Origin of the sequence: Arthrobacter sp. K5 (assembly GCF_040448525.1) — a bacterium.
Lineage (GTDB): Bacteria > Actinomycetota > Actinomycetes > Actinomycetales > Micrococcaceae > Arthrobacter > Arthrobacter globiformis.
This window is the reverse complement of the sequence record NZ_CP159279.1, coordinates 4,503,946-4,619,288: the sequence shown is the minus strand read 5'-3', so window position 1 is coordinate 4,619,288 and position 115,343 is coordinate 4,503,946. Positions and strand designations below refer to the sequence as shown.

Annotated in this window: 100 protein-coding genes and 2 tRNA genes (2 of these 102 only partly in view); 39 read left to right on the top strand and 63 right to left on the bottom strand. The window is 67.3% G+C overall.

Going from position 1 to position 115,343, the window contains the following annotated elements:
- From sufU to ABRP34_RS21000, 9 genes are all read right to left on the bottom strand, one after another.
- On the bottom strand, nt 1-129 hold the 5' portion of the coding sequence (gene sufU, locus ABRP34_RS21040; RefSeq protein ID WP_003801910.1) for a Fe-S cluster assembly sulfur transfer protein SufU. Its footprint begins 321 nt before the window's first position; 129 of the gene's 450 nt are visible here — the first part of the coding sequence; its start codon is at nt 127-129; its stop codon lies beyond the left edge, outside the window.
- Between the two features lie 31 nt (nt 130-160).
- Nucleotides 161-1,486, bottom strand: coding sequence for a SufS family cysteine desulfurase (locus tag ABRP34_RS21035; protein ID WP_353711657.1), 1,326 nt, complete (start codon nt 1,484-1,486; stop codon nt 161-163).
- A 515-nt stretch (nt 1,487-2,001) separates the two neighbouring features.
- The gene (locus ABRP34_RS21030; RefSeq protein ID WP_353711656.1) at nt 2,002-4,767 is read right to left on the bottom strand and encodes a LuxR C-terminal-related transcriptional regulator; all 2,766 of its coding nucleotides are present in this window, start codon (nt 4,765-4,767) and stop codon (nt 2,002-2,004) included.
- Nucleotides 4,745-7,483, bottom strand: a complete 2,739-nt coding sequence (locus ABRP34_RS21025) for a LuxR C-terminal-related transcriptional regulator (protein WP_353711655.1) — start codon at nt 7,481-7,483, stop codon at nt 4,745-4,747. The genes ABRP34_RS21030 and ABRP34_RS21025 overlap by 23 nt, the downstream gene beginning before the upstream one ends.
- 173 nt (nt 7,484-7,656) lie before the next feature.
- Entirely contained in the window at nt 7,657-8,241 is a 585-nt protein-coding gene (pth, locus tag ABRP34_RS21020; RefSeq protein WP_353711654.1) for an aminoacyl-tRNA hydrolase, read from the bottom strand.
- 120 nt (nt 8,242-8,361) lie between these two features.
- Nucleotides 8,362-8,970, bottom strand: a complete 609-nt coding sequence (locus ABRP34_RS21015) for a 50S ribosomal protein L25/general stress protein Ctc (protein ID WP_003801049.1) — start codon at nt 8,968-8,970, stop codon at nt 8,362-8,364.
- Nucleotides 8,971-9,318: 348 nt separating this feature from the next.
- Complete coding sequence (locus ABRP34_RS21010) at nt 9,319-10,299, bottom strand: ribose-phosphate diphosphokinase (RefSeq protein ID WP_003801047.1); 981 nt, start codon at nt 10,297-10,299, stop codon at nt 9,319-9,321.
- Between the two features lie 5 nt (nt 10,300-10,304).
- Entirely contained in the window at nt 10,305-11,795 is a 1,491-nt protein-coding gene (gene glmU, locus ABRP34_RS21005) for a bifunctional UDP-N-acetylglucosamine diphosphorylase/glucosamine-1-phosphate N-acetyltransferase GlmU (RefSeq protein ID WP_043418445.1), read from the bottom strand.
- 121 nt (nt 11,796-11,916) lie between these two features.
- Nucleotides 11,917-11,988: transfer RNA gene (locus tag ABRP34_RS21000), tRNA-Gln, on the bottom strand.
- 246 nt (nt 11,989-12,234) lie between these two features.
- Between ABRP34_RS21000 and ABRP34_RS20995 the strand changes: the two genes are divergently transcribed.
- On the top strand, nt 12,235-12,834 hold the full coding sequence (locus ABRP34_RS20995; RefSeq protein WP_043418442.1) for a TetR/AcrR family transcriptional regulator: 600 nt from the start codon (nt 12,235-12,237) through the stop codon (nt 12,832-12,834).
- A gap of 64 nt (nt 12,835-12,898) precedes the next feature.
- On the opposite strand, the gene ABRP34_RS20990 is transcribed toward ABRP34_RS20995, so the two are convergent.
- From ABRP34_RS20990 to ABRP34_RS20970, 5 genes are all read right to left on the bottom strand, one after another.
- Nucleotides 12,899-14,737, bottom strand: a complete 1,839-nt coding sequence (locus tag ABRP34_RS20990) for an ABC-F family ATP-binding cassette domain-containing protein (RefSeq protein WP_003801042.1) — start codon at nt 14,735-14,737, stop codon at nt 12,899-12,901.
- Nucleotides 14,738-14,772: 35 nt separating this feature from the next.
- On the bottom strand, nt 14,773-15,741 hold the full coding sequence (locus ABRP34_RS20985) for a 4-(cytidine 5'-diphospho)-2-C-methyl-D-erythritol kinase (RefSeq protein WP_353711653.1): 969 nt from the start codon (nt 15,739-15,741) through the stop codon (nt 14,773-14,775).
- Nucleotides 15,741-16,628, bottom strand: coding sequence for a 16S rRNA (adenine(1518)-N(6)/adenine(1519)-N(6))-dimethyltransferase RsmA (rsmA, locus tag ABRP34_RS20980; RefSeq protein WP_003801037.1), 888 nt, complete (start codon nt 16,626-16,628; stop codon nt 15,741-15,743). The genes ABRP34_RS20985 and rsmA overlap by 1 nt, the downstream gene beginning before the upstream one ends.
- Before the next feature lie 58 nt (nt 16,629-16,686).
- Nucleotides 16,687-17,847: a ubiquitin-like domain-containing protein gene (locus tag ABRP34_RS20975; RefSeq protein WP_353711652.1), complete on the bottom strand. Its 1,161-nt coding sequence runs from the start codon at nt 17,845-17,847 to the stop codon at nt 16,687-16,689.
- Nucleotides 17,848-18,139: 292 nt separating this feature from the next.
- Entirely contained in the window at nt 18,140-19,027 is an 888-nt protein-coding gene (locus tag ABRP34_RS20970) for a TatD family hydrolase (RefSeq protein ID WP_353711651.1), read from the bottom strand.
- A gap of 188 nt (nt 19,028-19,215) precedes the next feature.
- Between ABRP34_RS20970 and ABRP34_RS20965 the strand changes: the two genes are divergently transcribed.
- The 4 genes from ABRP34_RS20965 (at nt 19,216) to ABRP34_RS20950 (ending at nt 25,980) form a co-directional block, all read left to right on the top strand.
- The gene (locus tag ABRP34_RS20965; protein ID WP_003801033.1) at nt 19,216-20,325 is read left to right on the top strand and encodes an AAA family ATPase; all 1,110 of its coding nucleotides are present in this window, start codon (nt 19,216-19,218) and stop codon (nt 20,323-20,325) included.
- 14 nt (nt 20,326-20,339) lie between these two features.
- Complete coding sequence (locus ABRP34_RS20960) at nt 20,340-21,764, top strand: DUF58 domain-containing protein (RefSeq protein WP_353711650.1); 1,425 nt, start codon at nt 20,340-20,342, stop codon at nt 21,762-21,764.
- Nucleotides 21,761-24,334, top strand: coding sequence for a transglutaminaseTgpA domain-containing protein (locus ABRP34_RS20955; protein ID WP_353711649.1), 2,574 nt, complete (start codon nt 21,761-21,763; stop codon nt 24,332-24,334). Before ABRP34_RS20960 ends, ABRP34_RS20955 begins: the two co-directional genes overlap by 4 nt.
- 236 nt (nt 24,335-24,570) lie before the next feature.
- Nucleotides 24,571-25,980: an MFS transporter gene (locus ABRP34_RS20950; RefSeq protein ID WP_003801027.1), complete on the top strand. Its 1,410-nt coding sequence runs from the start codon at nt 24,571-24,573 to the stop codon at nt 25,978-25,980.
- 94 nt (nt 25,981-26,074) lie between these two features.
- Here ABRP34_RS20950 and ABRP34_RS20945 read toward each other — a convergent pair whose 3' ends face one another.
- Together ABRP34_RS20945 and rsmI are read right to left on the bottom strand one after the other, a co-directional pair.
- The gene (locus ABRP34_RS20945; protein WP_353711648.1) at nt 26,075-27,574 is read right to left on the bottom strand and encodes an NAD-dependent succinate-semialdehyde dehydrogenase; all 1,500 of its coding nucleotides are present in this window, start codon (nt 27,572-27,574) and stop codon (nt 26,075-26,077) included.
- A 244-nt stretch (nt 27,575-27,818) separates the two neighbouring features.
- Complete coding sequence (gene rsmI, locus ABRP34_RS20940; RefSeq protein WP_353713431.1) at nt 27,819-28,640, bottom strand: 16S rRNA (cytidine(1402)-2'-O)-methyltransferase; 822 nt, start codon at nt 28,638-28,640, stop codon at nt 27,819-27,821.
- Nucleotides 28,641-28,831: 191 nt separating this feature from the next.
- On the opposite strand from rsmI, the gene ABRP34_RS20935 reads away from it, so the two are divergent.
- Nucleotides 28,832-30,538 carry a phospholipid carrier-dependent glycosyltransferase gene (locus ABRP34_RS20935; RefSeq protein WP_353711647.1) on the top strand — a complete coding sequence of 569 codons (1,707 nt, stop codon included), beginning with the start codon at nt 28,832-28,834 and terminating at the stop codon, nt 30,536-30,538.
- Between the two features lie 55 nt (nt 30,539-30,593).
- Nucleotides 30,594-32,423, top strand: coding sequence for an AMP-dependent synthetase/ligase (locus ABRP34_RS20930; protein WP_353711646.1), 1,830 nt, complete (start codon nt 30,594-30,596; stop codon nt 32,421-32,423).
- Between the two features lie 24 nt (nt 32,424-32,447).
- On the opposite strand, the gene ABRP34_RS20925 is transcribed toward ABRP34_RS20930, so the two are convergent.
- Complete coding sequence (locus tag ABRP34_RS20925; RefSeq protein WP_353711645.1) at nt 32,448-33,656, bottom strand: TIGR01906 family membrane protein; 1,209 nt, start codon at nt 33,654-33,656, stop codon at nt 32,448-32,450.
- A 156-nt stretch (nt 33,657-33,812) separates the two neighbouring features.
- Nucleotides 33,813-34,805, bottom strand: coding sequence for a stage II sporulation protein M (locus tag ABRP34_RS20920; RefSeq protein WP_353711644.1), 993 nt, complete (start codon nt 34,803-34,805; stop codon nt 33,813-33,815).
- A gap of 70 nt (nt 34,806-34,875) precedes the next feature.
- On the opposite strand from ABRP34_RS20920, the gene ABRP34_RS20915 reads away from it, so the two are divergent.
- The gene (locus ABRP34_RS20915; protein ID WP_353711643.1) at nt 34,876-35,688 is read left to right on the top strand and encodes an RDD family protein; all 813 of its coding nucleotides are present in this window, start codon (nt 34,876-34,878) and stop codon (nt 35,686-35,688) included.
- A gap of 30 nt (nt 35,689-35,718) precedes the next feature.
- Here the strand turns inward: ABRP34_RS20915 and ABRP34_RS20910 are convergent, their stop codons facing one another.
- The 4 genes from ABRP34_RS20910 to ABRP34_RS20895 all read right to left on the bottom strand — a co-directional run bounded on the left by ABRP34_RS20910 (nt 35,719) and on the right by ABRP34_RS20895 (nt 39,354).
- Nucleotides 35,719-36,951 carry an Ig-like domain-containing protein gene (locus tag ABRP34_RS20910; protein WP_353711642.1) on the bottom strand — a complete coding sequence of 411 codons (1,233 nt, stop codon included), beginning with the start codon at nt 36,949-36,951 and terminating at the stop codon, nt 35,719-35,721.
- Between the two features lie 152 nt (nt 36,952-37,103).
- Nucleotides 37,104-38,585 (bottom strand): adenosylhomocysteinase, encoded by a 1,482-nt coding sequence (gene ahcY, locus ABRP34_RS20905; RefSeq protein WP_003797960.1) that lies wholly within the window; start codon nt 38,583-38,585, stop codon nt 37,104-37,106.
- 52 nt (nt 38,586-38,637) lie between these two features.
- Nucleotides 38,638-38,877 (bottom strand): hypothetical protein, encoded by a 240-nt coding sequence (locus ABRP34_RS20900; protein ID WP_307100739.1) that lies wholly within the window; start codon nt 38,875-38,877, stop codon nt 38,638-38,640.
- A gap of 93 nt (nt 38,878-38,970) precedes the next feature.
- On the bottom strand, nt 38,971-39,354 hold the full coding sequence (locus ABRP34_RS20895; RefSeq protein WP_043417629.1) for a DUF3499 domain-containing protein: 384 nt from the start codon (nt 39,352-39,354) through the stop codon (nt 38,971-38,973).
- 122 nt (nt 39,355-39,476) lie between these two features.
- Here ABRP34_RS20895 and ABRP34_RS20890 point away from each other — a divergent pair, with 122 nt between their 5' ends.
- Nucleotides 39,477-39,989, top strand: coding sequence for a metallopeptidase family protein (locus ABRP34_RS20890; protein ID WP_353711641.1), 513 nt, complete (start codon nt 39,477-39,479; stop codon nt 39,987-39,989).
- A gap of 29 nt (nt 39,990-40,018) precedes the next feature.
- Here ABRP34_RS20890 and ABRP34_RS20885 read toward each other — a convergent pair whose 3' ends face one another.
- The 3 genes from ABRP34_RS20885 to ABRP34_RS20875 are packed head-to-tail and all read right to left on the bottom strand — an operon-like array spanning nt 40,019 to nt 45,646.
- A complete protein-coding gene (locus ABRP34_RS20885) occupies nt 40,019-41,689 on the bottom strand; it encodes a DUF5719 family protein (RefSeq protein WP_353711640.1) in 1,671 nt (556 codons plus the stop codon).
- On the bottom strand, nt 41,682-45,056 hold the full coding sequence (locus tag ABRP34_RS20880; protein ID WP_353711639.1) for a glycosyltransferase family 2 protein: 3,375 nt from the start codon (nt 45,054-45,056) through the stop codon (nt 41,682-41,684). Before ABRP34_RS20880 ends, ABRP34_RS20885 begins: the two co-directional genes overlap by 8 nt.
- A gap of 29 nt (nt 45,057-45,085) precedes the next feature.
- Nucleotides 45,086-45,646, bottom strand: a complete 561-nt coding sequence (locus ABRP34_RS20875; protein ID WP_353711638.1) for a WhiB family transcriptional regulator — start codon at nt 45,644-45,646, stop codon at nt 45,086-45,088.
- 349 nt (nt 45,647-45,995) lie between these two features.
- Here ABRP34_RS20875 and ABRP34_RS20870 point away from each other — a divergent pair, with 349 nt between their 5' ends.
- Nucleotides 45,996-46,694: a TIGR03089 family protein gene (locus ABRP34_RS20870; RefSeq protein ID WP_353711637.1), complete on the top strand. Its 699-nt coding sequence runs from the start codon at nt 45,996-45,998 to the stop codon at nt 46,692-46,694.
- Nucleotides 46,695-46,736: 42 nt separating this feature from the next.
- Here ABRP34_RS20870 and ABRP34_RS20865 read toward each other — a convergent pair whose 3' ends face one another.
- The gene (locus ABRP34_RS20865; RefSeq protein ID WP_353711636.1) at nt 46,737-47,312 is read right to left on the bottom strand and encodes a GtrA family protein; all 576 of its coding nucleotides are present in this window, start codon (nt 47,310-47,312) and stop codon (nt 46,737-46,739) included.
- 245 nt (nt 47,313-47,557) lie between these two features.
- Between ABRP34_RS20865 and ABRP34_RS20860 the strand changes: the two genes are divergently transcribed.
- From ABRP34_RS20860 to ABRP34_RS20835, 6 genes are all read left to right on the top strand, one after another.
- The gene (locus tag ABRP34_RS20860; protein WP_353713430.1) at nt 47,558-48,703 is read left to right on the top strand and encodes a 5-(carboxyamino)imidazole ribonucleotide synthase; all 1,146 of its coding nucleotides are present in this window, start codon (nt 47,558-47,560) and stop codon (nt 48,701-48,703) included.
- A complete protein-coding gene (gene purE / locus ABRP34_RS20855; RefSeq protein ID WP_353711635.1) occupies nt 48,700-49,287 on the top strand; it encodes a 5-(carboxyamino)imidazole ribonucleotide mutase in 588 nt (195 codons plus the stop codon). Before ABRP34_RS20860 ends, purE begins: the two co-directional genes overlap by 4 nt.
- 9 nt (nt 49,288-49,296) lie before the next feature.
- Nucleotides 49,297-50,955 carry an LCP family protein gene (locus ABRP34_RS20850; protein ID WP_353711634.1) on the top strand — a complete coding sequence of 553 codons (1,659 nt, stop codon included), beginning with the start codon at nt 49,297-49,299 and terminating at the stop codon, nt 50,953-50,955.
- Between the two features lie 58 nt (nt 50,956-51,013).
- Complete coding sequence (manA, locus tag ABRP34_RS20845) at nt 51,014-52,264, top strand: mannose-6-phosphate isomerase, class I (RefSeq protein WP_003797985.1); 1,251 nt, start codon at nt 51,014-51,016, stop codon at nt 52,262-52,264.
- A 5-nt stretch (nt 52,265-52,269) separates the two neighbouring features.
- A complete protein-coding gene (locus tag ABRP34_RS20840; RefSeq protein WP_353711633.1) occupies nt 52,270-53,229 on the top strand; it encodes a peptidoglycan bridge formation glycyltransferase FemA/FemB family protein in 960 nt (319 codons plus the stop codon).
- A 524-nt stretch (nt 53,230-53,753) separates the two neighbouring features.
- On the top strand, nt 53,754-54,362 hold the full coding sequence (locus tag ABRP34_RS20835) for a DUF559 domain-containing protein (protein ID WP_353711632.1): 609 nt from the start codon (nt 53,754-53,756) through the stop codon (nt 54,360-54,362).
- Between the two features lie 112 nt (nt 54,363-54,474).
- Here ABRP34_RS20835 and glpX read toward each other — a convergent pair whose 3' ends face one another.
- A complete protein-coding gene (glpX, locus tag ABRP34_RS20830) occupies nt 54,475-55,512 on the bottom strand; it encodes a class II fructose-bisphosphatase (RefSeq protein ID WP_003797994.1) in 1,038 nt (345 codons plus the stop codon).
- A gap of 179 nt (nt 55,513-55,691) precedes the next feature.
- Between glpX and ABRP34_RS20825 the strand changes: the two genes are divergently transcribed.
- The 3 genes from ABRP34_RS20825 (at nt 55,692) to ABRP34_RS20815 (ending at nt 58,526) form a co-directional block, all read left to right on the top strand.
- Nucleotides 55,692-56,387: a DUF4245 domain-containing protein gene (locus ABRP34_RS20825; RefSeq protein WP_353711631.1), complete on the top strand. Its 696-nt coding sequence runs from the start codon at nt 55,692-55,694 to the stop codon at nt 56,385-56,387.
- A gap of 9 nt (nt 56,388-56,396) precedes the next feature.
- On the top strand, nt 56,397-57,011 hold the full coding sequence (locus ABRP34_RS20820) for a carbonic anhydrase (RefSeq protein ID WP_353711630.1): 615 nt from the start codon (nt 56,397-56,399) through the stop codon (nt 57,009-57,011).
- Nucleotides 57,012-57,098: 87 nt separating this feature from the next.
- Entirely contained in the window at nt 57,099-58,526 is a 1,428-nt protein-coding gene (locus tag ABRP34_RS20815) for a class II fumarate hydratase (protein WP_043417632.1), read from the top strand.
- Between the two features lie 82 nt (nt 58,527-58,608).
- Here the strand turns inward: ABRP34_RS20815 and ABRP34_RS20810 are convergent, their stop codons facing one another.
- The 5 genes from ABRP34_RS20810 to ABRP34_RS20790 are packed head-to-tail and all read right to left on the bottom strand — an operon-like array spanning nt 58,609 to nt 62,990.
- Entirely contained in the window at nt 58,609-58,989 is a 381-nt protein-coding gene (locus tag ABRP34_RS20810; RefSeq protein WP_353711629.1) for a Rid family hydrolase, read from the bottom strand.
- A gap of 52 nt (nt 58,990-59,041) precedes the next feature.
- Nucleotides 59,042-59,806: an amino acid ABC transporter ATP-binding protein gene (locus ABRP34_RS20805; RefSeq protein ID WP_353713429.1), complete on the bottom strand. Its 765-nt coding sequence runs from the start codon at nt 59,804-59,806 to the stop codon at nt 59,042-59,044.
- Nucleotides 59,806-60,738: an amino acid ABC transporter permease gene (locus ABRP34_RS20800; RefSeq protein WP_353711628.1), complete on the bottom strand. Its 933-nt coding sequence runs from the start codon at nt 60,736-60,738 to the stop codon at nt 59,806-59,808. Before ABRP34_RS20800 ends, ABRP34_RS20805 begins: the two co-directional genes overlap by 1 nt.
- A gap of 12 nt (nt 60,739-60,750) precedes the next feature.
- Nucleotides 60,751-61,692 (bottom strand): ABC transporter substrate-binding protein, encoded by a 942-nt coding sequence (locus ABRP34_RS20795; protein WP_353711627.1) that lies wholly within the window; start codon nt 61,690-61,692, stop codon nt 60,751-60,753.
- Complete coding sequence (locus ABRP34_RS20790; RefSeq protein ID WP_353711626.1) at nt 61,692-62,990, bottom strand: alpha-hydroxy acid oxidase; 1,299 nt, start codon at nt 62,988-62,990, stop codon at nt 61,692-61,694. Before ABRP34_RS20790 ends, ABRP34_RS20795 begins: the two co-directional genes overlap by 1 nt.
- 128 nt (nt 62,991-63,118) lie before the next feature.
- Here ABRP34_RS20790 and ABRP34_RS20785 point away from each other — a divergent pair, with 128 nt between their 5' ends.
- Genes ABRP34_RS20785 through ABRP34_RS20775 form a run of 3 tightly spaced genes read left to right on the top strand, consistent with a single transcriptional unit; the run spans nt 63,119 to nt 67,207 of the window.
- Nucleotides 63,119-64,798 carry a helix-turn-helix domain-containing protein gene (locus ABRP34_RS20785; protein WP_353711625.1) on the top strand — a complete coding sequence of 560 codons (1,680 nt, stop codon included), beginning with the start codon at nt 63,119-63,121 and terminating at the stop codon, nt 64,796-64,798.
- Between the two features lie 40 nt (nt 64,799-64,838).
- Nucleotides 64,839-65,510 carry a TetR family transcriptional regulator gene (locus ABRP34_RS20780; protein WP_353711624.1) on the top strand — a complete coding sequence of 224 codons (672 nt, stop codon included), beginning with the start codon at nt 64,839-64,841 and terminating at the stop codon, nt 65,508-65,510.
- The gene (locus ABRP34_RS20775; RefSeq protein WP_353711623.1) at nt 65,507-67,207 is read left to right on the top strand and encodes an MDR family MFS transporter; all 1,701 of its coding nucleotides are present in this window, start codon (nt 65,507-65,509) and stop codon (nt 67,205-67,207) included. The genes ABRP34_RS20780 and ABRP34_RS20775 overlap by 4 nt, the downstream gene beginning before the upstream one ends.
- A gap of 100 nt (nt 67,208-67,307) precedes the next feature.
- Here ABRP34_RS20775 and ABRP34_RS20770 read toward each other — a convergent pair whose 3' ends face one another.
- Complete coding sequence (locus ABRP34_RS20770) at nt 67,308-67,859, bottom strand: A24 family peptidase (RefSeq protein WP_003798005.1); 552 nt, start codon at nt 67,857-67,859, stop codon at nt 67,308-67,310.
- Nucleotides 67,860-67,918: 59 nt separating this feature from the next.
- Here ABRP34_RS20770 and ABRP34_RS20765 point away from each other — a divergent pair, with 59 nt between their 5' ends.
- Both ABRP34_RS20765 and ABRP34_RS20760 read left to right on the top strand, forming a co-directional pair.
- Entirely contained in the window at nt 67,919-68,731 is an 813-nt protein-coding gene (locus ABRP34_RS20765) for a hypothetical protein (protein ID WP_353711622.1), read from the top strand.
- 65 nt (nt 68,732-68,796) lie between these two features.
- Nucleotides 68,797-69,351, top strand: a complete 555-nt coding sequence (locus ABRP34_RS20760; RefSeq protein WP_353711621.1) for a hypothetical protein — start codon at nt 68,797-68,799, stop codon at nt 69,349-69,351.
- Nucleotides 69,352-69,532: 181 nt separating this feature from the next.
- On the opposite strand, the gene ABRP34_RS20755 is transcribed toward ABRP34_RS20760, so the two are convergent.
- Both ABRP34_RS20755 and ABRP34_RS20750 read right to left on the bottom strand, forming a co-directional pair.
- The gene (locus ABRP34_RS20755; protein WP_353711620.1) at nt 69,533-70,969 is read right to left on the bottom strand and encodes a PhoH family protein; all 1,437 of its coding nucleotides are present in this window, start codon (nt 70,967-70,969) and stop codon (nt 69,533-69,535) included.
- Between the two features lie 269 nt (nt 70,970-71,238).
- Nucleotides 71,239-72,000 carry an isoprenyl transferase gene (locus ABRP34_RS20750; RefSeq protein WP_043417634.1) on the bottom strand — a complete coding sequence of 254 codons (762 nt, stop codon included), beginning with the start codon at nt 71,998-72,000 and terminating at the stop codon, nt 71,239-71,241.
- 234 nt (nt 72,001-72,234) lie between these two features.
- On the opposite strand from ABRP34_RS20750, the gene ABRP34_RS20745 reads away from it, so the two are divergent.
- Entirely contained in the window at nt 72,235-72,897 is a 663-nt protein-coding gene (locus ABRP34_RS20745; RefSeq protein WP_175304937.1) for a hemolysin III family protein, read from the top strand.
- Here the strand turns inward: ABRP34_RS20745 and ABRP34_RS20740 are convergent.
- From ABRP34_RS20740 to mca, 3 genes are all read right to left on the bottom strand, one after another.
- Nucleotides 72,878-75,061, bottom strand: coding sequence for a thioredoxin domain-containing protein (locus tag ABRP34_RS20740; RefSeq protein ID WP_353711619.1), 2,184 nt, complete (start codon nt 75,059-75,061; stop codon nt 72,878-72,880). The two genes, ABRP34_RS20745 and ABRP34_RS20740, sit on opposite strands and share 20 nt — an antisense overlap.
- Nucleotides 75,039-75,317 (bottom strand): hypothetical protein, encoded by a 279-nt coding sequence (locus ABRP34_RS20735; protein WP_003798018.1) that lies wholly within the window; start codon nt 75,315-75,317, stop codon nt 75,039-75,041. Before ABRP34_RS20735 ends, ABRP34_RS20740 begins: the two co-directional genes overlap by 23 nt.
- Nucleotides 75,318-75,477: 160 nt before the next feature.
- On the bottom strand, nt 75,478-76,383 hold the full coding sequence (gene mca / locus ABRP34_RS20730; protein ID WP_353711618.1) for a mycothiol conjugate amidase Mca: 906 nt from the start codon (nt 76,381-76,383) through the stop codon (nt 75,478-75,480).
- A gap of 84 nt (nt 76,384-76,467) precedes the next feature.
- On the opposite strand from mca, the gene ABRP34_RS20725 reads away from it, so the two are divergent.
- Nucleotides 76,468-76,938, top strand: a complete 471-nt coding sequence (locus tag ABRP34_RS20725) for a DUF4307 domain-containing protein (RefSeq protein WP_353711617.1) — start codon at nt 76,468-76,470, stop codon at nt 76,936-76,938.
- Nucleotides 76,939-77,119: 181 nt separating this feature from the next.
- On the top strand, nt 77,120-77,614 hold the full coding sequence (greA, locus tag ABRP34_RS20720) for a transcription elongation factor GreA (protein WP_003798024.1): 495 nt from the start codon (nt 77,120-77,122) through the stop codon (nt 77,612-77,614).
- 119 nt (nt 77,615-77,733) lie between these two features.
- Here greA and ABRP34_RS20715 read toward each other — a convergent pair whose 3' ends face one another.
- The 4 genes from ABRP34_RS20715 to ABRP34_RS20700 all read right to left on the bottom strand — a co-directional run bounded on the left by ABRP34_RS20715 (nt 77,734) and on the right by ABRP34_RS20700 (nt 82,083).
- Nucleotides 77,734-78,339, bottom strand: a complete 606-nt coding sequence (locus ABRP34_RS20715) for a rhomboid family intramembrane serine protease (RefSeq protein ID WP_353711616.1) — start codon at nt 78,337-78,339, stop codon at nt 77,734-77,736.
- An 8-nt stretch (nt 78,340-78,347) separates the two neighbouring features.
- On the bottom strand, nt 78,348-79,586 hold the full coding sequence (gene ilvA / locus ABRP34_RS20710; RefSeq protein ID WP_003798029.1) for a threonine ammonia-lyase: 1,239 nt from the start codon (nt 79,584-79,586) through the stop codon (nt 78,348-78,350).
- Between the two features lie 3 nt (nt 79,587-79,589).
- Nucleotides 79,590-81,005 (bottom strand): AI-2E family transporter, encoded by a 1,416-nt coding sequence (locus ABRP34_RS20705; RefSeq protein WP_353711615.1) that lies wholly within the window; start codon nt 81,003-81,005, stop codon nt 79,590-79,592.
- An 82-nt stretch (nt 81,006-81,087) separates the two neighbouring features.
- On the bottom strand, nt 81,088-82,083 hold the full coding sequence (locus ABRP34_RS20700) for an aldose 1-epimerase family protein (RefSeq protein ID WP_353711614.1): 996 nt from the start codon (nt 82,081-82,083) through the stop codon (nt 81,088-81,090).
- Nucleotides 82,084-82,264: 181 nt separating this feature from the next.
- Between ABRP34_RS20700 and ABRP34_RS20695 the strand changes: the two genes are divergently transcribed.
- The 4 genes from ABRP34_RS20695 to ABRP34_RS20680 are packed head-to-tail and all read left to right on the top strand — an operon-like array spanning nt 82,265 to nt 86,829.
- Complete coding sequence (locus ABRP34_RS20695) at nt 82,265-83,209, top strand: DeoR/GlpR family DNA-binding transcription regulator (protein WP_353711613.1); 945 nt, start codon at nt 82,265-82,267, stop codon at nt 83,207-83,209.
- Nucleotides 83,206-84,399, top strand: a complete 1,194-nt coding sequence (gene galT, locus ABRP34_RS20690) for a galactose-1-phosphate uridylyltransferase (protein WP_353711612.1) — start codon at nt 83,206-83,208, stop codon at nt 84,397-84,399. The genes ABRP34_RS20695 and galT overlap by 4 nt, the downstream gene beginning before the upstream one ends.
- Nucleotides 84,396-85,553, top strand: a complete 1,158-nt coding sequence (gene galK / locus ABRP34_RS20685; protein ID WP_353711611.1) for a galactokinase — start codon at nt 84,396-84,398, stop codon at nt 85,551-85,553. Before galT ends, galK begins: the two co-directional genes overlap by 4 nt.
- Before the next feature lie 37 nt (nt 85,554-85,590).
- On the top strand, nt 85,591-86,829 hold the full coding sequence (locus ABRP34_RS20680; RefSeq protein WP_353711610.1) for an acetyl-CoA C-acetyltransferase: 1,239 nt from the start codon (nt 85,591-85,593) through the stop codon (nt 86,827-86,829).
- 122 nt (nt 86,830-86,951) lie between these two features.
- On the opposite strand, the gene ABRP34_RS20675 is transcribed toward ABRP34_RS20680, so the two are convergent.
- The gene (locus tag ABRP34_RS20675; RefSeq protein ID WP_353711609.1) at nt 86,952-87,884 is read right to left on the bottom strand and encodes a Bax inhibitor-1/YccA family protein; all 933 of its coding nucleotides are present in this window, start codon (nt 87,882-87,884) and stop codon (nt 86,952-86,954) included.
- 348 nt (nt 87,885-88,232) lie between these two features.
- Here ABRP34_RS20675 and ABRP34_RS20670 point away from each other — a divergent pair, with 348 nt between their 5' ends.
- From ABRP34_RS20670 to ABRP34_RS20655, 4 genes are read left to right on the top strand one after another with little or no spacing between them, the layout of a single operon-like run.
- Nucleotides 88,233-89,528, top strand: coding sequence for a branched-chain amino acid ABC transporter permease (locus ABRP34_RS20670; RefSeq protein WP_043417658.1), 1,296 nt, complete (start codon nt 88,233-88,235; stop codon nt 89,526-89,528).
- 9 nt (nt 89,529-89,537) lie between these two features.
- Nucleotides 89,538-90,506 carry a branched-chain amino acid ABC transporter permease gene (locus ABRP34_RS20665; protein WP_353711608.1) on the top strand — a complete coding sequence of 323 codons (969 nt, stop codon included), beginning with the start codon at nt 89,538-89,540 and terminating at the stop codon, nt 90,504-90,506.
- Complete coding sequence (locus tag ABRP34_RS20660) at nt 90,503-91,597, top strand: ABC transporter ATP-binding protein (protein ID WP_353711607.1); 1,095 nt, start codon at nt 90,503-90,505, stop codon at nt 91,595-91,597. Before ABRP34_RS20665 ends, ABRP34_RS20660 begins: the two co-directional genes overlap by 4 nt.
- Complete coding sequence (locus tag ABRP34_RS20655; RefSeq protein ID WP_353711606.1) at nt 91,594-92,364, top strand: ABC transporter ATP-binding protein; 771 nt, start codon at nt 91,594-91,596, stop codon at nt 92,362-92,364. The genes ABRP34_RS20660 and ABRP34_RS20655 overlap by 4 nt, the downstream gene beginning before the upstream one ends.
- Nucleotides 92,365-92,437: 73 nt before the next feature.
- Here the strand turns inward: ABRP34_RS20655 and ABRP34_RS20650 are convergent, their stop codons facing one another.
- The 20 genes from ABRP34_RS20650 to ABRP34_RS20555 all read right to left on the bottom strand — a co-directional run bounded on the left by ABRP34_RS20650 (nt 92,438) and on the right by ABRP34_RS20555 (nt 111,945).
- Nucleotides 92,438-93,784, bottom strand: a complete 1,347-nt coding sequence (locus tag ABRP34_RS20650; RefSeq protein WP_353711605.1) for an ABC transporter substrate-binding protein — start codon at nt 93,782-93,784, stop codon at nt 92,438-92,440.
- A 173-nt stretch (nt 93,785-93,957) separates the two neighbouring features.
- Nucleotides 93,958-94,031, bottom strand: a tRNA-Leu gene (locus tag ABRP34_RS20645).
- A 20-nt stretch (nt 94,032-94,051) separates the two neighbouring features.
- Nucleotides 94,052-95,002, bottom strand: a complete 951-nt coding sequence (locus ABRP34_RS20640) for an N-acetyltransferase (protein WP_353711604.1) — start codon at nt 95,000-95,002, stop codon at nt 94,052-94,054.
- Between the two features lie 188 nt (nt 95,003-95,190).
- Nucleotides 95,191-96,666 carry an FAD-dependent oxidoreductase gene (locus tag ABRP34_RS20635; protein ID WP_353711603.1) on the bottom strand — a complete coding sequence of 492 codons (1,476 nt, stop codon included), beginning with the start codon at nt 96,664-96,666 and terminating at the stop codon, nt 95,191-95,193.
- Between the two features lie 34 nt (nt 96,667-96,700).
- Entirely contained in the window at nt 96,701-98,098 is a 1,398-nt protein-coding gene (locus tag ABRP34_RS20630; protein ID WP_353711602.1) for a S8 family serine peptidase, read from the bottom strand.
- Between the two features lie 18 nt (nt 98,099-98,116).
- Complete coding sequence (locus ABRP34_RS20625) at nt 98,117-99,073, bottom strand: Ppx/GppA phosphatase family protein (RefSeq protein ID WP_353711601.1); 957 nt, start codon at nt 99,071-99,073, stop codon at nt 98,117-98,119.
- Entirely contained in the window at nt 99,070-99,789 is a 720-nt protein-coding gene (locus ABRP34_RS20620; protein ID WP_353711600.1) for a DUF501 domain-containing protein, read from the bottom strand. The genes ABRP34_RS20625 and ABRP34_RS20620 overlap by 4 nt, the downstream gene beginning before the upstream one ends.
- Nucleotides 99,790-99,864: 75 nt before the next feature.
- Entirely contained in the window at nt 99,865-100,635 is a 771-nt protein-coding gene (locus ABRP34_RS20615) for a septum formation initiator family protein (protein WP_353711599.1), read from the bottom strand.
- A 91-nt stretch (nt 100,636-100,726) separates the two neighbouring features.
- Nucleotides 100,727-102,007, bottom strand: coding sequence for a phosphopyruvate hydratase (gene eno, locus ABRP34_RS20610; RefSeq protein WP_003798068.1), 1,281 nt, complete (start codon nt 102,005-102,007; stop codon nt 100,727-100,729).
- Nucleotides 102,008-102,127: 120 nt separating this feature from the next.
- A complete protein-coding gene (locus ABRP34_RS20605) occupies nt 102,128-102,748 on the bottom strand; it encodes a MazG nucleotide pyrophosphohydrolase domain-containing protein (protein WP_353713428.1) in 621 nt (206 codons plus the stop codon).
- 64 nt (nt 102,749-102,812) lie between these two features.
- Nucleotides 102,813-103,958 carry an adenosine deaminase gene (locus ABRP34_RS20600; RefSeq protein ID WP_353711598.1) on the bottom strand — a complete coding sequence of 382 codons (1,146 nt, stop codon included), beginning with the start codon at nt 103,956-103,958 and terminating at the stop codon, nt 102,813-102,815.
- An 88-nt stretch (nt 103,959-104,046) separates the two neighbouring features.
- A complete protein-coding gene (locus ABRP34_RS20595; protein WP_353711597.1) occupies nt 104,047-104,745 on the bottom strand; it encodes a DedA family protein in 699 nt (232 codons plus the stop codon).
- Between the two features lie 102 nt (nt 104,746-104,847).
- Nucleotides 104,848-105,465: a DedA family protein gene (locus tag ABRP34_RS20590; RefSeq protein ID WP_353711596.1), complete on the bottom strand. Its 618-nt coding sequence runs from the start codon at nt 105,463-105,465 to the stop codon at nt 104,848-104,850.
- A 2-nt stretch (nt 105,466-105,467) separates the two neighbouring features.
- Nucleotides 105,468-106,778, bottom strand: a complete 1,311-nt coding sequence (locus tag ABRP34_RS20585; protein WP_353713427.1) for a thymidine phosphorylase — start codon at nt 106,776-106,778, stop codon at nt 105,468-105,470.
- A gap of 8 nt (nt 106,779-106,786) precedes the next feature.
- Nucleotides 106,787-107,188 (bottom strand): cytidine deaminase, encoded by a 402-nt coding sequence (locus tag ABRP34_RS20580; protein WP_353713426.1) that lies wholly within the window; start codon nt 107,186-107,188, stop codon nt 106,787-106,789.
- A 209-nt stretch (nt 107,189-107,397) separates the two neighbouring features.
- Nucleotides 107,398-108,426, bottom strand: a complete 1,029-nt coding sequence (locus ABRP34_RS20575) for an NADP-dependent oxidoreductase (RefSeq protein WP_353711595.1) — start codon at nt 108,424-108,426, stop codon at nt 107,398-107,400.
- Entirely contained in the window at nt 108,423-108,854 is a 432-nt protein-coding gene (locus ABRP34_RS20570) for an organic hydroperoxide resistance protein (RefSeq protein WP_353711594.1), read from the bottom strand. The genes ABRP34_RS20575 and ABRP34_RS20570 overlap by 4 nt, the downstream gene beginning before the upstream one ends.
- A 42-nt stretch (nt 108,855-108,896) precedes the next feature.
- Nucleotides 108,897-109,331 (bottom strand): MarR family transcriptional regulator, encoded by a 435-nt coding sequence (locus tag ABRP34_RS20565; protein WP_003798086.1) that lies wholly within the window; start codon nt 109,329-109,331, stop codon nt 108,897-108,899.
- Nucleotides 109,332-109,465: 134 nt separating this feature from the next.
- On the bottom strand, nt 109,466-110,665 hold the full coding sequence (locus ABRP34_RS20560) for an amidohydrolase (RefSeq protein WP_003798088.1): 1,200 nt from the start codon (nt 110,663-110,665) through the stop codon (nt 109,466-109,468).
- Between the two features lie 146 nt (nt 110,666-110,811).
- Nucleotides 110,812-111,945, bottom strand: coding sequence for a sugar phosphate nucleotidyltransferase (locus ABRP34_RS20555; RefSeq protein ID WP_003798089.1), 1,134 nt, complete (start codon nt 111,943-111,945; stop codon nt 110,812-110,814).
- Nucleotides 111,946-112,247: 302 nt separating this feature from the next.
- Between ABRP34_RS20555 and sdhC the strand changes: the two genes are divergently transcribed.
- From sdhC to ABRP34_RS20535, 4 genes are all read left to right on the top strand, one after another.
- Nucleotides 112,248-112,583: a succinate dehydrogenase, cytochrome b556 subunit gene (gene sdhC / locus ABRP34_RS20550; RefSeq protein WP_043417639.1), complete on the top strand. Its 336-nt coding sequence runs from the start codon at nt 112,248-112,250 to the stop codon at nt 112,581-112,583.
- 3 nt (nt 112,584-112,586) lie between these two features.
- Nucleotides 112,587-113,078 (top strand): succinate dehydrogenase hydrophobic membrane anchor subunit, encoded by a 492-nt coding sequence (locus ABRP34_RS20545; protein WP_003798094.1) that lies wholly within the window; start codon nt 112,587-112,589, stop codon nt 113,076-113,078.
- A gap of 105 nt (nt 113,079-113,183) precedes the next feature.
- Entirely contained in the window at nt 113,184-114,986 is a 1,803-nt protein-coding gene (sdhA, locus tag ABRP34_RS20540) for a succinate dehydrogenase flavoprotein subunit (protein WP_353711593.1), read from the top strand.
- A 1-nt stretch (nt 114,987) separates the two neighbouring features.
- Nucleotides 114,988-115,343 carry the start of a succinate dehydrogenase iron-sulfur subunit gene (locus ABRP34_RS20535; RefSeq protein WP_353711592.1) on the top strand. The gene runs 427 nt beyond the window's last position, so 356 of the gene's 783 nt are visible here — the first part of the coding sequence; its start codon is at nt 114,988-114,990; its stop codon lies beyond the right edge, outside the window.

Genomic DNA, 115,343 nt, shown 5'->3' with positions numbered 1-115,343 from the left:
CACGGGGTTGAGCTGGTGTGACTGCCCCGTGGACGCGCCGTCCGGGGCAGCCGTTTCTGCCAATCCGCTGCCATGCCGGGCCTTGGAGTGGTCCAGGATGATCTGCTGGTAAAGCTGGTCGAGGCTCATGGTGGGGTACCTGTCGTCGGGGGTCCGGGCCCTAGGCCCGGAAGTAGGCGCGGACGCCGGACACGGCGTCCAGGAATTCGTCCACGTCGTCGGTGGTGTTGTACAAGTAGGCGCTGGCCCGGGTGGTGGCCGTCAGGCCCAGGCGCCGGTGCAGCGGCTGCGCGCAGTGGTGGCCCACGCGGACCGCGATGCCCCGCGCGTCAAGGAACTGGCCGACGTCGTGCGCGTGGACACCGGCAACGTCAAAGGCCGCCAGGCCGATGCGGTCCTGGCCTGCGGCCGGTCCCAGCACGCGGATTCCGTCGATGGCTTCCAGGCCTGCCACCATTCGCTGGCCGAGCCCGGACTCCCAGCGGTGCACCCTGTCGATGCCGGTTTCCGTCAGATAGTTGACCGCCGCGGCAAGGGCCACTGCCTGGGAAATTTTCTGGGTCCCGGCCTCGAACCGCTGCGGCGCGGGGAGGTACTCTGCGCGTTCCATGGTCACGGTGGTGATCATGGAACCGCCGGTCTGGACCGGCGGGAGCACGTCCAGGAGCTCCTGCTTGCCGTACAGCACTCCGACGCCGGTGGGTCCTAGCATCTTGTGGCCGGAAAACACGGCGAAGTCGACATCCAGCTGCTTGACGTCCAGGGCAAGGTGCGGTGCCGACTGGCACGCATCCAGCACTACGAGGGCGCCTGCCCGCCGGGCGAGGGCCACAAGGTCGCTGACCGGGTTGATGGTGCCCAGCACGTTCGAGGCGTGGGTGAACGCCAGCAGCCTGGTGCGCTCCCCCACGATTTCCGCTGCCTCATCCATCCGCAGCACCCCGGCGTCGTCCAGCGGGATGTGCCGCAGCGTGGCACCGGTCCGGTAGGCCAGTTCCTGCCAGGGAATCAGGTTGGCGTGGTGCTCCATTTCGGTGACCACGATTTCATCGCCCGGCCCGAGGGCCAGGTCCCGCAGCCTGGCGTCGCCGCGTCCCTGGGCTGCCCACAGGGCAGCGTTCGACAGCGCGTAGCTGATGACGTTGAGGCCCTCGGTGGCGTTGGAGGTCCAGACGATCTCCTCATAGGCGGCCCCGACAAAGTCGGCGACGGTCTGCCGGGCGTCCTCGAACACCTCGGTGGCCTCGACGGCAAGGTGGTGGGCGCCGCGGTGCACGGCAGCGTTCCGCTGCTCGTAGAATTCCTGTTCCGCCTCGATCACGCTCAGCGGATTCTGCGACGTGGCACCCGAATCCAGATAGATGAGCGGGCGGCCGTTGACCGTCTGGTTCAGCACGGGAAAGTCGTTGCGGATCCGCAGGACCTCGGCATGGTCCATCGCAGAAAGGGCACGCGTCAGCGTGGTTGGCGTTGATACTACGGCCAATGGGACTCCTTGGGTGCCTTGAGGTACCTCTCAATTGTCCCACAGCACCTTTGCCGGCAGCACGGGCCGGCGATGCACTCCCGGAGCCCATACACACTAAGGGCGGCCCTCGTCTGTGCGGGCCGCTCCCTGCGATGCCGATGCTCCGGCGTACTACTCGACTGGTAGTTGTAAGGACCGGCGACGGCTGGGGGGAGAGCCTCGGTCTCAGAAGGCTCTGACGTCGCCGGCCCCGCCTTACCCGGCCCCGAGGGACCGGAAATCTGGTGCGAGACCTGGAAAATCTGGTGGCAGCTTCGGGGGGAGATCAGCCCTGCTTCCGCTGCCACTATTAGTTAATCGCGTACCGGCGCCCGCGGCACCAGTATCATGTACTCGTTTTTCTGAGTACTTAACTACTGGTTCCCGCAGGTAGCGATGTCCGCCGCGGAACCGCGCGGAATTTGCCCGGCGGGCCAAAAAAACATCTTTGGGGAAAGCGCTACTTCTTCGGAGGCGCCACTTCTTGGGAAGGGCTACTTCTTCGGGAGGGCGAGCGCGAGCTCGTCGCGCCGGCGGACGCCGAGCTTGACGTAGCTGCGGTACAAGTGCCCCTCGACGGTCCGCACGGACACCATCAGCTGCTGGGCGATCTCGCGGTCGGAGAGGCCCTGCACGGCCAGCTCCACGATGTCCCGCTCTCGGCGGGTCAGGTGGACACTGGGGACGGAGGCAACGAACGGGCTCTCCCGGAACCGCTCGCCCAGCTCCTGATCGCATTTCTCCCGGTGCGCGATCGCCTGGCGGGCGCGTCGCCGCTCCCCTGCTTCGTCCAGCAGGGCACCGGCCCTGGCGTACGCCTCGCGCGCCAGGTTCAGCAGGCCCGCCTCCTCCAGGGCTGCGGCCGTGTCCATCAGGACATCGGCGTTTTCCGAGGCCCAGGCCTGGGCCAGCTGCCGCCAGCCGGCAGCCCACCGCCCCTCAACGGTAGCGGCGAGTGCGGCGAGTTCCTGCGCCAGCGACCGCTCACCAAGATCGGAGCAAAGGATGAGGCACTCCATCCTGGTTCCTGGATGGCCCGTAACGGACTCGGACCCCGCAAGCTCACGGAGCCTGTCCAGCCCGCTGCCCTTTCGGTCAAGGTATTCGGCCGCGGCGGCCGCATAAGCTTCCGCAACTGCGTCGCAGCCAGGTCCGCTGGCGTGCCTGGCCGAAATAAAGTCCTGTTCGAGCCGCTTCGCCTGCGCGGTGTCGCCTAGGCGTGCTGCCGCGTAGAAGGCAAGCGACGAGCCGAACCTGAATTCCTGCAGCGGGTCATTGACCCGGAGCGCCTCGACCGCGGGCAGGAGGACCTGGTAGGCGCGTTCCAGCTGCCCCTGCCGCAACAGCCCAAGGCCCCGCAGCGCCTGGATACCGCCGCCGAAGGTCGAAGCGCCCTCGGTGCGCTCAGCCGGGTATCCGGACAGTTCATGTTCGGCCGACTCCCAGTTGCCGGCAGCGAGGGTGCTGAGCGCCAGCCGGGTCAGGACGAACTCGTTGAAGAAGTAGAGGCCGCCACTGAGCGCGGGCAGGAAGGGGCCGGCGGCGGCCGCGGCGGCGTGGGCCTGGTGCGACCGGCCGGCGGCAACCAGCGCCTGGGCAAGCAGGGCCTGCGCCACGGCGTGCTGTGTTGCTTCGACGCTCGACGCAGTGTCGGGCTCCGTGGTTCCCAGCTCCGCGATGACCCCCATGATGCTTTCATGGTCGCCGGCGGCGGCCATCTCCAGCAGGCCAAGGATCCTGTCCTGCCAGGCGTCGGCCGGCGCGATCCCGGCTTCCTCGAGCAGACGGCGCGATTCAGCCCTGAGCACGGGCACGGATTTTCCCAGCGCCAGGTGGGATGACGCCCTGAGCATGAGCACCTGCGGAGCCTCCGGGCGGTCCGCCAAGTCAAGCCAGCAGCTGTCAAGGAGTTCGGCGGCCTCGCGGTACTTGCCCTCGTTGAAATGGGCCCTTGCGGTGATTGTGAGCGCAAGGGGCTGCAGCTCCGGGGCCTGCACGTGTCCGGCCATGAGGCGCGCGCCGGCGTTGTTGAAAGTGGTCGCAGCCAATAATCCTGCATCCAGCAGGTCCTGGTCTGACACCTCCAGGCCGCATTCCAGCGACCATTCGACCAGACGCAGCCTGCCCTCGGCGCTTGCGGCCGCGGCGTCCAGGTGGGCGTCAAGCTTCTGCCGCAGCTGCAGGCTCCGCGAGACCGAAACATGTTGCCGCATCGATTCGCCCAGGATGGCATGCGTGAGCCGCAGCTCGGAGTGCGGCGCTGCCGACTCGCTCACCACCTGGTTGTCCAGCAGGGAACGCACGACGCCGGCACCGCAGACGTCCTCGATCAGGCCGCGGGATACAGGCTCCGCCAGGGCGATCACCTTAAGGGCGTCCTGTTCCTCCGGCGTCCGCCGGAGGAGATCCTTGACCACGAGGTCCGACAGCCTGGGCCCGTCTGCTGGCAGGGGGCCGAGCAGCACCCAGATCCCGTTCCGCTGGACCAGCGTTCCGGAAGCTGTTGCGTCGCCCAGCAGGCAGTCGAGGAGCAGGGGGTTGCCGCCCGAGGCGGACCACAGCGACTGGACGGTGCTGACGGGAACGGTCCCCTGGAGGGTGTGTTCCACCACCTCCCTGACCTGCTCGCCGTTGAGCGGCCGGAGATCGATGCGTTCTGCCAGGCCGTCATACCAGAGCTGGTTCAGGGCCTGGGGCAGGCCGGGCCGCGGCCGCCCGGCTGCCAGCACTGTCGCCCAACCGGCCGAGGTCATGTCCACCACCATGCTGGCCGTGGCCTCATCGAGGTGGTGCGCATCGTCGACCACCAGGAGCACGGGGGTTTCGCTGCCGCCCTTCAGGTCGTTGCTTCCCCTTAGCTCCTGGAAGTGGGCCCAGACGGCCCGCAGCACCGCCACCGGCGAGTCCGCTTCCTCGGGGGCGAGGCCCGAGGTGTAGGGCGCCAACACGCCGTAGGGGACCTTGGCCAGCGAGGCGCTGCCGTGGACGCGGAGCACCGTCATCTCTGCCGACAGCTTCTCCCGCACGGCGTCCGTAACAGATGTCTTGCCGACCCCGGGGCCCGCCATCAGGTAGACCGCCTGGCTGGCTCGGCTCCGGATGACCGTGCAGACATGCTCTATGGCTTCGCGGCGGCCGGTGAGCTGCCGGCGCTCGGAGTCAGCCTTGGCACCGCGGCCATTGGACGCGACGCCGTGGGACGAGGTGTTGCCCGAAACGCTGTTTGCTGGGGAGCTGTTAGACGAGGCCAGGCAGATCACCCCTGGAAGTCACGCCGAGCTTGGTGAAGACCTGGTACAGGTGGCCCTCCACGGTTCGGACCGATACGCCCATCTCCAGGGCGATGTCCCGGTTGGATACGCCCCTTCCGGCCAGCCGGGAGATCTGGCGTTCACGCGCGGTCAGGAGCGGGCTTCCGCTGCTGGGAACGATCGGCAGGCTAGGCACCGTAGCGGTGAGGCTGTCCAGCCGGGCCTGGGCAACACGGGCGGAGGCGGAATCGCCGGAATGGCGGGCAAAGTCGACGGCGAGCGCAACGCACCGCGCTTCCACGGCGTCGAGCTCCAGTTCGGCACACAGGTGCGCGCCTTCCAAGAGAACCTTGGCGTCCTTGGTGCGCGTGCCCACGGCGATGAGGCGCGAGATCTCCGCGAGGGTCCCCTGCCGGTGGCCCGCCACCTCCTCCATCAGGCGGAAGTCCTCATCGGTTCCGTTCACGGTGGCGCCGAGCAGGCTGATCCCGGCCAGGGTGAAGCGGCCGGCATCGATGTCGCGGTGTGCTGCCTTGAGCAAACGCTTCACGGCATCGGTGTCCCCCAACCAGCGCCCGGCCATGTCCGCACAGAACTCGGTGACGAACAGGGTGCCGAAGTTGCAGTGCCCGCGCACTCCGCGGAGCTTATCGAGGTACTTGTGCGCCTGCCCGGCATTGCCGATCTGGGCGTAGGCGAAGGCCGTGGCAGCGTAAGCGGCCTGCAGCATGTTCAGGACAGGGCGGAGCTCCAACTGGGCGACCGCGGACAGCAGCGAATCCAGGGCTACCGCGCCACGGCCGGAGAATACGTACGCGATTCCGGTGGCAAGTTCCGTGGCAGACGTGCGGTAGGCCAGCCTGCGTTCTTCCTGCCCCTGGGGCGGGCCGACGAGTTCCAGGCACCGTTTCCACTGCCCGGCCTGCAGCAGCACGTTGAACGCCGTCATCGCGAACCGTTCGCGCAGGCCGGTCAGCGGCCCAGCATCCGAGAGCTGGCCGCCGACGCGCCGCATCAGCTGGAGGGCGTCCATTTCCCGGCCGACCGCCGACAGGGCGTGCATCAGGATCAGGGCCGCCTGGATCCTCAGGCCGGGATCCTTGTTGACCGCGGGGTCGGAGGCTTCCTCCAACTCGGTGATCATGGAGGCGTAGTCGCCGATGAAGGACTTGTATTCAAATTCGGCCAGGGTGATGACGTTGGCCGCGACACCCACGGGTTCGGGCCAGTTGGCTGCCACTCCGCCGGCGACGCCGAGCCTCTCCCGGGCGGCCGCCAGCTCGTCCGGCACGTTGTCACAGAGCTCCGGCAGCCAGACCATTACCCGCGTTTTGGCTGCCACCACGCGGGCGAAGGCCTGCTCGCCGAGCCCGTTCAGCTGTGCCTGGGAGATGTCCTCCAGCGCGGCCATTGCCTGCAGCGGCAGGTCGAGCAGCAGGTACGCCGTTGCCTTGTACAGCTGCGCTTCAACCCAGACGTCGTCGGTCCTCTTGATGCCTTCAACGCAGGAGATCGCGAACCGCGGGTCAAAGAGCTGCACGGCCGCCTCCGCCGCGGCCACCGCCATGGCAGGGCTGAGTTCGGCCTGGCACTCCTTGGTCCAGGCGGCGAACTCGATCCGTTCCTCCAGGGTCAGTGCGGACAGCTCGGGTTCGTGGCCGCGCAGCAGCTGGGTCCGCAGTTCACGACGGCGGGAGATGCTGAGCCAGGAGCGCACCACGTCCCCAAGGTACTGTTCCCGCAGCGAGACCCAGCGGTCCCCGGTGTCGGCCACGGTCAGCAGCCCGGCGTCCTCCATGTCGGCCACGGTGGCTGTGCCGTAGATTTCGGTCAGCCTGGCCAGCGGGACACGCCGTGCACACGCCAGCATCTCGATGATCTCGCGGGTTTCCGGCTCTTCCCGGGTCCAGCGGGACCGGACGATGTCATCCAGCCCGGTGGCGCCGTCGAGCACCACCCTGTCCCGCAAAGTCCAGACGGAATCGGACAGGACGAGGTTTCCCGACTGCTGCTGCTCCGTGACGAGTGCCTTGAGCAGGAGCGGATTGCCGCCCACGATGGCGTGGTAGGTGCTCACCAGCGAAGCCGAGACCCGGTGGCCCAGCAGCGTCAGCAGCACCTGCCGGGTCTGCAGTTCGTTGAGGTTGTCCAGCCGGACTTCCGTCAGCCGCCTGTCGGTGAGCAGCCAGTGGAAGTCCGCCGGCAGATCGCTGGTGCTGGGCGCGATGGCGATGACGCGGGCGGTGTGCGTCAGCATGATGTTCAGGATGACACCGGCGCTCATGTCGTCGATCTGGCCGGTGGTGTCCAGGGTGATGACGCACTCGCGGCCGGCGGCGTCGGACCGGATCAGGGAGGTGATGCCCTGGAGGATGGCAGTCGGGGAGGCCAGCGCGGACTGCGGAAGCCTGGCCAGGAGGAAGGCGAGGCAGCCGTAGGAGGTTTGGGAACCTGACAGGGGGCTGCGCAGTTGCAGTGGCCAGACGTCGGGACCGAGTTCGGCCACGGCGGTGCGGGCGAGCGAGGATTTCCCCACACCGCGGGCACCAGTGATGACTACGCCCAGGGACTCGGGATCTGTCAGCGCAGTGCGGATGGCTTCAAGGTCTGCGCTGCGCGCCGGAACCGACCATCGTTGGAGGTCCGTTCCGCCCGCGACGCCCACCGGTCCCGCCAGCACGCCCGCCGTAGACCCACGTCCCCAGCTCAGTGGCTCAATTGACATGAACTTTTCCTTACATCCCGCCCGGCAGGATAAAGGCTCCATCGCCTCCCCCGCTTAGAAAGTAGACTACCCCGTTACTTTGCAGGGATATAGGGCACTGCGTTCACATTTCGCAGACCTTGATGCGACCTTGAGGTTCGCGCGGCGGGGAGGGGAAGGCGTGACCGGCTGTGCTACACCTTGGCGGTATGGAACTGCTGCTGCGCGGCCGTCAGGCCCTCCCTGACCAGGAGCTCGACGGCGTCGGCGGCGTCATCGAGCAGGAAGGGCAGTTCCTTCCTTTCGGCGGTGCCGAAGTCCCGCAGCACGTAGTCGGCGGTGTCCATCCGGCCCGGTGGCCGGCCGACTCCCACCCGGACGCGGAGGTAATCCTTGGTGGCGAGGGCCTTGGAGATGTCCCGGAGGCCGTTGTGCCCTCCCTCACCGCCGCCGATCTTCAGCTTCACAGTATTAAAGGGAATGTCGATCTCGTCATGGACGGCCACCACGCGGGAGGGCTCGACGTCGTAAAACCTGGCGAGCGCCGACACCGGACCGCCGGAGACGTTCATGTAGGTACCGGGCTTGGCCAGCACCACGCGGGGGCCGCCGATCCCCAGACGGCCTTCAAGGACGGCGGCCCTGGCCTTGTGTGCCTTGAACTTGCCGCCAATGCGCCCGGCCAGCCCGTCGAGCACCATTTGGCCGACGTTGTGCCGGTTGCCGCTGTACTCGGGTCCGGGGTTGCCAAGGCCTACGATCAGCCAGGTGTCAGTCATGAATCAATCCTAAGGCGGGGGTGGGCCCGCAAATGGGGCGGGGACGGCAGTGGCCGGGCCCGAAAAGGACCCGGCCACTGATCCGCGCTGCGTGCAACGCGGAAAGGGTTTGTGCCCGAATTACTCGGCAGCAGCCTCTTCGGCCGGAGCAGCTTCTGCTGCGGCTTCCTCTGCTTCGCCTTCTTCGGCCTGTGCCGTGGCCTCGGAGATGTTGACGACCAGGGCCTCGGCGTCGGCCAGCAGGACGGAGCCCTTGGGGAGCACGAGGTCGGAGGCGTGGATGTGCTCGCCGGCGGCGCGGCCCTCGATGTTCACCTCGACGGACTCGGGCAGGTGGGTTGCCTCTGCCTCGAGGGAGACGACGGTGAGTTCGAGGTTGTGCACGGTGCCGGGAGCGGTTTCGCCCACGACGTGCACGGGAACGTCCACGGTGACCTTCTCGCCCGAGCGCACGGTCAGGAGGTCGATGTGCTCGATGATCTGCTTGATCGGGTCGCGCTGGACGTCCTTGACGAGGGCCAGGTGGCCTTCACCGTTGAGGTCGAGGGACAGCAGGGCGTTGGCGGTGCGCACCGCGAGGGTGGTGGCCTTGGCCGGCAGGGTGATGTGGATGGGCTCAGCGCCGTGGCCGTAGATCACGGCGGGGATCTGGCCGGCGGCGCGGGCGCGGCGGGCGAAGCCCTTGCCGAATTCGGTGCGTGCTTCTGCTGCGAGCTTCTGCTCAGACATGTGAATCTCCTGGTGGATATGTTGGTTCAGCAAGGGCGGAGGTCTGGAGTGACCTTCAACGCCGGGCGGCCCGAAGGCGGCCCCACCAGAAGGGTGATTCAGACCCAGTCGATAACGGAGACCAGCAGTCCGGTGTTCCGTGCATACGGTGTTCCGGAGGTGCTCTCCCTCGCCAAGGTATCGGGAAGTAGCTTACCAGTGCCCGGCCCGTTTACTGAAAACGTCCCCACCGGCCCCCTAAGCTCGCAAGCTCGCCCAGGGAACCCTGCCGGCGTGGGCCCATCCACCAGCCCCCTAAGCTCGCAAGCTCGCCCAGGGAACCCGGCCGGCGTGGGCCCGGCAACGCCGTTAGGCGTTGCCGTCGAAAAGGCTGGTGACGGATCCGTCGTCGAACACTTCGCGGATGGCCCGGGCGATCAGCGGCGCGATGGACAGCACGGTGAGCTCGGGGAAACGCTTGTCGGCGGTGATGGGCAGCGTGTTGGTGACCACCACTTCACGGGCGCCGGACTCGGAAAGGCGCCGGGCGGCGGGATCGGAGAAGACAGCGTGCGTGGCGGCGATGATGACGTCCTTGGCGCCGGCGTTCTTGAGCACCTGAACGGCGCCCGAGATGGTTCCGCCGGTGTCGATCATGTCGTCGATGAGCACACAGGTGCGGCCCTCGATCTGGCCCACCACGGTCTTGGACACGGCCTGGTTGGGCACGGTCAGGTCGCGGCTCTTGTGGACGAACGCCAGGGGCGCGCCGCCGAGGCGTTCGGCCCACTGTTCGGCCACGCGCACGCGGCCGGTGTCCGGCGAGACCACGGTGATGTTGTCGGCGCTGACGCGGGTGCGGATGTAGTCCGCCAGCAGCGGAATGGCCATGAGGTGGTCCACCGGCCCGTCGAAGAAGCCCTGGATCTGGGAGGTGTGCAGGTCCACGCTCATGATGCGGTCGGCGCCGGCCGTCTTGTACATGTCGGCCACGAGACGGGCGGAGATCGGCTCGCGGCCGCGGCCCTTCTTGTCCTGGCGCGAGTAAGGGTAGAACGGCGACACCACGGTGATCCGCTTGGCGGAGGCACGCTTCAGCGAATCAATCATGATCAGCTGTTCCATGAGCCAGTTGTTCAGCGGTGCGGGGTGCGCCTGGATGACGAAGGCGTCGGTTCCGCGGACGCTCTCCCCGGCGCGGACGTAGATCTCGCCGTTGGCGAAGTCGTAGGCGTCCACAGGCAGCAGTTCCGTGCCCAGCTCCTTGGCGATCTCCCGGGCAAGCTCCGGGTGTGCACGCCCTGCGGCGAGCACCAGTTTCTTCTCGCCGTGAGCCGTAATTTCGGTCATGGTTGCTAGCCCTCTTCTGTAGATGCGGGGGAATTTGAGGAATCAGTGCGGCCTTCGCGGGCGGCGGCGGCTGCTGCCAGTTCCGCGGACAGCGTGCCGGGACGGTTGGCGGCGACCCAGCCTTCGGCGTTGCGCTGCGCTGCCATGGACAGCGCCAGGGCACCGGCGGGCACGTCTTTGCGGATCACGGCTCCGGCGCCGCTGTAGGCACCGTCCCCCACCGTGACCGGAGCGACGAATACTGTGTTGGAGCCGGTGCGCACGCCCGAGCCGATCACCGTGCGGTGTTTCTTCTCGCCGTCGTAGTTCGCGGTGATGTTGCCGCAGCCGATGTTGGTGTCCTCGCCGATTTCGGCGTCCCCGGCGTAGCCCAGGTGGGACAGCTTGGAACCGCGGCCGATCCTGACGTTCTTGGTTTCGTAGAACGCGCCGATCTTGCCCGTCTCGCCCAGGACCGTTCCCGGGCGCAGGTAGGTGAACGGTCCAACGCTGGCTCCCGCGCCGATCTCCGCGCCGGAACCGTGGGTGCGGGTCACCTTGGCGCCCTCCCCGATGCTGACATCCGTCAGCGTGGAGTCGGGGCCGACGACGGCGTCACGCGCCACCGTGGTGGCGCCGTGCAGCTGGGTGTTGGGCAGGATCCGGACGTCCTCCGCCAGGGTCACCGTGGAGTCGATCCAGGTGGTGGCGGGGTCGACGACGGTAACACCGGCCCGCATCCAGGCTTCCACGATCCGGCGGTTGTGCTCCGCGCCGAGGGCGGCGAGCTGGACGCGGTCGTTGGCGCCTTCCACCTGCCAGCGGTCGGCGGTGACGACGGCGGCCACACGGCCGCCCGCCTCGCGGGCGAGCCCGAGGACGTCGGTCAGGTACTTTTCGCCCTGCGAGTTGTCGGTGGTGACGTGGCGGAGGGCGTCCCGGAGGACGGCAGCGTCAAAGGCGTAGATGCCGGAGTTGATCTCGCGGATCGCCCGCTCGGCGTCGGTGGCGTCCTTGTGCTCGCGGATACCGGTCACGGTGCCGTCGTCGCCGCGGAGAATGCGGCCGTAACCGGTGGCGTCGTCCAGGATCGCGGTGAGCACCGTGATCGCGTTGCCCTCGCGCTCGTGGGTGGACACCAGTTCGGAGAGCATTTCACCGGTGAGCAGCGGGACATCGCCGTAGGTGACCACGACGGTCCCGGCGACCGGCTCCTTGGCGTCAAGGGCTTCGAGGGCAACTTCGACGGCGCGTCCGGTGCCTGGCACCTCGTCCTGGTCCACGATCAGGGCGTCCGGATCGAGTTCGGTGAGGTGGGCTGCGACGCGGTCGCGCTCGTGCCGGACCACCAGGGCCAGGCGCTGGGGGCTGATGCTGCGGGCGGCCAGGAGGGCGTGGCCCACCATGGAACGGCCGCCGATTTCGTGGAGGATCTTGGGGGTACGGGATTTCATCCGGGTACCGGCACCTGCAGCTAGGACGATAACGGCGGCTGGGCCGGATTTCTCGGGGCTCACGTACGGGCTCTCCTTGCTCGGTTGCGTGTACTGCATCCGCGGCTGCCTGCGCGGCGGTGTCCGAACCTGTGCCCGGAACCGGCAACAGGGTTCATCCTACTGGACACCTCTGATGCAGCTGTTCCGCCCATAGGATTCGAACCTATACTCCACGGCTCCAAAGGCCGGGGTGCTGCCATTACACCAGAGCGGACCATGCCCGGCACTAAGCCTGGGCACGAGAACCAATTCTGCCACGAACGTTGATGCTCGTGCGACCTCGGCGCGTCCGGTGCGCCGGCACCGGACGGGGCAGCACGCCGGGGCGGGCTGGCGCCCCTGCCCGCCGCTTGACATAAGGCATGATTGGACGGTGAGCAAGAGCACAGGGACAACTGACGGTCCGGGGAACCTGCCGGTACGGCCCGAAGCAGCGGCGGGGCGCATCCCCCGGTCGCGGATGACCGGACCCCAGCGCCGGTCCCAGCTCATTGAAGTAGGGCGGGCCCTGTTCGCGATGCGGGGGCTGGACGGCACCACCATCGAGGAGATCGCTGCCTCCGCCGGCGTTTCGAAGCCTGTGATCTACGAGCACTTCGGCTCGAAGGAGGGCCTGTACACCCAGGTGGTCGAGTACGAGTTCCGAATCCTGCTCGCCGACATCAACAACGCCTTGGCCGACGAAGCCAAGCCGCGCGTCCTCGTGGAGCGCGCCGCCCTGGCCCTGCTCACCTATATCGAGGAACGCACCGACGGCTTCCGCATCCTCATGCGGGACGCTCCCCCGTCCCAGCCTGAAGGCGCCTTTTCCACCCTGCTCTCCCACGTGACAGCCCGTGTTGAACACATCCTGTCCGACGAATTTGCCCGCCGCGGGTTCAGTGCGGCCGACGGCGCCATGTACGCCCAGATGCTCGTCGGCATGGTGGCGATGACGGGCCAATGGTGGCAGGACGCCCGCCAGCCCGACAAACGGGCTGTGGCCGCCCATCTGGTGAACCTCGCCTGGAACGGCCTGACCGGCCTTAAAAAGGAGCCGGAACTCCGCAGCGAGCCGTGACTTCCGGCTCCCGGTGCTCCCGGGAACGGGCGGAAGCGGGCACCGGCACCCAGCCCGGAACCACTTACTCGCCGAGGACTTCCGACGCCTCCAGCCATTCGAGTTCGAGGGCGTCCTTTTCGTCGGTCAGGTCCTTCAGCTGCTTGTTGAGGTCGCCGAGGCGGTCGAAGTCGCCGTCGTTGGTGCTGGCGGCCATTTGGACGTGGATCTTCTCTTCCTGCTGGGCGAGCTTGTTGAGCTGGCGCTCCACGCGGTTGAGGGACTTGCGGGCCTCGCGCTTCTCGGCTTCTGAGGGACCGGCGGGGGCTGCTGCGCCGCCGGCTGACGGGCCGGTGACGGGGTTTCCGCCGCCGGTGACGGTGGAGCCGGCGAGGGCGTTCTCGCGGAGTTCGAGGTACTGGTCCACGCCGCCGGGCAGGCCGCGGATCTTGCCGTCGCCCAGCAGTGCCATCTGGTGGTCCGTGACGCGTTCGAGCAGGTAGCGGTCGTGGCTGACCACCACGAGCGTGCCCGGCCAGCCGTCCAGGACGTCCTCGACGGCTGCGAGCGTGTCAGTGTCGAGGTCGTTGGTGGGTTCGTCCAGCATCAGCACGTTGGGCTCGCCCACCAGCAGCCGCAGGAGCTGCAGGCGCCGCCGCTCACCGCCGGACAGGTCCCGGACCGGTGTCCACTGCTTCTGGTTGGTGAAACCGAGCTGCTCCACCAGCTGGCCGGCCGTGAACTCCCTGCCGCCCACATTGAAGGACCGCTTTTCGCGTTCGATGACCTCGATGACACGCAGGTCGGCGACATCGTCGAGCTCCTTGACCTCCTGGGTGAGCACAGCGGTGACTACCGTCTTGCCCTTCTTGACCTTTCCGGCCGACGGCTGGATTTCGCCGTTGAGCAGTTTAAGGAGGGTGGTCTTGCCGGCGCCGTTGACGCCGACGAGGCCCAGCCGCTCCCCCGGCGCGAGCCGCAGCGTGATGTTGTTGAAGAGCTTCCGGCCGGCGTCCTGCTCAGGGTCGCCGCTTTCGAAGTCGAGCGACACGTTCTCCAGGTCCAGCACATCCTTGCCCAGGCGCGCGGTGGCCATCTTGCTCAGGGCCGTGGAGTCCCGCGGCTCCGGAACGTCGGCGATCAGGGCGTTGGCCGCTTCGATCCGGAACTTGGGCTTGGACGTCCGTGCGGGGGCTCCGCGCCGCAGCCAGGCAAGTTCCTTCTTCACCAGCTGCTGGCGCTTGCTTTCGACGACGGCGGCCGTGCGGTCACGCTCGGCGCGGGCCAGCACGTAGGCGGCGTAACCGCCGTCGAACGGGTCAACGATCCCGTCGTGGACTTCCCAGGTCTTGTTGCAGACTTCGTCCAGGAACCAGCGGTCGTGGGTGACCACCAGGAAGGCCCCCTGGTTGGGCCGCCACCGGGTCTTCAGGTGCCGCGACAGCCAGGCCACACCCTCGACGTCGAGGTGGTTGGTGGGCTCGTCGAGCATGATGACGTCATGGTCCTCGATGAGGAGCTTGGCCAGCGCGACGCGCCGCTTCTGTCCGCCGGACAGGGCGTGCACGTTGGCGTGCCAGTCGACGTCGGACACCAGCCCGCCCATGATTTCGCGGATCCGGGGGTTCGCCGCCCACTCATGGTCGGCCTTGTCGCCGACGATCGCGGCACCCACCGTCAGGTCGGCGTCAAGGACGTCGCTCTGGTCCAGGTAGCCAACGTTGACGTCTCCGCGCTTGGTGACCCGACCCGAGTCCGGCGTGGACCGCAGCGCCAGCAGCCGCATCAGCGTGGACTTGCCATCGCCGTTCCTGCCCACCATCCCGATCCGGTCGCCCTCTTCGAGCCCAAGGGTGATGCCGTCCAGAACGGTTCGGGTTGCGTACGAGACCTTGAGGTTCTCGCCGCCGAGCAGGTGTGCCACGGGGAACTGCTTTCTGCTGTGAAGGTTGGAAAGTATTAAAGGAGCGTATCGGAGATGATGCGGGCGCCGGGCACCGGGCCGTGGACCGCGAGGGCATTGAGGCCTTTGCGTTCCAGCTCGCCGGCGAGGCTCTCTGCCGCTTCGGGATTGTGGGCCAACAGGGCCACGGTGGGCCCGGAGCCGGAAACGATCCCGGCGATGGCTCCGCAGGATTCGCCCAGGCCAAGGGTGTCCCGGAGCCCGGGGGCGAGTTCGATGGAGGCCCGCTGGAGGTCATTGACCAGCACCCTGCTCAGGGCGTCGGCGTCACCGCCGCGCAGGGCCTGCAGGATCTTCGGGTCCACCGCCGTGGGCTCCTCGACGTCCAGGCCTTCGGCGTGGCGGAGCCGGTCCAGGGTGCGGAAAACTTCCGGGGTGGACAGTCCGAACTCGGCCGTGACCAGCACCCAGTCCATTTGGGCCTTTGCCAGCGCAGGCGACAGGTCATCCCCCACGCCCAGCCCCACGGCCGTGCCGCCCAGCAGTGCGAAGGGAACGTCCGCCCCGAGCTCGGCGGCGAGCTGGGCGAGTTCATCCCGGGACAGGCCGCTGTTCCATAACGCGTCGCACGCCAGGAGCGTGGCGGCGGCATCCGCGGAGCCGCCGCCCATGCCGCCCGCCACGGGGACCCGCTTGGTGATTTCAAGGTGCACGCCGGTGGCGTGTTCGGACACATCGGCCATGATGGCGGCTGCCTTGTAGGCCAGGTTCCGCTCGTCCAGCGGGATGTCCACTCCGTCGAGGTCCAGCGTGCTGTCCGGACTGATGCTGACGGTGATGCCGCCGGAAGCTGTGCTGGTGGCCGCGACTTCCTCGTACAGCGACACGGCCAGGTACACGCTGGCCACGGAGTGGTAGCCATCCGGGCGCAGGGGTCCGACATCCAGCGAGACGTTGACTTTGCCCGGGGCCTTTACCCGGACGGTCCTTGCCGCAAAGCGCCCCCGCAGGCCATGGACCGCCATCAGGCGTCCGCGGCCGCGCGGGCTTCGGCGATCCTCGCGAACGCGGCGATATCGATCACTTCGCCCCGCGCGGTGGGGTCGACCCCCGCCGCGACCAGGCAGCGTTCCGCTTCGGCGGCGCTGCCGGCCCATCCGGCCAGGGCTGCACGGAGTGTCTTGCGGCGCTGCGCGAACGCAGCATCAATGACGGCGAAGACTTCCTCGCGGCTGGCGGTGGTGGCCGGGGGCTCCCGCCGGGTGAAGGCCACGAGCCCGGACTGGATCTTGGGCGCAGGCCAGAACACGTTCATGCCGATGACGCCGGCCTTGCGCATGCTGCTGTACCACGCGGCCTTGACCGAGGGCACGCCATAAATCTTGGAGCCCGGTTCAGCGGCCAGCCGGTCGGCCACTTCATCCTGGACCATGACCAGGCCGTGCCTGATCGACGGGAAGTGCTGCAGCAGGTGGAGCACCACAGGCACCGCGACGTTGTAGGGCAGGTTGGCGACGAGCGCCGCGGGCTCGGCCGGCAGCTCCGTCACCTTCATGGCGTCGGCGAGGACCAGGTGGAAGTCGCCGGCGGCGTCGGGCCGCCATTGCCCGATGGTCTCCGGCAGCTTCGCCGCCAGAACGGGGTCAATTTCGACGGCGACCACCGCCTTGGCGGCGTCGAGGAGCCCCAGCGTCAGCGACCCCAGCCCGGGCCCGATTTCGAGGACCGTTTCGTCCGGGCCGATGCCGGCGGCGGCCACGATCCTGCGGATGGTGTTGCCGTCGATGACGAAGTTCTGGCCCAGTGTTTTGGTGGGGCGGACGCCGATCTCTCCGGCCAGCCTGCGGATATCGGAGGCACCGAACAGTGGAGCTGGCGCAGTGCCGGAGGCGGAGGGGGTCGGGTCAGTCACCTAGGTATCCTATCCCGGCGTTCAGTAGTGGAAGGTGCCGTCGGGTGGTTGCCGGTGGCTAGCTGCTGGCCGCCCAGCCGCAGCCCCACGGCTGAAGGCCGCGCTCCGCGTAGACACGGTTGGCAATGTCGATCTGCTGCGCCTTGGTCGCCTGGCTGGCGTTCGGGGCGTAGGCGCCGCCGCCGGCGCCGATCCAGGTCTGGACGTCGAACTGCAGGCCGCCGTAGTAGCCGTTGCCGCTGTTGATGGACCAGTTGCCGCCGGATTCGCACTGGGCGATCTTGTCCCACATGGCCACGTTCATCATGGCCGGGGCTGCGGCACCGGTGTTTCCGCTATCAGCCTCGGCGGCTGCCGGCTTGGGCTCTTCCTTGGTGCCGACCGTGATCTTCTCGGTCACAGGCTCGCGGGTGGTGGTCTTGGAGACGAGCGTCCGGGAGGCCTCGCGGCCGTCGACCAGCACCAGCTTGTAGGTAAGGGTCGTCTGGCCGGGAACGCCTTCCTGGGTAACCTTCTCCTCCCCCTTGGGAAGGGTGGCGCTGTCCGTGCTCAGCGACTGGAACTGGATCGCTTCGGTGACGGTGGCGGTCTTGCCGGTAACGCGGGACACCTTGATCACCATGTTGTTGACCACCGGGGCGAGTGCCGGCTGGGATGTCCGGTCGGCGGCGGCGAGCCGGATTCCGGCGTCCTTGAGGACCTCGCCGACGTTGGCGGCTGTGGTGGTGGTCTTTTTGGCCTTGCCGTCGGCGATGATACTGACGGTCTTCGGCGTCGAGATGGCCACGAACGAACCGTCCACGGCCAGTTGCGCGTCCTTCGGCACGGAGAGCTCCGAAGAGCTGGCCACGCCGAGCTGGGTCACGAGCCCGGCCACGTCCTGCGCCGTGGTACTCACGGTCTTCTCTGCACCGTCCAGGCTGACTTTCACGGCCTTGGCCATGTTCACGTTGATGACGGAGCCGTTCTCAACACTGGCGTCCAGTGCGGGAGAGACGCGGTCGGCCGGGTGGAGCTCGATATTCGCGCTCTTCACCACCTGCTCGACGGTGCCGCCAAAGGTCTGGACGGAGCTTGCTTTTCCGTCGACGTTCAGGGTGACCGTCTTGTTGTTGCCCACAAAGGCAACAAGCCCCAGCACGAGGGCCGAGAGCACCACCAGCTGGGTGCCGACCTTGATGAAACTGAACTTGCCGTCTGACGTGAAGAAGTTGACCACGATCGCCCGTAACTTTTGAGCCATCCGGGCACGGGGAAAAACGCACAGGGGTACCCCCAGCGGTCACCGACATGGTGGCTCCGGACAGGCCGGAGCAGGCCGCAGGCATGTGCGTCGCCACACTCACATGGCAGGGCATCCGGAGGCGCCCTGCCTGTACGAAAGTGAGTTACATCATCCGGAGGCCTTCCCCGACCCCGGCTAATAGTTTTTCACTGTAACCGAAGCGTTATAAACCGGCCAAAATATTTGCCTACCAGGTATGTATTTTTGGTTTATTGCACGCGGCGGTTCAGTCCCAGGATCCGTACGCCCGCACGGTATTTGCGCTGACCTGGGCACAAAGCCCGGACAGGTCCGTTTCTGTCAATTCCGCCATCGCCCGCACGGTGTACGGCACCATGTAGCTGGCGTTGGGGCGGCCGCGGTGCGGATGCGGAGTAAGGAACGGCGAGTCGGTTTCCACCAGCACCAGCTCCGGATCGGCGACGGCGAGCGCCTCCCTGAGATTGGTGGCGTTCTTGAACGTCAGTGTCCCGGCGAAGGACATGAACCATCCCTCACCGTTGCAGATCCGCGCGAGCTCCGCGTCCCCTGAAAAGCAGTGGAAAACTACCCGTTCCGGGGTGCCTTCCTCGCGCAGGACCTGGACCACGTCATCGTGGGCGTCGCGGTCGTGGATCTGCAGGGTCCGGTCCAGCCGCTTCGCGATGTCGATGTGCCGGCGGAACGAGTAACGCTGGTGGGCCAGCCCCTCCCCTTCCGTGCGGAAGAAGTCCAGGCCGGTTTCGCCGATGGCGCGCACGCGGGGGTGGGCAGCGAGCTCCTCGATCTCAGCCAGGGCGTCCTCAAGCTCACCGCGGGCAGCGTAGTCCGGCGCATCATTCGGATGGAGGGCCACGGCCCCCAAAAGGCGCGGATCCAGATCGACGGCGCGCACGGTAAACCTCGAGGATTCCAGGTCGCAGCCCACCTGCACGGCGCCGCAGACACCCACGGCTTCGGCTGCATCGAGGGCAGCGGCGATGTCCACCCGGACATCGTCAGTCGGGAAGTCCAGGTGCGTGTGGTTGTCCATCACGGGGACGGGCAACGGTTCGGGCGCCGGCGGGAAACCGCGCCTGCCGGAGCCGTCGGTGCCGGGAGCCCGGTAAGGCCGGGGAGTCAGGGAATGCCGCATTCCTCCAGCCTAGCGGCCGCCCCGGCTCCGCCTGACGCTCGGCATTACCCGGAGATTTACGGGGAACTCTCTGTTAGCCACGGCAGTTGTGTTAGTACGCTGGTTACGGACGGATGTGAGCGCCCAACGAGGGCAACGGCAGACCTCCGCCGCTTCGTTTTGCTTCACTCTGGGCTGAAAGGTTGCCGATGGAACCGCACCGACGCATCACGATCGACGAAGCACTTCCCGGCGGACAGGGCTTCACTGGAAGTGCTGCGCGCAACGTCAACCCGCTCAACGGACACAAAACCGTCCCCTTGGAAGCCCCGGCTTTCCGGGCCGCCAGCGAACGCATCCTCAGCGCCATCAACACCGTCATCGACGGCAAGGCCGAGGCCGCGAAGCTGGCGCTGACGGTCCTGCTGGCCCAGGGCCACCTGCTCCTGGAGGATGTCCCCGGGGTGGGCAAGACGCTGCTGGCGAAAACCCTGGCACGCACCATCGACTGTTCCGTCAGCCGGATCCAGTTCACACCCGACCTCCTCCCCTCGGATGTCACCGGCGTCTCCATCTACAACCAGTCCTCGCGCCAGTTCGAATTCCGTCCGGGCGCCGTGTTCGCGAACATCGTGATCGGCGACGAGATCAACCGGGCCTCCGCCAAGACGCAGTCCGCCCTGCTCGAATGCATGGAGGAGCACCAGGTCACGGTGGACGGTCACTCCTACAAGCTCGGCGAACCGTTCATGGTGGTGGCCACCCAGAACCCCATCGAGATGGAAGGGACCTATCCGCTCCCGGAAGCCCAGCGGGACCGCTTCATGGCCCGGATCTCCATGGGGTACCCGGATAAGGACTCCGAGATCGAAATGCTCGAGACCCACCAGGCCACGTCCCCCCTGGCCCGGATCAAGGCGGTCGTCACTGCAGCGGATGTCGCCGCCATGATCGCCACCGTCCAGCAGGTGTTCGTCTCCGAAGCCGTGAAGGAGTACACCGTGGCCGTCGGCCGGGCCACCCGTGACAGCGCCATGCTGCGCCTTGGGGCAAGCCCGCGGTCGCTGCTGCAGCTGCTCCGGGCCGCGAAGGCGACGGCGGCGCTGGACGGCCGTGATTTCGTACTGCCGGACGACGTCGTTGCCGTTGCCGAGGCGGTGCTGGCGCACCGGATCATCCTGGACCGCAAGGCCGCCAGCACCGGCGAGACCCCGCAGGGCGTCATCCGGAGCGTCCTTGCCCGGATCCCGGTCAGCCAGGAAATGACGGACACGGCCAACGCCGGGCGGACCTCACCCGAACTCCGTCATACCCACTAGTCAGGACCATCGCCGTGGCACTGCTGGACAGCCTCCCCCGACATCTCTTCAGCTCCCGGGGCTGGGGACTCCTGGCAGCCGGCGCCGTCTCGCTGCTTTGCGCCCAGGTCATGGGCCGCCGCGACCTTCTTGCCCTCGGCGTCCTGCTGGTTGTCCTCCCCCTCGTTTCACTGGCCGGCATCAGGGTGGTCAAGCCGCGGTTCCGGGTGTACCGGGAGTTCAGCCCCTCCACCGTCGAGACAGACTCCGTCACCACGGTCCGGCTCGCCGTCGCCCGGACCGGGCTGGGCACTGGCAGGGTCATCATGGAGGAGCGGCTGCCGCCACGGTTCGGTGAATCCCCGGCGTTCCGCTTTCCCGCCCGGTCGGCCTCGGGCGGCACCAGCCGATATGAGTACCACCTGCGGTCGGGAAAGCGCGGACAGTTCACCATCGGCCCCGTCAGCGCCGAGTTCACGGATCCGTTCGGGCTGTCGCTGCACCGGCATTCGATCGACGACGGCGACACCCTCACCGTGACGCCGGCCGCCGTCGAACTCCCGCCCACCGGCCTTGCCGGCGCGCGCGGCAACGACGGCATCACGGCCACCCGGACCAGGGCTAACCCCAGCGACGACGACGTCATGACCCGCGAGTACCGCCACGGTGACCCGATGCGGCGGGTGCACTGGCCGGCCACTGCCCGGCACGGCGCCCTCATGGTCCGGCAGGAGGAATCTGTCACGACACCCGAGGCCACGGTCATCCTGGACCACCGGTTCGTGGCCCATTCCTCGGGCTACGGCTCGGTGTTCGGCAGCCCGGGTGAGGACGGCAGCGACCTCGTCACCAGCGACACCTTTGAGTGGGCGGTGACGGCGGCCATGTCCGTGGGCGCCCACCTCGCCGAGCTCAACTACTCGCTGCGGTTCCTGGACGCGGCGGGGGAGCCCGCCTTCCACCGTTCGACCTCGGCCCCTGAGCCTGACAGCGAGGAGTACAGCGGCGCGGCCGGCCTCCAGTCGATCGCCGAAAGCCTCGCCGCGATCCAGCTGACGGGGCCGCATCACGCGCGCAGGGACCATGACACCGGCCGCCGCGAACACGCAGGAAATGCCGACGCTGCCCAGTCCGTCTTTGACGACCGGCTGATGGACAAACTCGCGGCCCACCGGATGCGGGGCCCGGTCCTGGCGCTCCTCGGGAAGATTTCACTCGCGGAGGCGCGGGCCCTCGCCCCCGCAGCCGGCTACGCCGCCAACGCCTTTGCCGTGGTGATCACGGACAAACCCGCGGACTGCCACGACGTGCTCGAGGCCCTGCGGGTGGGCGGCTGGCGCGCTGTCGCCGTCGAGGCCTCCACCTCGCTGCCGGCAGCCTGGATGTACTTCGACGAGGGCGAGGCCGCGATGTGGACGGCTGCGGCGGACGTGCGCCGCGGGGCGGAGGTAGGGCGATGACACTGACATCACAACGGCAGCCGGGCGCTGATGCCCAGCCGCAGCCCGCTCCGGCGTCCCCCGGCAGCGGAAGGTTTGGGGCCGGCGCCTTTCCCTGGGTCATGTCCGGCGCAGTGGCACTGTCCGTCTGCGGCGCGTCACTGTCCCTCAACGGGGTCCTTCGCGGCTGGGCGTGGTTCCTGCCGGTCCTGACCACGGTGGTGGTGGTCTCACTGGCCATGGCCCTGCTCCGCACCTTCCGTGCCGCGCCCGTGCTGGTGGCCGCGGGGGGCCTGGTGTCCCTGGCGTTCATCCTGACGTTCACCTTCTTCCGGCGTGACAGCTTTGCGGGTTTCCTCCCCTCGCAGGCCACCCTCGACGCACTGGGCCGGCACCTTCGCCGGGCCAGTGAAACAGTGCTGGCCGAGAGCTCACCGGTAGCCCCCAACGCCGGCATCGTCCTGGTGACGTGCGCCGCACTGGGACTCGTGGTCATCCTCGTGGATGCGCTGGCCCTCCCCTTGGGCATGCCCGCAACGAGCGGACTCGGCCTGTTGGCGGTGCTGGTTGTTCCGGCCATGATCAAGCCCCAAAGCGTGGGCTGGCTGGGGTTCGTGGTGACGGCGGCCGGCTATCTGGTGATCCTCGCCTGCAGCCAGTGGTTTGCGCCCGACGCACGGACGGAGGCGGACACTGCCCGCAACCCGGGCCAGATCAGGCGGGCTGCCCTGACCGGAGCCGTGACCCTGGTGGTCACGCTCCTGCTGCAGCTTGTGGTTCCAGGCTTCGACCAGGGCACATTCCCCCAGGGCTCCCGGCTGAACCCCTGGGGTACAGCCACAGGACTGAATCCCATGATCAGCCTCGGCAACAGCCTGCGCACCCCGACGGGCGAGGGCAGGATCACCTACGCCACTAACGCCACCACGCCCCTCTACCTGCGCTCGGTCACCGTGGACCGGTTCGACGGCGAGTCCTGGTCCCCGGACGACCGCAATGCCAGCCGCCGGGCAGGCACCGGACGGATGGACGCAGGCCACGAGATCCTGGCACCCGAACAGACCCGGCAGGTGACGGTGGTGAACACCGGTGACTTCACCAGCCCCTACCTCCCTGTTCCGTACGCCCCCGAATCCGTCAACGGGCTGACCGGGCGGTGGAGTTGGGATCCTGCGACGTTGAGCATCAAGGGCACCGATACCAACTCCCGGGACCAGCAGTATCTGGTTCAGTCCTCGGTGCCGAAACTGACGACCGAACTGCTGGACGCGTCCTCCGCCCCCGTCCAGGGTGTCCCGGAGGAGTTCATCCGGCCGCCGTCGAACGTTCCGGACATCGTCCGGACAACCGCTGAATCCGTCACAGCAAACAGCCGTACAGCCTATGCCAAAGCGATGGCGATCCAGAGGTTCCTGCGCGGCCCGGACTTCACCTATTCCCTGGAATCCCCCGTCCAGGGCGGGTATGACGGAAACGGGCTGTCCGTCCTGGCGGATTTCCTGACCCAGAAGAGCGGCTACTGCATCCACTTCGCCTCCGCCATGGCGGTCATGGCGCGGCTCGAAGGCATCCCGAGCAGGATCGCCGTCGGCTACGCACCGGGCAGGCAGACCGGCGCCACGGTGTCCGTTGCCGGCCAGGGGGCGCTTCCGGAGTTCGAAGTTGACGCCCGTGATGCCCATGCCTGGCCCGAGCTGTATTTCCAGGGCCTCGGCTGGGTTCCGTTTGAACCTACCCCCTCGCGCGGCGTGGTCCCGCCGTACGCGCAGGACTCCTCAACGTCAGGCGGCGCCAGCACCAACGACCAGAACAATGACGGTCTGGTGCCGAGCAACGGCGCCACGGCACCGTCGTCGACGGCGCCGGCACCGCTGCCCCTGCCGGGGGGCGGAACCGCCGACGCCGGGAACCAACTGGCGCCCGCACTCTACACTGCCGCCGGGGTTCTGCTGCTGGTCCTCCTGGCCGCCTCACCCCGCCTGGTGCGCGGAGGCATCCGGGCAAGGCGCCTCAGGGGAACGGGCACCGGCAGGAACCGGCTGGCCGAGCCGCCGCTCGTCTGGTCGGAGCTCCAGGACCTGGCCACGGACTACGGCGTCCGTCCTGAGCCGAGCGAGACCCCGCGGACATTCTCGGCCCGGCTGCGCGGTTCCCCGGCCATGCGGCTGCGGGCCGAATCAACCCCCGCCGGACCAGACTCCGCAAACCCGCCAGACACCGCAATCGGACCCGACACCGGAAGCGGACACCGGCCCGATGCCGAGACCGACCGGGCCGTGACCGTCCTGACGGATGCCTACGAGCGGCATCAGTACGGCCGGCCCGCGGCCCCGGACGGCACACGCCGCGGCCTGCCGGAGGAAACCGCCGTCGAGCACATCGGTCAGGTGCGGCGGGCGCTCCGCCGAAATGCCGGCATAATCGGCCGGCTCCGGGCCGACTGGCTGCCGAGGTCGGTCCTCGTCCGCTGGGGATCCGTCGCCGGATGGCCTTTCCGCGTTTTGCGACGGGCCGCGCTCCGGACGGGACACGGCGCCTCGGTACTGTGGCGCAGGACCCGCAGCGGCCTTCGGCGCCTGCGGGAAGGCTAGCCGCCCGCACACCCCGCCAGCGGCATTCCCGACGTTTGACATGTGACCGCCGCCACCTTATCTTTGAGAAACGGGAAAGCGCATTCCACAGACGTCCAAAGCTTGCGAAAAGCAGAGAAGCTGTCCGCGGACCGCAGCAGCCTTGGCGGCGCGGGGCGCGCATCCTTCCCACCTGATCTGAGACCCAGCAACGGGGCGAATCCGGCGGGGCAGACGATTGTCCAAAGGAGGACGACATGAAGAGCGACACACACAACCTGCGGACTTCGGCTGAACCGCAACAGTCCGGCACGCACCGGACGAGCAGCACCCGGAAGGCTGCCGCCAGCGGCTGGGTGGGCAGCGCCCTCGAGTACTACGACTGGTTCATCTACGCCCAGGCCGCGGCCCTGGTCTTTCCCACCGTTTTCTTCCCGGCAGGAAACCCGACCGTAGCGCTGATCGCCTCGCTCGGCACGTACGCAGTGGGATACGTCGCCCGCCCGATCGGGGCATTCGTCCTTGGCCAGTGGGGTGACAAGCACGGCCGCAAGAACGTCCTGGTCCTGGCCATGCTGCTGATGGGCGTCTCAACCTTCGCGGTGGCCCTGCTGCCCACCTACGACCAGGTTGGCATCCTGGCCCCGGCCCTGCTGCTGGTCCTTCGCCTCGTCCAGGGATTCGCCGTGGCCGGGGAGCTGAGCGGGGCCAGCGCCATGATTGTGGAGCACGCCCCGTTCGGGCGGCGCGGCTTCTATGCCAGCTTCGCCCTCCAGGGCACCCAGGCCGGGCAGATCATCGCCGCCGCCGTCTTCCTTCCGCTCTCGGCCGTGCTGTCCGCGGAGGACTTCCACGCCTGGGGCTGGCGCATCCCGTTCCTCCTCAGCGCCCTGGTGGTGTTCGCCGGCTACATGATCCGCCGCCGGGTTGAGGAGACGCCCGTCTTTGTGGAGGAGAAAGCGCTCAAGGACGTTCCCAAGATGCCGGTGGTCCAGGTGCTGCGCGAAAGCGGGCTGAACGTGGTGCGGGCGGTCTGCATGACGCTGGTCAACGTTGTGGGCGTCACCGTTGCGGTTTTCGGCGCGGCCTACGCCACGCAGCCCGGGTACGGCATCGGCATGAGCACCACCGTCTATCTCTGGATCCCGGTGCTGGCCAACGTCATTGCGCTGGCCCTCATCCCCTGGTTCGGCGACCTCTCGGACCGGTTCGGCCGGCGGCCGCTGATGATCGTCGGTTCACTGGGCTCCGGCGTGCTGGCCTACGGGTACCTGTACGCGGTCAGCCAGAACAACGTGCCGCTGACCATCGTCCTCGCGATCCTCATGTGGGGCACGCTGTACCAGGTCTGGAACGCCACCTTCGCCAGCTTCTTCCAGGAGCTCTTCCCCTCCCGCACGCGGGTCACCGGGTTCGCCATCTCCCAGAACATCGGGCTCCTGATCACGTCCTTCCTGCCGAGCCTCTTCGCGGTGGTCGCTCCCCCGGGGTCGGCAAACGTTCCGCTCACCGTCGGCTCCATCTGCTTCGGCATCACGGTGGTCGGGGCGATAGCGGCCTGGTCCGCCAAGGAGACGCACCGGATTCCGCTCCACCAGCTGGGATCGCCGGACGCCACGCCGGTTTCCCGCGAGGAGTATGCGCGCGTCCGTGCTGCGGCCCGCTAAACGCCGGGACAGCAACCGCCACGCAAAAAACGCACTGGCCCGCAGGATTCCTGCGGGCCAGTGCGTTTTGCCATACTGTCCGGCGCCTGGTTTATTAGCCGGCGTAGGGGTCGGCGATGCCGATGTACTGCGTGTAGAGGTATTCCTCGATGCCCTCGAGGCCGCCTTCACGGCCCAGGCCGGACTGCTTGACGCCGCCGAAGGGTGCTGCAGCGTTGGACACAACACCGGCGTTCAGGCCGAGCATGCCGGTCTCGAGCCGCTCGCCCATCCGGATGCCGCGGTTGAGGTCCTTCGTGAAGACGTAGGCCACCAGCCCGTATTCGGTGTTGTTGGCCAGGCGTACAGCGTCGTCCTCGGAGGAGAAGGTGGTGATCGGGGCGACAGGGCCGAAGATCTCCTCGGACAGGATCCGGGTGCCTTCGCTGACGCCCTTGAGGATCGTCGGCTGGTAGAAGTACCCGGGGCCTTCCACCGGGGCGCCACCCACCACGGCGGTGGCACCGGCGGAGACGGCGTCGGTGACCAGTTCGTGCACCTTGTCCCGGCTCTTGGCGTCGATCAGCGGGCCGACCTTGGATTCGGGCTCCGTGCCGCGGGCGGTGGTCATCTCCTTCATCTTCGCGGCGAACTTCTCCGCAAATTCGTCGGCCACGGACTCGTGCACAATGAAGCGGTTCGCGGCGGTGCAGGCCTCGCCCATGTTCCGCAGCTTGGCCAGCATGGCCCCGGCGACGGCGGCATCGACGTCGGCATCCTCAAACACCACGAACGGGGCGTTGCCGCCCAGTTCCATCGAGGTCCGCAGGACGGTTTCGGAGGCGTCGGACAGCAGGCGGCGGCCCACCTCGGTGGACCCGGTGAAGGAGAGCTTCCGGAGACGGGAGTCCTTGATCAGCGGGCCAGTGGTGGCGCCGGCCGTGGACGTGGGGATGACGTTCAGGACGCCGGCGGGCAGTCCGGCTTCCTGCATGACGGCAGCGAACAGCTGCGAGGTCAGCGGGGTCAGGTTGGCGGACTTCAGCACCATCGTGCAGCCGGCCGCGACGGCGGGGGCGATCTTGCGGGTGGCCATGGCCAGCGGGAAGTTCCACGGCGTGATCAGCAGGCACGGGCCCACGGGCTTCTTGGTCACCAAGAGGCGGGACTTGCCATCCGGGGAGACAGAGTAGCGGCCGAAAGCACGGACGGCTTCCTCGGAGAACCACCGCAGGAACTCGGCGCCATAGGTGACCTCGCCGCGTGCCTCGGCCAGCGGCTTGCCCATTTCCAGGGTCATCAGCAGCGCGAAGTCCTCGGCGCGCTCGGTGACCAGTTCAAAGGCGCGGCGCAGGATCTCGCCGCGCTCCCGCGGCGGCACCTTGGCCCAGGACTCCTGGGCGGCGGCGGCCGCGTCCAGGGCAGCAGCGCCGTCCTCAGCGCCGGCGTCGGCGATGCTCAGCAGTGTCTTCCCGGTAGCGGGATCCTCGACGTCGAACGTCTTGCCCGACGCCGCGGGACGCCACTCGCCGTTGATGAGCAGGCCGGTGGGAACAGACGCGAGCAATTCGCTTTCGCGTTCTGCGGTAGCAGTGGACTGTGTAGTAACAGACACGGTGACTCCCTCGTCAGCAATCGGATTGCCGGTTATGTGCAGCTCCCGCATACGGCGTGCCGCCGCCTGCCGCCCGCTGCTAGCTTGGCTGGATTAAAGCCACGGTACTGCCGGGATCTCCGCAGTGTCTACGCATCGGCGCACTGCCGGTGGCGCCATTCGTTGTGCAGCTGCACAGCCGCCTCGGCAGTGCCGCCGGCGGCTGGAAGCGCACCGTTGCGGCGGGGTCACCGGATCGGGGAGGTCACCGCGCCGCGAGCACGGCGGAGTACAGCTCCCGCTTGCTGACGCGGGTTTCCTCGGCGACGGCCGCCACGGCTTCCTTGAGCCGGACGCCCTTGGCCACGAGTTCGTTGACGGCGGCGACGCCATCCTCCGGCGAGCCAGGGGCACGCTCCGGGGCGCCGGCCACCACGACGGCGATCTCGCCGCGCACCTCGCTGGTCTCCGCCCATTGCAGCATCTCGCGGAGCGAGCCGCGGAGGACTTCCTCGTAGGTCTTGGTGAGTTCGCGGCAGACCGCCGCGCGCCGGTCCGGGCCGAAGCGCTCGTGCAGTGCCCGCAGCATGGCCTCAAGCCGGTGCGGGGCCTCAAAGAAGACCATGGTGCGGCGTTCGGCGTCGAGATCCGCCAGACGGGCGGCGCGTTCGCCGGCCTTCCGCGGGAGGAAGCCTTCGAAACAGAACCTGTCGGTGGGCAGGCCGGACAGGGCCAGGGCGGTGAGGACAGCCGACGGGCCGGGGACGGCCGTGACCGTAAGGCCGGCGGCGACCGCGCCTTCGACGAGCCGGAAGCCGGGGTCGGAGACAGCGGGCATGCCGGCGTCGGTGACCATGACAAGGGTTTTCCCGGCGCGGACCTGCTGCAGGAGCTCCGCGGTCTTGGTGGCCTCGTTGTGCTCGTGGTAGCTGATGATCCGCCCGCTCACGGCGACGTCCAGGCTCTGTACCAGGCGGTGCAGGCGGCGGGTGTCCTCGGCAGCCACAATATCCGCCGTGGCCAGCAGCTCCACCAGCCTTGCTGAAGCGTCGCCCACATTGCCGATGGGTGTTGCCGCCAGGACGATCCGTCCCGGACCGCCGCTGCGGAGGTCCTGCTCCCTTCCGCCGGCGGTGTCTGCCGGTTCTGCACTGCTGGAAGGGTCGGAACTGCTGTCAGGGGCGGTGCTCGCATCATGGTCCACGGATCCAGCCTACTGCCGCCTGGCCTGCTCGCCTCTCCCAGGTTCCAAGCGGCCGCAAACGGTAGCATGGGCTCGTGACACAGACCTCCGTGCGGCCTGACGGGGCCGAACCAGCAAGTACCCCGGCTTCCGCACCCGCCACGGAAGGCCGCGGCCCGCACGTGCAGCGCTGGATCAGCCGCCCCTCGGAGGCCTTCACGGCAGCCGCCCTCACGCGGCGCCTGATCGGCGGCATCCGCACCTGGCGGGACTACCCGCCGTCGCTGCGGCTCTGGTTCTGGCTGGTTCCCGCGCTGACCGCCGTTGTGGGCGGGATCCTGAGGTTCGTCCGGCTGGATGTCCCCCGCAACCTCGTGTTCGACGAGACGTACTACGTCAAGGACGGCTACTCGCTGCTGGTGAGTGGCTACGAGCGGAGCTGGCCTGACAAGGCCAACGACGCATTCGTGGCCGGCAACCCCAACGTGCTGCTGAACACCCCCGAATACGTGGTGCACCCGCCCGTGGGCAAGTGGATGATCGCGGCCGGTATGTGGCTGTTCGGCGCTGACAATCCCTTCGGCTGGCGGTTCGCCGCGGCACTGACCGGGACCCTGTCGGTCGCCCTCGTTGCGCTGATAGCCCAGAAACTCTTCGGCTCCCTGATCCTGGGGGCAGCAGCCGGGCTGCTGCTCGCCGTCGACGGCCACCACCTCGTCATGTCCCGAACATCGCTGCTGGACATCTTCCTCATGTTCTGGGTCCTGGCGGCATTCGGCGCGCTGCTGCTGGACCGCGACGACGGCCGGCGGCGGCTGGCCGCCAGGCTCGGCAGGGCGGCGGCTGCCTCCCCCACCGGCAGGCCATCAGCGCTCCTGCTCCTGTCCGGCCCGTGGCTGGGGGTCCGCTGGTGGCGGGTTGCGGCGGGCGTCTGCCTGGGCCTGGCCGTCGGCACCAAGTGGTCGGCGCTGTTTTTCCTGGCCGGCTTCGGGCTCCTGACGGTGTTCTGGGACCTCAGCGCCCGCCGGATCGCCGGCATCCGCGGCTGGGTCAGCGCCGGAATCATCAAGGACGGGCTCCTGGCCTTCCTCAGCACCGTGCCCGTGGCCGCCGTGACGTACGCCGTCAGCTGGACGGGATGGTTCCGGTCGACCGATGCCTACTACCGGCGGTGGGCGGAGACGAACCCCAGCGCGGAATGGGGCTGGCTGCCGGACTCTGTCCGGTCCCTGGCGCACTACCACCTTGAGGCCTACAAGTTCCACCAGGGCCTCAGCTCGGAACACCCGTACGAGGCGAGCGCCTGGAGCTGGCTGGTGATGGGCAGGCCCACCTCGTTCTTCTACGAGTCCCCCAAACAGGGCACCCCCGGCTGCGATTTCGCCAACTGCACCACGGCCATCCTGTCCGTCGGAAACCCGCTGATCTGGTGGAGCGCCGCCATCTCGCTGGTGATCCTTTTGTTCTGGTGGGCGGGCAGGCGCGACTGGCGCGCCGGGGCCATACTGGCCGCCGTCGGCTCCGGCTACCTGCCGTGGTTCATGTACCCGGAACGCACCATGTTCTTCTTCTACGCGGTGTCCTTCGAGCCCTTCCTGGTCCTGGCGCTCGTCTACTGCCTGGGCCTGGTCCTGGGGAAAACCAGCGACCCGCCGTGGCGGCGGCGTTCCGGGCTGTACGGGGTGGCCCTGTTCGTGGTGGCCGCGGTCCTGATCTCGTCCTTCTTCTACCCGGTCTGGACCGCCGAAATGATCACCTACCAGGACTGGCGGCTCAGGATGTGGATGCCCTCCTGGATCTGAGGCACGATTGCAGGTGGAGACCCGACGTGATCAGCAACGAAATGGAGACCCGCCTGTGAGGGAAGCAAGCACGGAACTGATGGTTGCCCTGGAGGACAGCAGCAACGTCACCGACCTGCTCCTGGACTGCTACCGGCACAATCCTTCGCACGCCGTCTACGCCCGCCGGGACGCCAGCGGCTGGCAGAACGTCACCGCCGGGCACTTCCTGGACCAGGTCACGGCACTGGCCAAAGGCCTCATTGCCGGTGGTCTGGCCCCCGGGGACACCGTTGCGGTCCTTTCTGCCACCCGCTACGAGTGGACACTGGTGGATTTCGCCGTCTGGTTTGCCGGCGGCGTGACCGTGCCCATCTACGAAACCTCCTCGGCGAGCCAGGTGGAGTGGATCCTGTCTGACTCGGGCGCCGGGCGGGTCTTCGTTGAGGACCGGCAGAAGGCGGCGCTGCTGGAGCAGGTCCTGTCCGCCTCCAGCGTCCTGGCCGGCCGCCTGGTGCCGGTGGTCCGGATGGATTACGACGGCGACGCCCCCAACCTTGCCAGCCTCGCCGGCGCGGGGGCGGGGGTGTCAGACGCCGAACTGGAGCGGCACCGCTCGGCAGCGGCGTTGTCGGATGTTGCGTCCCTCGTCTATACCTCCGGAACCACCGGCAGGCCAAAAGGCTGCGAGATCACGCATGGAAACTTCGCCCTCGTGGCCCGGAACATCGTGGCCTTCCTGCCCGAACTGCTGCAGCAGGAGAACGCCAGGACCCTGATGATCCTGCCGTTGGCCCATGTGCTGGCCAGGGCCGTCCAGGTGGTGTGCCTCACCGCCGGTGTCACTCTCGGCCACACTTCGGGAAACGCACAGCTGCTTGATGACCTGGGAACCTTCAAGCCGACCTTCCTGCTCGCTGTGCCCCGCATCTTCGAGAAGATCCGCGCCGGAGCGGAACAGAAGGCGAAGGATGCCGGGAAGTCGCGGCTGTTCAGTGCCGCCGCGGGGGTGGCCGTCCGCTATTCGCAGGCGCTTGATGCCGCCGCGCGTGGCGAGGGCAGCGGCCCGGGCGCCATGCTGCGGGCCCAGCACGCTGTGTTTGACCGCCTTGTGTATCCCCGGCTGCGCCAGGTGTTCGGCGGCAACATGAAGTACGCCGTTTCCGGCGCGAGCCCGCTCAATGCGCGCGATGCGCACTTCTTCAGGGGCGCCGGGATCGCCGTGCTCGAAGGCTACGGCCTGACGGAGACGACCGCGCCCTGCACGGCGAACACCGCCGGCCTCACCCGGGTGGGCACGGTGGGTATCCCGGCGCCGGGCACCACCATCCGCATCGCCGAGGATGGGGAGGTCCTGGTCAGCGGCATCGGTGTGTTCAAGGGCTACCACGCGAACGAGGCGGCTAACGCCGAGGCGTTCACCGACGGCTTTTTCCGCACCGGGGACCTGGGCTCCCTGGACGCCGACGGGTTCCTCACCATCACCGGCCGTAAGAAGGACCTGCTGGTCACGGCTGCCGGCAAAAACGTGGCACCCGGGCCGCTTGAGGAAAAGATCCGCGAACACCGGCTGGTGGGCCACGCCGTGCTGGTGGGTGACGGGAAGCCGTTCATTTCTGCCCTGGTCAACCTCGACGCCGAAGGCCTCAGGCACTGGTGCACCGGGCGTGGCATTCCGCCGCTCAGCCCCGCGGAAGCCTGCACGGACCCCGCGGTACGCAGTGCCATCCAGGAAGCGGTGGACCAGGCCAACAGCCTCGTGTCCAAGGCCGAATCCATCCGCAAGTTCCAGGTCCTGGACGCAGCCTTCACCGTGGAGTCCGGGCACCTGACGCCCTCCCTCAAACTCAAGAGGGCCGCCGTCGTCAAGGACTTTGCAGCGGAAATCGAGCGGCTGTACGGCTGAGCAGACTGATCTGCCCGGAAGCCGCTACAGGTTCACGGGCCGTACGGTGCCTGCCTCCGGAGCGTCGTCGTTCACGTCGTTGCCATCCGGGCCGTCACCCTTGCGGCCCTTCCGTGCCGGTGCCAGGCCGCGGCGCCTGCGGGTGGGCCAGGTCAGAATCAACGTCACCACAGCGGTAATCAGGACAAGCGCGGCGATGACCAGTCCGGCGTCGATCCAGAACTGCCCGGGGAAGAGCCGGATGAGCGTATCCTCCAGCGCAAACGTCCAGGAGCCGGCGGCGAAGAAGATGCGGTGGAACTCGGTAAAGAACTGCTGCCAGCCGAGGGCAGCGAGCGTGCCCAGGCCGATGATGAGCACCAGCGTCACGATGGAGCCGGCGAACAGCCCCCGGCGCACTCCGCCGGGCGTGCGCCGCCGTAGGTAGATGATCGCGATGATGCTGATCAGAATCATCAGTGCCCCGGCCCCGAACGCGGACAGGAAGACGAGCTTCACATCGGCCATGTGGCTGACCTCGCCGTCCTTAAACAGCTTTTCGCCGCTGCGGTTAACCAGTTCGCCCAGGTAGCGCGGACCGGACCAGTTGCTCAGGTAGTCCACGGCGTAGGAGCCGTAGGTCATGCGGTCGTCCGCGTTGAAGCCGTAGCCGTCCCCGGGGAAACCGGGCCGGTGGTACTCGGCCCACAGGAAGAGCGGGCTGGTCACGGCGCGCACGGCAAGGACCAAAAGGATCACCGGATAGAAAATGGCCAGCAGGACCTGGAGGAACCGGGGCAGCACCGGCTTGGCGCGGGCTGCCTGCTCGCGCTCGGCGTTGCGGCGCTCCACTTCCTCCTGCGGCGGGCGCACCTGCAGGGCGGATGTGGGGAGCGGCTCACTGTAGTGGGTGCCCATGGAGGAGGAGGAACGGACCGAGGACGGAGCATCGGACCGGGGCGGCTGGCCTGCCGCCGCGCTCCGGTCAGTTTCGGCACTCTCGGCCGCGGCCGCCTCGGCAGCCTTGCGGTCGGCACGGCTTTCCGGCTGTCCGACAGCGGGATCTGCGGAGCCGGACGCGGAACGTGCAGGACCGGTGGCGCCCTCCCCCTCGGCGGCGCGGGCTGCAGGCGCGGGCTTCATCCATTCAAACGCCGGCTCGTCGGTGTCCTCCGCGGGAGCCGGAGCGGGGTTCGCCGCCGGATCCAGCCGCGGATCAAGGCGTCCGGACGGTGTCGGAGTATTGTCTTTCACTGCAGCTTCACTTCCGTAGGCGTCCACGCTCCATGGCCACCGGCAAGGCCGGGCCAGGCAGCGCTTTGTATCTCCCCAAGAGCCTACCGTCAGCCGCTCCGGCACCGCGATGTGCCACCCCGCCGCCTGCGTCGAATATTCGGCTGGCGGTAAGAATCAGGCCGCGAGTTCGGTGTAGCCGGCGTCCTGGCTGCCCAGGTCGCCGCGGGCGCCGGCGCGGTAGGCCCGTCCCCCGCAGACCAGCACATATAACCAGTATGCCGCCAGCACAGCCGCGCCGATACTGATCTTTGCCCACACCGGCAAGGTACTGGGCGTAACAAAGCCCTCCACGAGGCCCGACACAAACAGCACCAAAACGAGGCCCAGCGCCACCGTGATCATGGACCGGCCCTCTGCTGCAACGGCGCGCGAGCGGGTCCGGGTGCCTGGCGACACCATCGCCCAAAAGATTCTCAGCCCGGCCGCGCAGGCCACGAACACCGCCGTCAGCTCCATCAGGCCGTGCGGCAGGATGTAGCTGAAAAACACGTCAGTCTTCCCAACCGCGGCAAACATCCCCGCGGCCACCCCCACACCCTGTGCGTTGGCGAACAGGATCATGGGCACCCAGAAACCGGTGATGCCCAGGGCGACGGCCTGGGCGCTGATCCAGGCGTTGTTGGTCCAGACGGCGCCGGCAAACGACGCCGCAGGGTTCTCCGAGTAGTAGTCAATGAAGTCCTCCTCGACATACCGCTGGACTTCCGCTTCCGAGGCGACAGCACGCAGGGCCTCGGGTGAGGTGCCAATCCACAGTGCGAAAGCGCAGCCGACAAGGCAGAACGCGGCGCCGCAGGCCACCGTCAGCCAGCGGATCCGGTACAGAGCGGCCGGAAGGGACAGCACGAAGAACTGCGCCAGGTCTTCCATGAAGTTCGACCGCACGCCGGTGAAGCGGGTGCGCGCCTGCGCCAGCGTGGCGGACAGCGACGCTGACAGGCCGCTTTCCGGCCCGGTGGAACGCAGCAGGGAGAGGTGGGCGGAGGTCACCTGGTACAGGCGCAGCAGTTCATCGGCGTCGGCGCCGCTCAGGCGCCGCTTGTTCGCAAGGTGATGCAGCCGCGACCATGTGTCCGAGTTGACGGCGGCGAAGGCGTCCATGTCCACGCTCCTACCCTAGCCTGCGGAGAACTAGACTTTAGGCGACCGGTGGCCGGAACGACGTACGGGGCAGGAATTGAGTCCACTCATCACAGGCGAGGCAGTCGTCCTTGAACTCCGACCGGCGTCCTTCGCTGCCCGCTCCCTCGGTCTTATTCTCGACGTCGTGGTGCATTCCGCGCTGCTGATCGCCATCCTGATGGCAATGGGCGCCGCCCGGGATGAACTGGACGAGGCGGCCGCCGGGGCGCTCACCCTGGTCAGCGTGGTGTTGTGCTTCGTCATTGTCCCGGCAACGGTGGAGACCCTGACCCGCGGCCTCTCGCTGGGCAAACTGGCGGCCGGGCTGCGGATAGTGCGTGACGACGGCGGGGCCATCCGTTTCCGCCATGCGGTCATCAGGGCGCTGATCGGCTTCCTGGAGATCTACCTGACCTTCGGCGGCGTTGCCATCACCGTCGCGCTCTTCGACAGCAGGTCCCGCCGGCTCGGGGACATCGTGGCCGGTACCTATTCGCTGCGGCGCCGGGTCCCGGTGGAACCCGCAATCGTCCCCGTGGCTCCGAGGCACCTCGCCGCCTGGGCGGAAGCCGCGGACATCGGCCGGATTCCGGACGCCCTGGGACGGCGTGCCGCGCAATTCATGCGCCAGGCGCCACGGATGTCGCCCCTGTCGCGCAGCGGCATGGCCGCAGCCCTCGCCACCGAGATGTCCGGATATGTGGCACCGTCACCGCCACCGGGAACCACTCCACACGACTACCTGGCTGCCGTGCTGGCCGAACGCCGCACACGCGAACTCCGCAGGCTGGGCGCGGCACGCAGGGAAAGCAACCGGATCGCGGAACGGCTGCACCGGCTCCCGTTCACGGCGGCCCGGGACAGCTAGTACTGTCTCTACCGCTTCGCGTGCTGGGGTTTACCGCTTCGCGTATTGGGCCCAGGGAATGTTCCAGTCGCCGTAGCCCTCGAGCGGCTCGACGGGGGCGGCGCCCGTATTCAGGACCTGGACGACGTCGCCGGACTTCATGTTGTTGAAGAACCAGGCTGCGTCCACGGGCAGCAGCCCGACACAGCCGTGGGAGACGTTGGATACGCCCACGTAGCCCCATGCCGATTCGAGTGCCTGGTGGACATAGACGCCGGAGGACGTGAGCCTGTTGGCGTACTCCACGGTCAGCGGCGGGTAGTAGCCCTTGTCGCCGGGCTTCAGGCCGATGCTGCCAGCGTTGAACTTGGAATGCCGTTCCTGCTCCATGATCACGGCGTAGCCGGACGGGGAAAGCCAGTCCGAGCCGCCCAGGGTGACGGGCGCGGTCCTCACCAGCTTGCCGTCGAAGTAAACCTTCATGGTTTTGGTGTTGTCATCCACCACTGCCAGGCGCTGCTGGCCCACCGTGAACTGCACTTTGGCGTTGAAGTTGCCGATCATGCCCTGACCGAAGTCCACCCCGAACAGCTTCATGTCCACGGTGACCTGGGTGTTGGACGCCCAGAACTTCTCGGGGCGGATGCGCACCTTCTGATCCGAGTACCAGTGCCAGGCGACGGGCTGCTTGGAGGAGACAGTGATCTTGACGGCCTTTTCAACCGCCGCCTTGTTGATGACGGGTTCGCTGAAGACGATGTCGATGGGCTGTCCTGCGCCAACCGTGGAGCCGTTCTCCGGGTACACGGCGGCGTCCGCCTCATTGGCGGGCTCCACGGTGGTGAAGGTCTGGACCTTTTTGGTTTCCCGGCCCGCCTCGTCCACGATGGTGTAGCTGTAGGTGTACGGCGTGTTGAAGAGCAGCGGGTCCACGGCCGTCCACGTGCTGCCGTCGGCGCTCACAGTGCCCTTGACGGACTCTCCCCCGGCGGCCGGGACCAGCACGACGTCCTGGACGCGGCCGTTGACCGCCTTGACGGAGGGCGCCACCGCGGGGTTGACGCCCTTGGCGCCGTCGAGCGGTGTCACGCCCAGTTCGACGGCCTTGACCACGGGGGTGGCCAGGCCTGGTTCGTTGCGGACGGGGCTGGAAGCCTCGGATTGCGGTGCGGGATTGGCCCAGCCAGGCGCCGTGGCGACGCCGATGCCGCCGGCGGCAACGGCAGCGCAAATGGCAACGACGGCGATGATTTTGCCGGTTTTCCGGTTGTTCTTTTCCGTCATGACTGGTTTCTCCGTGTCCCACCGGGTTGCCGATCGGCATCCGTCGTGTGCCCAGCGGTAGCGCTGACCAGCCAATTTTATCGCACGGCGGAGCTAACCCCGGCCGCCCTGGAGTTCCACGGCGTGCCGGGGTGCGGGGTTAGGGTCTGCGGCTAGTAGCGGTAGTGCTGCGGCTTGTACGGGCCGGCCACGTCCACGTCCAGGTAGTCGGCCTGGTCCTTGGACAGTTCGGTCAGCTCAACACCCAAGGCATCGAGGTGCAGGCGTGCCACCTTCTCGTCCAGGATCTTGGGCAGTACGTAGACCTGGTTTTCGTATTCCCGCTCGCCTTCGGGCTGGTCCTTCTTGGTGAACAGCTCGATCTGCGCGATGGTCTGGTTGGCGAAGGAGTTGCTCATGACGAACGACGGGTGGCCGGTGGCGTTGCCCAGGTTCAGCAGCCGCCCTTCGGACAGGACGATGATGGACCGGGTGCTGTCCGCGGAGTCGCCGCCGAAGACCCATTCGTGGACCTGGGGCTTGATCTCGACCTTCCGGATGCCGGGGATCCGGCCGAGGCCTGCCATGTCGATTTCGTTGTCGAAGTGCCCGATGTTGCCCACGATGGCCTTGTTCTTCATGCCGGCCATGTGCTCGGCCATGATGACGTCCTTGTTGCCCGTGGTGGTGATGAAGATGTCGCCCTGGTCCAGCACGCTTTCCAGCTTGGCCACCTGGTAGCCGTCCATGGCTGCCTGAAGCGCACAGATGGGATCGATCTCGGTGACGATAACGCGGGCGCCCTGGCCGCGGAGCGCCTCGGCGGCACCCTTGCCGACGTCGCCGTAGCCGCAGACGACGGCGACCTTGCCGCCGATGAGGACATCGGTGGCCCGGTTGAGGCCGTCCGGCAGTGAATGCCGGATGCCGTACTTGTTGTCGAACTTGCTCTTCGTCACGGAGTCGTTGACGTTGATCGCCGGGAAGAGCAGCTTGCCCTGTTCGGCGAGCTGGTAGAGGCGGTGCACGCCCGTGGTGGTTTCCTCGCTGACGCCGTGGATGCCGGCGGCGAGCCGGGTCCACTTCTTCGGGTCCTCGGCCAGCGTCCGGCGCAGCACGTCAAGGACGATCCCGTATTCCTCGGGGTCGTTGGCCGCGGCTGCCGGAACGGCCCCTGCTGCCTCGAACTCCACGCCGCGGTGCAGCAGCAGCGTGGCGTCGCCGCCGTCGTCGAGAATCATGTTCGGGCCCAGCTCAGGGTTCGCGTCGGCGCCGGGCCAGGTGAGGATCTGCTCAGCGGTCCACCAGTATTCCTCCAGCGTTTCGCCCTTCCAGGCGAACACGGGAACGCCCTGCGGGTTCTCCACGGTGCCGGTGCCCACCACCACTGCGGCGGCGGCCTCGTCCTGGGTGGAGAAGATGTTGCAGGAGGCCCAGCGGACCTCGGCGCCGAGTGCGGTGAGGGTCTCGATGAGCACGGCGGTCTGTACCGTCATGTGCAGCGACCCGGCGATCCGGGCGCCCTTGAGGGGCTGGCTGGGTCCGAATTCCCGGCGCAGCGACATCAGCCCCGGCATCTCGTGCTCGGCGAGGCGGATCTGGTGGCGCCCGGCCTCGGCCAGGGAGATGTCGGCAACCTTGTAATCGAACGTCATGGGAATCCTTTGCTGTGTCCGGCGTCTAGCCTTCTGCGGTGCTGGCTGGGTGTTAGGCGGTAGGGGCGGCCGCTGCGGGGCCGGCGTCGTGCTGGTCCGACCGGGCGGCCGAGGCTGCGGCGCGGAGTTCCGGGGGAAGCAGCAGCGGAATGCCGTCTTCGATGGCGTACCGTAGCCGTTCGCCGCCCTCCGCCGCCGAGGTTGAAACGAGTTCCTCGCCCTCCTGGGTCAGAGCCGATCCGGTGACCGGGCACCGCAGAACGGACAACAGTTCAGGACTGATCTTTGGCATGGTGGATGCTCCCTGCTGGGCACAAGCGCTGTGGCTGACGGATTTCAGCTTCCAGCCTACCGCCAGTTCGGTATGAGGAAGTTTTGTGCAGAATTAGGACGGTTCGCGCAGGATGCGCAGGTGGCCGCGGCGTGTGCCTTCGGTTGCGGCCGGTGCCTCCAGCGCCGAGTGGGCGGCGCGCTGGCCCGGGGCCGGGGACGCCGGGCGGGACGCTGCCTCACGGACGGCGTCGGCCAGGGCGAGAAGGTCGTCAGGACCGGGCTGGGGCGGCTGCGAGGGCATGGCGAGGCGGAGCACTTCCCAGCCGCGCGGGACGGTCAGCGAACCGGCATGCTGCTCGCAAAGGTCGTAGCAGTGCGGCTCCGCGTAGGTTGCCAGCGGGCCGAGGACGGCCGTCGAGTCCGCGTAGACGTACGTCAGAGTTGCCACCGCAGACTGGCGGCAGGCTGACCTGGAACACTGACGTATTGCACCCACGAAAACACAGAATACTCTGCCCTGGGCAGATTTCCCGACATTGACGGACGGCCCGCGCCACGGCAGCGCGGCTCCGGTCCGGTTATGTCGCGCAAATCATTCGGCGGGTCTAAAGTCTGTATATGCAGTCATCGCACCATGCTTCGGGTTTCACGGTCCGGTTGGCTGACCCGGAAACGTCCGGGGACGCCACCGGGGTCCCCGCTGGCCGGAGCTTCACCCAGCGCCGGCGCAACCGGCACGGCCGCGGCCTCCGGGGCGAACTGCTGCTGCCCACGCTCCCCGGCTACCGAAGCCGCTCGGACCGGTTTGATGAACTCGTCATGGACTCCGCCCAGCGGCTCCATGACATCTGGGGCAAGCCGCTCGACGGCGTCCGGTTCGCCGTCGACGAGATCCCGCCGAACCTGGAACAGCTGGTGGCCGACGGCTCGCCCGCTCCCTTGGGCTGCTACACCCCCGCCACCGAGGACGAGGGCCCCATCATCACGCTGTACCGCCGCGTGGTTGAGCAGGCCTGCCCCGTCAAGGAGGAACTCCAGGACCTGGTGCACGACGTGGTGGTGGAACATACCGCCGAAATGCTGGGCGTCGCCCCGGAAACACTGGACCCGGTGTACCGCCGGCGCTACTAGGCCGGGTTTAAGTTGCCGCACGTCCGCGGCTAGTAGCCCAGTGTCACCGGTACTTTTTCCTGGCCCTCGGCGCCCGGAGCGATGGCCACGGTGGAAACATCGTTCCTGCCCTCCCGTTCCAGCAGCACGGTGCCGTAGGCCGCTCCACCGGAGGCGGACACCACATATCCGACGACGGCCGAGTTGCCGATCTTGTCCGCTGCCTTGAGGGTTGTGGTCGTGCCGGCCGCAATGTCCGCGGTCGCCGCGGTGCGGAGTTTCCCGTCGGCAGTGATCGGGGTGTAGGAAATGGTGGCCCTGTCGTCCAGGGCGCCGAAGACCAGCTGCCGCTCCCCGCCCTGGGGAAGCGGGACTATGTGCTGGCTGCCAAGCTGGGCGGTGGCCGGCGACCACGCGAAGTCCAGGCTCTGGGTGGACTTCAGGCCCCGGCTTACGCGCGCGGCGGCCACGATGCTGACGTCGGACGCGGCAGAAACGGTGTACTTGCCGGCAGGAACGCCTGCAAGGGGCACTTCGGTGACGGTGCCGGCCTTGGCCGTGACAACGCCCCCGCCCGGCAGGGCCTGCTGCCCGGCGCGGCCAAACAGCTTGACCTCCACCACGGCATCCGACGGGCCGGGAACGGTGATCTGCAGCGACGGTCCGGCGTCGTCAAAACCCGATTCGCCGGTCAGTGACTTCACGTCCCCGGCATCTTGGATGTCGATGCCTGTCATCACTTGGGACGGAGCCGCGGAGATCCCGGGTGCGATGAAATCCACGCCGCCGGAGGTCAGCCCACGCAACACGCTCTGCTGGATGAAGGCACTGACGGGCCCGCCGGAGCTTCGGATGTGCACGCTCAGCCGTTCCTCACCGGGCGCGAGACCGGCCAGGACGATTGAGCGCGTCGACTTCGGCCCCACCAGCAGGCCGCGGCTGCCCGAGGCCTTGACCTGGCCGGCCTTTCCGTAAAGCTCAAGGTTCACCGTTGCAGGGGTGGTGGAGGCGTTCGTGAGATTGATGACGCTGCTGCGGCCCACTGCGGTGTTGGCGCCGCTGAGCCAGAGGTCGTTCGAGGGCGCCTGGCAGGCGGCGGCCGCCGAACCCTGCAGGTCCCCGTCCGTGGCCGTGTAGGCCATAAGGGCTGCAGCCGCCGGCTGCCGGTTGGCCAGGGCGTCCGCGGACAGCACGCTGACGTCGTCCACGGGTTCCTCCTCGACCACCCCGGCGATCACTCCGGAGGAGCCGGCGGGAGCCGTCGGCGAGGCGGGCGCCTTGGCGATCCGCTGCAGCTCGGACCCCTTCAGCGCGGAGAGCGCACTGCCGGGGAGACTGCCGCCCGCCGAACTGACCACCGCCGCGGACACGGTGCTCTTGGCTGTGGCGGATTCGGGGCTGAACTGGGGGTCGGTCCCCACCGGCGTTCCTTCGAGGAGCCGCGCCGGGGCAGGACAGACGTCCTGGACGCTTCCGGCCGGCACAGCCGCTTCCGCCGGATCGAGCGGCCTGGCCGACGACGGCTGAGGCGCCAGGGTGGTTGCCGCTACAACGCCTCCCCCGGCGGCGAGGATCACCACACCTGAAAGCACCCCAGCCACGATGCCGCGGCGGCCGGCACCGCTGGAGCGGGTTCCGGAAGCGTTGCCTCCAGTAGCCCGGGCTGCCGTTTCGCTGCCCTGCCTCGCCGGAGTCCCGCCGTCGTTCTCTTCCTCATGCATTCTGGTATTCCTTACGCAGGGAGCCTTCGTCCCTGGACAGGCCGGTGTTGGGGCGCCGGGCCGGCATCGGGAGCGCCAGCAGCACGGTCAGGCCAATGACGGCGGCCTGCAGGACGCCCGACCAGAGTGCCCACGGGCTTTCGTAGCGGAGTGTCACCTGGCCGGCCTGCGGGGGCAGTGTGAACGCCTGGGACCAGCCGGAAGTGGTGGAGGTCAGTTTGCGGCCGTCGAGCCAGGCGGTCCAGCCGGGATCTGCGCGCTCGGCGAGTACCAGCAGCCTGCCCTCGGGCCCCTTGGGCACCGAGGCTTCGGCGCCGGTCAGACCCGACGGAACCAGGCCGATCGTGGCGCCCTTGGTGTCGACGATGCGCACGCGATGGGCGACGTCGGCCGGCTGCAGCACCGCGCCATTAAGGGGGGTCACGCGCCAGAGCCAGCCCGAATCAGTGGGCCCCACGGCCGTCAGCCCGGGGACCGCGTCCATCCGGCTGGCCGTCAGCTGCGCTGCCGTGTCTGCGGCGCGCAGGACGACGAATCCGACGCCGAGCCGCTCCAGTTCTGGCCGCGGGTCTACCCCGCGGGCAGCCACCAGGGTGGCCACGCTGGTGCGCAGCGCCGCGGTGACTTCGTCGTCGTCGCGGACAGATTCCTGCCCGGGGTTGCCCCTGATGTTTCGGGCGGCCGCAATGGTTGAGAAGCTGTCCAGCGTGGTGCCGCCACCGCGCATGAGGGTGGCGCTGTACGTTCCGTCGTCGCCGGTGCTGATCAGCAGCGTCCGGGTCTGCTCCGGCCCCTCGCCGCGGTCCACCGCGGTGGCGGGCAGCATCCGCGGGTCCGTGGGGCCCACGAGCCGGGGTGTCCCGAGGTCTGCTGTGTCAGCGTGGACCGCGGAGTCCGCTGGCTGCGTGACATTCTGCACTGTCCAGGCCGCCAGCCCGGCCAGCGGCCCGGCGAGCAGGAGCACCAGCGCCAGCGCCGCGGCACTGCGGGCCACTGCGCCGTGCCGCGCTCCCGCGCCACGGGACACAGTGCCCGGGTTTACAGTGCCCGGGCCAGTGTCCGGGCCGGAAGCGGCAAGCGCCAGCAGGCCGTCACCGCCGACGACGGCGGCCCCCAGCAATCCGAACACAGCCGCGGACACGGCCGGACCGGTGAAAGGCACAACGAGCGCCTGGGTGCCGGCCCCGGTGGCGACGTGTGCTGCCAGCCATCCGCCAGCCAGCGCGAGCAGCGCCGCTGCCCAGAGGGCCCTGGCGACGCGCCCGCGGCGGTCCGGGTGGACGCGGAGCGGAACAAAGAGCGCGGCAACGGCCAAGGCCAGCAGCGGGGCTCCGATCAGGAGGGCCAGCAGCAGCGCCCAGGGCACGGAGCCGCCGGAAAAGAGTGCCAGCCCGGCGAGACCGCCGGCGGTGTCGAAACTGAGCGGCTGGCCCAGGATCTGCTGCCACACCGGAGCAGCTTCGAAAGGCAGCGGCAGTCCGGGGTCGGCCAACAATGCCCTGGGCCGGTCGAGGGTGGACAGCGCAAACGGCACAAACATTGCAGCGCTCGGCAGGAGCGCCCACCAGATTGTGCGTCCGCGTGTCCCCAGCACCAGGCTCAGGATGATGATGCCGACGGCGGCCGGCAGCAGGAGCGACGGGGCGGCGGCCGTGATAACCGCCAGGGCCAGCCCGGCGGCCGCGGCTGCCGTCCACGACGGTGTGCCGTTAACGCCGGGCTTTGCTGGCGGCTGGTCCGCGAGGCTGCCGGCCGGAACGGGGGCGAACCGGCCGCTCCCGATCGCGGAGCCGGTGGCCCGCAGAAGTGCGAGGACCAGCAGAGGCATCATGAGGTGCGCCAGCAGGGCTCCGACGCGCCCTTGGTTGACAGCCACCTGCAGGGCGGGCGCCGCCGCCCAGACCAGGGCAGCCGCCAACCGGAAGCGGCGGTAGGAACTCAGGGCACCGGAGGCGAACCAGGCAGTCAGGCCGGAGAGCGGCATGGCCAGCAGAAGGAGCCAGATGACGGCACCGTTGGCGTTGCCTCCGCCCAGCAGGCCGAGGATCCAGAGGACGTAGCCGAAGGGGTCGCCGTGCCCGGGAAGTCCGGCGCCCAGTCCGATCCACCAGCTGGAGGCGTGGTGCCAGATGTCCTCCAGCCGGGCTGAGACCGGCAGGAGCGCTCCGCCGGCAGCGGCGCCGGCCTGGAAAAGCCCGGCAAGGCCGGCGAAGGACGATACGGCGGCAAGGATCGCGGCGGCGACGGCACCGTTGCCCACCCAGCCCCGTTCATTCGTGGACAGGGCCGCGAAGTCGTCCGTCGAGTCGCCGCTGGGCTGTTCCTCCAGCGGATCGTTGCTGTCCTCGGCTGCCCGGGCGTCGTCCGCGCCCAGCGCCTCCATCAGGGAGCGCCGGTGGCCCCACACTTCGCGCCGTTCGGTCTGCAGGGCTTTGACCACGGACCGGCGCACGCGGCGGGTGCGGGCAGCGTTGCGCCGCCCGCGGGCGAGGGCAGCCGGCCTGGCGAGAGCCGCAGCCGTGGCCAGGAGCTGCGAAAAGCCGTAGCCGGGATCCTTCACGGCGATGCTGAAGACCAGCCGGAGGAGGCTCCCGAAGAGGGCGCCGGCAGCGTGCAGCGGCAGTGCCCACAGCGGGGCGTGCTTTAGCCGCAGGTGGACCTGTGCGCGGCGTGCGGCCGAGGCCGTGCCAAGCGCGTGCGGCCGGTGCGAGACGTGGAACATCCTTGCGCTGGGAACCACCACCACCCGATGCCCGGCCAGCCGGTTCCGCCAGCAGAAGTCGACGTCGTCGCCCGTGCCGGGAAGCGCGGGGTCAAACCCTTTGAGGTGTTCCCAGATGTCCCGCCGAACCAGCATTCCGGCGGAGTTGACGGCGAAGGTGTCGGAACGTCCGTCGTACTGCCCCTGGTCGAGTTCGTCCGCCTCGATCAGCGTGAGCCGCTCTGCCCAGCGGCTGGTGGAAAGCCCGACGTCGATGAGACGCCGTCTGGCGTTCCAGTCCAGTTGCTTGCAGCCCGCGACCGTAACGGAGGGGGCACGCTCCACGGCGTGCAGGAGTTCGGCCAGCGCCTCGGGGGCGGGTGCCGCGTCGTCGTGCAACAGCCAGATCCATTCGGACTGGTCCTGCGTGCCCCGCCGGTTCCACGGGGCCAGGGCGGCCAGACCGGCCCGCACGGCGGCGCCCATTCCCGTCTTGCCGCCGTTGACGGTTATGACATTGGCGTCGCCGATGGCCTGCTGCAGGAGGTCAGCCGAATTGTCCTGTGAGCCGGTATCCACCCCGATTACGGTGTCCGCCGGCCGGGTTTGTGCGGCCAGCGCTGAAAGTGTCCTGGGCAGATAATCACTGCCGTTGTGGGCGACCACAACGGCAGTGACGTGTACTTCCTGAAGAATTAGACCGCTCGCTTCCTCAGCCGTCGGCGCTCACGCTCGGAGAGGCCACCCCAAATCCCGAACCGTTCGTCATTGGCCAGTGCGTACTCCAAGCACTGCGAGCGGACGCTGCACGCTCCGCAGACTTTCTTGGCGTCCCGCGTGGAACCGCCCTTTTCCGGGAAAAAGGCCTCCGGATCCGTCTGGGCGCACAGCGCGTCGGTCTGCCAGCCAAGCTCGCCTTCGTCGTCGAAATCCTGTCCCAGCGGCAACCCGATCCACACCGGCTGGGCCAGGGTGGAGGGTGCCGGGTTCCGGATCTCCATGGGGGGATCAAGATCGTCCTCATCCTGCTCCGGCCGGCCGGCCAGCAGGGACTCATTCTGGAGGGCGTCATGCTGGGCCAGGAAGGCCGTGGCCTGATCCTGAAGCGAGGCAGACGTGTCCTTGTTGTACCGCTCTGCGGCGTCCGGATCAGCCGGATCTACGTACCAGTCGCTGGGTACCCCCCGAGACCTGTACTTTGCTGTGGCCTGGCCGGCCATAACAGCACCATCATGCATACGCTCCGCTTGCCCCATGGCGTCCCCTCCTGAGTAGTGCGGCCCCCGGCCCCGACGTTCAGGACACTACGTGGTGATCCTGAGAGTTCGCCGCGGCTTTTCGATATCTAATTACACGCGTGTAAGTAGGGGGAGTCAAGCCGCGACGGAATAATAATCAATGCCGGGCCAGATCAGCAGGCGCGCCACGCCCGGGAATTTTTTCCCGTACCGCGCGGCGCACGTCCGGAATTTGACAGCAACCTTAGTATCCCTTCCGGCGCGCGGGCAATTCCGGCAATTCTGCCGCCGGTCGGCCGGTTAAGGCAAACGACGTTACAAACTGTTGTGCCGGAGATCACGCCGGAAGGCGTGGCAAGATGAAGCCATGAACATCCCGGCCACTGATCTGATGACGGCCCTGCGCTCGGGCCACTCCACTTCGCCGCGCCTGACCTGGTACGGCCCCGATGCGGAGCGGGTGGAACTCTCGGGGCGCGTGCTCGACAACTGGGTCGCAAAGACCAGCAACCTGCTCCAGGACGAACTCGACGCCGAGCCGGGGATGCGGCTGCGGCTGGACCTGCCCGCACACTGGAAATCCATTGTCTGGGCCCTCGCCGCCTGGCAGCTGGGTCTGGAAGTGGTGCTCGGACCCGGCGACGCCGACCTGCTTGCCACGTCCGAGCCGGACGCCGCGGAGGACGGGTTCGACGCCGTCGTTGCAGTTCCGCTGCCGGCCCTGGCCATGCGGTGGCCGGGCGACCTGCCCGCCGGAGTTCTCGACTACGCCGCGGAGGTCCGCTCCCACGGTGACGTGTTCATGGCCCACAATGACCCCGACCCTGGTGCCCCTGCGGTGCGCAGCTCAGACGGGGCAGCCGTTCGGCACGAGGCCCTCCTGGCGGAGTTTGCCGCGGTTCACGAGCCGAGCGCGAGGCTCCTGGTGCGTGCGGCCGACGGCCTCGAGGCGGCGCTGGCCAACGCCCTCGGCGTGTGGAAGACCGACGGTTCGGTGGTTCTGGTCCATGGCGATGTGGAGCTGACGGAGAAGCTGCTGACGGCCGAGCGCATCCACGGCAAGTGAGCTGCCCGGCGGGCCGGACGGAGCTAGCCCCGGAGGCCGGGCCTAGCTCGGCCGGACGGGCCGCTCGGGGTCGTCAACGTCGGGTTCCAGGACGCGCTCGGCCGGCTGGGCGGAGTGGTGGTGGTGGTGGTGCACTTCGAGGATCTCGTGGTCGTGCGAGAACTCCGGCTCCTGGTCCAGTTCCTGGTTGAAGACGAGGAACCGGTAGGCAAAGAAGCGGACAACCGTGGCCACCAGAATGCCGACGACGCCCGCGGCGAAGAGCATGTTCTTGTCCGTGACGCCCAGGGAATACTTGGCCAGGGCCGTAAAGCCGGTGGAGATGCCGATGCCGATGCCGTTGATGAGGATGAACATCAGGAATTCACGGAGCACGTTGGCCTGGCGGCGGTGCCGGAACGTCCACAGACGGTTGGCGATCCAGGAAAAGACGGTGGCGACGGTGGCGCCCACAAAGCGGGCCTTGGCCTCGCTGTCCGTCATGGGTCCGTGCATCAGGTAATAAGTCAGCCCGTTGTCAATGACAAACGCCACACCGCCCACGGCACCGAACTTCGCCACCTCGCGCCAGAATAGCGAGGCGAGTCCCCGGATGCGCTCTGCAAGTGTGTTAATCATGACCCTCCGTGGCCGTCTGAATAGTGGGGGCCGTTGGGCCAAGCTCCCATTTTAGCGCCGTTTCCCGGGAGTACCCTCAGTGCGTCCCGGCACCGGAGGGCCCCATCAGCCGCCGCGCAGCAGAAAATCGGGCGACTTGGGGAGCTTCCCAGCCATGAAAGACAGCAACCGCGCTCCTTTTCTGTAGGCTGGAACATGTGACTTTTCCAGTAATCGGCGTGGTTGGCGGCGGCCAGCTTGCGCGCATGATGGCCCCGGCCGCCACCGCCCTGGGCTTTGAACTCCGTGTTTTGGCTGAAGGCGAAGACGTATCCGCAGTCTCCGCCGTCCCCAATGCCCCCGTGGGCGACTACAAGGATCTCGCGGCCCTGATGGAATTCTCCAAGGGCCTGGACGTGATGACCTTTGACCACGAGCACGTCCCGGGCGACCACCTCTATGCCCTGATCGAAGCCGGAGTGAACGTCCAGCCCGGCCCGGACGCGCTGGTCAACGCCCAGGACAAACTGGTGATGCGTGCGGCCATCGACCGCCTCGAGCTGCCCAACCCCGAGTGGGCCGCAGTGGACGACGTCGCGGGGCTGGTCAGCTTCGGGGACCGGATCGGCTGGCCCGTGGTGCTCAAGACGCCGCGGGGAGGCTATGACGGAAAGGGCGTCCGGATCGTCGGTTCGGCAGAGGAAGCCGCGGAGACCGCCGACTGGTTCGAGGCCATGAGCCCGCTCCTCGCCGAGGCCAAGGTCGAGTTCAGCCGCGAGCTCTCGGCACTCGTTGCCCGCACTCCGGACGGGGCGTCCCGCGCCTGGCCGGTGGTCCACACCATCCAGGTGGACGGCGTCTGCGACGAAGTGATCGCGCCGGCACAGAACATTTCCCTTGAGGTGGCCGCGGCCGCCGAAGAGGCTGCCCTCCGGATCGCGAATGAGCTCGGCGTCACCGGGGTCATGGCCGTGGAGATGTTCGAGACGCCCGGCAGCGGCGCCGGCTTCCTGATCAATGAATTGGCGATGCGGCCCCACAACACGGGGCACTGGACGCAGGACGGCTCCGTCACCAGCCAGTTCGAACAGCACCTGCGGGCGGTCCTGAACCTGCCCCTCGGTGCGACGGACGTCCTGGGCCAGGTGGCAGTGATGAAGAACTTTCTGGGCGGCGACAACCAGGACCTCTTCTCCGCCTTCCCGGCCGCGCTGGCCGCAGAACCGGCCGCCAAGGTCCACTGCTACGGCAAGTCCGTGCGTCCCGGCCGAAAGATCGGGCACGTCAACCTCGTGGGCGCGTCCGCTGGCGACGTTGACTCCCTCCGCCAGCGGGCCACCGTTGTGGCGAACATCATCCGTGACGGCAGACTGCCGGCCGCGGCATCAGGCACCACCGAGGAGACCCCATGAGCCACGAATCCGCTGCAGCCCCGGAATCCGGTGCCCCCGCTCCCCTCGTCGGCCTCGTTATGGGCTCGGATTCGGACTGGCCCGTCATGGAGGCCGCGGCAGACGCCCTGGCCGAGTTCGGCATTCCGTTCGAGGCGGATGTTGTCTCCGCCCACCGCATGCCCACGGAGATGATCCGCTATGGACAGACCGCGCACGAGCGCGGCCTCCGCGTGATCATTGCCGGCGCCGGCGGCGCCGCGCACCTGCCGGGCATGCTGGCGTCAGTCACTCCCCTGCCGGTGATCGGTGTCCCGGTCCCGCTCAAGACCCTGGACGGCATGGATTCCCTGCTCTCCATCGTCCAGATGCCCGCCGGGGTCCCGGTGGCCACGGTCTCCATCGCGGGGGCCCGGAACGCAGGCCTGCTCGCCGTCCGCATGCTGGCGTCCGGCACCGATGAACTCTCCGCCCGCCTCCGCACGGAGCTCCTGGATTTCGCGCAGGAACTCAATGACGTGGCGAGCCGGAAGGGCGCCAACCTGCGCCAGAAAGTGAACGAAGTCTTCTCCGACGCAAACGTGGCTCTGCGGAGCGGCCGGTAGGGGTCTGCCATGTCCAACACCGACCTGCCGTCCCAGGGCCCGCTGACGGATCCCGTCCGCAACCCCTCGAGCGCTGCTGAACCTGTCCGGACCAAGCGCGCGTTCCTGCTGATCCTGCTCACGCTGCTGGTGCCCGGGAGCGCCCAGATCGTGGCCGGCGACCGCAAGCTGGGCCGGATCGCCCTGCGCGTGACGCTCAGCGCCTGGCTGCTCGTGGTCCTTTCCCTGGTACTGCTGTTCACCAACCGGACCCTGCTGATCAACATCATCACCAATCCGGTTGCGTCGCTGCTCATCGTCCTTGTCCTTGCTGCGCTGGCAGTGGGCTGGCTGGTGCTGTTCGTCAACACCCTGCGGCTCATCCGGCCGGTGTTGCTGCCCACCCGGATGCGGCCCGCCGTCGTGGTTGCCCTTGTCCTTGCCATGGTGGTGAGCAGCGGATCGCTGGGGTACGCCGCCTACCTGCTGAACGTCAGCCGGAATGCCATCGGCAGCATCTTTGCCGGCGGCCCGGCCATCGACCCCGTGGACGGCCGCTACAACTTCCTCATGATGGGCGGCGACGCCGGTGCAGACCGGACCGGCCGGCGCCCGGACAGCCTGTCGGTGCTCAGCGTGGACGCCAAATCCGGCCAGACAGCCATCATCTCCGTGCCGCGCAACCTGCAGAACGCCCAGTTCAGCGAGGGTTCGCCCATGCGCAAGATCTATCCGGAAGGCTACAACTGCGGCGACGAATGCCTCATCAACGCGATCAACACCGAGGTCACGAACGAGCACAAGGACCTCTACCCCGGTGTCGCCGATCCCGGGGCGCAGGCCACCCTGGAGGCGGTTTCGGGCACGCTCGGCATCACCGTGCAGGCGTATGTGCTGGTGGACATGGACGGCTTCGCGAAGCTGATTGACGCGATGGGCGGCATCCGGATCAAGGCCGGCGGCTGGGTGCCCATCAGCGGCGACATGATTGACGAGGCCAACGGCATCCATGGCATGCCCCTGGGCTGGATTCCGGCCGGAGATCAGAAGCTGGACGGCTACCACGCCCTCTGGTACGGCCGGTCCCGGGAATTCGTGGACGACTACGCCCGGATCGCGCGGCAGCAGTGCGTCCAGCAGGCCATGCTGAAACAGCTGGACCCTGCAACGCTGCTGGCGAAATTCGAGGACATCGCCAACGCCGGCACGAAGGTGGTGGACTCCAACGTCTCCGCCAGCCAGCTCGGCAGCTTCGTGGATCTGGCCATGAAGGCCAAGGGCCAGGACATCAAGCGGCTCACCATCGGCCCGCCGGACTTCGACGCGTCCTTCTCCACGGTGCCCGACTTCGACCAGATCCATGACCGGGTCAAGAAGCTGCTCGCGTCCGCCAGCTCCGAATCGTCGCCGGCCGCCGCGCCCGGGGACGCCGCGTTGGAGGATACATTGGTGCAGCCGGGTTCCGTGCCCGGCAAGCTCTCCGCCGCGGGCGCCGCAGGTCCCCTGGCGGGCCTTCCGGCCACCACCCCCTCACCGTCACCCTCGTCGTCGTCGGACTTCACCCCGGTGACCACCACCCCTGAGGGGGAACCGATCACGGAAGCGATGCTGAACCAGTTCAAGCGTGAGGGCAACGAGCAGGCTATCCGCGACCTCGTGGCCACCAACGGCCAGTGCGCACCGCTTTGAGCAATAGCCGCAGCACGCTTTGAGCAATACGTACATCAAAAAAGGGGGAACACCAGGCGTGTACCAGATAGAGAATGTCCTGCGGCCGTATGCCTGGGGATCGACGACGGCGATCGCCGGCCTGCTCGGCCGGCCGGAGTCCGGCGGTCCGGAAGCCGAGCTGTGGATCGGTGCCCATCCTGACTCGCCGTCGGTGGCCACCCGGCCGGACGGCACGACGACGCCGCTGGACGCACTCATCGGCGAGGACCCGGAACATTTTCTGGGCGCGGCTTCGGTAGCCGAGTTCGGTCCGCGGCTGCCGTTCCTGGCTAAGCTCCTCGCCGCCGCCAAGCCGCTGTCGCTGCAGGTGCACCCGAGCCTTGAGCAGGCCCGGGCCGGTTACGCCCGCGAAAACGCCGCCGGCATACCGGCCGCCGCAGCAAACCGCAATTACCATGACGACAACCACAAGCCGGAGATGATTTTCGCGCTGACTCCGTTCGAGTCGCTGTGCGGTTTCCGGAAACCGGAGAAGTCCCGCGACATCTTCCTCCACCTGGCGGGCTGCCTTGAGCTCCCCGGAGACGGTGTCCCGCAGGTTCTGAAGGACGTCATCGACGACCTTTCCCAGCCCGAGGAGGCGACGGCGCTGAGATTGGCGTTCGAACGGCTGATCGCCGGGGGCGAGGCAGTCAGGGAAGCGACGTCCCGGGTGGTCGACGCGCTGGCCTCGGGCGCACCCCTGTCTCCATACCAGCTCGAGCTTTCCACGGTGCTGAGCCTCAACAGCGAGTACCCCGGCGATCCCGGGGTGCTGATCTCCCTCCTGCTGAACCGGCTGTCCCTGAAACCCGGCGAAGCCGTGTACCTCCCGGCCGGCAAAGTCCACGCCTACCTGCACGGGCTCGGCGTCGAGGTGATGGCGTCCTCGGACAACGTGCTTCGCGGCGGACTGACACCCAAATTCATTGACATTCCCGAGCTGCTGAACACGATTGCCTTCGAATCCGTGGACGTTCCCATGCTCCAGCCGGTGACCTCCGAACTCGGACAGGAACTGTACTTCCCGCCGTTCCGCGAGTTCCAGCTCCAGCGGATCGAACTGCAGCCGGACGGCGAGCCTGTTCCGCTGGCGCAGTCGGGCGCCGCGGTGGTTATTGTCGTTGCCGGTTCGGTGATCCTTGACTCGCCGAAGGGCGACCTTCGGCTGGGCCACGGCGCGAGTGCCTTCCTGCCGGACACCGACGCCCCCGTCAATGTCCACCCTGTGTCCGGGGCAACGGAGAACGCCGTGGCCTTCGCCGTGACCACCTCGATGAAGGCCTGACCGCTGTGGAGTATTTCCTGCAAACGAAAGCCTGGGAGGACTTCCAGAAGTCACTGGGACGCCACGTGCACCGGCAGTCCGGTCCCGGCTGGAGTTTCCTGGCCATCGAGGAAAAGAACCCCGCGGGCAAGGTCCTCTATGCGCCCTACGGGCCTGTGGCCGAGTCGGTTGAGGCGTTCGACGCCGCACTGGTGGCCCTCCGGGCACTGGCAAAGTCCTGCGGCGCCGTCTTCATCCGGATCGAGCCGGTGACTGCCGGTCTCGATCCTGAGGGTGCTCCCGAGGCACTGCGGAGCCGGGGCCTCCAGCCTGCCCCGGTCAACCAGCAGCCCGAACTCAGCTGGATCGTGGACCTTGACCGGGACTTCAAGGAAGTCCTGGCGGAGATGAAGCCGGTCAACCGCAACCTGTACCGGAACATCCACAAGAAGGGCGTCACGTTCCGCACCACGCAGGATCCCGAGGACATCCGCGTGCTCCTGAACTTCCTCCACATGACGGCGCGGCGGAACGGCTTCAAACCGCAGAGCGACGAGTACCTGACGCAGGTGGCCCAGTCCCTGATGCCAGCAGGGGCGGCCACACTGTTCATCGCCGACCTGCATGGCGGCCCGGTAGCGGCAGCTCTGGCCTACGATTCGGCGGACACCCGGACGTACGCCCACGCGGCCATGGATGACACCCACCGCAAGCTCAGCGCGGGCATTCCCCTCCTGGTGACGCTCATGGCCGATGCCCAGGAGAAGGGCCTGAAGCACGTGGACCTGTGGGGCGTGGCCCCGGCCGACCAGCCCGACCACAAGTGGGCTGGGTTCACCGCGTTCAAGAAGTCCTTCGGCGGGCGCGAGATCGCCTACCCCGGCACCTGGGACCTGCCCGTCAACCGGCCCCGCTACGCGGCCTACCAGGTGGCCCGCAAACTGCGCGACGGCATCAAGGCACTCATCAGGCGACCCACCCGCTGAGCGCGAACGAACACTTAAGCCCCGCCCGCTGAGCGCGAACGAACACTTAAGCCCCGCCCGCTGAGTGCGAACGAACACTTAGGCCCCGCCGCCTGGAAATTTTCGGGGCTTAAGTGTTCGTTCGCGCTTAAAGCAAGAATTGCTCCTGTGGATAACGTCCAACGGGCTCTTCCACCGTTGCACACTGGAGCATGGGTCTCTCGCCGCTTCCCCGTGACTTGCTCGGGGGATCATTCACTTCATCCCGTGCCGCTGCGTCGGGGGTGTCCCGGCGGCGTCAGCGAAAACCTGATGTAGCCATTCCTTCACGCGGGATCCGCGTTCCACTGCAGGGGGATGCGACGACTCCGGCGAACCTGCGCGCCTACACTGCGCTGGATGACAAATCGACCCTCACCCATCACTCCGGGGCCCGCATCTGGGAGTTTGGCCTTCCCGGCTGGATGCAGGAGGACTGGCGGATCCAGGTTGCGCGTGACCGTAACGGAAGCCAGCCGCGGCGGCGCAACGTGGTTGGTCACCGGATGACTTTCAAGCCCGGAGAGGTGGTGATGCACGACGGCGTCCGGGTTACCTCACCAGCCAGGACGTGGCTTGATCTCGCAGGACTTCTCACTGTTGATGAGCTGATCGCCGCAGGAGATTCGGTGGTGGTTGCCCACGGGCCCGACTTCCCGAAACCAAGGACTCCCCTGGCCACGATCGATGACCTACGCCGCATGATTGCCGCGCACCCGGGCATGCGGGGCATGAAAACGGCGCGGCTCGCACTCCCAGAGATCCGCGTTGGGGCTGACTCCCCGCAGGAGACCAGAATGCGCCTGGTTCTTGCCCGCACCAAGCTCGGCGAACCAGTTCTAAACCATGTGATCCGCAACAGCTGGGGCCAGCCCGCGGTGTGGCCCGACGCCGCCTACCCGCAATACCGACTCGCGCTGCAATATGACGGCGCGCACCATTCAAATCCTGACCAGGCCGCGCGTGACAGGAAGCGTAAGGAAACCACGGACCGCCTCGGTTGGACCGAGCTCAGAATTTTCAAAGATGACCTGGACGGCGATAAACCCTTCGTTCTCGAGAAGGTCAGGGCAACGCTGCAGGGGCAGCTTCGGCGCCAGGCATCGGGAACCTGAGCGTTGATCGGCTCGCAACCATGCGCGAACGAACACTTGAGCCCCGGATCCATGGCGGATGCGGGGCTCAAGTGTTCGTTCGCGCTAGGAGGGCGCTGGGGAAGCGGAGGGGCTAGCTCTTGCGGGCGTAGCCTTCCCACTTGCTGGCCTGGTGCTCGCCGTCCACGAAGCGGATGGTGCCGGACTTGGAGCGCATGACGATCGACTGCGTCAGGACCTTCTCCTTGTTGTACCGGACGCCGCGGAGGAGGTCGCCGTCGGTGATGCCGGTGGCGGCGAAGTAGCAGTTGTCGCTGGTGACGAGGTCGTTCGTGGACAGGACCCGCTCGAGGTCGTGGCCGGCGTCGATCGCCTTCTGCTTCTCGTCGTCGCTCGTGGGCCACAGCCGGCCCTGGATCACGCCGCCCAGGGACTTGATGGCGCAGGCCGCCACGATGCCTTCCGGGGTTCCGCCGATGCCCATGAGGGCGTCAACGCCGGTGCCGGAGCGGGCAGCCGCGATGGCACCTGCAACGTCGCCGTCCATGATGAACTTGGTGCGCGCGCCGGCTTCACGGATTTCCTCGACCAGAGGGCGGTGGCGGTCACGGTCCAGGATCATGACGTTGAGCTGGTTGACCTTCACGCCCTTGGCCTTCGCGATCAGGTGCAGGTTCTGCTTGACCGGCAGACGCAGGTCAACCATGTCGGCGGCCTCAGGACCGGTAACCAGCTTCTCCATGTAGAACACGGCGGAGGGGTCGAACATGGAGCCGCGCTCGGCGACGGCCAGGACAGCCAGGGCGTTGTTGATGCCGAGTGCGGTCAGGCGGGTTCCATCGATGGGGTCGACGGCGACGTCGCACTCGGGGCCGGTGCCGTCACCAACCTGTTCGCCGTTGAACAGCATCGGGGCTTCGTCTTTTTCGCCTTCACCGATGACCACGACGCCGTTGAAGTGGACGGTCTGCAGGAAGGAACGCATCGCGTCGACGGCGGCGCCGTCCGCCTTGTTCTTGTCGCCGAAGCCCACCCAGTGGCCGCCGGCGATTGCCGCGGCTTCGGTGACGCGGACAAGTTCAAGGGCGAGGTTGCGGTCCGGCTCGTCAATTCCGACGGCGAGCGACGGGGAAAGCGTTGAGTACTTCTGGGTGATGGACGCTGGTGACACGTGAACCTCTTCTTCGAGTGGCGATCATTGAACCCGCCAGGCCTGAGTCGACCATCGCGGTGATTCCTCTGTAACTGATCATAGTCGCCGCCGCGGGACCCTGGGCGGCGAATGACCCCGCCGCGTAACGCACGGAGGGCCTCACCGCCGCCGGCTTCGAATGTGAGTTCGGACCCCGCATGGGCGACTATAGAAGGGTGAGTGATACTCAGGACCAGTCCGCCCCCTCGAGCCGCACGCAGGCTCCCACCCCATCCCCAGCTACGGCCGGCCACCCCGTCAAGCCGGTAATCCCCGCGGCTGCCGCAAAACGGGCGAATGCCTCGGTGATCGGAATGATCATCGCCCTGCTGGTAAGCGTCGCTGCGTTCCTGCCCATCGTCCTGATGAATCCGTCCCCGAAGTCGGACGGCTTCCGGCCCAACATCGACGTCAGCGCCGTCGCCAGCAACGCCAAGGGTGTGGCGGGATTCACACCGGTGGCCCCCGCGGCAGGTGACACATTCCACCCGAATTACGCCCGCTGGGCGGCGGCTTCGGGCACCGGCGTCGCGGCCTGGGAGGTCGGGTACGTGACCCCGAAGGAAAAATTCATCGGCCTGACACAGACCAGCAAGGCCAACCCCACCTGGCTCGTGCAGCAGACCAAGAGCGCCCCGGTCACCGGCACGCGCAACGCCGGCGGCAAGGAATGGGAACTCCATGACACCGGCAAGGGCGAGAAGAGCATGGTGCTTGCCTACCGCGGCACCACCGTGGTCCTGGCGGGAGACGCCAACCTGGAGGAGTTCGCGGTCCTGGCTGCCGCCGTCGTCAAGTCCCTGGAAAGTAACCCTGCTGTCACCGTTTCCCCGTCGGCGAGCCCCGCACCGTAAGGTGGGGCCGTGACAACTTACCTGACTCCTGCCCTGGCCTGGCGCCGTCTGCGCGAAGGCAACGAACGCTTTGTAACCGGTGAATCCTCGCACCCGAACCAGGACGCCTCCCGGCGCTCCTCGCTGGTGGAGAACCAGCATCCTTTCGCTGTGATCTTCGGTTGCTCGGACTCGCGGCTCGCCGCTGAAATCATTTTCGACGTCGGACTCGGCGACGTCTTCGTCGTCCGGACCGCGGGCCAGGTCATTGACGACGCCGTCCTGGGCTCACTCGAGTACAGCATCGGCGTGCTCGGCGTGCCGCTGATCGTGGTGCTCGGCCACGACAGCTGCGGCGCGGTCAGTGCCACGAAATCCGCCGTCGAAACCGGCCAGATGCCGGTGGGCTTCATCCGCGACCTCGTGGAGCGCATCACGCCGTCGGTCCTCACCTCCCTGCGGAACGAGCAGGCGGAGGTCAACGACATGGTGGTGGAGCATGTCAAGCAGACCTCGCAGCGCCTCGTGGACAGCTCGCGTGTGATTTCGGACGCAATCGAGTCGGGCCGGGCGGCGGTCATCGGGCTCTCGTACAGCCTCGGCGAGGGCCACGCGGAGCTTGTTTCCGGAATCGGCGACCTCTAGAAGCGGGCTGAAAGCGCCCGGGCGGGCCGTCTGTAGCAAGCCGTTCACGGTTTTCGATGCGGCGCCCGGGCGTCCTAAGCTAGCCCCATGACTTCCACTGAAGAGTTCCGCATTGAACATGACACGATGGGCGAAGTCCGCGTCCCCGTGAACGCCCTGTACCGCGCGCAGACGCAACGTGCAGTCGAGAACTTCCCGATCTCCGGAAAAACCCTGGAACGCGCCCACATTGAGGCGCTGGCCCGGGTCAAGAAGGCCGCTGCCCAGGCCAACGCTGAACTGGGTGTGCTCGACGGCGAGCTGGCCAAGGCGATCGCGGACGCTGCCGACGAGGTAGCCACGGGCAAGTACGACGGCGACTTCCCCATCGACGTTTTCCAGACCGGTTCGGGCACGTCCTCGAACATGAACACCAACGAGGTCCTCGCCGAGCTGGCGTCCCGCGCCCTGAAGGCTGCCGGCAGCGACAAGGTGGTCCACCCCAACGACCACGTCAACGCCTCGCAGTCCTCCAACGACGTGTTTCCCACCTCCGTCCACGTTGCAGCCACCTCGGCCCTGATCAACGACCTCATCCCGGCCCTCGGCTACCTCGCCGAATCGCTGGAGCGCAAGGCCGTTGAGTTCAAGGACGTCGTCAAGTCCGGCCGCACGCACCTGATGGACGCCACCCCGGTCACCCTCGGCCAGGAATTCGGCGGCTACGCCGCGCAGGTCCGCTACGGCATCGAGCGCATCAACGCCGCACTCCCCCGCGTGGCCGAAGTTCCCCTCGGCGGCACCGCCGTGGGCACCGGCATCAACACCCCGGCAGGCTTCCCGGAGCGCGTCATCGAACTGCTCGCCACCGACACCGGCCTGCCGCTGACCGAGGCCCGCGACCACTTCGAGGCCCAGGCCAACCGCGACGGCCTCATCGAAGCGTCCAGCCAGCTGCGCAACATCGCGATCTCCTTCATGAAGATCAACAATGACCTCCGCTGGATGGGCTCCGGCCCCAACACCGGCCTCGGCGAAATCGCCATTCCGGACCTGCAGCCGGGCTCCTCGATCATGCCGGGCAAGGTCAACCCCGTCATCTGCGAAGCGTCCATCATGGTCTGCGCCCAGGTCATCGGCAACGACACCGCCATCGCCTGGTCCGGCACCAACGGCGCCTTCGAACTGAACGTCGGCATCCCGGTCATGGCCGCGAACCTGCTCGAGTCCGTCCGCCTGCTGGCCAACACCAGCCGTGTCATGGCCGACAAGATGATCGATGGCATCACCGCCAACGTCGAGCGCGCACGCTTCCTCGCCGAGGCCTCGCCGTCGATCGTTACCCCGCTGAACAAGTACATCGGCTACGAAAACGCCGCCAAGATCGCCAAGACCGCCGTCAAGGAGGGCCTCACCGTCCGTCAGGCCACCGAGAAGCTCGGCTTCGTCGGCGACGGCGAAGGCAAGGTTTCCGAGGCCGACCTCGACAAGGCACTGGACGTCACCACCATGACGGCTCCGGCCCACAAGGCCTAATTTCCAAAAAAGTACGACGGCGGCCGCCCACCTTCTGTTGCGAAGGCGGGCGGCCGCTGGCGTTAAGCAGTGTGCGACCGCTCTAGGGAATGGCTGCCACGGCGTCGATTTCGACGAGGAAGTCACCCAGGAAAGAGCCGACGGTTGTTCGTGCCGGGTATGGGGCCTGAACGAGTTCCTTGTACATGGCGTTGAAGCCCGCGAAGTCCCGGCCGGGGTGGTGGAGGTGAACCGTGGCTTTCACCACGTGGGAGAAGTCCAGCCCGTGCGCATCCAGGACGGCGGCGAGGTTTTTCATGGCCTGTACTGTCTGCTCTTCGATGGTGGTACCGACGGTTTCGTCGGTGACCGGGTGGTGGGGTGTCTGGCCCGCGGTGAAGAGGAAACCGTTGGCGACGATGGCCTGGGAGTAGGGGCCCGCGGGGACGGGTGCGAGGTCTGTGCTGACCGGCTGTCGGAGCATTGGCCTGTTCCTTTCTGTTGGCCGGCGGCGTGGCCGGCCCGGATGGTGGTGTTCAGAGGACCTTGGAGAGAAAGGCCTGGGTGCGTTCGTGCTGCGGGGAGCCGAGAACCTGGGCCGGGGCTCCGCTTTCGACGACGACTCCCTGGTCCATGAAGACGACCTGGTCGCTGACCTGGCGGGCGAAGCCGAGTTCATGGGTGACCACCACCATGGTCATTCCGGCCTCGGCCAGGGATTTCATGACGTCGAGGACCTCGCCCACAAGTTCGGGGTCGAGCGCGGATGTGGGTTCGTCGAAGAGCATCAGCTTGGGCTTCATGGCCAGTGCGCGTGCAATCGCAATCCTCTGTTGCTGGCCGCCGGAGAGCTCCTGGGGATAGGAGTGTCCCCGGCTTCCAAGTCCGACGCGTTCCAGCAGGATCCTTGCTTCGGCGGCGACTTCGTTCCTGGGGCGGCCGAGCACGTGGACGGGCCCTTCCATGATGTTCTCCAGCACCGTCATGTGCGGGAACAGGTTGAACCGCTGGAAAACCATTCCCGCGTTCAGCCGTGAGCGTGCAGTCTGACGTTCCTTCATTTCATAGAGCCGTCCGTTCCGCTCGGTGTAGCCGACGAGGTGTTCGTCGACATACAGGCGCCCGGCGTCGACCTTTTCCAGGTGGTTGATGCAGCGGAGGAAAGTCGTCTTCCCGGATCCGGACGGGCCGATGAGGCAGGTCACTGAGCCGCGTTCGACCCTCAGATCAATGCCCTTGAGGATTTCCGTTGAGCCGAAACTCTTGCGGACTCCCTGTGCTTCCACCATGGCGGTGCTCATCATGCTGTCCTTGTCTTTGGCTGGGTCTTTGGCTGACGCTTCCGGCGCGGCGCTGCGTCGAAGCCCCGGCCGTAGCGTCGTTCGAGTTTGGTTTGGAAGAAGCTCAGGATGGTTGTCATGAGCAGGTACCAGAGGCTCGCGACTATGAGCAGCGGGATGGTCTGGTAGTTGTTGGCGTAGATGATCTGGGCCGAGTACAGCAGGTCTGAGATAGCCAGGACGCTGACCAGAGCCGTGCCCTTGAGCATGGAAATGACCTGGTTGCCGGTCGGGGGCAGAACCACGCGCATGGCCTGGGGCAGGATGACCCGGCGCATGAGCTTTCCGCCGTCCATTCCGAGGGCCCGGGCGGCGTCGTACTGGCCCTTGTCCACTGATCCGATGCCGCCACGGATGATCTCGGCCATATAGGCGGCCTCGTTCAGGGACAGTCCCAACAGCGCGGCAGCGAGCGGGGAGATGAGGACGTTCGCCGATCCCAACACCACGGATGGACCGCCGAACGGAAGGCCGAAGGCGATCACCGGATACAGGGCTGCAATGTTGTACCAGAAGATCAGCTGCACGAGCAGTGGTGTACCGCGGAAGAACCAGATGTAGCCCCGACTGATGGTGCGCAGGATCGGATTCTCCGAGAGCCGCATGATCGCCAAGAGCGTGCCCAGGGCGATACCCACGGTCATGGACACCACAGTGAGGAGGATGGTCAGCCCGGCGCCTGCGATGATCTGCGGGGCGAACAGGTAGGAAACCACCACGTCCCAGTGGTACCGCTGATTCACCGCCACGTCCCATGCGGCGCTGAACGCGACGAGGATGAGGACGACGGCGACGGCGCGCCGGACCGGGTGCCGGAGCGGCACCACAGGGATCGGGTCCGCGGCCGCCGTCGGGCTTTCCGTTCTTGTGTCACGGGTGGAGTGTTGCTGCATGGTGTTCACGTCCTATTGGGCGAAATTGATGCGGGCGTCGGTGATGGCGCTGGATTCAAGGCCGTACTTGCCGAGGACCTTGAGGTAAGCGTCGCTCTTGACCACCGCGGAGAGAGCCGCCGAGACGGCCTTGACCAGGCCTGAGTCCTTCGGCATGCCCACCCCCACCGGAGTGAAGTCGTATTTTGCCGCGATCTCGATCTGGGAGTTCTGCGTGGCTGCGAAGTTCAGAATGGGTGAGTCGGCCAGCACGGCGTCCAGCCGGCCGCTGGTAAGGGCCGAGATTGCCTGCCTCGTGTCCTGGAACTCGCTTCTCTGGATGGTGTCCCTGCCGCCGGCAGTGCACGCCCGGTCGTACTCGGGGACATTGACGGTGAGCTGGTAGGAGCCTGTCAGCAGGCCGACCTTCCCGCCGCACAGGGACTTTTGATCTTTGATTCCCCGGGGGTTCCCCTGGGCCACCGCTATGGAGTTGCCCATCTGCATATAGTCAACGAAATCCAGCACCTGCATGCGCTTCGCCGTCGGGGTCATTGAGGAGACGGTCATGTCGTACCGGCCCGCGGCCATCCCGGGAATGATGGAGTCGAAGTTTGCAACCTGGATCTCTACCTTCACGCCCAGGGCCTGGCCAATGAGGCGGGCGACGTCGGGGTTGGTTCCGGTCATCTCCTGGGTGCCTTCCCGGTAGAACTGCGTTGGGGGTTCGTTGGTGGGGATGGCCACCCGCAGGACCTTTGTTGACTTGATTGGTTCCGGGAGCAGCCGCGCAGCAGCCTCATTGACTTCAAGGGCAGGGACTCCGGTATCCTGCCCGGTTTCAGCCGCGGAAGTCCGCGAAGTCGCGGAGGGCCCGCAGGCGGTGACGGCCAGGACCAGCGCTGCTGCTGCGACCGCGGCAGGCAGGCCGCGCCGGGAACGTTGAGTGCGAGCAATCTCAGCGGGAGTTTTCATTAGGGGGTGCTCATTTCTTCGTAGGCCATCCGGGCCTGCGGGCTTTCGCGGGGAAGCGTGCGGGAAAAGGCCTCGCTCCTGTGCCGGATCAGTCCACGGCCTTCTGCACGGAGCTCCCGGATGGTGGAAACGCCCAGCAGCATCATGGTGCGCGTCATATCGGCAGCAAACATCTTCAGCACGTGGGCGACGCCGGCCTTTCCGGCGGCAGCCAGGCCGTACAGGTACGGGCGGCCGATGGAACAGGCGTCGGCGCCCAGGGCGATGGCCTTGACGACGTCGGAACCGCGGCGGATGCCGCCGTCGACGATGATTTCGACGCGTCCTGCTGTCCTGTCGACAATGTCGGGAAGCACGTCCAGCGGGGAGGCCATGTGGTCCAGCTGGCGTCCGCCGTGGTTGCTGACCTGGATGGCGTCGATGCCGATTTCCGCAGCTGTGGCGGCGTCGTTGGGGTTAACCACTCCTTTGAGGATGATGGGGCCGTTCCAGCGCGCCCGCAGATCCCGGATGTCGTCCCAGTCGGTCGGTTCGTAGGAGCCTGCCAGCAGCGTCCGCCACATGTCGGGGGTGCTGGACAGGGGCCCGTCGGGGACCTCGGCATCCAGGTTGGGAAAGGCAATCGCGTCATTGGCGAGGAACCCCAGCGCCCACCGGGGATGCAGGGCTCCCTCCACCACGGTCTTCAGCTTGATGGACGGCGGTGCGGTGAAGCCATTGCGGTAGTCCCGTTCGCGGTGGCCGATGGCGCGACAGTCGACGTTGACCAGAAGGGCCTCGTAGCCGGCCGCCGCGGCCCGGTCCAGGACCGCCTGCAGCTCCACCTTGTCCCGCATCGGCTCGATGTTGAACCAGCGGCGCACTCCGGGAGCGGCGGCACTCACCTGTTCCATCGGCGTCGTGCTCAGGTGTGCGAGCCCGTAAGGGATGCCGGCGTCAAGGGCCGCACGGGCAACCGCGCTCTCGCCGTCGGGATGAAACAGCCTGGTGCCGCCGGTGGGGGCGAGGGCCAGTGGCATGGAAACGGGCCCGCCCAAGAGCGTTGAGTTGAGGTCGAGGTTGTCCACCGATCCCCACTTCGGCAAAAAGGACCAATCCTCAAAGGAGGACCGGTTGCGCCGCATCGAGGCTTCGTCCTCCCCACCACCCTCGATGTAGTCGAAAATGCTGCCGGGAAGGCGTTTCGCGGCCAGGTTCCTCATGTCCTCGACGCTGTAGCAACGCCGGGCCAGGCGCTCCGACGGCGTCCGGGCAGGTCCTTGAACCGAGGCCAGTGCCCTAATGTCTTTTAGTTTCATTGAGTATCCTCTGGGGTCTTCGCGGGACTTCTCTGTCCTTTGCTTTCCCAATAGTGACCCAGATCTCCCGCCGTCTATATGTGAGATATCCCAGAAGTTCCGGCGATAGCTTGTGATAACTTCCAGCTATGAACGTTGACATCACAGGCCTGACCGAGGGCGATCTTCAAGGCGCCGTTGTACGGCTGACGGACTGCCTCCAGCTGATGCAGGCCGATCTGGTGCACGCCAACCCGACGCCGGAAAACCTCGGCCATCCCGTCTCCGACGTCCTGATGTACGACCCTTTGGACGAATGGACAAGCGTCGATAACCGCATCATCCTGGCCGTCGGCCTGACCTGTGGCTCAGCAGATTTCGACCAGCTGATGCACCGGGCTTCCAACAGCAATGCTGCCGCGGTGATCGTCAAGGCTCACGGGGCATCGATGGAACAGCTCCGGTCCGCCGCGGACCAGCACAGCCTGGCCGTCCTCGTCGCACCCGGCAACGTGGACTGGACCCGCCTGGTGACACTTGCCAGGGCAGCAGTCATGGGGGCGGCGGCCGATTCCGTCTCCGGCGTCCGGCTCGGGGACCTTTATGCGTTCGCCAATGCCGCGGCGTCGCTGACCAACGGCGCAGCCAGCATCGTCGATCCGCTCGGACGAATACTCGGTTACTCCACGCTGCCGGGCCAGCCGGTCGACGAGCTGCGCCGCATTACAACCCTCTCCCTGCAGGAGGTCCGGCCGCCGGCCTTCGATGCGGATTTCAAGACCGTGTACGCGTCGGCGGGCGCGGTGCTGATCCCCGGGGCGGACGAGGAAATGGCCAGGCTCGCCCTCGCCGTGAGGGCCGGCGGGGAACTGCTCGGCTCGATCTGGATCATCGACCCTGGGGAAGACAAACGCGAGGCTGCGCTGGAGGCCCTCGACAGGATGGCACCCCTGGCCGGCCTGCACATGCTCCATGCCCGCTCGGCTTCGGACTTCGGGGAACGCCGAAACGGGGACTTGATCCGCACCCTCATGGATGATCCCGCCCATGCGTCATTTGCCGCCGCGCAGCTCGGACTCGATGCGGCGCGCGGCCTCGCTGTCGCGGCGTTTTCAATCGTGCGCCCCGAAGCGGGGGACCTCGAAGGGGTTCGTGAGATCCAACGGCTGCTGCACCTGGTGACAACGGTCTGCAACATCCAGTTCAACAGCAGCCATAGCGCCCTCATTGGCTCCGTTGTCTACGCCCTTCTGCCCTGCGAAGGATCCACACCGAGGGATGGGCATCGCCGCGCGATCCACGAGATCAGCGCCTACGCACCCACGATCAGTTCCTACCCGCTCATCGCCACTGTGGGCGGCATCGCCCCTAAAGTGGAGGACCTCCCGGAGTCCCGATCCGAAGCGCTGCAAACACTGCACTATCTGCTGCAATCACAACCAGCGAACCCGGGCTCCAAAGGCGGACCCTCCGCCGCCGCCGGGCTGTTCGAGGACTATCGCGTCCCGCTGAGTCTCCTGAAGGTCGGTGCCTTCATCGCAGAAACAGGACTGTCCGACATCGATGACATCACCCGGATCGAGGCCCACGACGCCGAACAGCAGACCGACTATCTGGATACCCTGCGGGCGTACCTGGCTTCGAACGGAACCATTTCAGCCATGGCGGAACGCCTCCACGTGCATAACAACACCGTCCGCTACCGGGTCGCACGCCTCACCAAGGAATTTGACCTCGACCTCGATGACCCACAAAAGCGGCTCTGGCTCTGGCTGCGCCTCACGACCATGGACCTCGGCAGCGAGGCCGGGCACAGCCCCGGCCACTAGAAAGTTGCACTTTTTTGCAGTTAGTGCAAAACTTTACTCGGTGAACGAAAGTGCAACTATTGTCGGCGGTCTCCGCGAGCGCAAACGGGCGGCCACGCGGGCGGTGATCACCGCCGTCGCCCGTTCCCTGACCTCCGAGCGCGGCCTCAGCGGCTACACCGTGGAGGACGTGTGCGAACAGGCGGGTATCTCCCGCCGGACCTTCTTCAACTACTTCCCCACCAAGGAAGACGCCATCCTCGGCCACGTCGACGACGAGCTGCCCCATGACCTCTTCGAGGAGTTCCTCCGCGGCGGACACGGTTCCCCGAAGGGAGAGATCTCCGCCAGCCTGCTGCAGGACCTCGTTCAGCTGTCGCTGAGCCTGTCAGAGCGGATGAGCAGCTCCGAGGAGGAAACCCGGCAGCTGATCGGCGTCATCAAGAAGGAACCTCAGCTGATGCTCAAAATCATCGGCGCCACGGAGGAGCGCGAAGCCCACTTCGCCCGGCTCCTTGCCGAGCGCGAAGGCGTGCCGGCGGACCACCCCGTGGTGCGGATGGCCGTGGTGGTCATGGGCAACATCGCCCGGCATACCAGCATGGCCTACTTCTCCGAAGGCAACACCCGCACGTACCGCGAGCTTCTCCTCGAAAACTTCGAGGCCGCAAGGCTCCTGCTCTCCCAGCCCTATTCCCGCCCCCGCAACCCCTCCGCAGAAGGACAGTCATGAGCACCGCCGTCAGTTCCAAGGCCGCAGCCGGACCGCTGCTGCTGACCCAGAAACGCATCTGGATCATCTTCTCCGCGCTGATCGCCGGCATGCTGCTCTCCAGCCTCGACCAGACCATCGTCTCCACGGCCATGCCCACCATCGTCGGCAAGCTGGGCGGCGTCGAGCACCAGGCCTGGATCACCACTGCCTACCTCCTCGCCACTACAATCGTGATGCCCATCTACGGCAAGTTCGGTGACGTCCTGGGCCGCCGCAACCTGTTCCTCGTAGCCATCGCGCTGTTCACGCTTGCCTCGGTGGGCTGCGCCTTCGCCACGGACTTCTGGGGCTTCGTGATCTTCCGCGCCGTCCAGGGCCTGGGCGGCGGCGGTCTGATGATCCTCTCGCAGGCCATCATCGCGGACATTGTTCCCGCCAAGGAACGCGGCAAGTACATGGGACCCCTGGGCGCAATCTTCGGCCTCTCGGCCGTGGCCGGCCCGCTGCTGGGCGGCTTCTTCGTTGACCACCTCACCTGGGAGTGGGCCTTCTACATCAATATTCCCGTCGGCATCGCCGCCTTCACCATCGCCTGGTTCACCCTCACGCTTCCGAACAAGAAGCCCGAAAAGCGGATCGACATCTTGGGCGTCCTGTTCCTCTCCATCGCCACCACATGCCTGATCTTCTTCACGGACTTTGGCGGCAAGAAGGACGAGGGCTGGGATTCTCCCCTGACCTGGGCCTTCGGAGCCGGCCTGGTCCTCGCCGCCGCGGCGTTCGTCGCCGTCGAGCGCCGGGCGGAAGACCCCATCATCCCGCTGAGCCTCTTCCGGAACCGGATCTTCGTGAACTCCACCGCCATCGGCTTCACCCTGGGCCTGGGCATGTTCGCCGCCATCGCCTTCGTACCCACATTCCTGCAGATGTCGTCGGGCACCTCCGCCGCCGAGTCCGGGCTCCTCATGCTCCCGATGATGGCGGGCCTGATGGGAACGTCGATCTACTCCGGCATCCGGATTTCCAAGACCGGCAAGTACAAGATGTTCCCGATTCTGGGCGCCAGCCTGACCATCGCCGCCATGCTGTGGTTCACCACGCTCTCGGCCGAGACGCCCATCTGGGTCATCTGCGTCCAGCTGTTCCTGTTCGGATCCGGCCTCGGCCTGATCATGCAGGTCATCGTCCTTGTGGTGCAGAATTCCGTTTCCGCGGACCAGATCGGCACGGCCACCAGCACCAACAACTACTTCCGCGAAGTGGGGGCTGCGCTGGGCGTCGCGGTGTTCGGCTCCATCTTCACCAACCGGCTGGCGGAGTCCCTCACAAATGCGTTTACCGGTGCCGGAGCATCGGCCGGCCAAGCCTCGCAGTCCACCAGGACGCTGGATCCGCAGACCCTCGGCCAGCTTCCGGAGCAGCTCCGCGACGCGATCGTCAACGCCTACGCCGATTCCCTCGCACCCGTGTTCTGGTACCTCGTCCCGTTCATCGCCGTCGCACTGGTCCTGGCCATCACGCTGAAGCAGATCCCGCTCTCGGACACCGCCGGAATGGTGGCCCGCGGCGAGGCGGTGGGCGGCCAGGAGGCCGAACGTCTCGAAGCCGCCCTCCGCGAGGCCGCCGTTCGCGAACGGGCCATGCCCGAACCGACAGTGCCCGATGCTGACGGTGTAAAGAACGACGACGGCGAGCTGGCCGGGCAGCGCCGCTGACGATTCGCCGGACCACTGAGCGCGAACTGGCAGTTGGTGCCCTCGAACCAGGGATTTGAGGGCATTATCTGCCAGTTCGCGCTGTGGGTTGGGGTGCCAGTCAGGCGGGCAGCAGGACCATCGCCGCGGCTGCTCCAGCCAGCATGAACGGCCCAAACGGAATGGCCGACTTGAGAGTCCCGCGGCGCAGGGCCAGCAGGCCTATGCTCCAGAGGCCGCCCAGCAGGAACGCGGCGAACGTCCCTGCGAAAACATGCGGCCAGCCGAGGTAGCCCAGGTACAACCCGAGGACACCGGCGAGTTTCACGTCCCCGAACCCCATGCCGGGCGGGTAGACCAGCCGCAGCACGAAGTAGAAGAGCCACAGCACCGCTCCCCCGGCCGCTATCCTCAGCGCCGGCACGCCGAAAAGGCGGGCAGCGCCGTCGGGCAGTCCTGACGGGTCCGCCGCCGCGAGCGTCAGCACCGCTCCCAGAAGCAGCACCCCGGCAATGCCATAGGAGGGAAAGACAATCCGGTTCGGCAGAAGGTGGTGCCGGACGTCGATGACCGTGAGCCGCACCGCCATCACCGCGAAGTAGGCGCACGCCGCCAGCAGCAGCCAGAATGCCGGCGGTGCCGCTTCCCAGAGTTCGGCAAGTCGTTGGATCACTCTCGGATGCTACTGGATTCGCCCCGCCTGCCGCTGGGGGCCGCGCGTAAACTGTGGATATGGGGACCTGGGACGCCAAACACCGGCAGGAACACGGCGGCGGTGCGACGCCCGCTTCGGCCGCTTCCTTTCGCAATCTGTGCCGCTCGTCCCCGTGGAAATGGCAGTCGCTGCGCTTCGAATACGCCGAATTTCCAGGCAGCGGCGTTCCCGGTGGCGGCACTCCTGGCAGTGACATTGTCCGCGCCTGGCTGCGCCGTCCCGGCGCCCTCCGCCTGGAGTCCGGCGACGGCACCTTGCTCGGCAGCACCACCGGCATCAACGACTCCCGCGACGGCCTGTACATCAGCGCCACCCGGAAGTCGTGGCTTCTTCCTGCACATCTGGTGACGCCGGTCTACGACGACGTCGGGCTGGTGCGGCGCCGTCCGGAAGCCGCGTACGGCGAACCCTCGTTCGGAAACGGCCGGTTCGCTGCTGCACTGGATCCGGTGGAACTGGCGGGCAATGCCCCGGTACCGCTGGAGTTCCCCAACGCGAACGCCGTCGAAGTGCTGGAGCCGGTTCAGGAGGTGGCGCACGAAGGCCGCCCCGCACTGGAGACCGTAGTCTCACCGAACCCCGGGTACCGGCCGCTGGATGCGGCAGCACCCCTCTGCGGCCCCGGCCGGACAAGGATCCGCATCGATGCCGGGACCGGAGTGTGTGTGGTTGCCGCGCCGCTCGACGTCGGGGGTCAGGTTCCAGGGCACCGCATCCGGATCCTGGCCGTGGACGAGTACATGCTGGATGATCTTTTCGTGGCCGAGCCGATGAACCTCACCGATGTGCGCGAGCATATCCAGTGGCCGCTGCGGCCCAACCCGGCCTAAGGGACCACCCGGAATGCGGGGGTCTGCGCAGGCTTTTCCCAACCTGCCGGCCGCAGACTCGTGGCATGTCAACCACGGCTCCCGGCGTATCGGCACCACCTGACACGGTCACCGGCAGGACCGGTACGCGGCGCCGCAGAAAGTTGCTGCTGATACCGCTCTCCCTGCTCTGCGCCCTGGGACTCGTGCTGGGATATCTCTTTCTCACCGCCAAGCCGGAGGCCAGCACTCCGCTGGGGGCCAGTGCAGTGATCCCCGGCGGAACGGCCCGGGTCAACGGCATCATCCCGCTGGAAAAAGACGGCTGGCTTCCGCCCGAACGCGTCCAGGTGCTGGACGAGGGACCGTCCGCCGGGACGCACCGGGTGCGGATACTGGTGCAGTTCACCGCTCTGGAAGGTGAAGGCGTCGCAGTGGATGCGTCGCAGTTCACGGTGACGGGGCTGGGTGCCAGCAGCCTCCGTCCGCTGTGGACGTCACCTGGGGAGACACAGCTCCCGCAAGGCGATTCAGTCGACGCCACCATGGTGTTCGAGCTTCCCAACCAGGCGATTGCCCTGGTCCTGGACGGGCCCGGCAACACCCGGCTGTCGCTGGGGCTGTCTCACCACACCAGCTGACAGCGGCGGACTGGAATGCAGCCTCCCTGTGCGTCTCCCGCTCGCCCGGTTACGAACTGAACGGCGTGACCGCGTTCCTCCTAGGGGTCACCGCTGGTTGAACCTCGCTGGTTGAGCCTGCCGAAACCAAGACTCGGTTTCGACAGGCACAACCAGCGGCAACGGGCTCAACAAGCGGTAATTACGCCCCTTCGAGCAGGTCCGTGACGAGCGCCGCGATGGGCGAGCGTTCTGACCGGGTGAGGGTGATGTGGCCGAAGAGCGGGTGGCCCTTCAGGGTTTCGACGACGGCTGCGATGCCGTCATGCCGGCCCACCCGGAGGTTATCGCGCTGGGCAACGTCGTGGGTGAGGACGATCTTCGAGTTCTGCCCGATCCGGCTCATGACGGTCAGCAAAACGTTCTTTTCGAGGGACTGGGCCTCGTCCACGATCACGAAGGCATCGTGGAGGGAGCGTCCGCGGATGTGGGTCAGCGGCATGACCTCCAGCATGCCGCGGTCCATGACTTCCTCCACCACTTCCTGGCTCACGAGAGCGCCCAATGTGTCGAACACCGCCTGCGCCCAGGGGTTCATCTTTTCCGCTTCCGAGCCCGGCAGGTAACCGAGCTCCTGGCCGCCCACAGCGAAAAGCGGGCGAAAGACGATCACCTTGCGGTGCTCGCGGCGCTCCAGCACCGCCTCGAGGCCGGCACACAGGGCAAGCGCGGACTTACCGGTGCCCGCACGGCCGCCCATGGACACGATGCCCACCGAGGGGTCCATCAGCAGGTCGATGGCGAGCCGCTGCTCCGCGGAGCGCCCGTGGAGGCCGAAAATGTCGCGGTCCCCCTTCACCAGGCGGACCTGCTTATCGGCGCCGACGCGGCCCAGGGCCGAGCCCCGGCTGGAGAGCACCACGAGGCCGGTGTTGACCGGCATCTCGGCGGCCGCCGGGATAAAGACCGGCTCGTGGCCGTACAGCGTGGAGATTTCCTCGTCGCTCGCATCGATCTCAGCAACGCCGGTCCACCCGGAATCCTTGACGAGCTCGTTGCGGTATTCATCGGCCAGCAGGCCCATGGCCGAAGCCTTGACCCGCATGGGGAGGTCCTTGGACACCACGGTGACGTTGCGTCCCTCGTTGGAGAGGTTCTTGGCGACGGCGAGGATGCGGCTGTCGTTGTCCCCGGCGCGGAATCCGGCCGGCAGGACTTCGGCCGAGATGTGGTTCATCTCGATCATGAGCGTACCGCCGGCGTCGCCCAGCGGGATGGGCCGGTTCAGCCCCCCGTGCTGGATGCGAAGGTCATCAAGGAGCCGGAGCGCCTTCCGTGCAAAGTAGCCGAGTTCGGGGTCATGCCGCTTCCCTTCAAGTTCGGTGATCACCACGATCGGCACAATGACTTCGTGCTCCGCGAAGCGCAGCAGGGCGCGGGGGTCGGAGAGCAGCACGGAGGTGTCGATGACGAACGTGGAGACTGATGGCTGGGATTCAGTCTGTGGGCCGGAAACAGCAAGACCGGCTGCGGCGTCTTTCGTGTCCGCACCGGTCTTTGAATTGGCTCGCTTGGCGCGAGAGGTAGCCTTCTCACCCTTGTCCGTGATGACGTCGGGCAGTTGTTCAGAAATAGCCACATCGACTCCAGCCCCGGGGCACATGCCCGGAATTGTTAGTGGTGAGGCGGATTGGCCACGAGGCCGGATCCGGCCTCCCATACAGCCGGTGCGAAAAATCGCTCCATGTACTGGCCTCCCCGATCAGCCGGCGGTTTGCCTGCTGATGGGTTTAACGTAAATCGCCCCGAACTAATTTCCAACGTCTTCTTCCGGCGATTCCTGTTGCCGGTGTGTGAATTCGGGGTGAACGGCGGCGGCCTGAAAGGGCCAACAGACGCCGAAAAGGCTTAGGAGCCGAAGCGGCGCTGCCTGCCGGCGTAGTCGCGCAGGGCGCGAAGGAAGTCCACCTTCCGGAAGGCCGGCCACAGTGCCTCGCAGAAGTAAAACTCGCTGTAGGCGCTCTGCCACATCAGGAAGCCGGAGAGCCGCTGCTCGCCGGAGGTCCTGATCACGAGGTCCGGATCGGGCTGGCCGCGGGTGTACAGAAAGCGGGAGATGTCCTCCACGCTCAGGGAGTCGGCGAGTTCGCTGATGTCCGCCTTGTGCGCCACGGCGTCGTGCAGCAGCTCGCGCACCGCGTCCACGATTTCGCGCCGGCCGCCATAGCCGACCGCTACGTTCACGTGGAGTTTCTCGCGCACCGGCGTCCTGGCCGTGAGCTTGGTCAGCCGGTCCGCCAAGTAGTCCGGGAGCAGCTCCGGGGCGCCCATGGCGTGGACCGATATGTCGGCGTCCTCGTCGAGCCGGTCCAGCGTGTTGGCAATGATGCCCATGAGCAGGTCAAGCTCCTCGCCGGAACGGCTCATGTTGTCCGTGGAGAGCATGTACAGGGTGACCACCCGGACGCCCAGCTCCTGGCACCAACCGAGGAACTCATGGATCTTGTCCGCGCCGGCCTGGTGGCCCTGGCTGGTCGGGGCATTAAACTGCCGGGCCCAGCGCCGGTTCCCGTCCACCATGACACCGATGTGCCGGGGGATCCGTTCCGGCTCCAGCGAGCGCAGAAGCTTGCGCTCATAGAAGCCATAGAGGAACCCGGGCCATTCCATCCGGAGACTCACCTGACTTCCTGCTGTACGACTTTTGTGCAAGTCCTAGGCTACCGCCCGGAGGCGGCGGCCGCGTGCAGGCGGCCGCCGGAAGCCCCCTCGACGGAGCCAGCAGAACCCGTCAGACGGGACGTTACCCGTGGGTAACTTACTGAGCCGTAGGTTATTCTGGATGACATGAAAAGCAACGCCCCGGACGGCGGACCGGAGCCTTCGAGGGCAGAGCCCACCGCCATGGATGACGCCGCCGCACGCATCGCCGAGCTGCTGACGATCAAGCCGAAGTGGCGGGGATGGATCCACACGGTCACCGCGCCGCTCGCCCTGATTGCCGGGATTGCCCTGGTTGCCGTGGCTCCCACCCCCGACCGCAAAATAACGTCGGCCATCTACGCCCTCACCGGTGTCCTGCTGTTTGGCATCAGCGCGGTGTACCACCGCGGCAACTGGTCCCCCGGCGTCAAGCGAGTCCTCAAACGGCTGGACCACACCAACATCATGCTGGTGATTGCCGGCAGCTACACGCCCCTGGCGTGGAGCCTGCTGGACAGGCCGACGGCGGTGTTCCTGCTCTGGCTCATCTGGTCCGCCGCGATCCTGGGCGTGCTGTTCCGGCTCCTCTGGACCGACGCACCCCGCTGGCTGTACGTGCCCATCTACATCGGCCTCGGCTGCGGCTCCCTGTTCTACCTTCCCGCCTTTTTCGCGGCGAGCGTCCCGGCGGCCCTGCTCATCTGCGTCGGCGGGGCCCTCTACATTGCCGGGGCCGTGTTCTACGCGCTCAAGAAGCCCAACATCAGCTACCGCCATTTCGGCTTCCACGAACTGTTCCACGCCTTCACGGTGCTGGCCTTCGCCGCCCACTTCGCGGCCATCCTCATTGCAGTGCTGAGCTGACGCGTTCCAGCGCCTCCTCCACGGTCGCCACGGGCCGGTCGCACACCATGCCGCGGCAGACGTAGACGAGGGGCGTGCCGCCGGGCCCGGCCGGCCGCTGCCGCAGCAGCGGCACTCCGGCCGGCTTCCCGCCGTCGTCCGTCCCGGCGTCCCCTGCCGCCACCACCAGCCCCGGGCTCGGGGACAGCAGCAGCGCGCGGTGGAGGGCGTCCCGTTCGGGACCGGCAGGCCCGACGACGGCGGCCTCCAGCGGCCCCGCCAGCGCGGCCTGCGCCGTGGCCAGCAGCCAGCCCGCCACGCGCGGTGCACGCGTTGCGAGCGGGGGCACCAGGGCCAGGATGCTGCCGGCCATGATCCGGTGTTTCGCCGAGCCGGACAGGGCGGCATAGCCCAGCAGGGCCCCGGCAAAGGCAGCCACGCCGCTGGGCGTGGCGTCGTCAAAGGGGTCCAGCCCCGGTTTTCCGCCCTGGGCCCTGACCACCTGCTCCGACTCCCCGGCGTTATCGGCGAGCCTCCCGGCGTCCACGAACCGGGTGCACGCCGCATGGATCAGCGCCTCGGCCAGCGTGTACCAGCGTGGATCGCCGGTGGCCGAATACAGCGACAGGAAGCCGTCCGCACAAAACGCATAGTCCTCCAGCAGGCCGCCGATCCCGCGTGCTGCGCCGCCATGCGACACGCGGACCAGCTCCCCTGTAGCTGGCTCGCCCGTATCCGGCTGCCCCGTTTCCGCCCGCCAGTGGACCCGTTCCAGATAGCCGGCGATCCGGCCGGCTGCCGCCACAAGGTCCGGGCGGCCCAAAACTGCCCCGGCCTCCGCGAGCGCAGCCACGGCGAGTCCGTTCCAGCCCGCCACCACTTTCTCGTCCCGCCCGGGCTGCGGCCGGCGTGCCCTGGTTTCCTGAAGGCGGGGCCTCACCCGCGACCAGAGCTGAGCCTCGTCACCGTCCAGCGCCCGTCCCGGGTGCAGCGGCGAGCCGAGCTCGGAGACGGTTCCCCGGGTGCCGACGTTCATCATCCAGGCGACGGCCGCGGCGTCCTCCGCGCCGAGCACCCGCTCCAGCTCATCCTGGGTCCAGAGATAGCTCGCCCCTTCGTGGTGTTCCCCGTCCACCACGGAGTCGGCGTCCAGCGAGGACGCCAGTCCCCCGTCCGGCAGCCCGAGTGCGGAGAGGAGCCAGTCGGCGGTCCGCGACGCGATGTCCGTGGCCTCGGCTGCCGGGAACCCGGCCGTTCCGCCGAGCCTGATCCAGTGCACGTAGACGCGCAGCAGCTGGGCGTTGTCGTACAGCATCTTCTCGAAGTGCGGGACGGACCAGTCGCGCGTCACCGAATACCGGGCGAAACCGCCGTCGAGCTGGTCGAAGAGAGCCGAGCGGGCCATGGCCGCGAGGGTGCGCCCGGCCATGTCCCTGGCCTTTCCGGCAGTCTCCGAGGGGACCGCGGCGTGCCGGACCAGGAACTCCAGAACGGCCGACGGCGGGAACTTGGGGGCGGTGCCGAACCCGCCGTCGTCGGGGTCTTCAGACTCGGCCAGGGAGCGCACGGCGGCAGGCAGCAAACCGGCGTCGAGCAGTTCCGGCGGGCGGGACACGTCCACAGCCGCCGCGAGCTGCACCTGGCCCATGTTCTCTGCGAGGGAGCGGGCATTGTCCTCCACGGCGTCACGGCGTTCGGTCCAGGCCTCATGCACGGCCTCCAGGACCTGGCGGAAGGAGGGACGGCCGGGCATGGGCCGTGGCGGGAAGTAGGTGCCGGCGTGGAAGGCCAGGCCCTCGGGGGTCAGGAAGACGGACATGGGCCAGCCGCCCTCGCCGCTGATGGCCTGCGTGGCGCCCATGTAGACGGTGTCGACGTCAGGGCGCTCCTCCCGGTCCACCTTGACGGCGACGAAATGGCTGTTCAGGTAGTCGGCGGTGGCTTGGTCCTCGAAGGATTCGCGGGCCATGACGTGGCACCAGTGGCAGGCGGCGTAGCCGATGGACAGGAACACGGGGACGTCCCGGGACGCGGCCCGCGCAAAGGCGGCGTCGCCGAACGGCTGCCAGTGCACCGGGTTGCCGGCGTGCTGGCGCAGGTAGGCAGAGGGTTCCGCGCCGAGGGCATTGCGCTCCCCCGGCCCGGGCTGCCCCGATCGGGGATCAGGTGTCGGTGCGGCCTGCATTGCCGTTGGCGGCATCGTCGCGGGCTATGTCAGCCGCCTCGGCGGCAGCCTGGCGTTCTTCCTCCACCTGGGCGCGGTACCGCACGCGGCGGATGCGGCGCACCATGTCCACGATCAGCAGCGCGGTGAGCACCACAATGAAGGCGGTCAGCAGGAATCCCAGCAGGCCGGGGGTGACCTGGTCCTGGGACAGGCCGGGGCGCAGCGACGGCGAGGGTGCCGGGGACGATGCCAGGGCGATGAGCAAATGGTGCACTGTTCAAACCTTCTCAAGGCTGGGGCCGCCGTGCGCCGCAGGGGCTAACGTCCGGCCCGTTGGTACGCGCGCGGCCGCGGCCGATCCGGCCGCCGCACGTTCTTCCACGGGGGATTTTCTACACTGTATTTCTACAAGGGATAGAAAATGTCTCTTGTCTCTATCTTAGCCCCGCGAAGAGGTCCTTTTCCGGCAGCTCAGAGGCCACCTTGGATCGGATCAGCGTGTAGTCCTCCCACGGCCAGACCCGTGCCTGCATCTCCGCCGACACGGCGAAGAAGAAGCCCAGCGGGTCCACCTGGGTGCGGTGGGCCCGGAGGGCGTTGTCACGGGCCTCGAAGAAGTCGCCGCAGTCCACCTGGGTGGTGGTTTCGTGCGTGGGCGGCGGCGGCGTGTGCCCTTCGGCGTCGGCCTCGAGCCAGGCGGCAAGGCGCTGGGCATAGGGCGACTGGAGCCCGGCCTCCTCCAGCGCAAAGTGCAGGGCCCGGAAGCGTTCCGGGCTGAAGGCGCGGTCGTAGTAGAGCTTGCTCGGCTCCCAGGCCTCGCCGGTGCCCGGATACCGCGCAGGGTCGCCGGCGGCGTCGAAGGCCTCCACCGCAACCCGGTGGGCCATGATGTGGTCCGGATGCGGGTAGCCGCCGTTTTCGTCATAGCTGACGATGACGTGCGGCTTGAAGTCCCGGACCAGTCGAACCAGGGGGGCCGCTGCCCGTTCCAGGGGCTGCAGCGCGAAGCACCCGGCCGGCAGCGGCGGGAGCGGATCACCCTCGGGCAGCCCGGAGTCCACGAAGCCCAGCCAGCGCTGCCGGATGCCCAACAGCCGGGCGGCCTCGTTCATTTCGAGCCGGCGGGCTCCTGCCATGTCGCGCTTCGGATGGGGCTCGGCCTCCATGGCGGGGTTCTGGATGTCGCCGCGCGAGCCGTCCGTGCAGGTCGCGACCATAACGTCCACACCGGCCGCGGCATACATGGCCATGGTGGCTGCGCCCTTGCTGGACTCGTCATCCGGGTGGGCGTGGACTGCCAGCAGGCGAAGCGCGGACGACTGGCTGGTGGACGCTGTCATCTGGGACTGCTCCTCTTTCTCCTGGGACTGACTGCAATGCTGGCTCCGGATATTTCCCCGGGTGATCGCCACTAAACTGGAAGGGTGACTACCGAGGACAAGTCGGGCATTGCCGAGCCTGCAGACATTAGCCTAGCCAATCGCTATGGCCGTCCAAAGCGCAGGCTGTCCCGAAAGGCCAGGCGCTGGGCGGTCATCGTTGCCCTGGCTATCGGGATGGGCTTTCTGGCCTGGGTCTCCACGTCCAACGCCACGGCGTCGGTGACCTTCAAGGACATCGGCTACCGGACCACGGATGCCACGCAGGCCGAGGTGGACTTCCAGGTGACGAGGGAACCCGGCACGGCCGTCAAGTGCGCCATCAAGGCGCTCGATTCCAAGTTCGCAGTCGTCGGCTGGAAGGTGGTCGACATTCCGCCGGCGGATCAGGAGGCGCAGGGCCAGAGTGCCGACGGCGGGCGGACCCTCGCCCAGCGCGTTGTCCTTCGCACCGAGTCGCAGGCCGTCTCGGGCGTCGTGGACAACTGCTGGATTCCGAAGCCCGCGGCTTCGTAGGGCCAGCAGCAGAAGAAGGTATGTGACCCACGCCGCTTGCTTGTTGGGTTTACTCCACAGGATTGACTACAATGGATCAATACCTTTACCCCGCTGAGATGGTTACTGAGTTCCACAGGTGGCCACCGTGGCGGGGTCTTTGTTTGTAAGACCGCTTGTACACCCACTAGAGGAGAAGTCCGTGTCTACCACTAACAGCGCGCCTGCAGCTTGGCTTACCCAGGAAGCTTTTGACCGCCTGAAGGCAGAGCTGGACCACCTTTCCGGCCCCGGCCGTGCGGAAATCGTCCAGAAGATCGACGCTGCCCGTCAGGAGGGCGACCTCAAGGAGAACGGCGGTTACCACGCTGCGAAGGAAGAGCAGGGCAAGATCGAGGCCCGCATCCGCCAGCTGACCGTCCTGCTCCGCGACGCTCATGTCGGCGAAGCACCGGCCGACGACGGAATCGTTGAGCCCGGCATGATCGTCGTCGCCCGCATCGCCGGTGACGAGGAGACCTTCCTGCTCGGCTCCCGTGAAATCGCCGGCGACTCCGACCTGGACGTTTTCAGCGAGAAGTCCCCGCTCGGTGCCGCGATCATGGGCCACAAGGAGGGCGACAAGCTCAGCTACACCGCCCCCAACGGCAAGGACATCCCGGTGGAGATCCTCTCCGCCAAGCCTTACTCGGGCTAACACCGCAGCCGTCCGCGGTCACAGCAAACGCACGACGCCGGCCTCCCCCACTCCGGGGACGGCCGGCGTCGTGCTTTAAATCGCCTTGGTAACGCCTCGCCGCCAACGCCGCCCAGGGCTTAGCGGCGGGACGCCCGTGCCCGCAGCACGACGGCGGCCAGGACGCCGCCTGCGGCGCCGCCGAGGTGGGCCTGCCAGGACACGTACCCTGCCACGTTCGGAATGATCCCGAAGAGGATGCTGCCGTAGGCCAGGAAGAGCACCACAGAGAGCAGGATCTGCCACCAGCTGCGGTTGAAGAACCCTCGCACCAGGAGAAACGCGAAGAGACCGAAGACCAGGCCGAACGAACCCACGGTGATCCCGCCGGCGCCAAACATCCAGACGGCCACCCCGGAGCCGAGCCAGCTGCAGGCAACGGCCGTGAGGAACACCCGGATCCCGGACAGAAACACCAGGAACCCGAAGATGATCAGCGGCAGCGCATTGGACATCACGTGGTTGAGGTTGGCGTGCAGCAGCGGGAAGGTGAACACGTCAAGGATGCCGTCGGCGCTTCTGGGCCTGAGCCCGAAGACGCCGTTCAGCGAGTGCAGCAGCACCGTGTTGAGCAGCTCGATGGCGAACAGCAGGACAACGAACGATCCCACCACCAGCAGCCCGCCCTTGGCGCGGGCGGCAGCTGTTTCCTTGGTGGCGGGCGCCTCCCCCGGGGTGTCCAGCATTGCGGCCCCTAGTGGACCACGATCGGCTGGAAGCCCTCCGCGCGCAGGGCGCCGAGGACCTGTTCGCCGTGCTCGTGGCCCTTGGTTTCAAGGTTCACCGTGATGGAGACGTCGCCCATGCTGATGGAACCGCCCACGCGGGTGTGGTCAAGGCCGGTCACGTTGGCGTCGTTCTCGGCGATGATGCGGGCGATCGTCGCCAGCGAGCCGGGGCGGTCATCGAGCATCATCCGCACGGTCATGTAGCGGCCGGCGGCGGAAAGGCCGCGCTGGATCACCTTCAACATCAGCATGGGGTCGATGTTGCCGCCGGACAGGACGACGGCGGTGGTTCCCGGGTTCTCGATCTTGCCATCCATGAGGGCAGCCACGCCCACGGCACCAGCGGGCTCCACCACCATCTTGGCGCGTTCCAGCAGGAAGATCAGGGCCCGCGCCAGCGAGTCTTCGCTGACGGTCACCACATCGTCCACGAGTTCGCGGATGATGCTGAACGGCAGCTGCCCGGGCCGGCCCACGGCGATGCCGTCGGCCATGGTGGACACCTTTTTGAGCGGCACCAGGGCGTCCGCTGCCAGCGACGGCGGGTAGGCGGCCGCGTTTTCCGCCTGGACGCCGATGATGCGGATTTCGCGGCCGAGTTCCTTCGCGCGGGCCTTGACGGCCACCGCAACTCCGGCGAGCAGCCCGCCGCCGCCGACCCCCATCAGGATGGTGTCGACGTTGGGCACCTGCTCGAGGATCTCCAGGCCCAGGGTGCCCTGGCCGGCCACAACGTCCACATTGTCGAAGGGGTGGACGAAGACTGCTCCGGTGTCGTCGGCATACCGCTGGGCCTCGGCAAGGGCCTCATCCACGTTGTGCCCGTGCAGGACCACCTCGGCGCCGTGGCTGCGCGTGGCGGCGAGCTTGGGCAGCGCCACGCCGAGCGGCATGTAGATCCGGGCCTTGATGCCCAGGCTCTTGGCCGCGACGGCCACGCCCTGCGCGTGGTTGCCGGCGGAGGCAGCCACCACCCCGCGCTTCTTATCCGATTCGGAGAGGCGCGCCATCCGCACGTAGGCGCCGCGCACCTTGAAGGAGCCGGCACGCTGCAGGTTCTCGCATTTGAAGTAGACCTCGCCGCCCACCATGGCGCCCAGTGCCCGGGATGACTCCACCGGGGTCCGCGCAATAATCCCGTCCAGCAGCTTCTGCGCCTCAAGGACATCGTCCAGCGTGACGGGAAGGCTTTCGGGGGTGTTCACGAACTATTCTCCTTTGGGTGATTCGACGTCGGCACCGGGGGCGGCGTTGCCGCCCGGGGCGCCGTGTGTGGTGCCGGCAGGTTTGCCGTGGCCGGAATGCGAGCCCGGCAGCCGGACGTCCCTGAAGGTGTTGTCCTCATCGGCAGAGCCCAGGTCTGCAGTACCCGCGGCGGCCGGCACAAGTTCATGTTCCCACGTTCTGGCAGCAATATACCGAATCGCCGAGTTTGCTACGGCCAGGATGGGGACCGAGAACAGCGCCCCGGGGATGCCTGCGAGGTAGGAACCGGCGGCAACGGACATGATCACGGCCACCGGATGCAGGGCCACAGCCTTGCCCATGACCAGCGGCTGCAGGATGTGGCTTTCCAGCTGCTGCACCAGCAGCACGATGCCCAGCATGATCAGGGCGTTGACCGGGCCGTTGGCCACCAGGGCCAGCAGCACCGCGATGGCGCCCGTCACGAGCGCACCGACCACTGGGATGAAGGAACCGATGAACACCAGCACGGCCAGCGGCAAGGCCAGCGGAACTCCGATGATCGCCGCGCCGACGCCGATGCCCACGGCGTCCACGAAAGCCACGAACATCTGGATCCGCGCGTAGCTGACCATGGACGCCCACCCGCGCCGGCCGGCGCCGTCGGCGGGGATCCGCGCCTGCCGCGGCAGGAGCCGGACCAGGAAGGACCAGATGCGGCTGCCTTCGAGGAGGAAGAAGATCAGGATGAACAGAGCCAGGATCAGCCCCGCCGCGAAGTGGCCTGCGGTGCTCCCGAACGACAGGGCGCCGCTCAGGATGCTGCTGCTGTTGTTCTGCAGCGCGGCCGTGGCCTCCTGGATGTACTGGTCGATCTGGGCGGCGGTCAGGTGCAGCGGGCCCTCGGCCAGCCAGTCCTGGACCTGCTGGACACCTGTCAGCGCCTCGCTCCACAGCTCCTGGAAACCGAGGGCCAACTGCCGGCCGACGAGGGCCAGGGAACCGGCGATGAGGCCGATGAAGCCCAGGACGGTGATGGCGACGGCGGCCCCGTTGGGCACGCGCGACTCCCGCAGCCACCTCACCACGGGGCTCAGCAGGCCGGCCAGCAGCGCAGCGACCATAACGGGAATGATGAGGAAGCTGACCTTGGCCAGCAGCCAGACCAGGGCCCCGATGACCAGCAGGATCAGCCCCAGCCGCCAGGCCCATGCCGCCGCAATGCGCACCCCGTAGGGAATGTCCTGTTCAAGGTCACGGTCCGTCCGGATGCGCCGGGGCTCCAGGCGTTCGAAGGGAGCGCGCCCGGAGGGCCGGCCCGCGTTTGCGGTGCTCGCCCTGCCGGCGGCGCTGGCGCTGCCTGCCGGGCTGGCGCTGGCACTCGCTCTGGCGCTCGTGTTGGCGGCGTCGTCTGGTGTGGCGTCCTTTGCTGGCGTCATAGCCCAATACTTCCCTAGCCGCCCTGCTATGGGAAACGCGCCACGGCCCGACTGTGCACTGCCCTGGCCGGGTACTGCCTGGTCAGGCCCCGGCGAGGTCGGCGCGGATGCCCCAGGTGATGGTGAACGAGTCCCCGGGCGCCAGCCAGCGGAGGCTGTCCCCCGAGTTAAAGGCATTCGCCGGCCCTGTCATCGGTTCCAGTGCCACAGCCGCCGCCCGGCCCGGGTAGATGCGGCTGACAAACACGTGGACGAACGGGCAGGTCTCGTCCTGCCACAGGCTGACGCTGCGGCCGTCCGGCGCGGTCAGCGTGTGACGGGCGATCCCGCCGTCGAACGCCAGATCGGTCAGGGCGGCGTCGAGATCCAGGTCCCCCACCGTCCTCCCCTTCCGCAGGTCGCTGTCCGCCGAGACGGGTGCGGAGCTGCGCGGGATGAGCCGCTCGTCCGCCACCAGCCGCGTTGCGGCATTGACAGTCAGCGTGAGCTCCTCGGAGGGCACGTCGCCGATCCGGAGGTATGGGTGCGCCCCGAGCACGAAAGGCGCCTCGGTCTCGGAATCGTTGACCAGCGTTTGCCGCACCTCCAGGCCCAGGTCCTCGGCCAAGGAGTACTCCACACGGTGCCGCACGAGGAAGGGGTAGCCGTGCTGGGGGAACACCGGAGCCTCGAGCGTCACGGCAAATTCGGATTCCGCGACCAGGGAGTATGCCGCGTTGCGCAGGAGCCCGTGGCTTGCGTTGTTTTTGGAAACCTCGGTGATGTCCAACTGCTGCTTCTTGCCGTTCAGGCGCCAGACGCCGTCTTCCACCCTGTTCGCCCAGGGCGCCAGGGTTATCCCGGTGGCGCCGGGCGGAATGTCGGAATCCCCGTAGGACTCCGTCAGCTGGACGTCCCCGCGGCCGTACCACCGCAGCCCGGCAGCGAGCTCGGTGACCACGGCGAGCGCGTCACCGCGCCTGAGCTCGTACTGCCTGCCCGTGGCGTAGCGCCTCGAAGTCGTTGGGGAATCACTCGCCGTCGGGGCATGGCTGCCCGTGGCGGAATGGCTGGTTTCGGAAGTCGCGCCGGAAGTCATGGACCTACGGTACAACGCGCGCACCAGCCTGCGTGCTACCGCCGACGGGGACAATGTTTGTTATTTTTTGTTAGAAAGTATTTGTTTTTGATCGCTTTGTGCCACAATAGGAGCAGCCACAAACAGTGACCGGGCCCACATAGCCTGCCCGCACTCAGTCCGCGAGGAAAGGAGGAGCAACATGCTCGCAACACAGCGGCAGCACCTCATCCTCCAGGAACTCGATGCGGAAGGCACGGTCCGCGTCGCGGCACTCGCGGACCTGCTCCGTGTCTCCGAGATGACCGTCCGGCGCGACATCGATGCGCTCGATGCCGAAGGCCTGCTGCTGCGGGTTCACGGCGGTGCCACACGCCCTGCCGCGTTCAGCGCCGTCGAACCGGGCTTCGGCGCAAAGTCGGCCCGGGAAGCAGACGCGAAACGGGCCATCGCCGCGGAGGCCCTCATGCTGCTCCGGCCCGGCATGACCCTGCTGGTTTCCGGCGGCACCACCACCCACGAGCTGGCGCGGCTACTCCCCCGGGATCTCGGGCTCACGGTGGCCACCAACTCCCTCATGGCAGCCAGCGCGCTGGCGGCAGCCGGTGACGGCGGCATCCGCACCGTGGTCCTGGGCGGCCAGCGCACACCGTCCGAGGCCCTTGTCGGCCCGGTCACGGTGCACGCCCTGGACAACCTGCACGCCGACCTCTGCTTCATGGGCGTGCACGGCTTCGACCCCACGGCCGGCATCACCTCGCCAAACCTCCTCGAGTCCGAGGTCAACGCCGCCATGATCGCGGCATCGGACCAGCTGGCAGTACTCGCCGACGCCACCAAGTACGGGACCGTGGGGCTGGCCGGGATCGCCCCGCTGTCCGCCGTCGGCACCCTCATCACCGACGACCGGATCAGCACAGGCCCCGCCGGCACTGCCGCCGAGGAGCTGCTGCGGCAGTCCGTCGGCGAACTGCGGCTGGCACACATACCCCCGGCCTCCCAACCAGGTAGCAGCTCAGGGCGTTCCCACGGCTGGGAGCCCCCTGAAGTGCTACCTAGTTGGGACCACGACCCCCTTCCCGACCGCCCCACCAGCCTCCCGGACGGCCAGACGCCGGCTACCGCGTTCAAAGGAAATGACGCATGACCCATATCACCAGCACCCACCTCGCCGACGGCCGCGAATTGCTCTACTTCGACGACGCCGGCTCGCCCCGCCCGCGGTCGGTGGAGCTCACCCAGGACCGCCGGGATCTCCCGGCCCGCGGGGAGCCCGGCGAAGTCCGGTATGACGCACTGACCGGCGAATGGGTTGCAGTGGCCGCGCACCGGCAGACGCGCACCCACCTGCCGCCGGCGGACCAGTGCCCCATCTGCCCCACCACAGACGCCAACCCGTCGGAGATCCCCGCACCGGACTACGACGTCGTGGTGTTCGAAAACCGATTCCCCTCCCTGGGCCCGGCCCTTGGCCCGGTCCCCGCCAGCCCGGGCTGGGGAACCGCGGGCCCGGCCTTCGGGCGCTGCGAGGTGGTCACCTTCACCCCGGAACACACGGGATCGTTCAGCGGCCTGAGCGAAACCCGTGCCCGCACAGTGGTGGAGGCCTGGTCGCACCGGACGGCCGCCCTCAGCGCGTTGCCCGGCATCAAGCAGGTTTTCCCGTTCGAGAACCGTGGCGCGGACATCGGCGTCACCCTGCACCACCCGCACGGCCAGATTTACGCCTACCCCTATGTCACGCCGCGCGCCGCCGTCATGGGCTCAGCCGCGCGCAGGTTTTATGACGACGCCGATGGGCGGCAAACACTGACAGGCTCGCTGCTGCGCGCCGAACGGGAGGACGGCAGCCGGATGGTGCTGGAAAGCGACAGCTTCAGTGCCTACGTTCCGTTCGCCGCCCGGTGGCCGCTGGAGATCCACCTCGTACCGCACCGCCAGGTCCCGGATCTGGCGGGGCTGACCGGGGAGGAGAAGGACGAACTGGCCCACGTCTACCTCGACCTGCTCAAGCGCTTCGACGCCCTCTACCCCACCCCGACGCCCTACATTTCGGCCTGGCACCAGGCCCCGGTGGATGACCTGCTGCGCCCCGCAAGCTACCTCCACCTGCAGCTGACCTCCCCGCGCCGTGCGGCGGACAAGCTCAAGTTCCTGGCCGGCTCCGAGGCGGCCATGGGTGCCTTCATCAACGACACCACCCCCGAACAGGTGGCAGAGCGGCTCCGCTCGGTCACCGTTCCGGCATCCCCGGCCGAGGCGCTCGCTCCGGCCGCGCCCGGCCTCATCGAACAAGGCGTTACCGAACCAGACCTCATCGAAGGAGCCCACGCATGACCGCCCCCGCCACCACCGACCTCGAGGCCCGGTTCCATGCCGCATTCGGCCGCCAGCCCGACGGCGTGTGGCAGGCTCCCGGCCGGGTCAACCTGATCGGCGAGCACACAGACTACAACGAGGGCTTCGTGCTGCCTTTCGCCATCGACCGGACCGCCCGGGTGGCCGTGGGGGTCCGCCCCGATTCCACCATCCGGCTGCTCTCCACCTACGGCGACCAGGGAATCACGACGGCGGACACAGCTTCGCTGCAGCCCGGGACAGCCAAGGGCTGGACCAAGTATCCGCTGGGCGTCATCTGGTCCCTGCAGCAGCGCGGCATCGACGTCCCGGGCCTGGACCTGCTGCTGGACTCCGACGTGCCCCTCGGCGCCGGGCTGTCCTCTTCGCACGCCATTGAATGCGCCGCGATCTCGGCACTCAACGACCTCACTGGAGCAGGCATGGGCCCGGAGGACATGGTCCTGGCCACCCAGCGTGCGGAGAACGACTTTGTCGGCGCACCCACGGGCATCATGGACCAGTCAGCCTCGCTGCGCGGTTCCAAGGGCCACGCCGTGTTCCTGGACTGCCGGGACCAGAGTGTCCAACTGGTTCCCTTCGAGGCCGAGGCGGCCGGCCTGGTCCTGCTGGTCATCGACACCAAGGTGTCCCATTCCCATGCCGACGGCGGCTACGCTTCCCGCCGGGCGTCCTGCGAACTGGGCGCCGAGGTGCTGGGCGTCAAGGCGCTCCGGGACGTCACTCCCGGTGATCTGGAGGAGGCCAGCGGCCTGCTGGACGAGGTCACATTCCGCCGCGTGCGGCACGTGGTCACCGAGAACGACCGCGTGCTGCAGACCGTGGAATTCCTGGGGCAACAGGGCCCGTCGGCGATCGGCGCCCTGCTCGACGCCAGCCATGCGTCCATGCGCGACGACTTTGAGATCTCGTGCGCCGAACTGGATCTCGCCGCCGATACCTCCCGGGCCAACGGCGCCATCGGCGCCCGGATGACCGGCGGCGGTTTTGGCGGCGCCGCCATCGCACTGACCCCGGCGAGCGAGGAGCAGCAGGTGCGTACCGCCGTCGTACGGGCCTTCGCGGAGGCGGGGTACACCGCGCCGGACATCTTCACGGTCACCCCGGCCGCCGGGGCGATGCGGCTGGTGTAGCTGCTGCTACACCCTGCTCGGGGCGTAGGCTGGTCGCATGCCTGAAGCAGTCATTGTTTCAACCGCCAGGAGCCCGATCGGGCGCGCTTTCAAAGGGTCGCTGAAGGACGAGCGGCCGGACGACCTGGCGGCGGCCATGGTCGGCGCGGCGCTGGCCAAACTGCCGGCGTTCGACCCCACCGGAGACAGCGGGCCGGGCCTGGACGACCTGTACCTCGGGTGCGCCGAACCGAGCGGCGAAGCGGGCTCCAACATGGCCCGTGTCGTCACCATCCTCACGGGCCTGGACAACGTGCCCGCCGCCACCGTCAACAGGTTCTGCGCCTCGAGCCTGCAGACCCTCCGGATGGCCTTCCACGCCATCCGGGCGGGCGAGGGCCAGGCGTTCGTGGCGGCCGGCGTCGAAGCCGTGTCGCGCTACCAGGACTGGGCCGGGGCCGGCGAAACCGGGGCCCGGAACCACAACCCGCTGTTCGAGCCGGCCCGCCAGCGCACGGCCGCGCGGGCCGAGTCGAACACGCCCTGGACGGATCCGCGGCTGGGCGGCCGCATGCCGGACATCTATATCGCCATGGGCCAGACAGCCGAGAACGTGGCCACTTCCTACGGCGTCAGCCGTGCGGACCAGGACGAATGGGCCGTGCTGAGCCAGAACCGGGCCGAGGCCGCGATCGCCTCGGGCTTCTATGCCCGCGAGATCACGCCGTATGAGCGGCGCGACGGCACGGTGGTGGACCGGGACGATTCACCGCGGCCGGGTGTGACCCTCGACGCCGTCAGTGCTCTGCAGCCGGTCTTCCGCCGGGAGGGAACCGTCACGGCAGGCAATGCGTGCCCGCTCAATGACGGCGCCGCCGCCCTGGTGGTCATGAGCTACGACCTGGCCAGGGACCTGGGGCTGGAGCCGCTGGCCCGGATCGTCTCCACCGCGGCCACAGCCTTGTCCCCCGAGCTGATGGGGATGGGGCCGGTGGAAGCCTCACGGCAGGCGCTGGCCCGCGCGCGCCTGGACATGCGGGACATCGACCTTGTGGAGCTCAACGAGGCCTTCGCCGTGCAGGTGGTGGCCAGCGCCCGCGAGCTGAAAATCGACCCCGCGAGGCTCAACGTCCACGGCGGTGCCATCGCCCTGGGCCATCCGTTCGGCATGACCGGGGCCCGCATGACCACCACGCTGCTTAATGGCCTGCGCGAGACGGACGGAACGATGGGCCTCGCCACCCTCTGCGTCGGCGGCGGGCAGGGCATGGCCGTGGTGTTGGAGCGCCTCACCTAGCCGCCCGCTTTGGACAAACTCCAGCCTTAAACGCGGGAGTGGGCCCCGCCGGTTGGCGGGGCCCACTCCCTAATGAACGTACGAACCTTGAAGCGTACGACGGCGGTCTGCCGGCTTGGGCGTTAGTCGTCGCCTCGGAGGATGGCCAGCAGGCGGATGATTTCCACATACAGCCACACGAGCGTGACGGTCAGGCCGAAGGCGGCAGTCCACGAGAAACGCTCCGGCGCTCCGCTGCGGACGCCCGCCTCGATGCTGGTGAAGTCCATGATTAGCGAGAAGGCAGCGAGGCCGATCGCGAGCAGGCCGATGAAGACGCCCAGCGGAATGCCTGCGATCTCCATGCTCGTGCGCAGGCCGAAGGGGGAGTCCACCGCGCCGGTCCACATCATGACCATATTGATCAGGGCGAAGACCGCGTAGCCGATGGTGGCAATCATGAAGAAGCGCATCGCCTTGGGGGTGGCACGGACCTTGCCGCTCTTGAAGAGCACCAGGGTCACGGCGAAGACCGACAGCGTGCCGATGACCGCCTGCAGGCCGACGCCCGGGTACATGCCGTCAAGGATGCGGGTCAGGCCGCCGAGGAACAGGCCCTCGAGGGCTGCATAGGCCAGGATGAGGGCCGGCGACGGCTGCTTCTTGAACGTGTTGACGAGGGCCAGCACAAAGCCGCCCAGCGCGCCGACGATCATCAGCAGGCTGGCGAGGGGCAGCGCCACGACCAGCGTGACGGCGGCGCCGGCCACCACGGCCGCGAGGCAGATGGCGGTCTTGACGATGACGTCGTCGAAGGTCATCCGCCCGGTTTCGGACGGCCCGGCGGCAGGCCGGTTGTACATCTGCTGCAGCTGGTCGTTGGACATGTTCTGCTGCTGTGACATCCAGCCGGACTGTGCATCCATGACCTGGCCCGGGGCGCGGCCCTGGCCGTACGCCGGCTGGCCGAACTGGTTCTGACCGTAGTTGTTGCCGTACGCCTGCGGGACAGGCGGTGCCTGGGTGGCTCCACGGAAATTCTTTCCGTTGAAGATCGGGTTTCCGCCAAGTGCCATTGCGGGTGTCCTCCATGTCTGGGGTCGGGTGATGAATCTACTGGTCACGCTATCAATTTCCACGGACCAGCGGCACGGAAAGTTCCTGCTGGTGACGCGGGATTTCAGTTGTTACCGGATCGCTATCTGATGGCCAGCTCCGCCCACGCGGTTTGTACTGCTTGCGCTGTACGATAAGCGGGTCAGGGTGACGAATATCACAGCTAGTCAATACCCGCTCCACCAGCAATGATATCCGGCGCCCTCCGTTCGCAGCGGCTGCAATGAGGCAGCCGCAACCACCCCCACGTGGAGGTTTTCAATTTGAGACGCACACCGAGAGGGCTGCCTATCCGGCGGCCGGCCGGGCTGCTGAAGGTTTGGGGGGCCATTGCCTCCGCCGTCGTGGCACTTCTGCTGGTCGCAGCGCCGGCATCGCAGGCAGGCACGCCAGCTCCGACACCACCCCCGTCGAACCAGCAGTTCCAGGACACCATCAGCGGCTTCCTCCGCGACGATACACGGCGCCCCATCGAAGGCGTCAAGATCACCGCCAAGAGCGGGACCTTCACCGGGGAGGCAACCTCGGGCGCCAACGGGTCGTGGCGGATCGGCGTTCCCAGCCAGGGGACCTACGAGATCCAGCTGGACGAATCCACGCTTCCGGAAGGCATCAAGCTCGCCGAAGGCCAGTCGAATCCCCGGACCGTCACGTTCAGCCAGACGTCAAACCTCTCCGTCATCTTCGCGTTCGGCAAAGGCATCGTTGTGCAGCAGCAGGACTTCGGCCAGAACCTGCTCAACAGGCTCGTGGCCGGCCTTAGCTTCGGCCTTTTGCTCGCCCTCGCTTCAGTGGGCCTGTCCCTGATCTTCGGCACCACCGGGCTCACCAACTTCGCGCACGGCGAGATGGTGACCCTGGGCGCCGTGCTGGTCTTCGGGTTCAGCGCCATGAACCTGCCCTTCTGGCTGGCCATCATCCTGGCCCTGCTCGGCGGCGGACTCTTCGGCTACGCGCAGGACGCCGGGCTTTGGCGGCCGCTGCGCCGCCGCGGCACCGGCCTGGTGCCCATGATGATTGTCAGCATCGGCCTGGCCCTGGCGGTCCGCTACATCATCCAGTTCTACTTCGGCGGAGCCACGCAGCAGCTGCCGTTCGCGCAGAGCGCGGAAGTCCAGCTCGGCCCGGTCTCCATCTCCCCCAACAACCTGTGGTCCCTGGTCATCAGCGCCGTCGTCATCGCCCTCATCGGCATGGTGCTGCTGAAGACGCGGCTGGGCAAGGCCACCCGGGCCGTGGCCGACAACCCCGCGCTGGCCGCCGCCTCCGGAATCGACGTCGACGGCGTCATCCGCCTGGTCTGGATCACGGGCGGCATGCTGGCCTCACTCGGGGGCATCCTCTGGGCTTATTACCGCCCGGGCGTCACGTTCGACATGGGCTCGCAGATCCTGCTGCTCATCTTCGCCGGCGTGACCCTCGGCGGCCTCGGCACCGTCTTCGGCGCCCTGGTCGGATCCATCATCGTCGGCATCTTCGTCGAACTGACCACCGTGTTCGGCCTCGCGGCCGACCTCAAATACGTGGGAGCACTCTTCATCATGATCGTTGTCCTCTTGTTCCGGCCCCAGGGCATCCTGGGCCGCCGCGAGCGCGTGGGTTAGGAGACAGCCATGGACTTCGGATTCATCCTCTCCAGCGCAGCCAGTGAAATTTTCAGTCCGACGACGGCGGCGTACGCACTCGCCGCGCTCGGCCTCGCCGTGCACTTCGGCTACTCGGGCCTGCTGAACTTTGGCCAGGCCGGCTTCATGGCGGTCGGGGCCTACGGCTTCGCCATCTCGACGCTCACCTTCCGGGTGCCCTTCTTTATCGGCCTCCTGATCGCCGTCATCTGTTCCGTGCTTTTTGCGTTGGTGCTGGGCATTCCCACCCTCCGTCTACGGGCGGACTACCTGGCCATCGTCACTATTGCGGCGGCGGAAATCGTCCGCTACGTCGTCACCACCAACCAGCTCACGTCCGTGACCGGTTCGGCCAACGGGCTCGCCGCCTTCGAGGGCGGGTTCTATTCGATGAACCCCTTCCCGGAGGGCTCCTACTTCGGTATGAACAACCGTGACTTCTTCATCCGGGTGGTCGGCTGGGGACTCGTGGCCATCGGCTGCGTGCTCGTCTGGCTCCTCATGCGCAGCCCCTGGGGCCGCGTGCTGAAAGGCATCCGCGAGGACGAGAACGCGGTGCGCTCACTCGGCAAGAACGTCTACGCCCACAAGATGCAGGCGCTGGTGATCGGCGGCACCTTCGGCGCACTGGCCGGGATGATCTTCACGCTCCCGCGCGGCGCCGTGCAGCCCGCCAACTACGGCACCGAGCTGACATTCTTCCTGTGGACCTGCCTCCTGCTGGGCGGCATGGCCACGGTCCTGGGGCCGGTGATCGGCGCCATGATCTTCTGGGTGGTCCTGTCCCTCACGCAGGGCGTCCTGTACGGGCTGATCGAATCCGGCGCGGTGACCTGGCTCACCACTGTCCAGGCCGGCCAGCTGCGCTACATCCTGGTGGGCATCGCCCTGATGCTGCTGATGATTTTCAGGCCGCAGGGTGTCTTCGGCAATAAGAAGGAGCTGGCGTTCGCATGAGCAAGCACAGCGAAGAATCAATGGAAGCGGGCGTCGACTACATGACGGACGCCCGGCCGATCGCCGTCGGGGAGAACACCCCCGGCTGCAAGAAGCGGGACGCGATCGTCGTCGCCGAAAACGTCACCCGCAGCTTCGGCGGCATCAACGCCGTCGACGTCGAATACCTGGAAATCCCGCGGCACAAGATCACCGCCCTGATCGGCCCCAACGGGGCCGGCAAGACCACCCTGTTCAACCTGCTCACCGGCTTTGACACACCGAACTCCGGCAAGTGGCAGTTCGAGGGCCAGAGCATCGCCGGGGTGTCCTCCTACAAGGTGGCCCGGATGGGGATGGTGCGCACGTTCCAGCTCACCAAGGTCATGGGCAAGCTGACCGTCATGGAAAACATGCGGCTCGGCGCGTCCAACCAGCCGGGCGAGAGGCTGTCCAAGGCCCTGTTCAAGAACATCTGGGGCGGCCGCGAAAAGGAGATCACCGAGCACGCCAATGTCCTGCTGGAGAAGTTCAAGCTCGACACCAAGAAGGACGACTACGCGGCGTCGCTGTCCGGCGGCCAGCGCAAACTGCTGGAAATGGCCCGCTCCCTGATGGTTCGGCCCAAGCTGGTGATGCTGGATGAACCGATGGCAGGGGTCAACCCGGCACTGACGCAGTCGTTGCTGGATCACATCAAGAACCTCAAGTCCGAGGGCATGACCGTCCTCTTCGTGGAACACGACATGCATATGGTCCGGCACATCGCGGACTGGGTGGTGGTCATGGCCGAAGGCAAGATCGTGGCCGAGGGACCCCCGGTCGATGTCATGAAGGACCCCGCCGTCATCGACGCCTATCTGGGCGCCCACCATGACGTCGATCTCGGCGACACCGAGGGCATCAAGGCGCTTGAGCAGGAACTCGCGGCAGACGAGGAATCGATCGTCGGCACCGAGGACGCGGGCATCATCGCGGTGGACATCGTGGCGCCCACGATCACCGAAGCAGGCCCGGCCACCAAAGCCGCCCCGGATACCCGACGCACAGACGACGGACGGACAGACGCCGGATCCACAGCTGTCGGCCAGCCAGAAAAGGACAAGGAATGAGTGCCACGAGCGCGGCCCCGGCCGCAAGCAACGCAGCCGCGGACGGCGCCGTCGTCAAGGTCACCGATCTGGTGGCCGGCTACCTTCCCGGCGTCAACATCCTCAACGGGTGCAGCATCGAGGCCCGGAAGGGCGAACTGATTGGCATTATCGGCCCGAACGGGGCCGGCAAGTCCACACTGCTGAAAGCCATGTTCGGCCTGGTGAAGGTGCACTCCGGATCCGTGGTGGTCAGGGGCCAGGACCTCACAGGGCTCAAGGCGAACAAGCTGGTGACCCAGGGCGTTGGTTTCGTGCCCCAGACCAACAACGTCTTCTCCACCCTCACCATCGAGGAAAACATGCAGATGGGCATGTTCCAGCGGCCCAAGGACTTCGCGGAGCGCTTCGACTTCGTCACCAGCCTTTTCCCGGAACTGGGTAAACGCAGGGCGCAGCGTGCGGGCTCGCTGTCCGGAGGCGAACGGCAGATGGTGGCCATGGGGCGGGCCCTGATGATGGAGCCGGCAGTGCTGCTGCTGGACGAACCCTCGGCGGGCCTCTCCCCCGTCAAGCAGGATGAGACCTTCCTGCGCGTGCACGAGATCAACCGTGCCGGGGTGTCCGTCATCATGGTGGAACAGAACGCCCGCCGCTGCCTTCAGATCTGCGACCGCGGCTACGTCCTGGACCAGGGCAGAGATGCCTACACCGGCACGGGCCGTGAGCTCATGAAGGACCCGAAGGTCATCCAGCTGTACCTCGGCACGCTGGCCGACGAGGACTAACTGCCCCACAGAAGACACACAGAAGCCCCCGTCCGGCCGGACGGGGGCTTCTGTTGTGCGGCGGGAAGGCGGCTTACAGCTTGCCGAATTCCTCCCGGGCCGGCGTGTACTTGTTGTCGTCCTGGTACTCGTAGATGCCAATGGAGGCTTCCGTCGGGTCACCGGCGTCGGAGAAGGTCACCGGGCCGGACTCGCCGTCGTAGTCGATGTCCTTGCCGTTGCGGAGCAGCGTGACGCAGGACGCGAAGTCCGTGCACTTCTCGCCGCCCTCGGAAACTGCCTTGAGCTGCTTGGCGATCTCCGTGCCCTTCGTGCTCTTGGCGGCCTCCGCTGCCAGCGAGATCAGGTTGACGGCGTCGTAGGACTCACCGGCGTAGCTGTAGTCCTTCAAGGCGGGGTCGATGGCGAGGAGCTTCTTCTTGAAGTCCTCCTTGGCGAAGGTTCCGGGGATGGTTCCCTGTGCGCCCTTCAGCGTGCCGGGCTTGAAGTCCTTGCTGTAGTCGGACGTGTTGCCGTCCACCATGAACAGCTGCGTCGCCTTGATGCCCTTGCCCGTGATCAGCGGGACGATGCTCTTGGCCTGGTCAAAAGTGATCAGGGCAATGGCATCCGGCTTGGCGGCGATGACCTTGTCCACCTGGCTGCTGAACTGCGAGTCGCCCTCGTTGAAGAGCTCCTCGGCCACAACCTGGCCACCGGCTGCTTCAAACGCGGACTTGACGTTCTTGGCCAGGCCCGTGCCGTAGGCGTCGTTCAGGACGATCATGCCTACCGTCTGGGCGCCACAGGTTGCCATGTAGTTGCCCAGCACCTTGCCTTGCAGCACGTCCGAAGGAGCCGTGCGCCAGTACAGGCCCTTGTCATCCCAGGTGGTGAAGTCCGGCGAGGTGTTTGCCGGGGAGAACTGGATGACGCCCGCGCCGGTGATCTGGTTGATCACCGTCTTGGACACACCCGAGGAGGCCGCACCGATGATGGCGCTGACACCCTGGCCGAGGAGCGCTGTGGTGGACTGGGTGGCGATGTCGGTCTTGGTGTCGCCGGAGTCACGGTGCGTGATCGAAACCGGCTTGCCGAGCACGCCGCCAGCGTCGTTGACTTCCTTGATGCCGAGGTTAACGCCGGCAATTTCGGGCGGGCCGAGGAACGCCAGCGACCCCGTCGTCGGCAGGAGCGATCCAAGTTTCAGCGGTGTGGGGGTGGTGGTGGTTGCTGCCGGCACGCCGCCGGTCTCCGTGGAGGTGCTGGTTGCCCCGGCCGTGGCACTGGGGGCAGGGCACGCGATGCCGCCTGCCGCTGCGGAGGATTCGGTCGCGCTTGGGGTGGAACCGCCACCACAAGCCGTGGCCAGAAGGGCGACGCCGATGCTAAGCGCTGTGAGCTTAGCGACCCTTGGCGCCGTCTGGGGGAGTGAAATCATTTAGAGTCTCCTCGATCGAAAGGTGCGAACGGCCTTTGATGCGATTTTTGGTCAGGGGTTCCTGAGCTAAGTTCAAGCTAATCCAATTCGAGCGTGAACATAAGTGACTAAGGTCACATCCTCATAACACTCGTTGCATATTGGAACACCGGCGACGTGGAGGAGCAAAGTTGTACCCCAGGTGGGACTCGAACCCACAACACGCGGATTTTAAGTCCGCTGCCTCTGCCAATTGGGCTACTGGGGCGCCCGGTCAATCGTATCGCCTCAGACGGCGGCCAATGGCCCCGCGTACCGGAATGTGCCGTGGACCCCGCCGGGCCACAGGGCGAGGGGCAGCAGTTGGAAATGGTCGCCCCAGTTCTTGTCCGGCGCCTCGACGCCCAGGGAGGCCGCCGGAACGAAGCCGAAGCGCGGATAGTACTCGGTGCTTCCGAGCAGCGCTATGCCCTTCTCCCCCGCAGCATTGGCACGGACGACGGTTTCGCGCATCAGCGCCGAGCCGATGCCATGGCGCTGCAGCCGGGGCGTCACGCAGATGGGCCCGAGCCCCAGCAGCTCAAGGTCATCCACCCACGCACGGGTGCTGATCACGTGGCCGACGATTTCGCCGTCGAGTTCGGCGACGATGCTGAACTCCGGCAGGTATTCCTCGGCGACAAACAGCTCGCGGAGCACTTTGACCTCAACCGGCTCCCCCGCCACGGGCAGGCCGGTGACCGGCGAAACGGCGAACGCCTCGGCGGTCAGGGCGAGGAGGGCGTCGCGGTCCCCGGGCTGTTCGCTGCGCAGGACCACTTCCCGCACCGGTTCGGGCTCGGCGGCGTTGGCGGCTGAGAGTCCGGCCAGGACCTCCAGCGCCCGCGCCGCATCAGCCACCGGCACCAGGAGATGGTCGTGGTGGAAGCCGGCCAGAACGTTGCAGCTGATCCGGGCCTGGGTCAGTGCCCTGCTGACGGCCGCGGTCAGGCCCACCGCCTCCAGGGCCGAGTGGACCTCGAGGGTGATCCAGGCGGCCACGAAATCGTAAGGCAGGTCCAGCGCGTCCGCTTCGGCCCGGGGCAGGACCACCGTGAGCCCTTCGGCCTCCCGGACGGCGGCCTCGATGTGCCCCGCCAGCGGCTTGCCGTGCGGCCAGAGCACATAGACGTACTCCCCCTCCCTGAGCACCGGACGCATCGAGGCAAGGAGAGTTTGGAGGTTCTTTTCACCCGTCATGCAGCCAGTCTATGGGTGCACCCTGCCGTTCCCGGGAGGGGCGCACCAAGGTAGACCGCCCCGCCCGGGAAACGCGAAAGCGGCCGTTCCCCCAAAAGGGAACGGCCGTCGTCGTCGTTTGTGGGGCCTCCGCCGCCGAGGGTTCCCTGGCTGAGCGGAGCGAAGCGAGGGAGGCGGTGGGGACGGACTTACTTGGCCTCAGCCTTGACGGGATCCTTGGCGCCGCCCTGGGGAGCGTCCGCAGCCTTCTCAGCCGGTGCGGCCGGAGCCGGTGCGGCGGGAGCTGCCGGCTTGGGCGCCGGGGTGGCGGCAGCCACGAAGGCGCCGCGCGGGTTGTCCAGGTCCAGCAGCTGGGTGGTGTCGCGGCCTGCGAAGAAGCTCAGGATCCAGTTGAAGATCACGCGGAACTTGCGCTCGAACGTCGGCATGGCCATGCCGTGGTAGCCACGGTGTGCCAGCCACGCGAGGGGGCCCTTGAGCCCGATGCGGCCGAGCAGGTTGATGTTGGCAACACCCTTCCACTCACCGAAGCCGGCCACAGCACCGAGGTTCTTGTGCTTGTAGTCCACCAGCGGCTTGTCCCAGCGGGAAGCCCACAGGTTCTTCGCGAGGCGCTTGGCCTGGCGCAGCGCGTGCTGGGCGTTGGGAACGCAGGTGCCGTCCGGCAGGCCGCCGCCGGTCAGGTCGGGAACCGCGGCGATGTCACCGGCTGCCCAGGCGTTGTCGATGATGCCTTCGTCGCCCGAGATGCGCAGGTCCGGCAGGACGCGGACGCGGCCGCGGGGCTCAAGCGGGAAGTCGGTGGAGCGGACCATCGGGTTGGCCTGCACACCGGCGGTCCACACGAGCGTGTCGGTCTCGAATTCCTGGGCCGGGGTCTTGTCCGGCAGGTTGATGAGCTTGAGGGAACCCTCGGCGTTGTCCAGCGACGTGTTCAGCAGGACCTCGATGCCGCGGCTGCGGAGGTGATCGACGACCCACTCGGCCTGCTTCGCGGTGACCTCGGGCATGATGCGGCCCATGGCCTCGACGAGGACGAAGCGGACTTCCTCCTGCTTGACGCGCGGGTTGTTCTTGACGGCAGCGCGGGCGAGGTCTTCCATTTCGGTGATGCACTCGATGCCGGCGAAGCCGCCGCCCACCACCACGAAGGTCAGGGCGCGGGCGCGTTCGGCGGGGTCGGTCATGGTGGAGCCGACCTCGATGCGGTCAAGGACCTTGTTGCGCAGCGCAACGGCTTCCTCGATGGTCTTCAGGCCGATGCCCTTGTCCGCCAGGCCCTTGATGGGGAACGTGCGGGTGATGGCGCCGGCGGAAAGCACGACGTCGAAGTACGGCACCTCGAAGTTGTCGCCACCGTCAGCCGGGGCAACCACGGCAGTGCGGTTGGCGTGGTCGATGGATACGACGCGGCCCTGGATGAGCTCGGTCTGCTTGAGGTGCTGGCGGTGCGAGACCACTGCGTGGCGGGCCTCGATGTTTCCGCCGGCAACTTCCGGCAGGAAGGGCTGGTAGGTCATGTAGGGCAGCGGATCAACGACGGTGACGATGCCGCCTGCGTTCGCGATCTTCTTCTGCAGTTTGAGGGCTACGTAAAGGCCGACGTACCCGCCGCCGACGACGAGCACACGCGGACGATCCTGGAGCTGTGGGGTGGTTGCCATAACTCCAGAGTACAGTACTTTGTGAAAATCTTCACTAACTTCGCCGGTGGGCCGGTTCCACCTTTGTCACCGCGCCCGTTTCCGGGTCCTCCACTCCCCCTCCGGAAGCCCGGTACGCCCTCCGGAGCTGGACCGTGCCGGCCACAATGATGGCTATGAACAGCCCGCCAAACCCGATGACCACCGCGGCCGGCAAAGCACTGTCCAGCTGCGACGGCGGCACCGCTACCGGCACGGTCGCCTTGGGCAGAGTCGCCTGGGCGGTGGCTGCCGGGGCCGTCGGCTCGGGAGCGGGCGTGGCGAGGTTCCCGCGCCGGTGCACGCGGATCCAGTCCGCGATGGAACCCAGCGGATTGGACTTCGTCTCGGCCACGTCGTCCTTGAGTGCCGCCTCCGCGTTGAGGACGCCGAAGCCGTACAGCGGGTCCTTGCCCGGTGAGCCCTCGTCCTTGGCGGTGGAGACGATCCTGTTGATGACCTGCTTGGCGCTCATCTCGGGCCACTTGGAGCGGATCAGTGCCGCAACGCCGGAGACAATGGGCGTGGCACCGGACGTGCCGGCCCATTCCGCGTAGCTGCCGCCCGGCAGTCCGCCGGCGAGCTTCTCCGCAGGTGCTGCCACTCCGATGCTGATGCCTTGGGAGGAGGAATCGGTGCTTGCCTGTCCGTTCAGGTCCAGGCCCGCCACGGTCAGCACGCCGGGGATGGTGGCAGGAGCCCCCACCTGGACGTTGCCGCCCACCCGGTTGCCGGCCGCGGCCACGATGACCACGTCCTTCTGCTCGGCGTACAGGAAGGCGGCGTCCCAGCTTTGCGGCCACTCAGGCGACGTGCTGCCCAGCGAAATGTTGATGACCTTGGCGCCGTTGTCCACCGCCCAGCGCACAGCCTCCGGGATCTGGTCCTGGTCGCTCTTGCCGCCGGGGTTGGCCGATCCCAGCCAGGTGGACACGGACAGGATCTGCGCCTCGGGTGCCACGCCCATGATGCCGTCCGGCTTGGTTTTGGAGGCCGTTGCGGTGGCGTTCGGGGAAGGCTTGGCGCTGGCCGTCGCCTTCTTCGCCGGCTCGTGTCCGCGGCCCGCGAGCATGGTGGCCACCAGCGTGCCGTGCTCGGGCTTGGCACCGATGCTCTTCTCGCCGTCGGGGGCGCCGGCACCGGAGACGTCATGGCCCCCGGCCAGCACGCCCTTGAGGTCGGGGTGGCCGCCGTCCACGCCGCTGTCGATGACAGCAACCTTCACGTTGGCGCCCTTGGAGACCTCCCACGCCTTGGTGATGCCGGCTTCTTTGAGCCAGTACTCCTTGTCCCGCCAGGAGTCGGCCTGCGCGGCCGGTGCGGTGGCGACGGCGGACGCGGCGATGCCGCCGGCAAGCACCGCGGACAGAAGGGCCGAGACCGTCCGGCGAAGCCGGGCTGTTGCTCTGGTCATGCAGGATCCAATACTTGGTTAACTTGGTGCCTCGGCACTCAGGGCAATTCCATCAAGAATATCGTGCTCGCTGGCGGTGGCCGTAATTATGCGGCCGCTGCTGAGTTCGCCCATGCGGGTGAGGATGCGCCGCCAGACCAGCGCGCCGGCGCCAATGACGTCCACCCGGCCGGGGTGCATGTACGGCAGTTCGGCCCTCTGCGCCCGCGGCATCTGCAGCAGGTCGGTGGCTGCCGCCTGGACCGCAGAGATGGACAGTTCGGCGCCGTGGATGGCCCCGGGCAGGTATTCGGGCAGCTTGAGCGCGTGCGCGGTGATGGTGGTGATTGAGCCGGCAACCCCGACGACGGCGGTGCTGCGTTCCAGCGGAACGTCCAGGTGCGCTTCGGCAACGGCGGCGTCGACGTCTGCCTCCGCGGCGGCGATCTGTTCGGCCGTGGGCGGATCCGACGTGAGGTGGCGCTCGGTCAGCCGGACGCAGCCGATGTCCACCGACTTCGCGGCGATCACGCCGTTGGCGTCACCGAGCACAAACTCCGTGCTGCCGCCGCCCAGGTCCACCACCAGGACTTTGTCCTCGGCCGAGATAGGCAGCACGCTGCTGGCGCCGGCGAAGGAAAGCGCTGCTTCCTCTTGGCCGGTGATCACCTCAGGCTCCACGCCGATGAGGTTCCGGATGCCGTCCACGAAGACCTGGCGGTTCCGGGCGTCCCGGCTGGCCGAGGTGGCCACGAAGCGGACTTTCCGGGCCTGGTACTCGCGGATAAGCGCGGCGTAGTCAGCCGTGGCCGCGAAGGTGCGCTCCAGCGCTTCGGGCGCCAGCTCGCCGGTAGCGTCGACGCCCTGGCCGAGGCGGACCACGCGCATTTCGCGCACGATATCGGTGAGCCTGGCGGCCCCGTTGCTGCGGTCGATGTCGGCGATGAGCAGGCGGATGGAGTTGGTACCGCAGTCAATGGCGGCCACCCGGGTCATGCGCCTGCCTCCGTTGTGGTTGCGCCGGTGGTGTCTGTGGCGGGGGCGTCCGTTGTGGTTGCGTCCGCCCTGGATTTGCGGACGGGCGCCGGCCGGCCGACGATGTCCGGCAGCCCCTGCGGGCCGTGGCGGCTGAGGTCCCGGGAAGGTGCCTCACCGGCCGTGTCCCAGGCGCCGTCGCAGTAGCAGCGGTCGGCGGTCCACCATTCGCTGATGGCCGCGACGGCCTCGTCTCCCAGCGGATTGACGCCCGGCCCGGCGGCCAGCGAGTGTCCCACCAGGACGTGCAGGCACTTGACGCGGGTGGGCATGCCGCCGGCGGAGACGCCGTCGATCTCCGGGACGTCACCGATGCCCGAGCGTGCCCCGATGTCGGCGCGGGCAGCCAGGTACGCCTCGTGGGCGTTCCGGTAGGAGGCCGCCAACGATTCGTCGGCGGCAAGCCGGTCGTTCATGTCGTTCATGAGGCCGCCTGCTTCAAGCCGGGAGACCGCCGACGTGATGACGGGGTGGGTCAGGTAGAACGTGGTGGGGAATGGTGTTCCGTTGCTGAGGCGCGGGGATGTTGCCGCCACGAGCGGGTTCCCGCAGACGCAGCGCGCCGGGATTTCCACAACGTCACGCACCGGCCTCCCCAGCTGGCGGCTGAGCACATCGAGGTCCTGCGCTGATGGCTGCCGGGATTCACCGGGGGCGGTTGCCGTGTTGTCGTCCACTGGCGTGGCCGTCCTTCCTGCCCGGATCTGGCTGCCCCGAAATTCCGGTGGACAGTCCCGCGGCGGGCGCCGCTCCTAGTCTGTTGCCGAGCGCCTGACGGACTCCCAGAGGGAATCCACCCAGGGCACGTCGGCGGGGTCTTGTGTTTCTGCTGCACTGGGCTGGCTGCCTGATGCGCCGGCCGGCAGGTCGCTGCCGAACACCCAGTAGCCGGTCTCTCCCGGCATAACCATGTTAATGCGGTCCCGGGCCTGCTGCTTGACGTAGTTAGGATCCTGCCAGCGCGAGACCTGCCGTTTGAGGTTGTCCTGGGTCGCCTTGCTGTCTGCGATGTCCGACTCCAGGGCCGCGATTTCCGCCCGCTTGTCGATAAAGATCTTCACGGTGGGGGCCAGCATGATGGTGATGGCAACCATCACCACGGCCAGCGCCAGCATGCGCCCGGAAAACGCCTTGGCGGGAACAGGGTCCAGGTTCTCTTCCTCGGCCGCAACGGCTGATGACCCGGACTTTCCGCGGCTGTTCCCGGCGCTGCCAGGCTTTCCGGCGGTCCCCTTGCTGCCGGCTCCGGGCTTCGGGCCGGCCTTGTCACCCGGACTTGCTTTGGTGCCCGTGGCCGTCCTGGTAGCGCCTGTCCTGGTAGCGCCACTTTTGGAGCCGGCGCCGTTGGCGCTGCCCGGTGCTTTCGCCCCCGCGCCTGGGTGTCCCGTACCGGATTCATAGGTGGCCGTGGCCGGACGCGGGCCGCCGAAGTCCGCCTGGATGACGTCTCCCCCGGCCGATCCGGCGGAGGACTGCTGTGCAGGTGGGGTCACCCTGGGAACTTTGGGACGGCGGGTAGCCATGACACTCCTGTAACGTGTGGGCGCCTAAAACAAACAAACCGGTGGCTATGGTCTTTCCACCATAGCCACCGGTCAGCTGTTTCTTGGGCTACTAGGCCTTGAAACGCGGGAACGCGCTGCGGCCGGCGTAGCGTGCGGCGTCGTCGAGTTCCTCTTCGATGCGCAGCAGCTGGTTGTACTTTGCAACGCGCTCGGAGCGGGCCGGGGCACCGGTCTTGATCTGCCCGGCGTTGGTGGCAACGGCGATGTCGGCGATCGTGGTGTCCTCGGTCTCGCCGGAGCGGTGCGAGGTGATGGTGGTGTAACCGGAGCGCTGGGCCAGGGAAACGGCGTCCAGGGTTTCGGTCAGGGAGCCGATCTGGTTGACCTTGACCAGCAGGGAGTTGGCCGTGGCGGCGTCGATGCCCTGCTGCAGGCGCTCGGGGTTGGTGACGAACAGGTCGTCACCCACCAGCTGGACCTTGTCACCGATGGTGTCGGTGAGGATCTTCCAGCCTTCCCAGTCGTTCTCGTCCAGCGGGTCCTCGATGGAAACCAGCGGGTAGTCGGCAACGAGTTCGGCGTAGTAGGCGCTCATCTCGGCGGCGCTCAGGGCCTTGCCCTCGAACTGGTAGGCACCATCCTTGAAGAACTCGGAGGAGGCGACGTCCAGGGCCAGGGCGATGTCGGTGCCCGGGGTGTAGCCGGCGTTCTGGATGGCTTCCTGGATCAGGTCCAGGGCAGCGCGGTTGGACGGCAGGTTCGGGGCGAAGCCGCCCTCGTCGCCGAGGCCGGTGGAGAGGCCCTTCTGCTGCAGCACGGACTTGAGGTTGTGGTAAACCTCAACACCCCAGCGCAGGCCCTCGGAGAAGGTCTCGGCGCCGATCGGGGCGATCATGAATTCCTGGATGTCGACGTCGGAATCCGCGTGCGAGCCGCCGTTGAGGATGTTCATCAGCGGAACGGGCAGGACGTGGGCGTTCGGGCCGCCCAGGTACTTGTACAGCGGCAGGTCAGCGGAGGCTGCTGCGGCGTTGGCAACGGCCAGGGAGACGCCCAGGATGGCGTTGGCGCCCAGCTTGGCCTTGTTGGCAGTGCCGTCCAGGTCGATCATGGCCTGGTCGATGCTGCGCTGGTCGGTGGCGTCAAAGCCGGTTAGGGCCGGTGCGATCTGGTCGATGACGGCGTCAACGGCCTTCTGGACACCCTTGCCGAGGTAGCGGCCCTTGTCGCCGTCGCGCAGTTCTACGGCTTCGTGCTCGCCGGTGGACGCACCGGACGGAACGGCAGCGCGGCCGATCTGGCCGTCGGAGAGGAGAACTTCAACTTCGACGGTGGGGTTGCCACGGGAATCGAGGATCTCGCGGGCGTGGATGGCATCGATAAGCGCCATGGATTTGCTCCTTATGGGCAATTTACTGGGGAACTTTAGCGGAAAATCTCGACGTCCTCGTCTGGGACTAGCGTAGTCGAGAGTGGTGCACGTTACGGAAACCTATCCAGAACCCGGACGTCATGATCCGGGTGCTGAAGATTCCGGGTAGCGGTTCTGGTATCGCCGGACGGCCCCGCGGAGGGCACGTTCGGCGTCGAACCCCCTGCCCCGTGCAGAACGGACGACGGCGAGCAGCAGCTCGCCGAGTTCGGCTTCGGTCTCCATCGTTTCGGCGAGGCTGGTTTCGAGGGGCCTGGTTTCGACGGGCTCAACCGGCGGGAGCAGCCCGGCCCGTTCGGCCCGGTCAAGGGTTTTCTGGGCCTGGGCCAATGCCGGCAATGCCACCGGGATGCCTTCGAAGGGCGTGCTGCGCTCCGGGCTTTCGGCCTTTTTCACGGCATCCCACTTGAGCACGATCTCCTCCACCGTGGCGGGAAAGGAGTCCTGGAGGGAACCGTCTGGGCGGAAGACGTGGGGGTTGCGGCGGATCATCTTCCCGGTGAGGCCGCGCGCGACGTCGCCGAAGCCGAACACCCCGCGTTCCTCGGCGAGCCGGGCATGCAGCACCACCTGGAGCAGCACATCGCCCAGCTCCCCTTTCAGGTCAGCCTCGTCCGCACCGGTCTCGATGGTCTCGGCCACTTCGTAGGCCTCCTCCAGCAGGTATTCCACGAGTGACTCGTGGGTGAGAGCGCCCATCCACGGGCAGTGCTCGCGGAGTGCCGCAATCACCCGCAGCAGCTCCCCCACCGGGTCGGGGCTTTCAGCCAAGGTCGCCGTACGCGTCGTTGATGTACTCCACGAGGGCTTCCCTTTCCTCGAGGGGCAGGAAGGAGGCCTCGGCGGCGTTGAGTGTGAGCTCCAGCAGGTCGTCGAGGTCGTAGTCGAAGGTCTCGACCAGCAGTTCGAACTCGTCGGTGAGCGTCACACCGCTCATCAGCCGGTTGTCGGTGTTGATGGTCACATTGAAACCCAGCTGGTAGAGCATGTCCAGCGGGTGGCTCCCGATGCCCTCACCGAACGCGGCAATGGCCCCGGTCTGCAGGTTCGAGGACGGGCAGATTTCCAGGGCGATGCCGCGGTCGCGGATCCAACTGGACAGGTTGCCCAGGGTGACCAGGCCGATGTTGTCGCTGTCCTCGTCGTCGGCGTCGTCCTCGTCGAACTCCACCATGATGTCCTCGGCGATGCGGACACCGTGGCCCAGGCGCAGCGCGCGGCCGTCAACCAGGGCGGACTGGATGCTGTCCAAGCCGGCGGCTTCGCCGGCGTGCACGGTGGCCGGGAAGTTGTTTTCGGCCAGGTAGGTGAAGGCGTCCCGGAAGCGCGAGGGCAGGAAGCCGTCCTCGGCGCCGGCGATATCGAACCCTACGGCGCCCTTGTCGCGGTGCCGAACGGCGAGTTCGGCGATTTCCTGGCCGCGGTCGGCGTGGCGCATGGCCGTGATCAGCTGGCCAACCTGGATCTCGCGGCCGGTCTCGGCCACGGCCTCCACACCGGCTTCGAGGCCTTCCTGGACCGCCTCGACAACCTCGTCCAGGGTCAGTCCCTTCTGGAGGTGCTGCTCAGGTGCCCAGCGCACTTCGCCGTACACCACGCCGTCGTCCGCCAGATCCTCCACGAACTCCTTGGCGACGCGGAACAGCCCTTCCTTGGTCTGCATGACGGCGACCGTGTGGTCGAACGTCTCCAGGTAGCGGACCAGCGAGCCGGAGTCGGCGGATTCGCGGAACCATTCGCCCAGCGCGGTCGGGTCGGTGGAGGGGAGGGTGTGCCCCACCGTCTCCGCCAGCTCAATGATGGTGGCAGGGCGCAGGCCGCCGTCGAGGTGGTCGTGAAGGGATACCTTGGGCAGGCTCTTCAGGTCGAAGTCAAGGGCAGGGGCGGCGTCAACGATTGGCTCAGTCACGTACCAACTCTAGGGTTGGACCGGCAGCAATGCCAACGCGCGTTGCTGCCCGGTGACGGGCGGCGCGAAAGACCGCTCGGCCGTGCAGTTAGGCCACGCGACTGGTCTGTTCCCGACCGCCGTCCGGGACAGTCTCCCCGTCCAACGCGGGGGTCCCTTCCGGCTCAGCGGCGGCATCGTTGCGGCCGAGGCGCTTGTGCCACCAGCGGAGGGCGTGGTCGATGATGATTCCCAGGATGATGGCGAACACGACGGCGATGCCGGCACCGAGCAGCGGGTTGTGGTGCAGCCACGGGAAGGAGCTGGCGACGAGGCCGATGCCAATCGAATAGCCCACCCACGTGAAGCAGGCGAAGGCATCCAGCAGGAAGAACCTGCGGTGCGGGTACCCGGTGGTGCCGGCGACGTAATTCACGGCCACGCGGCCCCACGGGATATAGCGTGCAGTGAAGATCAGCACGGCGCCACGCTTCTCCAGTTCGTACCGCGCCCAGCCGAAGACCTTTTGCACCCTGGGCCGGCGCATCCATTTCCAGCGCTCCAGGCCGATCTTCCGGCCCAGCATGTAGGCCATGTTGTCACCGGCCATGGCGCCGGTCAGGGCAGTCAGGCCGAGGATCCAGAGATTGGGCTCGCCGCTGTGCCGGGAGAAGGCCGCCAGCGCCACGATGAGCGTCTCGCTGGGGACCACCATCGCGAACCCGTCAACGAAGAAAAACATGAGCAGAACGGGATAAATCCACCACTGACCCGCTGCATGGAGCACGGCATCATTAATAAACTCCACGCGGGTGCTGCTCCTATGGACTATAACAAGACGGGAAGTGACGCAAATCGCTCTTTAGTGTCGCACGGCGGGAGGATAGTCCGCTATCCCTTGATTGGAAAGTCAACGTTCTTCTAGCGGATCCTGAACGCGGTTCCTGAGGCGGTTGATACCGACGTCCACGAGGATGCCCAGAACTATGGCGCAGATGATGGCGATTACGGCCCCGAGCAGGTGGTTTTCCTCGAACCACTGGCCGAAGAACAGCCCGATGGCCACGGAATACGAGGCCCAGAGGGTGGCGGAAAGCACAGTCAGCCCGATGAAGCGGGGATGGGAATAATGCGTGGCTCCTGCGGTCAGGTTGACTGCCACCCTGCCAATGGGGACGAACCGCGCCACGAGGATCAGCGACGCCGGCCGCTTGCGCAGCTCCCGTCCGGCCCACCGGAACGCGCGCTGCATCCGCGGCCCCCGCATCCACGCCCAGCGCTGTGTGCCCACGCCCCGGCCGATGAGGTAGGCGGCGTTGTCGCCGGTAAACGCGCCCAGTCCTGCTACGGCCGCGAGCAGCCACGGATTGGGAACGTCCGCCGTAGCGGCGACGGCGGCCAGCCCCACCACCACGGATTCGCTGGGGATGGGCGGGAAGAATCCGTCGATGATGCAACAGGCGAGGACGATGAACAGGACCCAGGGCTGGCCGGCGGCAGCCAGGATGAAGTCATTGATGGCCTGCACGGTCAGGCGATGCGGTCGATGATGAGCTGCTGGGCGGGCCTGGAACCCTCCGGCGCGATGGTGACGGCGTGCTCGAGCGCCTCCCTGGCCCGGTCAAACTTCTCCGGCGTGTCCGTCAGCAGGGTCATCAGCGGTTCGCCGGCACGCACAGTTGCGCCGGGCTTGGCGTGCATCCGGACGCCCGCGGCTGCCTGCACCGCGTCTTCCTTCCGCGCCCGGCCGGCGCCGAGCCGCCAGGCCGCCACACCCACAGCGAATGCGTCGAGCTCCACGAGGACACCGTCGGCGGGCGCGTAGATGGTTTCTGTTTCCCTGGCCACCGGCAGCTTGGCCCGCGGGTCGCCGCCCTGCGCAGCGATCATCCGGTTCCAGACGTCCATGGCCCTGCCGTCCTTGAGTGCGGCGGCGGGATCGGCACCGGAAACACCGGCACACTGCAGCATCTCCTCCGCGAGTCTTACTGTCAGCTCGACGACATCGGCCGGGCCGCCGCCCGCAAGGACCTCGACGGATTCCTCCACCTCGATGGCGTTGCCCGCGGTGAGTCCTAGAGGGGTGCCCATGTTGGTCAGCAGGGCCACGGTTTCCACGCCGGCGTCCTTGCCGAGGGCCACCATGGTCTCAGCCAGTTCGCGTGCGCCGGCCTCGTCCTTCATGAACGCCCCGCTGCCCACCTTGACGTCCAGCACCAGCGAGCCTGTCCCTTCGGCGATCTTCTTGCTCATGATCGACGAGGCCAGCAGCGGGATGGACTCGACGGTGCCCGTGACGTCACGGAGCGCGTAAAGCTTCCGGTCCGCGGGTGCGAGCCCTGCACCGGCGGCGCAGATCACCGCGCCCACGTCCTGGAGCTGGGCCAGCATTTCGTCGTTGCTCAGGGACGCGCGCCAGCCCGGAATGGACTCGAGCTTGTCCAGCGTGCCGCCGGTGTAGCCCAGCCCGCGCCCGGACAGCTGCGGCACTGCCACTCCAAACACGGCGACGAGGGGCGCCAGCGGCAGGGTGATCTTGTCCCCGACTCCGCCCGTGGAGTGCTTGTCGGTGGTTACCTTCACACCGCCGTCCGGCCGCCGGAGGCCGGAGAAGTCCAGCCGCTCCCCCGAGGCGATCATCGCCGCGGTCCACTGCGCGATCTCGGCACGGTCCATGCCGTTGAGCAGGATGGCCATGTTCAGGGCGGCCATCTGCTCCTCCGCGATGACGCCGCGGGTATACGCGTCGATGGTCCAGGCAATCTGCTCGGGGCTCAGGGCACCCTTGTCGCGCTTGGTCCGGATGATCTCGACGGCGTCGAACGCCTGGGTTTCCTTCAAAGGACGTGTCACCGGGTTCCCTCCAGGTGTTCGGGGCCAAATGCGTCGGGCAGCACCTGGTCCATGGTCTTGATCCCCTGCGTGGTCATCAGCTCCATGCCGGGTGCCCGGAACTCGTGCAGCAACTGCCGGCAGCGTCCGCAGGGCATGAGCACGCTGCCGCCGCCGTCGACGCAGTAGAAGGCGCGCAGCAGGCCGCCGCCGGTCATCTGCAGATTCCCCACGAGGACGCACTCGGCGCACAGGGTCAGGCCGTAGCTGGCGTTTTCCACGTTGCAGCCGCTCACGATCCGGCCGTCCGCCGTGAAGGCCGCAGCCCCCACCGGAAAGTTCGAGTAGGGCGCGTAGGCGGACTTCATGGCGTCGAGCGCGGCGGCTTCCAGGGCCGTCCAGTCGATGGTGGCGCCCATTTCGTTGGCGTCGTTCTGCACGGCCGTCACCCCTTGGCGTACTGGATGCCGCTGGCCGGCACCCGGGTGCGCCGAAGCGCACTCATGACCCCACTTTAGTGTCCTGTGGCATGTCCCGTTAACGCGCCGAGCGCGAACGCACTCTTGTGGCCCCTGGGGTAGGAGATTAAGTGTCCGTTCGCGCTCGGGGGTGACGGCTGTTGCACGGGCTAGAGCCGGACGAGCATCTTCCCGGTGTTCCCGCCGTCGAGCAGGTCCATGAAGGCCTGCGGTGCGTTCGCCAGGCCGTCGACTATGGTCTCGTCGTACCGGACGGTCCCGTCGGCGAGCCAGCCGGCCATCCGCCCGGCGAATTCGGCGGCATGCTGGCGCTGGCCGCCCACCAGGAACCCGCGCAGGGTGAGCTGTTTGCCGATCGCCACGGCCAGGTTGCGTGGCGCGGCCGGCGGTTCCGTCGAGTTGTACTGGGCGATGGCGCCGCACATGGCCACGCGGCCGCCCACGTTCAGGACGGACAGGGCCGCCTCGAGATGGTCACCGCCAACGTTGTCGAAGTACACGTCTATGCCGTTGCTGCCCGCGGCGGCCTTCAGCTGGTCCAGCACCGGGGCATCGCGGTAGTTGAACGCCGCATCGAAGCCCAGGTCCAGCAGGCGGGCAACTTTTTCCGGGTTGCCCGCGCTGCCGATCACCTTTGAGGCCCCCATCGCCTTGGCGATCTGCCCCACAAGTGAGCCAACCGCGCCGGCGGCACCTGAGACGAAAACGGCGTCCCCGGGCTTGAACTCCGCGACATTCAGCAGGCCGGCGTACGCGGTGAGTCCGGTCATGCCCAGCGCACCGAGGAACGCAGAGGCCGGGGCGAGGGTTGTGTCCGCGGGGGTTGTCCGCTCCGCGTCCACCACCGCGTGCTCCCGCCAGCCGAGTTGATGTACGACGACGTCCCCCACCTTGCGCTGATCGGACCGGGACGCGATCACCTCACCCACCGCACCGCCGTCGAGCGCTTCGTCCAGCGCGAACGGCGCTGAATAGGATTTCGCGTCGTTCATGCGGCCGCGCATGTAGGGGTCCACCGAGATGAACAGGTTCCGGACCAGGACCTGGCCCTCCTTGAGGGCCGGGACTGCCGTCTCGGCGAGCCTGAAGTTTTCCGGGACGGGCCGTCCCGACGGGCGCGAGGTCAGCTGGATCTCGCGGGTGATCACCGGCAATGCCGTTGCTGCGCCGGCGCTCACGCTGCGAACTCCACGAGCGTGAGCGCGACGTTCATGTTGCCGCGCGTCACATTGGAGTACGGGCAGATGCTGTGCGCCTTGGCCATGAGCGTCTCGGCGGTGCCGCGGTCCAGTGCCGGGAGGGCGACTTCCAGCTCGGCGGCGAGGCCGTAGCCGTCGCGGTCCTCGAGGGCGCCGAAGTGGATCTTGGCTGCGACAGCGGAGTCAGTGAGGTCTGCCCTTGCCTGCCGGCCCACCACGCGGAGGGCGGAGTGGAAGCAGGCCGCATAGCCGGCAGCGAACAGCTGCTCCGGGTTGGTGCCGTGGCCGCTGCCGCCCAGCTCCACCGGGCTGGCCAGGGTGACGTCGAGTTTGCCGTCCTTGGTGCGCGCGGAACCGTCGCGGCCTTCGCCGGACGCGAGGGCCTCGGCTGTGTAGAGAGTTTTCAATGTGTTCCTTCCGGTTGGGAGGTCTGGAGGTTTGGGGGCTGCCTAGAGCGAACCGTGCAGGGCAGCTGTGAGCTTGCCGAGGGTTTCGCGCAGCTGGTCGAGTTCGCTGGGGCTCAGGCCCGCTGCGGCGGCAAGGTGTTGGGGTACGCCGGAGGCCTTGCTGCTGAGGGCCTTGCCTGCCCCGGTCAGGTGCACGGCGACGCGGCGCTCATCCTCCGCCGAGCGCCGCCGCTCCACGAGGCCCAGCGCCTCGAGACGCTTGAGGAGGGGCGAGAGGGTTCCGGAGTCGAGGCCCAGCTCCTCCCCCAGTTCCCGCACGCCGCGCGGCTCGTTCTCCCACAGCACGAGCATGACGAGGTACTGCGGGTACGTCAGGCCCAGTTCCTCCAGGAGCGGGCGGTAGACGGCGGTGGCGGCCCGCGACGCGGAGTAGAGGGCAAAGCACACCTGGCGGTCAAGACGGGGAGCATCGGGCATACCCACAACGGTAGCGGGCAATTCAATTGTGCACAACTTACCGGCGGGAAGGAAAGCGCGAACTGGCAGCTGATGCCCGCAAACCAGGGATTTGAGGGGATCAGCTACCAGTTCGCGCTATGGCGTTGCGGGGCCTAGAGGTCGCGGATGGTGCGGAGCGCTGCGGCGGTGAGGACCTGGATGCCGAAGCCGAGGGCCCGCTCGTCCAGGATGTAGTCGCCGCGGTGCAGGTCGTACTCCTCGCCGCCGGGCGTCTTGGTGCCGAGGCGCATCATGGCCCCCGGCAGCTCGGCCAGGAACCAGGCGAAGTCCTCCCCGCCCATGGACTGCGGCGTCAGCACTACTGCGCCTTCGCCGATCTCGGCTCGTGCGGCCGCCTCGATCAGCGCCGTCTCGTGCTCGGAGTTGACCACCGGAGGAACGCCCCGGGTGTGCTCCAGCCGCACGTCGACGCCGTACGGCGCGGCCACCTGGTGCACCACTTCGTCCAGCAGTTCGCCGGCGCTGTGCCACGCGTCGCGGTCCAGGCAGCGCATGGTTCCGGCCATGTACCCCGTGCCGGGGATCGCGTTGGGCGCCGAACCCGCGGAGATGTGCCCCCACACAACGGAGACGCCGCTGCGGACATCCACCCGGCGGGAGAGGACGGCCGGCACGTTCACGGCGATCTGCGCCAGCGCGAAAACAAGTTCCTCGGTGAGGTGCGGGCGCGAGGTGTGCCCGCCGCGGCCGGACAGTTCAATCCGGATGGTGTCCGACGCCGAGGTGATGGCGCCGATGCGGGTGCCGATCTTGCCCACTTCGATGCGCGGGTCACAGTGCAGCGCCAGGATGCGGGGCACGCCTTCCAGCACGCCCTGCTCGATGCAGGAGTGCGCCCCGCCGGGCATGGTTTCCTCGGCAGGCTGGAAGATGATGCGCACGGATCCGCCCAGCGGGGACTCCTGGTGCATGCGGTGCAGCACGAGGGCGATGCCCAGCATTGTGGTGGTGTGCACGTCATGGCCGCAGGCATGCGTGACGCCATGGTTCTTCGAGGCGAACGGCAGTCCCGTTTCCTCGATGATCGGCAGGGCGTCAATGTCACCGCGCAGCGCCGTGGCGATCGGGCCTTCGCCGATGTCAACGGTCAGGCCGGTGCCCTCGAGCCGGCGGGGCTCGAGGCCTGCAGCCTCCAGCCGCTCCACCAGTTTGTCCGTGGTCCGGAATTCCCTGAAGGACAGTTCGGGGTGCGCATGCAGGTCACGGCGAAAATCGATCAGTTCCGGCAGCAGGGGCTCGAGCCACGGCCCCACCAGGGCGGTGGGCTCAGCTTCAGTAGTGTAATTGCGCACACCTCAACTGTAGCGAGGCCGGGAAAATTAGCGGCATCGCCTTCTCCGCGTTACGTGTTCGCCGTCCCCGCTCTACTTAGGACCGGCGGGCGCACAACGGCAGGGGCCGGCGCACTGAAGTGCACCGGCCCCTGGAAGACGTTCTGCTAGAGGACGTCGGTGTCGCCGCTGGCCTTCAGGGCGTCCACCGCCTGCTTCACCCGCTGCGAGTGCTGCTTGGTGGTGACCAGCAGCGCATCCGGGGTATCGACGATGACGACGTCCTTGATGCCGATCAGCGCGATGACACGCTTGGTGTCCGAGACCACCACGCCGCTGGCGTTTTCGGTGAAGACGCGTGCGCCCTCGCCGAGGACGGTCACCTCGTCCACTTCCTTGGCGCTGTTGAGCCGGCCCACGGAGGCGAAGTCACCGACGTCGTCCCAGCGGAAGGAACCGGGCACGACGGCGACGTCCCCGGCCGCCGCTGCGGGTTCGGCGACTGCATAGTCAATGGCGATCTTGGGCAGGGTGGGCCAGATTCGGGCTGTGACTTCGTCACGCTGCGGCGTGTCCCAGGCCTCGGCGATTTCCTGCAGGCCGTTGAACAGTTCGGGCTGGTTCGCTTCCAGGTGCTTGAGCATGAGGGACACGGGCGCCACGAACATGCCGGCGTTCCAGACGTACTCGCCGCTGTCCACGTACTGCTGGGCAACGTCCTCGTCCGGCTTCTCCACGAACTCCACTACGGCCTGGGCGCTGGACGCGCCGGGAATGTGCAGCGAGTTACCGGACCGGATATAGCCGAAGCCCGTGGACGGGTGGGTCGGCTTGATGCCGATGGTCACGATCTTGCCGGCCGCCGCGGTGTGGATGGCTTCCCGTACGGCGTCCTGGAAGAGACCGTCGGGGCTGATCACGTGGTCCGCTGCAAAGGAGCCCATGATGGTGTCCGGATCGCGCTGGTGCAGGATGGCTGCGGCCAGGCCGATCGCGGCGCCGGAGTCCTTCGGTTCACTCTCGAGCACGAGGTCGCCGTCCTGGACCTCGGGCAGCTGGCGGCACACGGCCGCACGGTGCGCCACGCCGGTAACCACGAGGACGCGGTTGCCGGCCAGCGGTTCGAGTCGGTCGTAGGTGGCACGCAGAAGCGTGCTTCCTGAACCGGTGAGGTCGTGAAGGAATTTGGGAGCTGCTGCACGTGACAGAGGCCAGAGGCGGGTCCCCACACCGCCCGCAGGAATCACAGCGATAAAACGGCTGAGCGGTGAATCCTGGCTTGTCACTTTGTCGTTACTCATCAGTGCCTACTTTAGCCGACGCGCCTCAAGGCGGCCTTTCGCCGGGAGCCGGGGTGCGGATACAGTGGCAACACATGTGGTGTTCGTCTCAAAATAGCCGAAAATCCGTACAGTACGTGGCGGGCAAGGGACACCTGAATTGAATAAGCTGTGAGCGAAGCCTAGATTTAGGCCTGAGCTACGAGTGCTCTCGCAGTAGGCGTTCCCCCCGCGTGGATCCCACGCCAGCGCCGCTGTGTCGCAGGGAGGTTTATTCAGTGCCGACGAAACCAGCTGGCACCTTGTACCGCGGCCGTGAAGGCATGTGGTCTTGGGTTGGACACCGCATTACTGGTGTAGTGATCTTTTTCTTCTTGTTGGTCCATGTGCTGGACACCTCGCTGGTGAGGGTGTCGCCTGAGGCCTACACCGCCGTCATCGGCGCCTACAAGAACCCGCTGATGGCCCTGGGTGAAACGGGCCTCGTCGCAGCGATCGTGTTCCACGCCTTCAACGGCCTGCGGATCATCGCCGTCGACTTCTGGAAGAAGGGCGCCAAGTACCAGCGTCAGATGCTCTGGGTGGTGCTGGGCCTGTGGGTCGTCACCATGGTCGCCTTCGCCATCCGCCACCTGTCCCTTGCGCTCGGAGGTCACTAAGCCATGTCTGCAACTGAGATCCAGTCCCCGCGCAGCGGACAGATCGGCGGCAAGCCCGAGTCCGGCAAGATCGCCCCGAAGTACCGCCGCAACGGTAGCTCGCGCGGCAACTTCGAAATGCTGGCCTGGCTGTTCATGCGTCTTTCCGGCGTGGTCCTGGTTGTGCTGATCTTCGGCCACCTCATCGTGAACCTCCTGGTGGGCGAGGGCATCCACGCCATCGACTTCGGCTTCGTTGCCGGCAAGTGGGCAGATCCTTTCTGGCAGTTCTGGGACCTGGCCATGCTGTGGCTCGCCATGCTGCACGGCACCAACGGCGTGCGCACCATCATCAACGACTACGCCGAGAAGGACTCCACCCGCTTCTGGCTCAAGATGGTCCTCTACGCAGCCTCCGCCGTCATCATCATCCTCGGCACCCTGGTGATCTTCACCTTCAACCCGTGCCCGGTCGTGGACGGCGTCCAGCTGCCCGGCGGCTTCTGCCCCGCGTAGCATTCCGTGGCGGCCCGCCAGCCATTGGCGGGCCGCAATTTTTTGCGGAGACGGCTCAGACCGCCCGCTGTTTTATTGCGAATTTTGAGAGAAAGAGCGTCTGGTATGCAGGTCCATAAGTACGACGTCGTCATCGTCGGTGCCGGTGGCGCCGGGATGCGCGCCGCGATCGAGTCCGGTCAGCGTGCGCGAACAGCAGTACTGACCAAGCTGTACCCCACCCGCTCCCACACGGGTGCGGCGCAGGGCGGCATGTGTGCAGCCCTGGCCAATGTCGAGGAAGACAACTGGGAATGGCACACCTTCGACACCATTAAGGGCGGCGACTACCTGGTTGACCAGGACGCCGCCGAGGTCATGGCCAAAGAGGCCATCGACGCGGTACTGGACCTCGAGAAGATGGGCCTGCCGTTCAACCGCACGCCCGAGGGCCGCATCGACCAGCGCCGCTTCGGCGGCCACACCCGTGACCACGGCAAGGCTCCGGTGCGCCGCGCGTGCTACGCCGCCGACCGCACGGGCCACATGATCCTCCAGACCCTCTACCAAAACTGCGTCAAGCACAACGTTGAGTTCTACAACGAGTACTACGTGCTGGACCTCCTGACCGTGGAGGAAGACGCAGTACGCGAGGACGGCACGCCGTTCAAGCAGAAGCGCGTTGCCGGCGTCGTGTCCTACGACCTCGCCTCCGGCGAGCTGCACGTGTTCCAGGCCAAGTCCGTGGTGTTCGCCTCCGGCGGCGCCGGCAAGGTCTTCAAGACCACCTCCAACGCCCACACCCTGACCGGTGACGGCATGGGCATCGCGTTCCGCCGCGGCATCCCCCTGGAGGACATGGAGTTCTTCCAGTTCCACCCGACCGGCCTCGCAGGCCTGGGCATCCTCCTGTCCGAAGCCGCCCGCGGTGAAGGCGCCATCCTGCGTAACTCCGAAGGTGAGCGCTTCATGGAGCGCTACGCGCCGACCATTAAGGACCTCGCCCCGCGTGACATCGTGGCCCGCTCCATGGCCAACGAAGTGCGTGAAGGACGCGGCTGCGGACCGAACAAGGACTACGTGCTCCTTGACCTGACGCACCTTGAGCCGGCCCACATCGACGCCAAGCTGCCCGACATCACCGAGTTCGCCCGCACCTACCTCGGCGTGGAGCCCTACACCGAGCCGGTTCCCGTCTTCCCGACGGCGCACTACGCCATGGGCGGCATCCCGACGAACATCACCACCGAGGTCCTGCAGGACAACGACACCGTGGTCCCGGGCCTCTACGCCGCCGGCGAGGTCGCCTGCGTTTCCGTGCACGGCTCCAACCGCCTGGGCACCAACTCCCTGCTGGACATCAACGTGTTCGGCAAGCGCGCCGGCATTGCCGCCGCAGAGTACGCCAAGACGGCTGACTTCGTGGAGCTGCCGGAGAACCCGGAAGCGTTCACCATCCAGCTGCTGGATGTGGCCCGCAACTCGAACGGCACCGAAAAGGTCTCCGCGATCCGCAAGGAACTGCAGGACACCATGGACGCCAACATGCAGGTGTTCCGCACGGCAGACACGCTCAACCAGGTCCTGAAGGACATCGAGTCCTTCGAGGAGCGGTACACGCGCATCAACGTCCAGGACAAGGGCAAGCGCTTCAACCTTGACCTCCTGGAGGCCGTTGAGCTCGGCTTCCTGCTGGAGCTGGCCAGGGTTATGACGGTTGCTGCCCTGCACCGTGAGGAATCCCGCGGCGGCCACTTCCGCGAGGACTTCCCGGACCGCGACGACGAAAAATTCATGAAGCACTCCATGGCGTACAAAGAAGACCACGCACCGGCCGACGGTTCCGCGGAGGAAGCAATCGCCGGAGTCCGGCTTGCCACCAAGCCGGTTGTCTTTACGCGCTACGAGCCGATGGTGAGGAAGTACTAATATGTCCGCTGAACTTGCTGAGCCAGCCTCCAAGATCGAACTTCCCGCCGGTGTTGGCGGCGGCGGGGAAATCCCGACGTTCGACATCACCCTGCGCGTGCGCCGCTACGACCCCGAGGTTTCCGCCGAAGCCCACTGGGACGACTTCAAGCTGACCATGTACGGCACCGACCGCGTTCTGGACGCCCTGCACAAGGTCAAGTGGGACTTGGACGGCAGCGTCTCCTTCCGCCGGTCCTGCGCCCACGGCGTCTGCGGTTCCGATGCCATGCGCATCAACGGCCGCAACCGCCTCGCCTGCAAGACCCTGCTGAAGGACCTGGACACGTCCAAGCCCATCACCGTTGAGCCCATCAA

Bases quoted from the DNA above. Each gene is read 5' to 3' on its own strand.
- ABRP34_RS21025 (WP_353711655.1), bottom strand. From the start codon at position 7,483: ATGTCAATTGAGCCACTGAGCTGGGGACGTGGGTCTACGGCGGGCGTG.
- pth (WP_353711654.1), bottom strand. From the start codon at position 8,241: ATGACTGACACCTGGCTGATCGTAGGCCTTGGCAACCCCGGACCCGAG.
- ABRP34_RS21015 (WP_003801049.1), bottom strand. From the start codon at position 8,970: ATGTCTGAGCAGAAGCTCGCAGCAGAAGCACGCACCGAATTCGGCAAG.
- ABRP34_RS21010 (WP_003801047.1), bottom strand. From the start codon at position 10,299: ATGACCGAAATTACGGCTCACGGCGAGAAGAAACTGGTGCTCGCCGCA.
- ABRP34_RS20995 (WP_043418442.1), top strand. From the start codon at position 12,235: ATGACCGGACCCCAGCGCCGGTCCCAGCTCATTGAAGTAGGGCGGGCC.
- ABRP34_RS20985 (WP_353711653.1), bottom strand. From the start codon at position 15,741: ATGGCGGTCCATGGCCTGCGGGGGCGCTTTGCGGCAAGGACCGTCCGG.
- ABRP34_RS20970 (WP_353711651.1), bottom strand. From the start codon at position 19,027: ATGCGGCATTCCCTGACTCCCCGGCCTTACCGGGCTCCCGGCACCGAC.
- ABRP34_RS20965 (WP_003801033.1), top strand. From the start codon at position 19,216: ATGGAACCGCACCGACGCATCACGATCGACGAAGCACTTCCCGGCGGA.
- ABRP34_RS20955 (WP_353711649.1), top strand. From the start codon at position 21,761: ATGACACTGACATCACAACGGCAGCCGGGCGCTGATGCCCAGCCGCAG.
- ABRP34_RS20950 (WP_003801027.1), top strand. From the start codon at position 24,571: ATGAAGAGCGACACACACAACCTGCGGACTTCGGCTGAACCGCAACAG.
- ABRP34_RS20910 (WP_353711642.1), bottom strand. From the start codon at position 36,951: ATGACGGAAAAGAACAACCGGAAAACCGGCAAAATCATCGCCGTCGTT.
- ahcY (WP_003797960.1), bottom strand. From the start codon at position 38,585: ATGACGTTCGATTACAAGGTTGCCGACATCTCCCTGGCCGAGGCCGGG.
- ABRP34_RS20900 (WP_307100739.1), bottom strand. From the start codon at position 38,877: ATGCCAAAGATCAGTCCTGAACTGTTGTCCGTTCTGCGGTGCCCGGTC.
- ABRP34_RS20890 (WP_353711641.1), top strand. From the start codon at position 39,477: ATGCAGTCATCGCACCATGCTTCGGGTTTCACGGTCCGGTTGGCTGAC.
- ABRP34_RS20885 (WP_353711640.1), bottom strand. From the start codon at position 41,689: ATGCATGAGGAAGAGAACGACGGCGGGACTCCGGCGAGGCAGGGCAGC.
- ABRP34_RS20875 (WP_353711638.1), bottom strand. From the start codon at position 45,646: ATGGGGCAAGCGGAGCGTATGCATGATGGTGCTGTTATGGCCGGCCAG.
- ABRP34_RS20870 (WP_353711637.1), top strand. From the start codon at position 45,996: ATGAACATCCCGGCCACTGATCTGATGACGGCCCTGCGCTCGGGCCAC.
- ABRP34_RS20865 (WP_353711636.1), bottom strand. From the start codon at position 47,312: ATGATTAACACACTTGCAGAGCGCATCCGGGGACTCGCCTCGCTATTC.
- ABRP34_RS20860 (WP_353713430.1), top strand. From the start codon at position 47,558: ATGATGGCCCCGGCCGCCACCGCCCTGGGCTTTGAACTCCGTGTTTTG.
- purE (WP_353711635.1), top strand. From the start codon at position 48,700: ATGAGCCACGAATCCGCTGCAGCCCCGGAATCCGGTGCCCCCGCTCCC.
- ABRP34_RS20850 (WP_353711634.1), top strand. From the start codon at position 49,297: ATGTCCAACACCGACCTGCCGTCCCAGGGCCCGCTGACGGATCCCGTC.
- ABRP34_RS20835 (WP_353711632.1), top strand. From the start codon at position 53,754: ATGACTTTCAAGCCCGGAGAGGTGGTGATGCACGACGGCGTCCGGGTT.
- ABRP34_RS20825 (WP_353711631.1), top strand. From the start codon at position 55,692: ATGGGCGACTATAGAAGGGTGAGTGATACTCAGGACCAGTCCGCCCCC.
- ABRP34_RS20815 (WP_043417632.1), top strand. From the start codon at position 57,099: ATGACTTCCACTGAAGAGTTCCGCATTGAACATGACACGATGGGCGAA.
- ABRP34_RS20810 (WP_353711629.1), bottom strand. From the start codon at position 58,989: ATGCTCCGACAGCCGGTCAGCACAGACCTCGCACCCGTCCCCGCGGGC.
- ABRP34_RS20805 (WP_353713429.1), bottom strand. From the start codon at position 59,806: ATGAGCACCGCCATGGTGGAAGCACAGGGAGTCCGCAAGAGTTTCGGC.
- ABRP34_RS20800 (WP_353711628.1), bottom strand. From the start codon at position 60,738: ATGCAGCAACACTCCACCCGTGACACAAGAACGGAAAGCCCGACGGCG.
- ABRP34_RS20795 (WP_353711627.1), bottom strand. From the start codon at position 61,692: ATGAAAACTCCCGCTGAGATTGCTCGCACTCAACGTTCCCGGCGCGGC.
- ABRP34_RS20790 (WP_353711626.1), bottom strand. From the start codon at position 62,990: ATGAAACTAAAAGACATTAGGGCACTGGCCTCGGTTCAAGGACCTGCC.
- ABRP34_RS20785 (WP_353711625.1), top strand. From the start codon at position 63,119: ATGAACGTTGACATCACAGGCCTGACCGAGGGCGATCTTCAAGGCGCC.
- ABRP34_RS20775 (WP_353711623.1), top strand. From the start codon at position 65,507: ATGAGCACCGCCGTCAGTTCCAAGGCCGCAGCCGGACCGCTGCTGCTG.
- ABRP34_RS20765 (WP_353711622.1), top strand. From the start codon at position 67,919: ATGGGGACCTGGGACGCCAAACACCGGCAGGAACACGGCGGCGGTGCG.
- ABRP34_RS20760 (WP_353711621.1), top strand. From the start codon at position 68,797: ATGTCAACCACGGCTCCCGGCGTATCGGCACCACCTGACACGGTCACC.
- ABRP34_RS20750 (WP_043417634.1), bottom strand. From the start codon at position 72,000: ATGGAATGGCCCGGGTTCCTCTATGGCTTCTATGAGCGCAAGCTTCTG.
- ABRP34_RS20745 (WP_175304937.1), top strand. From the start codon at position 72,235: ATGGATGACGCCGCCGCACGCATCGCCGAGCTGCTGACGATCAAGCCG.
- ABRP34_RS20740 (WP_353711619.1), bottom strand. From the start codon at position 75,061: ATGCAGGCCGCACCGACACCTGATCCCCGATCGGGGCAGCCCGGGCCG.
- mca (WP_353711618.1), bottom strand. From the start codon at position 76,383: ATGACAGCGTCCACCAGCCAGTCGTCCGCGCTTCGCCTGCTGGCAGTC.
- ABRP34_RS20715 (WP_353711616.1), bottom strand. From the start codon at position 78,339: ATGCTGGACACCCCGGGGGAGGCGCCCGCCACCAAGGAAACAGCTGCC.
- ABRP34_RS20705 (WP_353711615.1), bottom strand. From the start codon at position 81,005: ATGACGCCAGCAAAGGACGCCACACCAGACGACGCCGCCAACACGAGC.
- ABRP34_RS20700 (WP_353711614.1), bottom strand. From the start codon at position 82,083: ATGACTTCCGGCGCGACTTCCGAAACCAGCCATTCCGCCACGGGCAGC.
- ABRP34_RS20695 (WP_353711613.1), top strand. From the start codon at position 82,265: ATGCTCGCAACACAGCGGCAGCACCTCATCCTCCAGGAACTCGATGCG.
- galT (WP_353711612.1), top strand. From the start codon at position 83,206: ATGACCCATATCACCAGCACCCACCTCGCCGACGGCCGCGAATTGCTC.
- galK (WP_353711611.1), top strand. From the start codon at position 84,396: ATGACCGCCCCCGCCACCACCGACCTCGAGGCCCGGTTCCATGCCGCA.
- ABRP34_RS20680 (WP_353711610.1), top strand. From the start codon at position 85,591: ATGCCTGAAGCAGTCATTGTTTCAACCGCCAGGAGCCCGATCGGGCGC.
- ABRP34_RS20675 (WP_353711609.1), bottom strand. From the start codon at position 87,884: ATGGCACTTGGCGGAAACCCGATCTTCAACGGAAAGAATTTCCGTGGA.
- ABRP34_RS20665 (WP_353711608.1), top strand. From the start codon at position 89,538: ATGGACTTCGGATTCATCCTCTCCAGCGCAGCCAGTGAAATTTTCAGT.
- ABRP34_RS20660 (WP_353711607.1), top strand. From the start codon at position 90,503: ATGAGCAAGCACAGCGAAGAATCAATGGAAGCGGGCGTCGACTACATG.
- ABRP34_RS20655 (WP_353711606.1), top strand. From the start codon at position 91,594: ATGAGTGCCACGAGCGCGGCCCCGGCCGCAAGCAACGCAGCCGCGGAC.
- ABRP34_RS20650 (WP_353711605.1), bottom strand. From the start codon at position 93,784: ATGATTTCACTCCCCCAGACGGCGCCAAGGGTCGCTAAGCTCACAGCG.
- ABRP34_RS20640 (WP_353711604.1), bottom strand. From the start codon at position 95,002: ATGACGGGTGAAAAGAACCTCCAAACTCTCCTTGCCTCGATGCGTCCG.
- ABRP34_RS20635 (WP_353711603.1), bottom strand. From the start codon at position 96,666: ATGGCAACCACCCCACAGCTCCAGGATCGTCCGCGTGTGCTCGTCGTC.
- ABRP34_RS20630 (WP_353711602.1), bottom strand. From the start codon at position 98,098: ATGACCAGAGCAACAGCCCGGCTTCGCCGGACGGTCTCGGCCCTTCTG.
- ABRP34_RS20625 (WP_353711601.1), bottom strand. From the start codon at position 99,073: ATGACCCGGGTGGCCGCCATTGACTGCGGTACCAACTCCATCCGCCTG.
- ABRP34_RS20615 (WP_353711599.1), bottom strand. From the start codon at position 100,635: ATGGCTACCCGCCGTCCCAAAGTTCCCAGGGTGACCCCACCTGCACAG.
- eno (WP_003798068.1), bottom strand. From the start codon at position 102,007: ATGGCGCTTATCGATGCCATCCACGCCCGCGAGATCCTCGATTCCCGT.
- ABRP34_RS20605 (WP_353713428.1), bottom strand. From the start codon at position 102,748: ATGGGCGCTCTCACCCACGAGTCACTCGTGGAATACCTGCTGGAGGAG.
- ABRP34_RS20580 (WP_353713426.1), bottom strand. From the start codon at position 107,188: ATGGGCGCCACCATCGACTGGACGGCCCTGGAAGCCGCCGCGCTCGAC.
- ABRP34_RS20565 (WP_003798086.1), bottom strand. From the start codon at position 109,331: ATGCCCGATGCTCCCCGTCTTGACCGCCAGGTGTGCTTTGCCCTCTAC.
- ABRP34_RS20555 (WP_003798089.1), bottom strand. From the start codon at position 111,945: ATGAGTAACGACAAAGTGACAAGCCAGGATTCACCGCTCAGCCGTTTT.
- sdhC (WP_043417639.1), top strand. From the start codon at position 112,248: ATGTGGTCTTGGGTTGGACACCGCATTACTGGTGTAGTGATCTTTTTC.
- ABRP34_RS20545 (WP_003798094.1), top strand. From the start codon at position 112,587: ATGTCTGCAACTGAGATCCAGTCCCCGCGCAGCGGACAGATCGGCGGC.
- sdhA (WP_353711593.1), top strand. From the start codon at position 113,184: ATGCAGGTCCATAAGTACGACGTCGTCATCGTCGGTGCCGGTGGCGCC.